General features: G+C 59.1%; 113 protein-coding genes, 1 tRNA gene and 1 pseudogene (2 of these 115 running past the window's edge). 80 read left to right on the forward strand and 35 right to left on the reverse strand.

The window, feature by feature from the left end:
- The 3 genes from AC1DX3_RS00500 to AC1DX3_RS00510 all read left to right on the forward strand — a co-directional run.
- Positions 1–2,165 carry the 3' portion of a hypothetical protein gene (locus AC1DX3_RS00500; RefSeq protein WP_476987269.1) on the forward strand. It extends 859 nt beyond the left edge of the window, so the window shows 2,165 of its 3,024 coding nt (coding positions 860–3,024); the start codon falls outside the window, past its left edge; the stop codon is at positions 2,163–2,165.
- A gap of 125 nt (positions 2,166–2,290) precedes the next feature.
- A complete protein-coding gene (locus AC1DX3_RS00505) occupies positions 2,291–5,857 on the forward strand; it encodes a M10 family metallopeptidase C-terminal domain-containing protein (protein WP_476987270.1) in 3,567 nt (1,188 codons plus the stop codon).
- Positions 5,851–7,065: an MFS transporter gene (locus AC1DX3_RS00510; RefSeq protein WP_476987271.1), complete on the forward strand. Its 1,215-nt coding sequence runs from the start codon at positions 5,851–5,853 to the stop codon at positions 7,063–7,065. The genes AC1DX3_RS00505 and AC1DX3_RS00510 overlap by 7 nt, the downstream gene beginning before the upstream one ends.
- 58 nt (positions 7,066–7,123) lie before the next feature.
- On the opposite strand, the gene AC1DX3_RS00515 is transcribed toward AC1DX3_RS00510, so the two are convergent.
- Positions 7,124–7,852 (reverse strand): arginyltransferase, encoded by a 729-nt coding sequence (locus AC1DX3_RS00515; RefSeq protein WP_476987272.1) that lies wholly within the window; start codon positions 7,850–7,852, stop codon positions 7,124–7,126.
- A 126-nt stretch (positions 7,853–7,978) separates the two neighbouring features.
- Complete coding sequence (locus AC1DX3_RS00520; protein ID WP_476987273.1) at positions 7,979–8,878, reverse strand: flagellar motor protein MotB; 900 nt, start codon at positions 8,876–8,878, stop codon at positions 7,979–7,981.
- Positions 8,879–9,044: 166 nt separating this feature from the next.
- Here AC1DX3_RS00520 and AC1DX3_RS00525 point away from each other — a divergent pair, with 166 nt between their 5' ends.
- From AC1DX3_RS00525 to AC1DX3_RS00540, 4 genes are all read left to right on the forward strand, one after another.
- Positions 9,045–9,518 carry a flavin reductase family protein gene (locus tag AC1DX3_RS00525; protein ID WP_476987274.1) on the forward strand — a complete coding sequence of 158 codons (474 nt, stop codon included), beginning with the start codon at positions 9,045–9,047 and terminating at the stop codon, positions 9,516–9,518.
- A complete protein-coding gene (locus AC1DX3_RS00530) occupies positions 9,515–10,390 on the forward strand; it encodes an NAD(P)-dependent oxidoreductase (protein ID WP_476987275.1) in 876 nt (291 codons plus the stop codon). Before AC1DX3_RS00525 ends, AC1DX3_RS00530 begins: the two co-directional genes overlap by 4 nt.
- A gap of 74 nt (positions 10,391–10,464) precedes the next feature.
- On the forward strand, positions 10,465–11,169 hold the full coding sequence (locus tag AC1DX3_RS00535; RefSeq protein ID WP_476987276.1) for a hypothetical protein: 705 nt from the start codon (positions 10,465–10,467) through the stop codon (positions 11,167–11,169).
- An 822-nt stretch (positions 11,170–11,991) separates the two neighbouring features.
- Positions 11,992–13,062, forward strand: a complete 1,071-nt coding sequence (locus AC1DX3_RS00540; protein ID WP_476987277.1) for a helix-turn-helix domain-containing protein — start codon at positions 11,992–11,994, stop codon at positions 13,060–13,062.
- A 29-nt stretch (positions 13,063–13,091) separates the two neighbouring features.
- On the opposite strand, the gene AC1DX3_RS00545 is transcribed toward AC1DX3_RS00540, so the two are convergent.
- A complete protein-coding gene (locus AC1DX3_RS00545; RefSeq protein WP_476987278.1) occupies positions 13,092–13,994 on the reverse strand; it encodes a tetratricopeptide repeat protein in 903 nt (300 codons plus the stop codon).
- Between the two features lie 110 nt (positions 13,995–14,104).
- Here AC1DX3_RS00545 and AC1DX3_RS00550 point away from each other — a divergent pair, with 110 nt between their 5' ends.
- Positions 14,105–16,054, forward strand: a complete 1,950-nt coding sequence (locus AC1DX3_RS00550; RefSeq protein ID WP_476987279.1) for an ArnT family glycosyltransferase — start codon at positions 14,105–14,107, stop codon at positions 16,052–16,054.
- A 310-nt stretch (positions 16,055–16,364) separates the two neighbouring features.
- Here the strand turns inward: AC1DX3_RS00550 and AC1DX3_RS00555 are convergent, their stop codons facing one another.
- From AC1DX3_RS00555 to AC1DX3_RS00565, 3 genes are all read right to left on the reverse strand, one after another.
- Positions 16,365–16,895: a hypothetical protein gene (locus tag AC1DX3_RS00555; RefSeq protein ID WP_476987280.1), complete on the reverse strand. Its 531-nt coding sequence runs from the start codon at positions 16,893–16,895 to the stop codon at positions 16,365–16,367.
- Positions 16,896–16,898: 3 nt separating this feature from the next.
- Positions 16,899–17,900 (reverse strand): porphobilinogen synthase, encoded by a 1,002-nt coding sequence (gene hemB / locus AC1DX3_RS00560; protein WP_476987281.1) that lies wholly within the window; start codon positions 17,898–17,900, stop codon positions 16,899–16,901.
- Positions 17,901–17,978: 78 nt separating this feature from the next.
- On the reverse strand, positions 17,979–18,527 hold the full coding sequence (locus AC1DX3_RS00565; RefSeq protein WP_476987282.1) for a DUF1697 domain-containing protein: 549 nt from the start codon (positions 18,525–18,527) through the stop codon (positions 17,979–17,981).
- Positions 18,528–18,723: 196 nt separating this feature from the next.
- Between AC1DX3_RS00565 and hemA the strand changes: the two genes are divergently transcribed.
- From hemA to AC1DX3_RS00640, 15 genes are all read left to right on the forward strand, one after another.
- Positions 18,724–19,947, forward strand: coding sequence for a 5-aminolevulinate synthase (hemA, locus tag AC1DX3_RS00570; protein WP_476987283.1), 1,224 nt, complete (start codon positions 18,724–18,726; stop codon positions 19,945–19,947).
- A gap of 4 nt (positions 19,948–19,951) precedes the next feature.
- Positions 19,952–20,296 (forward strand): VOC family protein, encoded by a 345-nt coding sequence (locus tag AC1DX3_RS00575; protein ID WP_476987284.1) that lies wholly within the window; start codon positions 19,952–19,954, stop codon positions 20,294–20,296.
- Between the two features lie 26 nt (positions 20,297–20,322).
- The gene (locus AC1DX3_RS00580; RefSeq protein ID WP_476987285.1) at positions 20,323–20,523 is read left to right on the forward strand and encodes a DUF6898 family protein; all 201 of its coding nucleotides are present in this window, start codon (positions 20,323–20,325) and stop codon (positions 20,521–20,523) included.
- Positions 20,524–20,634: 111 nt separating this feature from the next.
- Complete coding sequence (gene glyA, locus AC1DX3_RS00585; RefSeq protein ID WP_476987286.1) at positions 20,635–21,939, forward strand: serine hydroxymethyltransferase; 1,305 nt, start codon at positions 20,635–20,637, stop codon at positions 21,937–21,939.
- 30 nt (positions 21,940–21,969) lie between these two features.
- Complete coding sequence (gene nrdR, locus AC1DX3_RS00590) at positions 21,970–22,497, forward strand: transcriptional regulator NrdR (protein WP_476987287.1); 528 nt, start codon at positions 21,970–21,972, stop codon at positions 22,495–22,497.
- A 107-nt stretch (positions 22,498–22,604) separates the two neighbouring features.
- On the forward strand, positions 22,605–23,261 hold the full coding sequence (locus AC1DX3_RS00595) for a RibD family protein (protein ID WP_476987288.1): 657 nt from the start codon (positions 22,605–22,607) through the stop codon (positions 23,259–23,261).
- A 1-nt stretch (position 23,262) separates the two neighbouring features.
- Entirely contained in the window at positions 23,263–23,877 is a 615-nt protein-coding gene (locus AC1DX3_RS00600; protein ID WP_476987289.1) for a riboflavin synthase, read from the forward strand.
- Positions 23,874–25,004 (forward strand): 3,4-dihydroxy-2-butanone-4-phosphate synthase, encoded by a 1,131-nt coding sequence (ribB, locus tag AC1DX3_RS00605; RefSeq protein ID WP_476987290.1) that lies wholly within the window; start codon positions 23,874–23,876, stop codon positions 25,002–25,004. The genes AC1DX3_RS00600 and ribB overlap by 4 nt, the downstream gene beginning before the upstream one ends.
- A 12-nt stretch (positions 25,005–25,016) precedes the next feature.
- A complete protein-coding gene (gene ribH, locus AC1DX3_RS00610; RefSeq protein ID WP_476987291.1) occupies positions 25,017–25,484 on the forward strand; it encodes a 6,7-dimethyl-8-ribityllumazine synthase in 468 nt (155 codons plus the stop codon).
- Positions 25,481–26,008 (forward strand): transcription antitermination factor NusB, encoded by a 528-nt coding sequence (gene nusB / locus AC1DX3_RS00615; RefSeq protein WP_476987292.1) that lies wholly within the window; start codon positions 25,481–25,483, stop codon positions 26,006–26,008. The genes ribH and nusB overlap by 4 nt, the downstream gene beginning before the upstream one ends.
- A gap of 78 nt (positions 26,009–26,086) precedes the next feature.
- Positions 26,087–27,061 (forward strand): thiamine-phosphate kinase, encoded by a 975-nt coding sequence (gene thiL, locus AC1DX3_RS00620; RefSeq protein WP_476987293.1) that lies wholly within the window; start codon positions 26,087–26,089, stop codon positions 27,059–27,061.
- Positions 27,062–27,223: 162 nt separating this feature from the next.
- Positions 27,224–27,832: a glycine zipper 2TM domain-containing protein gene (locus AC1DX3_RS00625; protein WP_476987294.1), complete on the forward strand. Its 609-nt coding sequence runs from the start codon at positions 27,224–27,226 to the stop codon at positions 27,830–27,832.
- Positions 27,833–28,003: 171 nt separating this feature from the next.
- Positions 28,004–28,648: a hypothetical protein gene (locus AC1DX3_RS00630; RefSeq protein ID WP_476987295.1), complete on the forward strand. Its 645-nt coding sequence runs from the start codon at positions 28,004–28,006 to the stop codon at positions 28,646–28,648.
- 24 nt (positions 28,649–28,672) lie between these two features.
- Positions 28,673–29,086 carry a hypothetical protein gene (locus tag AC1DX3_RS00635; RefSeq protein WP_476987296.1) on the forward strand — a complete coding sequence of 138 codons (414 nt, stop codon included), beginning with the start codon at positions 28,673–28,675 and terminating at the stop codon, positions 29,084–29,086.
- A 298-nt stretch (positions 29,087–29,384) separates the two neighbouring features.
- Positions 29,385–31,556: a sodium-translocating pyrophosphatase gene (locus AC1DX3_RS00640; protein ID WP_476987297.1), complete on the forward strand. Its 2,172-nt coding sequence runs from the start codon at positions 29,385–29,387 to the stop codon at positions 31,554–31,556.
- A 57-nt stretch (positions 31,557–31,613) separates the two neighbouring features.
- Here the strand turns inward: AC1DX3_RS00640 and AC1DX3_RS00645 are convergent, their stop codons facing one another.
- Both AC1DX3_RS00645 and AC1DX3_RS00650 read right to left on the reverse strand, forming a co-directional pair.
- Positions 31,614–31,814 carry a hypothetical protein gene (locus tag AC1DX3_RS00645; protein ID WP_476987298.1) on the reverse strand — a complete coding sequence of 67 codons (201 nt, stop codon included), beginning with the start codon at positions 31,812–31,814 and terminating at the stop codon, positions 31,614–31,616.
- 294 nt (positions 31,815–32,108) lie between these two features.
- Positions 32,109–32,576, reverse strand: a complete 468-nt coding sequence (locus tag AC1DX3_RS00650) for an outer membrane protein assembly factor BamE (RefSeq protein WP_476987299.1) — start codon at positions 32,574–32,576, stop codon at positions 32,109–32,111.
- A gap of 193 nt (positions 32,577–32,769) precedes the next feature.
- On the opposite strand from AC1DX3_RS00650, the gene AC1DX3_RS00655 reads away from it, so the two are divergent.
- The 11 genes from AC1DX3_RS00655 (at position 32,770) to AC1DX3_RS00705 (ending at position 40,176) form a co-directional block, all read left to right on the forward strand.
- Positions 32,770–33,426 carry a ubiquinol-cytochrome C chaperone family protein gene (locus tag AC1DX3_RS00655; protein WP_476987300.1) on the forward strand — a complete coding sequence of 219 codons (657 nt, stop codon included), beginning with the start codon at positions 32,770–32,772 and terminating at the stop codon, positions 33,424–33,426.
- A gap of 14 nt (positions 33,427–33,440) precedes the next feature.
- Positions 33,441–33,998 carry a YceD family protein gene (locus tag AC1DX3_RS00660; RefSeq protein WP_476987301.1) on the forward strand — a complete coding sequence of 186 codons (558 nt, stop codon included), beginning with the start codon at positions 33,441–33,443 and terminating at the stop codon, positions 33,996–33,998.
- 127 nt (positions 33,999–34,125) lie between these two features.
- Entirely contained in the window at positions 34,126–35,301 is a 1,176-nt protein-coding gene (gene plsX, locus AC1DX3_RS00665) for a phosphate acyltransferase PlsX (RefSeq protein ID WP_476987302.1), read from the forward strand.
- A 4-nt stretch (positions 35,302–35,305) separates the two neighbouring features.
- Entirely contained in the window at positions 35,306–36,286 is a 981-nt protein-coding gene (locus AC1DX3_RS00670) for a beta-ketoacyl-ACP synthase III (protein ID WP_476987303.1), read from the forward strand.
- A 180-nt stretch (positions 36,287–36,466) separates the two neighbouring features.
- Entirely contained in the window at positions 36,467–36,769 is a 303-nt protein-coding gene (locus AC1DX3_RS00675) for an integration host factor subunit alpha (protein WP_476987304.1), read from the forward strand.
- A gap of 3 nt (positions 36,770–36,772) precedes the next feature.
- A complete protein-coding gene (locus AC1DX3_RS00680) occupies positions 36,773–37,294 on the forward strand; it encodes a MerR family transcriptional regulator (RefSeq protein ID WP_476987305.1) in 522 nt (173 codons plus the stop codon).
- A gap of 490 nt (positions 37,295–37,784) precedes the next feature.
- Positions 37,785–37,861 (forward strand) — tRNA-Pro (locus AC1DX3_RS00685).
- Between the two features lie 235 nt (positions 37,862–38,096).
- Entirely contained in the window at positions 38,097–38,591 is a 495-nt protein-coding gene (locus tag AC1DX3_RS00690) for a hypothetical protein (protein ID WP_476987306.1), read from the forward strand.
- Complete coding sequence (locus AC1DX3_RS00695) at positions 38,582–39,070, forward strand: N-acetyltransferase family protein (protein ID WP_476987307.1); 489 nt, start codon at positions 38,582–38,584, stop codon at positions 39,068–39,070. The genes AC1DX3_RS00690 and AC1DX3_RS00695 overlap by 10 nt, the downstream gene beginning before the upstream one ends.
- Before the next feature lie 67 nt (positions 39,071–39,137).
- The gene (locus AC1DX3_RS00700; RefSeq protein WP_476987308.1) at positions 39,138–39,914 is read left to right on the forward strand and encodes a glycine-rich domain-containing protein; all 777 of its coding nucleotides are present in this window, start codon (positions 39,138–39,140) and stop codon (positions 39,912–39,914) included.
- A 64-nt stretch (positions 39,915–39,978) separates the two neighbouring features.
- On the forward strand, positions 39,979–40,176 hold the full coding sequence (locus AC1DX3_RS00705) for a hypothetical protein (protein WP_476987309.1): 198 nt from the start codon (positions 39,979–39,981) through the stop codon (positions 40,174–40,176).
- Here the strand turns inward: AC1DX3_RS00705 and AC1DX3_RS00710 are convergent.
- Genes AC1DX3_RS00710 through AC1DX3_RS00720 form a run of 3 tightly spaced genes read right to left on the reverse strand, consistent with a single transcriptional unit; the run spans position 40,173 to position 41,274 of the window.
- Positions 40,173–40,787, reverse strand: a complete 615-nt coding sequence (locus AC1DX3_RS00710; RefSeq protein WP_476987310.1) for a TMEM175 family protein — start codon at positions 40,785–40,787, stop codon at positions 40,173–40,175. The genes AC1DX3_RS00705 and AC1DX3_RS00710 overlap by 4 nt on opposite strands.
- Positions 40,784–41,014, reverse strand: coding sequence for a DUF2842 domain-containing protein (locus AC1DX3_RS00715; RefSeq protein ID WP_476987311.1), 231 nt, complete (start codon positions 41,012–41,014; stop codon positions 40,784–40,786). Before AC1DX3_RS00715 ends, AC1DX3_RS00710 begins: the two co-directional genes overlap by 4 nt.
- Before the next feature lie 2 nt (positions 41,015–41,016).
- Positions 41,017–41,274 carry a transglycosylase gene (locus tag AC1DX3_RS00720; protein ID WP_476987312.1) on the reverse strand — a complete coding sequence of 86 codons (258 nt, stop codon included), beginning with the start codon at positions 41,272–41,274 and terminating at the stop codon, positions 41,017–41,019.
- Positions 41,275–41,427: 153 nt separating this feature from the next.
- Between AC1DX3_RS00720 and AC1DX3_RS00725 the strand changes: the two genes are divergently transcribed.
- The 25 genes from AC1DX3_RS00725 to lpxB all read left to right on the forward strand — a co-directional run bounded on the left by AC1DX3_RS00725 (position 41,428) and on the right by lpxB (position 68,127).
- Positions 41,428–42,492, forward strand: a complete 1,065-nt coding sequence (locus AC1DX3_RS00725; protein ID WP_476987313.1) for a COX15/CtaA family protein — start codon at positions 41,428–41,430, stop codon at positions 42,490–42,492.
- A 272-nt stretch (positions 42,493–42,764) separates the two neighbouring features.
- Positions 42,765–43,238 (forward strand): 50S ribosomal protein L13, encoded by a 474-nt coding sequence (gene rplM, locus AC1DX3_RS00730; RefSeq protein ID WP_476987314.1) that lies wholly within the window; start codon positions 42,765–42,767, stop codon positions 43,236–43,238.
- 2 nt (positions 43,239–43,240) lie between these two features.
- Complete coding sequence (gene rpsI / locus AC1DX3_RS00735; RefSeq protein ID WP_476987315.1) at positions 43,241–43,729, forward strand: 30S ribosomal protein S9; 489 nt, start codon at positions 43,241–43,243, stop codon at positions 43,727–43,729.
- A gap of 97 nt (positions 43,730–43,826) precedes the next feature.
- Positions 43,827–44,762: an N-acetyl-gamma-glutamyl-phosphate reductase gene (gene argC / locus AC1DX3_RS00740; RefSeq protein WP_476987316.1), complete on the forward strand. Its 936-nt coding sequence runs from the start codon at positions 43,827–43,829 to the stop codon at positions 44,760–44,762.
- A 29-nt stretch (positions 44,763–44,791) separates the two neighbouring features.
- Positions 44,792–45,043, forward strand: coding sequence for a DUF1467 family protein (locus AC1DX3_RS00745; protein ID WP_476987317.1), 252 nt, complete (start codon positions 44,792–44,794; stop codon positions 45,041–45,043).
- A gap of 1 nt (position 45,044) precedes the next feature.
- Positions 45,045–45,533, forward strand: coding sequence for a GyrI-like domain-containing protein (locus AC1DX3_RS00750; protein ID WP_476987318.1), 489 nt, complete (start codon positions 45,045–45,047; stop codon positions 45,531–45,533).
- Between the two features lie 94 nt (positions 45,534–45,627).
- Positions 45,628–46,941 carry a proline--tRNA ligase gene (gene proS, locus AC1DX3_RS00755; protein ID WP_476987319.1) on the forward strand — a complete coding sequence of 438 codons (1,314 nt, stop codon included), beginning with the start codon at positions 45,628–45,630 and terminating at the stop codon, positions 46,939–46,941.
- Between the two features lie 4 nt (positions 46,942–46,945).
- Positions 46,946–48,232, forward strand: a complete 1,287-nt coding sequence (locus tag AC1DX3_RS00760; protein WP_476987320.1) for a lipoprotein-releasing ABC transporter permease subunit — start codon at positions 46,946–46,948, stop codon at positions 48,230–48,232.
- Positions 48,225–48,923 carry an ABC transporter ATP-binding protein gene (locus AC1DX3_RS00765; RefSeq protein ID WP_476987321.1) on the forward strand — a complete coding sequence of 233 codons (699 nt, stop codon included), beginning with the start codon at positions 48,225–48,227 and terminating at the stop codon, positions 48,921–48,923. Before AC1DX3_RS00760 ends, AC1DX3_RS00765 begins: the two co-directional genes overlap by 8 nt.
- Before the next feature lie 273 nt (positions 48,924–49,196).
- Positions 49,197–52,631 (forward strand): DNA polymerase III subunit alpha, encoded by a 3,435-nt coding sequence (dnaE, locus tag AC1DX3_RS00770; RefSeq protein WP_476987322.1) that lies wholly within the window; start codon positions 49,197–49,199, stop codon positions 52,629–52,631.
- A gap of 189 nt (positions 52,632–52,820) precedes the next feature.
- Positions 52,821–53,597 carry a 30S ribosomal protein S2 gene (gene rpsB, locus AC1DX3_RS00775; protein ID WP_476987323.1) on the forward strand — a complete coding sequence of 259 codons (777 nt, stop codon included), beginning with the start codon at positions 52,821–52,823 and terminating at the stop codon, positions 53,595–53,597.
- A gap of 254 nt (positions 53,598–53,851) precedes the next feature.
- Positions 53,852–54,772, forward strand: a complete 921-nt coding sequence (gene tsf / locus AC1DX3_RS00780; RefSeq protein ID WP_476987324.1) for a translation elongation factor Ts — start codon at positions 53,852–53,854, stop codon at positions 54,770–54,772.
- A gap of 154 nt (positions 54,773–54,926) precedes the next feature.
- Positions 54,927–55,658, forward strand: a complete 732-nt coding sequence (gene pyrH, locus AC1DX3_RS00785) for a UMP kinase (RefSeq protein ID WP_476988018.1) — start codon at positions 54,927–54,929, stop codon at positions 55,656–55,658.
- A 17-nt stretch (positions 55,659–55,675) separates the two neighbouring features.
- Positions 55,676–56,233, forward strand: a complete 558-nt coding sequence (frr, locus tag AC1DX3_RS00790) for a ribosome recycling factor (RefSeq protein ID WP_476987325.1) — start codon at positions 55,676–55,678, stop codon at positions 56,231–56,233.
- An 83-nt stretch (positions 56,234–56,316) separates the two neighbouring features.
- Positions 56,317–57,111: a polyprenyl diphosphate synthase gene (gene uppS / locus AC1DX3_RS00795; RefSeq protein ID WP_476987326.1), complete on the forward strand. Its 795-nt coding sequence runs from the start codon at positions 56,317–56,319 to the stop codon at positions 57,109–57,111.
- Positions 57,112–57,154: 43 nt separating this feature from the next.
- Entirely contained in the window at positions 57,155–57,967 is an 813-nt protein-coding gene (locus AC1DX3_RS00800; RefSeq protein WP_476987327.1) for a phosphatidate cytidylyltransferase, read from the forward strand.
- The gene (gene dxr / locus AC1DX3_RS00805) at positions 57,964–59,160 is read left to right on the forward strand and encodes a 1-deoxy-D-xylulose-5-phosphate reductoisomerase (protein ID WP_476987328.1); all 1,197 of its coding nucleotides are present in this window, start codon (positions 57,964–57,966) and stop codon (positions 59,158–59,160) included. Before AC1DX3_RS00800 ends, dxr begins: the two co-directional genes overlap by 4 nt.
- Positions 59,161–59,196: 36 nt before the next feature.
- On the forward strand, positions 59,197–60,402 hold the full coding sequence (locus tag AC1DX3_RS00810; RefSeq protein WP_476987329.1) for a M50 family metallopeptidase: 1,206 nt from the start codon (positions 59,197–59,199) through the stop codon (positions 60,400–60,402).
- A gap of 103 nt (positions 60,403–60,505) precedes the next feature.
- Entirely contained in the window at positions 60,506–62,914 is a 2,409-nt protein-coding gene (bamA, locus tag AC1DX3_RS00815) for an outer membrane protein assembly factor BamA (RefSeq protein WP_476987330.1), read from the forward strand.
- A gap of 25 nt (positions 62,915–62,939) precedes the next feature.
- A complete protein-coding gene (locus AC1DX3_RS00820) occupies positions 62,940–63,617 on the forward strand; it encodes an OmpH/Skp family outer membrane protein (RefSeq protein ID WP_476987331.1) in 678 nt (225 codons plus the stop codon).
- A 20-nt stretch (positions 63,618–63,637) separates the two neighbouring features.
- On the forward strand, positions 63,638–64,669 hold the full coding sequence (gene lpxD / locus AC1DX3_RS00825) for a UDP-3-O-(3-hydroxymyristoyl)glucosamine N-acyltransferase (protein ID WP_476987332.1): 1,032 nt from the start codon (positions 63,638–63,640) through the stop codon (positions 64,667–64,669).
- Positions 64,670–64,677: 8 nt separating this feature from the next.
- Positions 64,678–65,205, forward strand: coding sequence for a 3-hydroxyacyl-ACP dehydratase FabZ (gene fabZ / locus AC1DX3_RS00830; protein WP_476987333.1), 528 nt, complete (start codon positions 64,678–64,680; stop codon positions 65,203–65,205).
- A complete protein-coding gene (gene lpxA / locus AC1DX3_RS00835) occupies positions 65,205–65,996 on the forward strand; it encodes an acyl-ACP--UDP-N-acetylglucosamine O-acyltransferase (RefSeq protein WP_476987334.1) in 792 nt (263 codons plus the stop codon). Before fabZ ends, lpxA begins: the two co-directional genes overlap by 1 nt.
- A 138-nt stretch (positions 65,997–66,134) precedes the next feature.
- On the forward strand, positions 66,135–66,980 hold the full coding sequence (locus AC1DX3_RS00840) for an LpxI family protein (protein WP_476987335.1): 846 nt from the start codon (positions 66,135–66,137) through the stop codon (positions 66,978–66,980).
- Positions 66,967–68,127 carry a lipid-A-disaccharide synthase gene (lpxB, locus tag AC1DX3_RS00845; RefSeq protein ID WP_476987336.1) on the forward strand — a complete coding sequence of 387 codons (1,161 nt, stop codon included), beginning with the start codon at positions 66,967–66,969 and terminating at the stop codon, positions 68,125–68,127. Before AC1DX3_RS00840 ends, lpxB begins: the two co-directional genes overlap by 14 nt.
- A gap of 132 nt (positions 68,128–68,259) precedes the next feature.
- Here lpxB and gltA read toward each other — a convergent pair whose 3' ends face one another.
- Positions 68,260–69,549, reverse strand: coding sequence for a citrate synthase (gene gltA / locus AC1DX3_RS00850; protein WP_476987337.1), 1,290 nt, complete (start codon positions 69,547–69,549; stop codon positions 68,260–68,262).
- 75 nt (positions 69,550–69,624) lie between these two features.
- Positions 69,625–71,052, reverse strand: coding sequence for a glutamate--tRNA ligase (gene gltX / locus AC1DX3_RS00855; RefSeq protein ID WP_476987338.1), 1,428 nt, complete (start codon positions 71,050–71,052; stop codon positions 69,625–69,627).
- Positions 71,053–71,137: 85 nt separating this feature from the next.
- Here gltX and AC1DX3_RS00860 point away from each other — a divergent pair, with 85 nt between their 5' ends.
- Positions 71,138–73,303, forward strand: a complete 2,166-nt coding sequence (locus AC1DX3_RS00860) for a ComEC/Rec2 family competence protein (protein ID WP_476987339.1) — start codon at positions 71,138–71,140, stop codon at positions 73,301–73,303.
- On the opposite strand, the gene lexA is transcribed toward AC1DX3_RS00860, so the two are convergent.
- The 4 genes from lexA to AC1DX3_RS00880 form a co-directional block, all read right to left on the reverse strand.
- On the reverse strand, positions 73,300–73,998 hold the full coding sequence (gene lexA / locus AC1DX3_RS00865) for a transcriptional repressor LexA (protein WP_476987340.1): 699 nt from the start codon (positions 73,996–73,998) through the stop codon (positions 73,300–73,302). The genes AC1DX3_RS00860 and lexA overlap by 4 nt on opposite strands.
- Before the next feature lie 90 nt (positions 73,999–74,088).
- Positions 74,089–74,883 carry an indole-3-glycerol phosphate synthase TrpC gene (gene trpC, locus AC1DX3_RS00870; RefSeq protein ID WP_476987341.1) on the reverse strand — a complete coding sequence of 265 codons (795 nt, stop codon included), beginning with the start codon at positions 74,881–74,883 and terminating at the stop codon, positions 74,089–74,091.
- Positions 74,884–75,903, reverse strand: a complete 1,020-nt coding sequence (gene trpD / locus AC1DX3_RS00875; RefSeq protein ID WP_476987342.1) for an anthranilate phosphoribosyltransferase — start codon at positions 75,901–75,903, stop codon at positions 74,884–74,886.
- Entirely contained in the window at positions 75,896–76,489 is a 594-nt protein-coding gene (locus AC1DX3_RS00880) for an anthranilate synthase component II (protein WP_476987343.1), read from the reverse strand. Before AC1DX3_RS00880 ends, trpD begins: the two co-directional genes overlap by 8 nt.
- A 121-nt stretch (positions 76,490–76,610) precedes the next feature.
- Between AC1DX3_RS00880 and AC1DX3_RS00885 the strand changes: the two genes are divergently transcribed.
- On the forward strand, positions 76,611–76,925 hold the full coding sequence (locus tag AC1DX3_RS00885; protein WP_476987344.1) for a hypothetical protein: 315 nt from the start codon (positions 76,611–76,613) through the stop codon (positions 76,923–76,925).
- Here the strand turns inward: AC1DX3_RS00885 and trpE are convergent.
- Together trpE and AC1DX3_RS00895 are read right to left on the reverse strand one after the other, a co-directional pair.
- The gene (gene trpE / locus AC1DX3_RS00890) at positions 76,922–78,415 is read right to left on the reverse strand and encodes an anthranilate synthase component I (RefSeq protein WP_476987345.1); all 1,494 of its coding nucleotides are present in this window, start codon (positions 78,413–78,415) and stop codon (positions 76,922–76,924) included. The genes AC1DX3_RS00885 and trpE overlap by 4 nt on opposite strands.
- Entirely contained in the window at positions 78,412–80,334 is a 1,923-nt protein-coding gene (locus tag AC1DX3_RS00895) for a peptidylprolyl isomerase (RefSeq protein WP_476987346.1), read from the reverse strand. Before AC1DX3_RS00895 ends, trpE begins: the two co-directional genes overlap by 4 nt.
- Positions 80,335–80,586: 252 nt before the next feature.
- Here AC1DX3_RS00895 and tpiA point away from each other — a divergent pair, with 252 nt between their 5' ends.
- The 5 genes from tpiA to AC1DX3_RS00920 all read left to right on the forward strand — a co-directional run bounded on the left by tpiA (position 80,587) and on the right by AC1DX3_RS00920 (position 85,493).
- A complete protein-coding gene (gene tpiA, locus AC1DX3_RS00900) occupies positions 80,587–81,342 on the forward strand; it encodes a triose-phosphate isomerase (RefSeq protein ID WP_476987347.1) in 756 nt (251 codons plus the stop codon).
- Positions 81,343–81,521: 179 nt separating this feature from the next.
- Entirely contained in the window at positions 81,522–82,196 is a 675-nt protein-coding gene (gene secG / locus AC1DX3_RS00905) for a preprotein translocase subunit SecG (RefSeq protein WP_476987348.1), read from the forward strand.
- A 129-nt stretch (positions 82,197–82,325) separates the two neighbouring features.
- Positions 82,326–83,960 (forward strand): CTP synthase, encoded by a 1,635-nt coding sequence (locus tag AC1DX3_RS00910; RefSeq protein WP_476987349.1) that lies wholly within the window; start codon positions 82,326–82,328, stop codon positions 83,958–83,960.
- Positions 83,961–84,045: 85 nt separating this feature from the next.
- Positions 84,046–85,059 carry a hypothetical protein gene (locus tag AC1DX3_RS00915; protein WP_476987350.1) on the forward strand — a complete coding sequence of 338 codons (1,014 nt, stop codon included), beginning with the start codon at positions 84,046–84,048 and terminating at the stop codon, positions 85,057–85,059.
- Between the two features lie 50 nt (positions 85,060–85,109).
- Positions 85,110–85,493 (forward strand): RidA family protein, encoded by a 384-nt coding sequence (locus AC1DX3_RS00920; RefSeq protein ID WP_476987351.1) that lies wholly within the window; start codon positions 85,110–85,112, stop codon positions 85,491–85,493.
- Here the strand turns inward: AC1DX3_RS00920 and AC1DX3_RS00925 are convergent.
- Positions 85,490–85,864, reverse strand: coding sequence for a cupin domain-containing protein (locus tag AC1DX3_RS00925; protein WP_476987352.1), 375 nt, complete (start codon positions 85,862–85,864; stop codon positions 85,490–85,492). The two genes, AC1DX3_RS00920 and AC1DX3_RS00925, sit on opposite strands and share 4 nt — an antisense overlap.
- 106 nt (positions 85,865–85,970) lie before the next feature.
- Between AC1DX3_RS00925 and AC1DX3_RS00930 the strand changes: the two genes are divergently transcribed.
- Both AC1DX3_RS00930 and rpmF read left to right on the forward strand, forming a co-directional pair.
- The gene (locus AC1DX3_RS00930; protein WP_476987353.1) at positions 85,971–86,444 is read left to right on the forward strand and encodes a hypothetical protein; all 474 of its coding nucleotides are present in this window, start codon (positions 85,971–85,973) and stop codon (positions 86,442–86,444) included.
- Positions 86,445–86,583: 139 nt separating this feature from the next.
- Positions 86,584–86,766 carry a 50S ribosomal protein L32 gene (gene rpmF, locus AC1DX3_RS00935; RefSeq protein WP_476987354.1) on the forward strand — a complete coding sequence of 61 codons (183 nt, stop codon included), beginning with the start codon at positions 86,584–86,586 and terminating at the stop codon, positions 86,764–86,766.
- Positions 86,767–86,821: 55 nt separating this feature from the next.
- Here the strand turns inward: rpmF and xth are convergent, their stop codons facing one another.
- The 4 genes from xth to AC1DX3_RS00955 form a co-directional block, all read right to left on the reverse strand.
- Positions 86,822–87,598 (reverse strand): exodeoxyribonuclease III, encoded by a 777-nt coding sequence (gene xth / locus AC1DX3_RS00940; protein ID WP_476987355.1) that lies wholly within the window; start codon positions 87,596–87,598, stop codon positions 86,822–86,824.
- 3 nt (positions 87,599–87,601) lie between these two features.
- Entirely contained in the window at positions 87,602–87,826 is a 225-nt protein-coding gene (locus tag AC1DX3_RS00945) for a hypothetical protein (RefSeq protein ID WP_476987356.1), read from the reverse strand.
- Positions 87,827–87,901: 75 nt separating this feature from the next.
- Entirely contained in the window at positions 87,902–89,164 is a 1,263-nt protein-coding gene (locus AC1DX3_RS00950) for a M23 family metallopeptidase (protein ID WP_476987357.1), read from the reverse strand.
- 2 nt (positions 89,165–89,166) lie between these two features.
- Positions 89,167–90,021 carry a hypothetical protein gene (locus AC1DX3_RS00955; protein WP_476987358.1) on the reverse strand — a complete coding sequence of 285 codons (855 nt, stop codon included), beginning with the start codon at positions 90,019–90,021 and terminating at the stop codon, positions 89,167–89,169.
- 549 nt (positions 90,022–90,570) lie between these two features.
- Here AC1DX3_RS00955 and AC1DX3_RS00960 point away from each other — a divergent pair.
- A pseudogene (locus tag AC1DX3_RS00960) lies at positions 90,571–91,615 on the forward strand (aspartate-semialdehyde dehydrogenase).
- A 189-nt stretch (positions 91,616–91,804) separates the two neighbouring features.
- The gene (locus AC1DX3_RS00965; RefSeq protein WP_476987359.1) at positions 91,805–92,590 is read left to right on the forward strand and encodes a glucose 1-dehydrogenase; all 786 of its coding nucleotides are present in this window, start codon (positions 91,805–91,807) and stop codon (positions 92,588–92,590) included.
- Here AC1DX3_RS00965 and AC1DX3_RS00970 read toward each other — a convergent pair.
- Positions 92,521–93,750, reverse strand: a complete 1,230-nt coding sequence (locus AC1DX3_RS00970) for a sensor histidine kinase (RefSeq protein WP_476987360.1) — start codon at positions 93,748–93,750, stop codon at positions 92,521–92,523. The genes AC1DX3_RS00965 and AC1DX3_RS00970 overlap by 70 nt on opposite strands.
- Positions 93,751–94,033: 283 nt before the next feature.
- On the opposite strand from AC1DX3_RS00970, the gene AC1DX3_RS00975 reads away from it, so the two are divergent.
- Positions 94,034–94,921, forward strand: a complete 888-nt coding sequence (locus tag AC1DX3_RS00975; protein WP_476987361.1) for a DMT family transporter — start codon at positions 94,034–94,036, stop codon at positions 94,919–94,921.
- Positions 94,922–95,512: 591 nt separating this feature from the next.
- Here the strand turns inward: AC1DX3_RS00975 and AC1DX3_RS00980 are convergent.
- On the reverse strand, positions 95,513–96,316 hold the full coding sequence (locus AC1DX3_RS00980) for a lipid II flippase Amj family protein (RefSeq protein ID WP_476987362.1): 804 nt from the start codon (positions 96,314–96,316) through the stop codon (positions 95,513–95,515).
- Positions 96,317–96,490: 174 nt separating this feature from the next.
- On the opposite strand from AC1DX3_RS00980, the gene AC1DX3_RS00985 reads away from it, so the two are divergent.
- Entirely contained in the window at positions 96,491–97,210 is a 720-nt protein-coding gene (locus AC1DX3_RS00985; RefSeq protein WP_476987363.1) for a sce7726 family protein, read from the forward strand.
- Here the strand turns inward: AC1DX3_RS00985 and AC1DX3_RS00990 are convergent.
- The 3 genes from AC1DX3_RS00990 to AC1DX3_RS01000 are packed head-to-tail and all read right to left on the reverse strand — an operon-like array spanning position 97,207 to position 99,248.
- Positions 97,207–98,265: a beta family protein gene (locus tag AC1DX3_RS00990; protein ID WP_476987364.1), complete on the reverse strand. Its 1,059-nt coding sequence runs from the start codon at positions 98,263–98,265 to the stop codon at positions 97,207–97,209. The two genes, AC1DX3_RS00985 and AC1DX3_RS00990, sit on opposite strands and share 4 nt — an antisense overlap.
- Before the next feature lie 9 nt (positions 98,266–98,274).
- On the reverse strand, positions 98,275–98,775 hold the full coding sequence (locus AC1DX3_RS00995; RefSeq protein WP_476987365.1) for an ImmA/IrrE family metallo-endopeptidase: 501 nt from the start codon (positions 98,773–98,775) through the stop codon (positions 98,275–98,277).
- A gap of 11 nt (positions 98,776–98,786) precedes the next feature.
- Positions 98,787–99,248: a hypothetical protein gene (locus AC1DX3_RS01000; RefSeq protein ID WP_476987366.1), complete on the reverse strand. Its 462-nt coding sequence runs from the start codon at positions 99,246–99,248 to the stop codon at positions 98,787–98,789.
- A 217-nt stretch (positions 99,249–99,465) separates the two neighbouring features.
- On the opposite strand from AC1DX3_RS01000, the gene eno reads away from it, so the two are divergent.
- Complete coding sequence (gene eno, locus AC1DX3_RS01005; RefSeq protein ID WP_476987367.1) at positions 99,466–100,743, forward strand: phosphopyruvate hydratase; 1,278 nt, start codon at positions 99,466–99,468, stop codon at positions 100,741–100,743.
- 358 nt (positions 100,744–101,101) lie between these two features.
- On the opposite strand, the gene AC1DX3_RS01010 is transcribed toward eno, so the two are convergent.
- The 3 genes from AC1DX3_RS01010 to AC1DX3_RS01020 form a co-directional block, all read right to left on the reverse strand.
- A complete protein-coding gene (locus tag AC1DX3_RS01010; RefSeq protein WP_476987368.1) occupies positions 101,102–101,617 on the reverse strand; it encodes a hypothetical protein in 516 nt (171 codons plus the stop codon).
- Between the two features lie 199 nt (positions 101,618–101,816).
- Complete coding sequence (locus tag AC1DX3_RS01015; RefSeq protein ID WP_476987369.1) at positions 101,817–102,974, reverse strand: acyltransferase family protein; 1,158 nt, start codon at positions 102,972–102,974, stop codon at positions 101,817–101,819.
- 184 nt (positions 102,975–103,158) lie between these two features.
- Positions 103,159–103,800, reverse strand: a complete 642-nt coding sequence (locus tag AC1DX3_RS01020) for a VOC family protein (protein WP_476987370.1) — start codon at positions 103,798–103,800, stop codon at positions 103,159–103,161.
- 357 nt (positions 103,801–104,157) lie between these two features.
- Between AC1DX3_RS01020 and AC1DX3_RS01025 the strand changes: the two genes are divergently transcribed.
- From AC1DX3_RS01025 to AC1DX3_RS01055, 7 genes are all read left to right on the forward strand, one after another.
- Positions 104,158–104,448, forward strand: coding sequence for an FtsB family cell division protein (locus AC1DX3_RS01025; protein WP_476987371.1), 291 nt, complete (start codon positions 104,158–104,160; stop codon positions 104,446–104,448).
- Positions 104,449–104,603: 155 nt separating this feature from the next.
- Positions 104,604–105,620 carry a pyruvate dehydrogenase (acetyl-transferring) E1 component subunit alpha gene (pdhA, locus tag AC1DX3_RS01030; protein ID WP_476987372.1) on the forward strand — a complete coding sequence of 339 codons (1,017 nt, stop codon included), beginning with the start codon at positions 104,604–104,606 and terminating at the stop codon, positions 105,618–105,620.
- A gap of 2 nt (positions 105,621–105,622) precedes the next feature.
- On the forward strand, positions 105,623–106,993 hold the full coding sequence (locus AC1DX3_RS01035; RefSeq protein ID WP_476987373.1) for a pyruvate dehydrogenase complex E1 component subunit beta: 1,371 nt from the start codon (positions 105,623–105,625) through the stop codon (positions 106,991–106,993).
- A 12-nt stretch (positions 106,994–107,005) separates the two neighbouring features.
- Positions 107,006–108,283: a pyruvate dehydrogenase complex dihydrolipoamide acetyltransferase gene (locus tag AC1DX3_RS01040; protein WP_476987374.1), complete on the forward strand. Its 1,278-nt coding sequence runs from the start codon at positions 107,006–107,008 to the stop codon at positions 108,281–108,283.
- A gap of 14 nt (positions 108,284–108,297) precedes the next feature.
- Positions 108,298–109,698: a dihydrolipoyl dehydrogenase gene (lpdA, locus tag AC1DX3_RS01045; RefSeq protein ID WP_476987375.1), complete on the forward strand. Its 1,401-nt coding sequence runs from the start codon at positions 108,298–108,300 to the stop codon at positions 109,696–109,698.
- 18 nt (positions 109,699–109,716) lie between these two features.
- Positions 109,717–110,076 (forward strand): DUF6496 domain-containing protein, encoded by a 360-nt coding sequence (locus AC1DX3_RS01050; protein ID WP_476987376.1) that lies wholly within the window; start codon positions 109,717–109,719, stop codon positions 110,074–110,076.
- A gap of 57 nt (positions 110,077–110,133) precedes the next feature.
- A complete protein-coding gene (locus AC1DX3_RS01055) occupies positions 110,134–110,643 on the forward strand; it encodes a TlpA disulfide reductase family protein (RefSeq protein WP_476987377.1) in 510 nt (169 codons plus the stop codon).
- Between the two features lie 132 nt (positions 110,644–110,775).
- Here the strand turns inward: AC1DX3_RS01055 and AC1DX3_RS01060 are convergent, their stop codons facing one another.
- The 3 genes from AC1DX3_RS01060 to AC1DX3_RS01070 all read right to left on the reverse strand — a co-directional run.
- Positions 110,776–111,318 (reverse strand): YcnI family protein, encoded by a 543-nt coding sequence (locus tag AC1DX3_RS01060; RefSeq protein ID WP_476987378.1) that lies wholly within the window; start codon positions 111,316–111,318, stop codon positions 110,776–110,778.
- An 8-nt stretch (positions 111,319–111,326) separates the two neighbouring features.
- Positions 111,327–113,498, reverse strand: a complete 2,172-nt coding sequence (locus tag AC1DX3_RS01065; RefSeq protein ID WP_476987379.1) for a TonB-dependent receptor — start codon at positions 113,496–113,498, stop codon at positions 111,327–111,329.
- 104 nt (positions 113,499–113,602) lie between these two features.
- On the reverse strand, positions 113,603–113,804 hold the 3' portion of the coding sequence (locus AC1DX3_RS01070) for a hypothetical protein (protein WP_476987380.1). 212 nt of this gene lie beyond the right edge of the window; only the last 202 of its 414 coding nucleotides appear in the window; its start codon lies beyond the right edge, outside the window; it ends in the stop codon at positions 113,603–113,605.

The following is a 113,804-nucleotide window of genomic DNA, read 5'->3' on the forward strand; positions in this document are numbered from 1 at the left end:
TCAATCAATTTACGCTCGGTGATCAACTCCGGCCGGTAATAGCAGCACTGGACGATGGCGGCTGGGTCATCGCCTTTCAGGACGATAACCAGGATGGCGAAGGCTTCACCGGCATTTCCGCCCAGCGCTTCGACGCGGGGGGCAATGCCATCGGCGAAGAGATCTATGTCAATAATCAATCCCTCGGTGGTTACCAGACGACGCCGGCGCTTGCCGCCCTGGCCGATGGCGGCTTTGTCGTCACCTATACGGACGACAGCAATGACGGCGACAATCAGGGTGTCTACCAACGCGTGTATAGCGCCGCCACCGGTCTGAACGGCATGCAAACCCTGTATGGCACGGCCGATTCCGACGTTCTCGACGGCGGCAGCGGCGGCGATACGATGTACGGCGGCAAAGGTGACGACACCTATTACGTCAATTCGGTCTCGGACTATGTTATCGAACTCGACGGCGAAGGTGACGACACCATTGTCTCGTCGATTTCCCTGCCGGTGCTGGCCTTCAATATTGAAAACCTGACCCTGACCGGTTCGGCCGCGCTGAACGGCGAAGGCAATGAACTCGACAATGTCATCATCGGCAATGCCGGCAGCAATCAGATCAACGGCAATGACGGCAATGACACCATCAGCGGCGGCGGTGGCAATGACGTGCTCGATGGCGGCAGCGGCGACAACTATATCGACGGCGGCGCCGGCAACGACGCCTTGAGCGCCGGCGATGGCAACAATGTCATGTACGGCGGCGACGGCGGCGACTCGATCACCGGCGGCCTGGGTGATGACAACATCGATGGCGGCAGCGGCAATGACGCCATCAGCGGCGGCGACGGCAATGACACGATCGATGCCGGCAGCGGCAACGACTCGGCCAATGGCGATGGCGGTGACGATATGGTTATGGGCGGCGCCGGCAGCGACACTTTAAGTGGCGGCGACGGTGACGACTACGTCTATGGCGGTGATCAAAACGACCGTATCTACGCCTCAATCGGCACCGACCATGTCTACGGTGACGGCGGCTCGGATACCTACGACGCCTCATCCATGGGCGGCTCGGCCACCATTGACCTCAACCGCGGCAAGGCGGTGCAGGATGGCAATACCGCCTGGCTCGACGGTATCGAAAACGCCACGGGTTCGGCCGCCAACGACACCATTACCGGCAATAGCCTCGACAATATCATCGACGGCGGCGCGGGCGCAGACAAGATGAGTGGCAGTCTGGGCAACGACACCTACTATGTCGACGACACCGGCGACACCGTCACGGAATCGTCGAACGCCAGCCTGGGCGGCGACGATACCGTCATCTCCTTCGTCTCCTTCACCCTGGGCAGCTATATCGAAAACCTCACGCTCGCCGACCTGTTCGATATCAACGGCAACGGCAATGCGTCCGACAATGTCATCATCGGCAACAGCGGTATCAACCTGATCGATGGCAAGGCTGGCAATGACACCATGGTCGGCGGCGATGGCAACGATACCTATTGGGTCGATGTCGCCGGCGATGTCGTCACCGAACTGGCAGGGCAGGGCACCGATACGGTCCGCGCCGGCCTCACCTATACGCTCGGCGCCAACCTGGAAAACCTGATCCTGACCGGCACCGGTGACTTCAACGCCACCGGCAATGCCGCCGTCAACCAGCTCACCGGCAATGCCGGCAATAATATCCTCGACGGCCAGGCGGGCGCCGATACCATGTCCGGCGGCGCGGGCAATGACACCTATATTGTCGATAACGCCGGCGACAATGTCGTCGAAGCCGACGGCGCCGGCACCGACCTGATCAATTCTTCCGTCAGCTACAGCTTAAGCGGCCGTTTCATCGAAACCCTGGCCCTGACAGGGAGCGGCAATATCAACGCCACGGGCAACAGCAAGGCCAACATCCTGGTTAGCAATACCGGCAATAATTCCTTGACTGGCGGCGGTGGCGCGGACCTTTTCGTCTTCCAGACCGGCAGCCATGCCGACACCATCACCGACTTTACCTCCAGCCAGGGCGACAGTATCGACGCCTCCGCCTATCACGCCGTGTCACACACCGTGACCCTGTCCGGCACCAGCGTCATCATCGATTTCGGCGGTGGCAATACCGTGACCGTCCTCAATGCGACGGTCGGTGACGTTACARCCCATACGGTGTTCTGAGCGGCTGTCGATCACAAGGAAATGACGAACCAAAAGACACAGATGGCCCTTTTGAAGACGGAAAAACCTGTTTATATGTCGTATAAATAGACCGTCACGCGGTAGCGAGTTCAGGGGGGAAGAATATGTCCGTTATCAGTATAGGCGCCGACGATATCGGCGACACCATCGCGACCGCCAGCACATTGGCGGCCGGTGCCACCGTGACCTCGGTCATCGATACCGACAACGACCATGACTGGTTCGCCGTTACCCTGACGGCCGGCCAGATCTACGATTTCACCATGAACGGCACCGGCGCCACCCCGCTCGAAGATCCATATTTGAATCTGTATAGTTCTTCTGGGCAGGTACTGGCTTTCAACGATGATGGCGGCGCAGGCCGTAACGCTCACCTGGCTTATTACTGCGGAGATACCGGTACCTATTACATTTCAGCGGAATCGTGGACCGATGCCGACTCCGGCCTGACCTATACCGGAGGGTATTCCCTGAGCATGAGCCATGGTTCCACGCCGACTCAGGATACCGGCGCCAATGCCGCCGACCCGACTGCGCCAGCCTTGACTCTTGGGCAGATCTACAGTGACCGTATCGACACGCCCCAGGACGAAGACTGGTTCGTTTTCGATCTGGTCGCCGGCACAGCCTATGATTTCGACGTGACCAGCCCCGGCCAGGCTACGGACATGCAACTGACTGTCTACAACCAGTATGCCTCTTCTGATTATATTGCTACCAATGATGATTTCGGTACGGGCACAGACGCTCATCTCGATTTCGAAGCCGCTACTACCGGGCGATACTATATTAAAGTGACCAGCTCGAACGGTTCCGGTTACGGCAACTATACCATCAAAGCCGCCGTCGGCGACCGGCCGCTGCTGACCGACTCGATCGATTGGGGCAGCAAGCTCAATGTGACTGACGGTGTAGTTCATGTCTATTTCGCCCCGGAAGGCACGGTCCTGGCCGGTGAGACCTCGCTCGGCTGGAACGATTACGAGATCCAGCAAGCCATGCTGGCACTCAGCACCTACTCGCAATATATCAACCTGACCTTCGTCCAGACGACCGACATCACCAAGGCCGATTTCAAATTGGTGACGGCCGACGATCTTGATGAAAACACCCTGGCCTATATGAACCCGCCGGGCACCGACGATGCCGGCATAGGCGTATTTGCCCGTAATGGCGTCGGCTGGGACGAGGCGGGTGGCGGTGCGCTCGAAAAGGGCGGCCTCGGCTTCGACACGTTGTTGCATGAGCTGGGCCATGGCTTGGGTCTGGCTCATCCTTTCGACAATGGTGGCACCTCGACCATCATGACCGGCGTCAACGACACCTACGACTACCGCGGCTATGGCTGGCAGAACCAGGGCGTGTATACGGTTATGTCCTATAACGACGGCTGGCCCTCCGGCCCCGTGCCGCCCCTGTCGAATTTCGTGTTTACGCACGGCTATGATACCTCGCCCATGGCGATAGACGTGGCGGTACTGCAAGCCAAGTACGGCGCCAATGTGAGCTATCATAACGGGGACGATACCTACATCATGGCCGATCCGGTGACGGCCGGCGATAGTTGGTACAGCATCTGGGATGCCAACGGAACCGACACGGTTACTGCCGCCACGCTCGGCTACAATGTCGTCATCGACCTGCGCCCGGCCAGCATGTATTACACCGATCCGGCCAGTGGCGGGGCGGTCTCATACGTCACCAATTTCGATTACGGCTTCACCATTGACCAAGGCGTGACGATAGAAAACGCCATCGGAGGTTCAGGCGCCGACACCATCACCGGCAATACCGCCGCGAATACCCTGACTGGCAACGCTGGCGACGACGTCCTCGATGGCGATGGTGGTATCGATCGGATGGTCGGTGGCGCAGGCAATGACCTCTACTATGTCGATAACAGCCAGGACGTTGTTATCGAGGCGGCCGGCGACGACAATGATCAGGTCGACGCAACAGCCAGCTACATCCTGCCCGACAATATCGAGCGCCTGGGCCTAATGGGGTCTGCAAATATCAATGCTACCGGCAATACCGGCGATAATTTTATTTATGGCAATCGCGGGAACAATGTCCTCAACGGTGGCGGTGGTAACGACCAACTTACAGGCAGTCTTGGCAACGACACCTACATTGTCTCCAGCGCGACAACCCAGCTCTACGAAATTGCCAATGAGGGCACGGATACCATTATTGCCTCCGTCGATTATACCATGATTTTCCCCAACATCGAAAATCTGACCCTGTCAGGCACAGCCGACCTCAATGGCACGGGCGACGCCGGCGCCAACCTCATTACCGGCAATACTGGCGCCAACATCCTGACCGGCGCCGCCGGCAATGATACGCTGGACGGCGGTGCCGGCTTAGACACCCTGATCGGCGGGCTGGGCAACGATACCTATGTTATCAACGATCTGAGCGATGTTGTTGACGAAGAAACCGGTGAGGGCACCGACACCGAATTGGTCGCAATCAGCTATACGCTTGACGCCAATATCGAGAAACTGACCCTGGCGGGGACAGCCAATCTCAACGGCACCGGCAATAGCGCGAAGAATACCCTGACCGGCAATAGCGGCGCCAATATCCTCGACGGCGCAGCCGGCGCCGACATCATGTTAGGCGGGGCCGGTAACGACACCTATCTTGTCGACAACTCGAGCGATGTCGTGACCGAGCTGAACGGCGGCGGCAGCGATACGGTTATCAGTTCGCGGACCTATATCCTGAGCGCCTATGTCGAGAAGCTGACACTGACCGGCACCGGTAACACCGCCGGCACCGGCAACACCCTGAACAACACCATCATCGGCAATGACGGCAACAACAAGCTGATCGGCGGCGAGGGCAATGACAATCTGGGCGGCGGCCTGGGTAATGATACGCTCGACGGCGGCAAGGGCGGCGATACCATGAAGGGTGGCCAGGGCGACGACCGCTACTATGTCGACAACAAGCTCGATGTCGTCACCGAATACGGCAATTCCGGCAATGATACGATCGCGATCAACGGCACCTATACCTTGGGCGCCAATATCGAGAACCTGATCCTCACGGGCTCCGGTGTTCGCTTCGGCACCGGCAATACCCTCGACAATCACCTGACCGGCAATGTTGGCAACAACACTCTGGGCGGCGCCGACGGCAATGACGTCATCGATGGCGGCAAAGGGGCCGACACCATGCGTGGCGGGATGGGCGACGACAGCTTCTATGTCGACAATATCGGTGACACCGTCACGGAATATAGCGGCCAGGGAACGGACAGCGTGTTCAGCTCGGTGAGCTTCATCCTTGGCAACAATGTCGAGAACCTGACCCTGACCGGAGCCGCCAATCTCAACGGAACCGGCAATACCCGCGACAATTTCCTGACCGGCAATGATGGCGACAACAGCCTCGACGGCGGGCGCGGTCACGATGTCCTGACCGGCGGCGTGGGCGCCGATACTTTCGTCTTTGGTTTGAGCAGCGGCGCCGATACCATTGCCGATTTCTCCGCGACCGATGGCGACACGATCGACCTCCAGGCCTACCACGCGCAGGATACGGCGATCTTCACCCAGTTAGGCGCCGATACGGTCATAGATTTGGGCAGTGGAAACGTCGTGACGATTCTCAATACCACCTCCACCGACACGGCCTTCCTGAGCCATATCGTGTGGTAGCCGCCACTGCCACCCACGAGGTCTCCGGGCCACGCCGCTGGCTTGCCATTTCAGCGCTCGGCCTGGCTCAGTTGATCGCTTTCGGCACATCGCTCTACCTGCTGACCGTCCTGGCCGCGGCCATCGTCAAGGACACACACTGGCCGCTCACCTGGGTGGTCGGCGGCTATTCGGCCGGCATCCTGGTTTCGGCTGTGGTTGCCCCATTCGCCGGGCATTATATCGGCGCGGGCCGCGGCCGCCTGGTCCTGGCTATCRGCTCCATCCTGTTCGCCACCGGTCTCGCCCTGATGGCGCTCAGTCCCTACCTGCCTGTCTTCCTGTTGGCCTGGGCGATCATGGGTCTGGCCATGGGCAGTGGCCTCTATGACGCCGCCTTTGGCACGGCTGGACGTTTGTTTGGTGCAACAGCACGGTCCGCCATCATTCAGATCGCCCTGTGGGGCGGTTTCGCCAGCACTGTCTTCTGGCCGCTCAGCAGCCTGCTGGTCGGCCATATCGGCTGGCGCGGCGCCTGCCTGGCCTTCGCTGCCCTGCACCTCTCAGTCTGTCTGCCGCTTTATCTGCTCGCCGTGCCCCGCCCGGCCGACACCCACGTCCATGACGTCAAGGCCATGGCCGCCGTCCGCCCCGAAGGCGGCGAAATCCCCATCTATCTGGCGCTCGGCTTCGTCGTTACCTGCGAAATGGCCATTGTCGCCATGATGTCGGTCCATATGCAGACCATCCTGATCGGCCGGGGTATGACCGCCGCTGCCGCCGTCGCCCTCAGCACTGTCGTCGGTCCATCCCAGGTCATAGCCCGGCTGCTGGAACTGACCATCGGTCGGCGCTGGCCGCCCTATGTCTCCATGGCGCTCGGCGTCGTCGGCGTCTCCATCGGCATCGGCCTTATCGTATCCAACTTTGGCCTCAACCTGCCGGCCCTGATGATCTATGGCGCAGGCCTGGGCGTGGTTTCGATCACCACTGGCACCGTGCCCCTGGCCATCTTCGGGCCCGTCCGCTACCCACCTTTAATGGGCCGCATCCGCCGCGTCAGTCTGGTCATTCAAGCCCTGGCCCCCGCCATCGGCGCACTGCTGCTCAGCCATATCGGCGTGAATGCTCTGCTGGCCTTTATCGCCGTACTGACTCTGGCCTGCCTGGTGGTTTGCCTGTGGTTGGCCCAACAAGCTCATCGTTACTTGATGGCCAAGCCTTCATAACAAAAAGCCCCCACTTCCTTGTGAGTGTTCTCTACATCGAAGGCCCCTTCCTTCATCGTCAGGTCTTCAGCGGATGGATATCCTGCCAGCCGAGATCCGTCAGGCCTTCCAACGGCTGATAGCGCGCTTTGTAATCCATCTTGGGCGAACCCTTCACCCAATAGCCGAGATAGACATAGTCATAGCCGGCCCGGCGCGCCTGATCGACGTGATCGAGGATAATAAACCGCCCCAGGCTCCGCGCCATCATGTCCGGGTCGTAGAAGCTGTACACCAAAGACAGCCCGTCGTTCAGAGCATCGACCAGCACACAGGCCACAAGTTGCTCACCCAAACGGTATTCGATCAGGTGCGTCCGCACCAACGTGTCCTCGATCATGGCGACCAGGTCCGGCCAGCTCATATCCATCATACCGCCGTCGGGATGGCGCGCCTTCAGGTACTTCTGCAACAGGTCGAACTGTTCGCGGCTGGCCTCGGCCTCGACGAAAGCCTTGGTCAGGTCGGTATTGGCCTTCATGACGCGGCGGTCGGACTTGGTCAGCTCATAGCGCTTGACCGGTATGCGCACACTTTGGCACGCCCGACAGGTCTGGCACGCCGGGCGGTAGGCGATGTTTTGCGAACGGCGGAACCCGATGGCCGACAATTGGTCGTTGACGCTGAGCGCTTCCAGCGGCGGCAGATGAACGAACACCTTGCGCTCTTCCTGGCCGGACAGGTAGGGGCAGGGGCCTGGGATCGTCAGATAATATCTGAGTTTTCGACCTGGAAAATGTTCACTCATGAAAGTTCACTCATGGCCGCCGGGTACGCTTTCCTGAACCTGCCTGATACTGATCGCAGTTGATCCTAATTTGTCTAATCGGGCAAGGTCCAATTGAACAGTAGAATCCCTTAAAACAGGACTGAATCAGTTTTGTGGCAAGACTGGCGCTTCCCGTAGTAAAACAATAGCAATACGACGATTGCCGGCCAGCGACGGATCGTCCGGATAGAGCGGTTCCTTGGCGGCCTTGCCCGACACCTGGGCAATGCGATCCTCGTCGACGCCTGACTGTTGCAGGATAGCGCGAGCGGCATCGGCGCGGCCGGACGACAGCGACCAATCCTTAGGGTTCTGGCCCGATTGGCCGGCGACGCCCGACGTATGACCGGTGATGGTGATGCGGTTCGGCAGGTTGTTGACGACCTTGGCGACAGCGCGCAGCAACAGCTTGGCGCGGTCATTGGGGGCGGCCGAGTTCTCATTGAACATCGACCGGCCTTCCTGATCGATTAATTGAATGCGCAGACCTTCCGGCGTCTGGTCGACCAGGATGTTTTTCGACAATTCGGCCAGTTCCGGCATGTCCTGCAAGGCCTGGCGCAGGCTTTCGGCGGCGCTCTGGAACGAGGCCTGTTCCTGTTTCTGGGCATCGGTTTCCGAATCGGTCGGCGCGCCGGTCGTGACGTTTTTGCCGGAGTCGGTCGAAGTACCGTCCTTGTCCTGGGTGTCGGGCGGCTTGGGGGCCATCTGTTCGATGAAGGACATGGTACCTTCGTTTTTGTCGCCGTCGGCGCCCAGGGCCTGGCCGCCCAGTATGCCGCCGGAGCCCGAGGTCGATTGCGACACATTGGCCGGGGCGAAGTAATCGGCGACGCCGCGCTTCTGTTCCGGCGAGGTCGTGTTGATCAGCCACATCAACAGGAAGAAGGCCATCATGGCGGTGACGAAGTCGGCATAGGCGACCTTCCAGGCGCCGCCGTGGTGACCGCCGCCGCCGCCCTTCTTGACCTTCTTGATAATAATAGGGACGTCGCGGCTGGCCATGCGGAGATCTCGGGCTATAAGTGCGCACACCTTAGATGAGTTAACGTTAATACGGCGTTGCAAAGCCCCGGAAAAACTGTGGAATTCCTTGAAAAATTGTCGTTGCAATTGGCCCGTTACATGCATTAGGCCATTACTCACCTAACTAGGGAATTCAGGACGGGACATGGATACCAAGACCTATCGGCACGTATTGGGCAGTTTCGCCACCGGGGTCTGCGTCATTACGGCGCCCGACCCCGACCATATCGAAGGCCATATTGTCGGCATGACCGCCAATTCGTTCAGCTCGATCTCGCTGGAGCCGCGCCTGATTCAATGGTGTATCGATCTGAAGGCCCATCGTTACGCCATCTATGCTGGCGCCCGTCGTTTCGGCGTCAACATACTAAGCGGCGGCCATGAAGCCCTGTCGCGTCGTTTCGCCCGTCAAAATGCCCACATCGTACCTGAGGAAGGCCTGATCAGCCCTTTGCATCCCTTGCGCCTCAACGAGGTCGCCGGCTTTCTCGACTGCGAACAATACGACACCCGCGTCGTAGGCGACCACCTGGTCATCGTCGGTGAGGTTCACAGCTTCGAAGCCGACGACGCCCAACCGGGCTTGACGTTTTTCAAGGGAAAGTACGGCCAGATATGAAATTGTGTTTTGCCGGTCTCGGCATTATGGGCGGGCCGATGGCCGGCCATCTCGTCAAGGCTGGCCATCAGGTTATCGGCTTCAACCGTACCCACGCCAAGGCCGATGCCTGGGCAGCCGAACATGGCGCCGCGGCGGCCGCGACCATTGAGGCCGCTGTCGCCGGCGCCGATGCCCTGATCCTGTGCGTCGGCCGCGACAACGACGTCCGCGACCTCCTCAGCTGGGCCCTGCCGCATATGAACAGCGGCGCCCTGATTATCGACCACACCACGACCTCGGCGAAACTGGCGCGTGAGATGTCGGTCGAAAGTGCTGGAAAAGGCGTGGTTTTTTACGACGCGCCCGTATCAGGTGGTCAGGCCGGCGCCGTCAACGGCCAGTTGTCGATCATGGCCGGCGGTCCCGAAGGCCGCTTCCACGACGTTGTCGAACTGCTCAAACCCTATACCAAGTCGATCACCCACCTGGGCGAAGCCGGCACCGGCCAGACCGCTAAAATGTGCAATCAGATAGCCATTGCCGGCACGGTCCAAGGCATCGCCGAAGCCTTGCATTTCGCCAAATGCGCCGATCTCGACCCCGGCTTGGTGTTCAGCGCCATTTCGGCCGGCGCCGCCGGATCCTGGCAGATGAGCAACCGCTGGGCGACCATGAGCGAAGACAAGTACGACTTCGGTTTCGCCGTCGACTGGATGCGCAAGGATCTGGGTATCGCGCTCGACGAGGCCCGCGACAACGGCGCTCACCTGGCCGTGGCCGCTCTGGTCGACCAGTTCTATTCCGAAGTTCAATCCATGGGTGGCAAGCGTTGGGACACCTCGAGCCTGCACGCCCGCCTCGAAGCCCGGCGCCTCAAAAAAGCACGGTGATGTGATCGCCAAGCCAATGGACAGGCTCCCCATCTGCGTGTTGAGTGCCGGCCTGATCATCGGAGGACGACGCCATGCTTCTCGCCATAGTCGACGGCACCGGACCCTTTCGCGATAAAACCTATGCCGGTGAAATGAACCACTCGTTCTGCCGGCAGATGTATACCAATGCCGAAGGTACCATCGGCCATTATGAACGCGGTCCGTCGAACGACGGCATGACCACCCGGGCCAAGGGCATCCGCGCCGCCGATTTTATCAAGCAAAACATGCGCCTCAACCCCGATGGCAAGGTCTTCCTGGCGGGCTACAGCCGCGGCGGTTCGGCCGTCCTCTATACCGCCAAGGCGTTGAAGGCCGACAAGATCGATGTCGACGGCATGTTCCTGTTCGATCCGGTGGCGCGCCACGTCATCCCGGGCGGCGAGGTCATTCCGGCCAATGTCAAGGCTGTGTGGGTGGCCCGACGGTCGACGTCGCCGGCCTTGGTCGTTAAATATGAAGGCACGATCGGGCTGAACCTGCCGGGTGGCATAGGCATCATGAACAACCCGATGCGGGTCTGGTTCGGCGGTACGGCCCACCAATACGAAGGCCCCGGCACCTACAAAGAGCAAACCTTTGCCGGTTCCCACGGCGCCCTGGGTGGTGTCGGCTGGACCCACGTCATCGAAGACGCCCCATGCCAGGTCGCGGTGGCCGCGTGGATGAATTCGGCCTTCAAAACCTGCGGTCTGCAAATCACCTTGTCGTCCTACCCGCCGTCGTCGAAGCCCTAGCCGGCAACTGCGCCGACAATGGGCCGCGACCGCGAGATATCCTGACTGCCGAAAGCGCCTCGCAGGCTCTGATGGCGACACCGATCCAAAGTTCGTCGGCCTCCAATTGAGCCTTTTCCTCCGCATTCGCGTGATCAAGCCATCGGCAAACATGCCCGGTGCCGGATGTAAGACGATGCCGAATAGCGTCTTCGATCATCCGTCTCTTTTCGTCCTGTCGCCTCGACGCGTCGATCAGCACATGGACTTCGGGCGCGTGATGGAGAATATAATATCGGCTATGGAGGCTGTCGCAAAATGCCGGGTCGCAGCTGGGAATGAACACCGTATGCCTGGCGCGATCCGACGGGTATTTGGACGTCAGGTCCACAAGCTCACCGCTGGGCGCGCGCCAGACATAATGGGCCAAGGCTTCAAAAAACAGATTTGGCCAGACATGGATTTGCCAGCCCGGAACCGGATTGCCGCCGTGAACCGTGACGGCATTGGCTACCGTGGCCCGGCAGGCACCGATAGGGCCTTCCGCGGACCAGGTAATTCGCTGAAATCTACCCAAGCCAAAATCCCGCTCGGCTTGCCGCCGGCGGGGATGAGCCAAGGATGGCGTTTCGAAGGGTGGGAATAGGGTGTATGCCATCGGAAACCTTGCGGAATAAGGTTTCTGATCAGAGAATATTGCGTGGCGGACGTCGCGGCGATCGCTTTAATGCCGTGATCTTTTTACGAATCGCCCAGTTATTTATGTGGAGTTGTCATTTTGCGTGAACCAGGTTGCGAGAGAGGCTATTCCTCAAATCACCCACCGCCCGTGAGACTTAACCCGTGACAGCAAGTTTATCCGCAATCTGCGAAGTGATGCTGGGCGCGGTAACGGCGGGCATTATCCTGGTTTTGGAAATTGCTCTGTGGCGGTCGAAGGCGCCCGCGCATCTGCGTTGGGCCGCCGGATTGTTCGGCCTCGCGGTCGCGGTCTACGCCTTATGCACCACCTCACTCATCGGCTCCCTGGTGGCGCAAAATGTCTGGTTACGCCTTCCACTGTCGGCCTTGGTCAGCGGCGATATCGGTTTTTACGCCCTGCTGGTGACCGTGATCTTCGAAGATCGCAAACTTACCTGGCGAGCCTTTATACCCTCGGTTCTTTTGTCTATTCTTGGGCCCGTGGTCGTCAACAGCCGGGGGATAACCCAATCCCTGCTGTTGGCCGTATTTATTATGGGTTGCCTATTCCTGCTCGTCAGATCGATCGTCACCCTGTTGGGCGGTTGGTCCGGCGACCTGGACGATGCTAGACGGAGATTGCGGCGCCCGATCGTCGCCGCAACCGGTCTGATCGCGCTGTCGGCCCTGACGGATATCGCCCTCGCAACGGCTTCGCGTTTGGGCCTTCTGCATTCCTGGCTGACCCTCCAGCGGGAAGCGGCGATTACCTGCGTGACTATTTTTGTGGCCTGTCAGCTACTCTCTTCGCATTTGCGCTCTGAGCCCCAACGCGCGGCAGGCACAACCGGCGAGGATGGCGCCGACGATGCGGTTTTGCTGGTGCTGAACATAGCTATGAGCGAGCAAGAAATCTGGCGGCAGGAAGGCCTGACAATCAAAACCCTTTCGGTCGTTCTCGATGTTCCGGAATATCGTCTGCGCCGCCTCATTCTGAACCGGTTGGGCTATCGCAATTTTCCCGGCTTTATAAACTTCCAGAGACTCGAAGCCGCCAAACTCAGAATGACCAGATCCGAGTCAGTGACCATTGCCGAGATCGCTTTTGATGTCGGCTTCAGCTCGCTTAGCGCTTTCAACCGGGCCTTCCGCGATTTGGAGGGAGAAAGCCCGAAAGCCTGGCGGCACAAGCATCTTTCAACAGAGGGGCGCGAAACCACAAGCCATCGATAGGTCAAACCCATTTAGGCCAACCCATTCGGTTATGGCTTGGTGTTGGGGCTTCTGGCAATGGCCCCGCGTACTGCGTCGGCCGCCTTGCCGTCATCCTTGTCATCGACGAAACCGAATTCACGCATAAAGCCGGCATACATCTCCCAGGCTTTCAGGTTGTCGTCCTGGCTGAGTTTCGGGGTCACCAGATAATAATATTGCGCAGTGGCACCGGCTGGAACACCGGCCTGCATCTGGTCGTAGTTCTGCAGGTATTGTGACATGATGCGCCAGGCATGCGACGTCACAGCGTCCTTTTCGACGCCTGTTCCTTCGCGATACATGACCTCGAGCGTTTCGGCCGCCGGCTGGAACCGGCGCTTGACGGACTCCCTAAACCACCGGACGGCTTCCGCGGGATCCTGCGTAACACCTTTGCCGTCGCGGTACATCGTCCCCAGCAGGTATTCGGCGCGCGGTTCGCCCGCCTCGGCGGCAAGCTTTAGGTAAGGCGCGGCCGCGGCCGGATCCGCCGGCCCTGTCTCCCCCATCAGCAGGCTGACGCCAATATCGAAATCCGCCAGGATCACACCTACGGCCGCGGCCTTCTGGTACCATTGCAAGGCGGTTACAGGATCTGGCGTCGTCCCTTCGCCGTTTTCGATCATGACAGCCGTCTCGTATTCCGCCCACGGCAGGTTTTGCGCGGCGGCCTTTTGAAACCAGGCCAGCGCCTGCTTGTCGTCCTTCAGGTGCTTGTCGTAATAGTAGCGATGCCCCAGTTCGAGTTGTGCGGTCGCATCGCCGGCTTCGGCCCGTGTCTTTACCTCTTTTAATTTGAGGCCTTCGAGGCCGGTCTTATAGGAGGTCGCCAGGTCATCCGCGATCGCATGACCGGCCGTCATCAGCATTGCCAGAGCGGCTACAGCCGCGATCTTGGTTTTTATGGACATGTGTTCCCCCTAAGATGGCAAGACTATCGCGATCACACGACCATGGCAAGGCTTGCACCGGGTTACGCGTTCGAGGCATAGTCCGCCATCGATCATCCCCGGGGGCGCGCGTGTCGCAACAGCTTTTTGACCTGAATGCCGAGCCGCCGGCGGCCGAAGCCCGGCCCCTGTTCGGCGGCGACCGCGGCTTGATCCGCGCCGCCTTTATCCTGGGCGCGGTCATGACGTTGTGGCGCCTGTTCATGATCTTCAACACCAACCTGATGTGGGACGAAGCCCACTTCTGGGTATCGGGTCAACATCTGGCGCTTGGCCATCCGGACATTCCGCCGGGCTTTCCGTGGCTGGCGCGGCTACTGACCTCGGTCGCCTGGTCGGTTGTGCCGCTTCGCCTGTTCGCGCTCGTCATCGCCACCGCCATGCCGTTTGCCGTCTGGTTTATGGCCCTGCCGGTAACGTCACGCCGCAATGCCGTCTGGGCCGCCATTATCGCCATGCTGGCGCCGGCCATCGCCCTCAACGGCACGCTCTTCTATCCCGAAGGCTTGATCCAACTGCTGCTGGCCCTGATGTGCGGCTGCTGGCTGAGAGCCATAGCCAGCAATGGTGTGAAATGGTGGGCCTTGACCGGACTGTGCGCGGCACTCGGTCTATTGATCCATTTCCGCTTTGCGGTCCCGGGTTTCGGCCTGCTGTTCTACCTTCTCGCCACATCGCAAGGCCGCGTGCTGTGGCGGCGGCGCGGGCTCTATATCGTCGCCGGCATTGCCTTGCTGGGGCTGCTGCCGTCCCTGGTCTACAATGCCATGAATGGCTGGCCGGCCCTGGCTTTCCATGCTGGGCGGCAAAAGTTCGAAATCCATCCCGACTTCATCGTCAGCTTCCTGATCATCCAGTTAGCCGTCATGACGCCGGTCTTTCTTCCGGCCGCCGTCGCGGGCTGCTGGAAAGCCCTGCGCCAAAAGGAAACCACGCCGGGTGCCGCCCTGGCCTGGATCGCGACGACGATTTTCCTCCTCTATGTCGTCCTCGCCCTGGTCGACAAACGGGTCATGCCGCATTGGGTTTGGATGGCCCTTGTGCCGGCCCTGGCTTTTATCCCCGAGCGTTTGCAAGCCTTTGCCGGCACAAGTCGTCTCCGTTCGGCGCTTGTCGCCTTGGGCCCGATTTTCGGCATACTGGCCGGTGTCGGCGTCAGTGCCGTCGGCTATGTCACCGCCCACGCCGACGGCGTCCCGTATCCGGCCCTGCAAGCTGCCGCCGACACCAATGAGGATTGGTCGCGGCTATTGCCGGCCATCGCCGCAGCCGACGCGCGCGCCAAGGCCCGCTTCAAAGACGAACCCGTCTGGGCGGCGGGCGGCCACCGCGCCGCGTCGCGTCTCGAGGTCCTGGCGGGCCATGGTCGGCAGGTCTACAGTCTGAATGAGCCCTATGACGATTTATCGAAATTCACCATCGAACGCGCGGCCTGGAAGCTTGATCCGGCAGCCCTGCAAGCCAGGCCGGACAAGCCGGTCGTGCTGATTTTTGATACGCCGAAAGCCTTGTACAACGACCCGGATGCTATGGCCTATTATCAGCGCCTGTGCGCTACTTTCGACAGTATCGAAGACAGTTCCGAGACCGACTTGCCGCCCGGCCGCGTCCAGGTCCACATCTACACGGCCAAGGTCCATGCTGGCCCCGTCACGCCCGCAACCCCGGCCAATTGCCCGCTCTTGCCGGCGCTCTATTTCGGCAAGCCGACGCCCGGTGTTTTCGTCAGCGCCAATGACCGCAAAGCCTATTTCGGTATGGCGACCGACGCCAAGGGTCTGACCAAGGTCGATGTCATGATCGATCACAAGATCGCCGTGCCGACGCAATACGGCCTCGATCCGGCAGGGGCGCGGGCGCCGCAAGCCCTGGCCTATGATCCCAACTATCCCAAGGTCCAGTTCAGCTTCCAGTTCCCGGACGGGACCCTGAAACCCGGCGTCCACACCTTAAGTCTTCGGGCCATTCGGAGCGACGGCACGATCGTCGAAGGCACCGCTCAAACCCTTTATGTCAAATAGCTGAAAGGCCCGCTGGCCCCGTTCGGAGTGGTCTTGGCCCTTTTGCCAGAAAACCGGCGCTCCGAATGGACGCCGGGCGATTCCATAGAGGTTGTATCATACCATGTATCGGGAGATGCGGTCGCCGAAGTATGGGTATTATATAACCGTTACGATTAAGGGCCAAATCCATTCGGAGCGCCGGTTTTCATGGAACTTAGGCAAAACTACTCCGTATCTCGCCCGTCATCCGCCGCAAAGCCCTGTCCGGCAAGGCGACATCGCTCCTGCATCGCGTCTATTCGGCGCGCTCCGAATGGCCGATCACCGGCTAATTCAAGGTCGCGGCCCGTTCGACATAGCGCTGCAAGACCCGGCTATAGCTGTCATCGAACTGAATCAGAGTGATGTCCTCGAAGGCGCAGTCCAGCTCCTCGTCGATCCAGTTGCCGCCGGGATCGACCGCCTTCAAGCCGACGTTGTCCGCGCGCACGCTGGCGATCTGACCGACATCGGCTTCGTCCTCGACCGAAATGACGACGAACTTGTTCTTGACCTTCAGCGACTGGAACAAATCGGCGAAACTGCCCAGGCGCACCCAACTGAATCGCTTGGTGCGCTTGACGCTATTGAAGTCGAGAATCTTCAATTGGTCGTCGTGATAGTCCGAGACATCGAAGTCGTCGATCTGCTCCAGCGGCACGATCAAGGCGCCGACATCCTGATATTCGTGAATGGCCTGGAGCAGGACGAAGCTGGCGCTCAAGCCGACGACGAAACCCTCATGGCTGCCCTCGGCCATGTTGAGGCGAATAAAGGTGCCGTCGTTCAGTGGTTGCTGCAGGCTCTTGCGGATGTCCATGGTTCAGGCTTTCAACAGTTCGGCGACGTGCCGCGCGAAATAGGTCAATATGCCCGAAGCGCCGGCGCGCTTGAAGGCGAGCAGGGTTTCCATCACCCCGCGGTCGTGGTCCATATAGCCTTTTTCGACGGCTGCCTTGATCATCGCATATTCGCCGCTGACCTGATAGACGAAGGTCGGCACCTTGAAGGTATCGCTGACCCGCTGGACGATATCGAGATAGGGCAGGCCGGGCTTGACCATGACCATGTCGGCGCCCTCGGCGATATCGATGGCGACTTCACGCAAGGCCTCGTCGCTATTGGCCGAGTCCATCTGATAGGTCTTCTTGTCGCCCTTCAAGGCCTTGACGCCGATGGCGTCGCGATAGGGCCCGTAAAACGCCGAGGCATATTTGGCGGCATAGGACATGATCAAGGTGTCGCAGTGACCGGCCTTTTCCAAAGCTTGGCGAATGGCGCCGATACGGCCRTCCATCATGTCGGACGGCGCCAGGATATCGGCGCCGCCGGCTGTCAAAGCCAGGCTCTGCTGGATCAGCATCTCGATCGTGGCGTCGTTGTGGATCTTGCCGTCGATCAGCAGCCCGTCGTGACCATGGTCGGTATAGGGATCAAGCGCGATATCGACCAGCAAACCGATATCCGGCACAGCCGCCTTGATAGCGCGGCAGGTCTGGACGATCAGGCCGTTCGGATCGATGGCGGCCTTGGCGTCGGCGGTGCGGATCTTCTCATTGAGGTGCGGGAAGAGCGCCAACACCTTGATGCCGAGATCGCGGGCGATGCGCGCCTCGTTGACGGCCTCGGCGACGCTCAAGCGGTCGACGCCTTGCAGCGAACCGATCGCATCGCGCGCCTTGTCCTGATCGTGGACGAAGATCGGCCAGATCAGGTCCGACACATGCAGGCGGTTCTCCGCCACCAGGTCGCGGATCCAGCCATGCTGGCGCAACCGGCGCGGCCGGCCGAGCGGGTAGGGGGCGATGATGGGGTTGAAGGTCATGAATGTGCTCTTGGGGCAGGCTCTCGAAGGTTTCCCGGAGCTTTATGCCGATTGCCGCCAATCTTCAACCCAATGCCTTCAACCGGCTTCCAACGCGCCAGCCATCTCTCGCAAGGTCTCAACCGTATTGAGATTGCGCGCCGTCATGTCGGCCTTGATGCAGCGCCCCAGCTTTTCCATCAGCTTCGACCTGCCGATGCCATCCGGCGCATAAAAATAAAAGCATTCATCGGTCAAACTGTACGCTTCATTGTCGGCCTTCAGGCTATCCATCAGCTCATAATCGACCTTGCTGGCCGGGCCTTTCAGGAAAAACAGGTGCTGCGCCTTGCCCTTCAGTTCGTGGTCCTTGAAGGGGTTGGCGGCCATCAGTTTCTCGAGATGCTCCAGGGTGATCAGGAAAAACTGAGCGCGAAAGCCAAAATGCGTTTCGACCAGGGACTCGATCTGCTCAATCAATGCCGGCTCCGGTTTGTCCGAGCGAAAGACGACATTGCCGCTGGCGATATAGGTCTTGACCTCGGTCATGCCCGCCTCGGTCATGACCTTGACCAGTGCCTTCATCGGCAACTTGTTATTGCCGCCGACATTAATGCCGCGGAACAGGCCGATCCATACTTTTGACATTTGTCATCTCCCTGCGACAATAAGCGCAAGTTCCGACATGGAAATTGCACTGGAATTCTTTGCCGATATGCCACAAACTGTTCAAAGACGACAGGATGACGAAATTTTAAGCCGGACATGGCTTGTTTGTAACGCCGTCCGGGGTTATTTCGCGAGTGCAAGATGTGCCGCCCGAAGCGGTGCTGGAGTTTGATCTATGGATTATAATGCCGCGTTTGAGGCTGCTGTCGACCAGGTGCGAGCCGAGGGCCGCTACCGCGTGTTCGCCAATCTGAAGCGCCACGCCGGCCAGTTTCCACGCGCCACCTGGATTCGCGAAGACGGCAGCGAGCAGGACGTCACCGTCTGGTGCTCGAACGACTATCTCGGTCAGGGGCAAAATCCGGTCGTGCTGGATGCCATGCACAAGGCGATCGACGAGGTTGGCTCCGGCTCCGGCGGCACGCGCAACATTTCCGGCACGACCTATTATCACAATGCCCTGGAAGCCGAACTGGCCGACCTGCACCACAAGCAGGCGGCGCTTGTCTTCACCTCGGGCTATGTCGCCAATGAAGCGACCCTGACGACCCTGTATAAGATACTGCCCGGCCTGATCATCTTTTCCGATGCCTTCAACCACGCCTCGATGATCGCCGGTATCCGCAATGGCGGTGGCGCCCGCCACATCTTCCGTCACAACGATCTCGAACACCTCGAATCCTTGCTGAAGGCGGCGCCGGCCAATGCCCCCAAGCTGATCGCCTTCGAATCCGTCTATTCGATGGACGGCGACGTTGCCGATATCGCCGGCACCATCGCCCTGGCTAAGAAGTACGGGTGCCTGACCTATATCGACGAAGTCCATGCTGTCGGCCTCTATGGCCCGCGCGGCGCCGGCGTCGCCGAACGCGACGGCGTCATGGACCAGATCGACATTATCGAAGGCACATTGGGCAAGGCTTACGGCATGATGGGCGGCTATATTGCCGGCACATCGGCCATGGTCGACGCCATTCGCCTGTGGGCCTCGGGCTTCATCTTCACCACCTCCTTGCCGCCTGCCGTCATGGCGGGCGCCGCCGCCAGCGTGCGCTGGTTGAAGGAACACAACGAAAAGCGCATTGCCCATCAGGAACGTGCCGCGACCCTGATGAAGCGCCTGCGCGCCGTCGGCATCGCCACATTCCCATCGGTATCGCACATCGTTCCGGTCCTGGTCGGCAATGCCGTCCACTGCAAAATGGTCTCGGACATGCTGCTCAACGACTTCGGCATCTATGTCCAGCCGATCAACTATCCGACCGTGCCGAAAGGCACCGAACGCCTGCGCTTCACCCCGTCGCCGGACCACACCGACGAGATGATGGATCATCTGGTCGATTCGATGGACAGGCTGTGGACCATGTGCAATGTGGCGCGCCTGCCGGCGGTGGCCTGACGCTGTGGCGCTGGTCGTAGCGCGCATTATCTATTTCACCCGCCGCTTAGACATCATGACCGCGTTTTATCGCGATGTACTGGCACTTGAGTTGATCGCCCAGGAAAAGGGTTGGCGGGAATTCCGCGCTGGCGGCTGTATCATCGCCCTGCACGAAGGTGCCGCCGCCAAGCCCGGCCGCAGTCCCAAACTGGCTTTTTACGCCACCGATGTCACGGCGATGAAGGCGACGTTGGAATCCCGCGGCGCCGTCATGGGCAAGATATGGACCTCGCCTCAGGTGACCTTTTGCGATGGCGCCGACCCCGACGGCAATGCGTTTTCGATTTCGGATCGTGAATTGGCATAGGCCACGAGTCACGGCATAATAGAGCCATGGCTGACGTCTATCTCGAACTCCAGCGCAACGGCGCCTATCTCAAATGCACGGCGACCGATTCGGTCTCCGGCGAGGAGGCCGTGGCCATCGGACCGCTCAACGACCCCGAAGGCGTCAAACGCCTCGCGGTTCTCAAGCTGCGCAATAAGCTGACCGGGACGAAGCCGGCGCCGGGCAAGGGCGGCCTGATCGTTTAGGCCAATTGCCGATGTGAACCGTGCGTTTGTTGTCAAAACCCTTGCCTCGCACCTGCCTTAGGCGTAAACGCTCCTCCATTCCCATCCCTTTCCAAAAACAGGATTTGCCACGTGAACGCACCCGCGAACGCCGGATCATTCATCCCCCAGGGCTATTTTCACAACGATCTGGCAGCGTCGGACACCGAAGTCCTGAAGGCCATCCAGGGCGAACTCCATCGTCAGCAGGACCAGATCGAACTGATCGCCTCGGAAAACATCGTCTCCAAGGCCGTGCTGGAAGCGCAAGGTTCGGTCCTGACCAATAAATATGCCGAAGGCTATCCTGGCCGGCGTTATTACGGCGGCTGCGAATATGTCGATGACGTAGAGCGTCTCGCCATCGAGCGCGCCAAGAGCCTGTTCAACTGCGCCTTCGCCAATGTCCAACCGCACTCCGGCGCCCAGGCCAACCAGGCGGTCTTCTTCAGCCTTCTGCAGCCCGGCGACACCTATATGGGTATGGACCTGGCCTGCGGCGGTCACCTGACTCATGGTTCGCCCGCCAACCAGTCGGGCAAGTGGTTTAAGGTCGTGCCCTACGGCGTGACCCTCGACACCAATGTCATCGACATGGACCAGGTCGCGGCCCTGGCTGCCGAGCACAAGCCGAAGCTGATCATTGCCGGCGCCTCCAACTATTCGCGCCGCATCGACTTTGCCCGCTTCCGTGAGATCGCCGATTCGGTCGGCGCCTATCTCTTCGTCGACATGGCCCACTATGCCGGCCTGGTCGCCGGCGGCGTCTATCCCGACCCGCTGCCGCACGCCCACGTCGTCACCACCACGACCCACAAGACCCTGCGCGGTCCGCGCGGCGGCATGATCCTCAGTAATGACGAGACTTTGGGCAAGAAGATCAATTCGGCCGTCTTCCCGGGCCTGCAAGGCGGCCCCTTGATGCACGTCATCGCCGCCAAGGCCGTCGCCTTCGGCGAAGCCCTGCAGCCTGAGTTCAAGGCTTACGCGCGTCAGGTTGTCGCCAATGCCCAGGTTCTGTCCAACACCCTGATCGAGCGAGGCTTGGCCATCGTCACTGGTGGCACGGACAGCCACGTCATGTCGGTCGATCTGCGCCCCAAGGGCCAGACCGGCAAGGGCACCGAAGCCGCGCTGGAAGCCGCCTTCATCACCTGCAACAAGAACGGCATTCCTTACGATACCCAGCCGTTCACCATCACCTCGGGCGTTCGTCTCGGCACCCCGGCCGGCACGACGCGCGGCTTTACCGAAGCTGAGTTCGCCAAGATCGGCAACCTGATCGCCGACGTCGTCGACGGTATGGCGTCGAATAGCGGTGAGCCCGATCTGGCCGTCCAGGAAAAAGTACGCGCTTCCGTCAAGCAACTGACCGAACAATTCCCTATCTATAGCTGATAGCCCAAAAGTCCTGCCAGAAAGCCATATATGCGCTGTCCCTTCTGCGGAAATCTCGAGACCCAGGTCAAGGATTCCCGTCCTTCCGAGGACGGGGCCGCTATCCGGCGGCGCCGGTCGTGCTCTGAATGCGGCGGCCGCTTCACCACCTTCGAACGCGTGCAATTACGCGACCTGATGGTGGTGAAGCGGTCCGGCCGGCGCACGCCGTTCGACCGCAGCAAGCTGGAGCGTTCGGTATCGATTGCCTTGCGCAAACGGCCGATCGATCAGGACCGTATCGACCGCATGGTGTCGGGCATCGTCCGTCAGTTAGAGAGCATGGGCGAGACCGACATCCCGTCCGAAGCCATCGGCGAACTGGTCATGAAGGCCTTGCGTTCACTCGATATCGTCGCCTATGTTCGTTATGCCTCGGTCTATCGCGACTTCCGTGAAACCTCGGATTTCGCCAGCTTCCTGTCGGATGAGGGGCTGAGCAATGACACGATCGACGATCCGTCCGAGATCAAGCGCGGCCTGGGTGAACAAGACATTTCCCCCAGCGATGACGCTTAGCTTCAAATGAAAGTACATTTGAAGCTAAGCTTTTTTCGTAAGGGATACCTCGCAGAGGCTCGGACGCGCGGTCGCGCTTGCCGAACCCCAAGCCGGGGTCCGGAATAGTGGCGCGTCCTCTTATTACCCTAAAGCTCGCGACGACGCTCGATGGCAAGATCGCCACGGCCTCGGGTGAGAGCCGTTGGATCACCGGAGAGGAATCGCGCCGCTGCGTCCATGAACTGCGCGGCGCCCACGACGCTGTCCTGGTCGGCATCGAGACGGCCCTGAAGGACGATCCCGAGCTGACCGTTCGCCTGCACGGCTATGAAGGCTATCAGCCGACCCGGGTCGTGCTCGATTCCAAGGCACGCCTGCCGCTGAATTCCAAGATGGCCCAGACGGCGCGGGTCATTCCGACCTATGTCGTGACGACGGCGGACATCAGTGGCGAAATGCAGGCTGCCGGCGTCAAAGCGATCAAGGTGCCGTCGAAACATCAACGGGTCGATCTCGATGCGGCGCTGGAAGCGCTCCGCAAGGTCGGCATAGAACGTTTGTTTGTTGAGGGCGGCGGTGTCGTCGCGACGGCCTTCCTGCGCGCCGGCTATGTCGACCGCCTTGAATGGTTCCGCGCCCCCACTATCTTGGGCGGAGACGCACGGCCAGTCATCGGCCATCTCAATATCGACCATCTGGCGCAAATGTTTCGTTTTACGCGGCTGGGCGTTCAGACTGTCGGCGACGATCTGTGGGAATCCTACGAACTATCTGAGGTCTAACGTGTTTACGGGCATTATTTCACACCTTGGCACCGTCAAGGCCATCGACACTTCGCCGGCGGGCCAGCATTTGACCATGCAAGTCGCTTTCGACCTGTCCGACCTCGAGCTTGGCGCCTCGATCAGCCACGCCGGCTGCTGCCTGACCGTGGTGGCCAAGGACGGAGATACCTATCGCCTCGACGTTTCCAACGAAACGCTTAGCCTGACCAATCTCGGCACCTGGCAAGTCGGCACCCAGGTCAATCTCGAACGCGCCCTGAAGGTCGGCGACGAGCTGGGTGGTCACATCGTGTCCGGCCATGTCGATGGTGTCGCCGAACTGCTCAGCATTCACAGTGACGGCGAGTCGCGCCGCCTGCGTTTTCGCGTCCCCGATCCGCTGCACCGTTTTATCGCGCCAAAGGGTTCCGTTGCGCTCGATGGTATTTCATTGACCATCAACGAGGTCGATGACCGCGTCTTCGGTGTCAACATCATCCCCCATACCTGGGAACACACCACCTTGTCACAAACCCGCGTCGGTTCGTTCGTCAACCTTGAGGTTGACCGGCTGGCGCGCTATGCCGCCAGATGGTTTGAAACCGAGTCTCAAAAGCTTAAAGTGGCGTCATGACCCTGCACAGTATCAATAACGACCTGGAATCGCCGATTTCCTCCATCGAGGACATCCTCGAAGACGCCCGCAACGGCCGTCCCTATATTCTCGTCGATGCCGAGGACCGTGAAAACGAAGGCGATGTCGTCATTCCGGCCCAGATGGCGACGCCCGACATCATCAACTTCATGGCGCGCTTCGCCCGCGGCCTGGTTTGTTTGTCGATCACGCCGGAGCGCGCCAAAACCTTGCGCCTACCGCCGATGGTGCATGACAACGGCGCCCGCAACGGCACTGCCTTCACCGTCTCGATCGAGGCCAAGGACGGCATTTCGACTGGTATTTCGCCGAAGGACCGCGCCCATACCATCGCCGTCGCCATCGATCCGACCAAGGATAGCCACGATATCGTCTCGCCGGGCCACGTCTTTCCGTTGGTAGCGCGCGACGGTGGGGTGCTGGTTCGCGCTGGCCACACCGAGGCCGCCGTCGATATCTCGCGCATGGCCGGTCTTTATCCCGCCGGCGTGATCTGTGAAATCATCAATGACGACGGCACCATGGCGCGTTTGCCGGACCTGATCGTCTTTGCCCAGACCCACGGCATGAAAATCGGCACCATCGCCGACCTGATCGCCTATCGCCGCCGTACCGAGCGCTTCGTCGAACGCGTACTGGAACGGCCGTTCGACAGCGAATGGGGCGGGCAGTTCCGCCTATTCGTCTATCGCAACAAGCTGGACGGCGCTGAACACCTGGCGCTCGCCAAGCAACAGCCATCACCCAACAAACCGACCCTGGTCCGCATGCATCAATTGGACATCGCTTCGGATGTTTTGGGCGGAACCGGGGCGGGGACCCGCAGCCATTATATCGAAAAGGCTATGCAGGTCCTGGCCGACCACGATGGCCCTGCCGTCATGGTCCTGCTGCGTGATCCCGATCCGAAAGTCCTGTCGACGCGCTTCAGCGACGACGATCCCGGCGCTGCGGCGCCGCGCGGCCTCCGCGATTATGGCGTTGGAGCGCAAATCCTGTTGGACCTCGGGGTACGTGACATGATAGCGCTCAGCGGAACGCGTCCGAAACCGGCGGCGCTGGAAGGCTACGGCCTGTCCATCATCGACTGGAAGAACCTGTCTTAAGGAACGAAGGCTTTGACCCTAGAATCACCCCTGCGCATCCTGATCGTCGAAAGCCGCTTTTACGACGATATCGCCGACGAATTGCTGGCTGGGGCCAAGGACGCCCTGTCGGCGCTCGGCGCCGAATACGATATCGTCACCGTCCCGGGCGCCTTTGAGATCCCGGCCGCCATCGCCTTTGCCGAAGACGCCGGCCACCGGCCGATGGGCCGCGCCTATGACGGCTATGTCGCGCTCGGCTGCGTTATTCGCGGCGATACCACCCACTACGACTATGTCTGCCAGGAATCCGCGCGCGGCCTGATGGAACTGTCCTATACCCAGCGCCTCGCCATCGGCTACGGCATCCTGACTGTCGAGGACGAGGATCAGGCCTGGACGCGCGCCAAGCGCTCCGAAGGTGACAAGGGCGGCACAGTAGCCAAGGTCTGCCTGAGCCAAATTGCGCTGCGCAAGACCTTGATGGACGGCAGCCAATGACCGAGTCTCCCAAGCCGACCAGCCTGAAGGCGGTCATGGACCATCTCAACGCCCAGGCGCCAGCCGCCAAAGGTCTTTCGACTAAGGAAAAGCGTGCCCGTACCGTGGCGCGTCTTGTCCTGGTCCAGGCACTGTACCAGATGGAATTGACTGGCACCGGTGTCGAAACGGTTATCCGCGAGTTCAGCGACTATCGTTTCGACGGTGACCTGGAAGGCGAACCGCTCGCCGAGGCAGATGAAGCCTTTTTTGCCGAGGGCGCGCGCGCCATTGTTGCCGAACAAGGCGTTATCGATCCGCTCATCATCAATCGCCTGGCGTCGGGCTGGCGGATCGAACGTCTCGACACCACCCTGCGCGCCATCCTGCGAGCCGGCGCCTGGGAACTGAAATTCCGGCCCGACATCGGCCTGGAGGTCATCATCAACGAATATGTCGAGATCGCCCGCGCCTTTTTCGGCGAGACGGAGGCGCGTTTCGTCAATGGGGCTTTGGATGGCGTGGCGAAAGACGTGCGCAAGTAGCGTCCGCTCACGACTTCTTTTATCGTCTTTTCTCCAAACGCGTGTAAAACACCAGTTCCATTGGCGTGGTGAGGCCCGATGAGCGAGCACGACGAGTTTTCCATTATCGATCAATTGTTCAAGCCCCTGGCTGGTCTTAGTCGCGAGGCGAGGGGGCTGAACGACGATGTCGCCGTTATTCCCGGTGACGATGCCCATGATCTGGTCATCAGCACGGATGCGGTCGTGGCCGGCATACACTTCTTCGAACACGATCCGCTCGACCTGGTGGCGCGCAAGCTGATGCGTGTCAACCTGTCCGACATCATCGCCAAGGGCGCTGTACCCTATGGCTATCAACTCGTGACGGTGTGGCCGCACGGCACGGCCTATTCCGAAAAGGCCGATTTCGTCCGTGGCCTGCGCACCGAGCAGGACCGTTTCAATTTGTCGCTGTTTGGTGGCGACACGGTGTCGACCTATGGTCCGATGGTCTTTTCCATGACCATTTTCGGTCGCTCGCCGGCGGGTAAGGTCCTGTCGCGGTTGGGCGCCAGGCCGGGCCATCGCGTCCTGATCAGCGGCTATATCGGCCAGGCGTATCTCGGCCTGCGCGCCCTGCAGGGCAACCTGCCTGGCTTGTCGCACGAAGATATCAATGACGTCATCAGCTCCTATCACTTGCCGGAGATCCGCGCCGACCTGGCGCCGGCCGTACGGCAATATGCCTGTGCTGCTATGGATGTATCGGATGGGCTTTTGGGCGATGCCGACCACCTGGCGCGCGCCAATAATTTGATGATCCGCCTGGACCTCAACAAGGTCCCGACGTCTTTGGCGGCGCGCGCGGCCATAGCGGCGGGCCTGTCACCGGTCGAACTGGTCACGGGCGGCGACGATTACCAAATCCTCTGTACGGCCGATGATGCCGGCGCCCGGGCTTTGGTCATGGCGGGCTTCTACGATATCGGCATGTGCCTGGGCACGTCGGAGGATACACATGCCGGCGCGGAACTGTGGGCGGACAATCGCCGTATAGATGTCGCGACCAAGGGGTACAGTCATCCTCTGTAAGACAACTACGACTGAAACCTGCTTGTCGGATTCTTACAAATAACGGCATCTTTCCGCCGCTTCGGCAAATTGTACTTTCCATAGTTATGCTTCACACCAACTCAGGTAGGCAGAAGCCCGGTTCCCGGTTGCTTCTGCAAGAAGCTACTGAGGAGCATTCTGATGAAAAGATTCACATCCCTGAAGCTGGGCCTGGTTGCCGGCGTGGCGATTGCCCTGACTGCGCCGAGCCTGGCGGCCGCGCAGGACCGCGATCTGCGCCAATATGACGGCTACTGCTATGCCAAAAAGAGAGACGCCCAGCGCAACGGCACCGTCATTGGCGCCGTTATCGGCGGCCTTTTGGGCAGCCAGGTTTCAAAGAATGAACGCGGTCTAGGGACTGTTGGCGGCGCTGTCATTGGCGGCGTCATCGGCAATCAGGCCGGTAAGAGCAGCGTCAAATGCTATAATGGCGAATACTATTCCTACCAGGGTTCGTATTACGACCCGGCGCCGGCGCCCTCCGGCTATACGGTCGTCTATTATAAGAGCCGCCCGTCGCAGGATTATTATAGCCAGGTCTATTACGATCGTTATCACCATACCTCGCCGCCGCCATATGGTTATGGCGATGCCTGGCGCAATGACGACAATAACCCTAATGGCTGGCGCGACGACCGCGGCTATTGGCACGACGCCCGCGAAGGCTGGCGCGATCGCGACGGTCACTGGCATGAAGGTCGCGGCCGTGGACACAATGGTCGCGGTAACGCCTACGGTCACCGCTAAGACCTGTTGTCTGGGTGAATTCTATGAGGCCTTCTGGTTCGCCAGGAGGCCTTTTTCCTTTGCCGAAAACTTATAGTTAATTGGTTAATTCCACCGCCGGGAGAAATTGCCGATACCGGTGGTCGCTCCTAAGCTTTGGGCTTCAAAGTCCTTGCTGAGGAGGCAACCGTCATGAAAACTGCTTATTGGATAAGCCTTGCGGCCGTGTCAGGCTGCGCATTGGCCTTGGCCATGCCGGCCGCGGCCAACGACGGTTGCGGGCGTTATGACCGCTATGATGACGGCGATGCCGCTGGTGGCGCTATAACGGGTGCCGTGGTCGGTGGCGCCGTCGCCGGTCCGCCAGGCGCGGTTGTCGGTGCCGTCGTCGGCAGTTCGGCCGGCGACGACGATAATGACGGTGATGCCGCCGGCGGGGCCATTACTGGTGCGGTCGTCGGTGGCGCAGTCGCCGGACCTCCGGGTGCTGTTGTCGGCGCTGTCATTGGCGGCGCGGCCGGTGATGACGATGACTGCGGTCGCCGTTACGGCTATTCCAGTTACGATAACGGCTATCAGAACGGCTATTACAATAACGCCTATCAGGATGATGATGACGACAGCGGTTATCGCCAGGGTTACGCCGAAGGTTATGAAGCCGGCCAGATGCGCCAGCTGAACGGCATGGACCGCGGCTATCGCGTGGAAGGCTACTATGCCCGCCGCGACGACTATCGTGACGCCACCTATGACGAAGAGCGCAATCGCTACCGCCATCGCGGCTATTACCGCCACTACCGGGCATCGCCGTGTTGGAACCCGTGCAGGGCTTATTAAGTTTTATTAGGCACAGTGACGCGCATGTTGAACAAGCGCGTCCTTCTCTTTTCGCTCGCGGCGATCGCCGCTGGTTCCACCGTGCCGGTGTCCGCCGAGGAAAAGGCCAACGCCGCCGATCCGTCGGTGAAATTGGCCACCGTCGGTATTCCGGTCATGTCGGGAAACCAGGTCGTCAACTACCTATTCCTTAGCATTCGCATTAATCTCACGGCCAAGGCCAATGAGAACAAAATTCGCGACATGGAACCTTATTTCCGCGACGTCCTGGTGCGTGTCTCGCATTCGGTGTCGTTTGGCCAGCCCGATCATAGTGATTTGCTCGACGAACAGCGATTCAAGGCTGTGATGACGGTCGAGTGGAGCAAGATCACCGGGGCCGGAGCCATTAAATCGATAGACATTCTGTCACAGAGCCCAAAGCGTCATCTTAGCTAGGCCTGCTTTTACCGCACCGCATTTGCAGTAAATGCCTGTATTTATAGACGAAGATTATTGTGGCGCGTGCGCCGCACAATAATCGGCGCGCTGTCGCCTTGATTATAATGGCCTTGGGCGTTTTCAGACCTTGAACTTAAGGGCGACTTTTGGCACTCTCCGGCCCAATCAAAATAAGCGGCTGAAAAGTTTTTACTTTCTTCGCGATTTACTCAAGTCGCCGTGGCTGTCTTTTTTGATCCCTCAAACCGGAGCGGCGACATGACGCTCCCAAAGATCAACAATACAGGGGTTACAAATGAATATTGCTTTGGTGCTGGCCATTGGGGCCGGCATTGTCGGGCTTTTGTATGGCATCGTCCAGACCATGAGCCTGATGAAGGCGAACGCCGGCAATGAGCGCATGCGCGAAATTGCCGCCGCTATTCAGGAAGGGGCCGCGGCCTATCTGAAACGTCAATACACCACCATCGCCATGGTCGGCGTGGTCATCGTCGTCCTGGCCTATGTCTTCCTTGGCATCTGGGCGGCTATCGGCTTCCTGATCGGCTCGGTGCTTTCGGGTGCCGCCGGTTATGCCGGCATGCTGATTTCAGTGCGCGCCAATGTGCGTACCGCGCAAGCCGCGTCGGAAAGCCTGGCCAAGGGCCTGAAGCTGGCCTTCAATGCCGGCGCCATTACCGGCCTGTTCGTGGCCGGTGGCGCACTTCTGGGCGTGGCGGGCTATTATGCCTTTCTGACCGAAGCCATGAAGTTCGGCCCGGACAGCCGTGAGCTGATCAACGGCTTGGTGTCGTTGGGCTTCGGTGCCAGCTTGATCTCGATCTTCGCCCGTCTCGGCGGCGGCATCTTCACCAAGGGTGCGGACGTCGGCGGCGACATGGTCGGCAAGGTTGAAGCCGGTATCCCCGAAGATGACCCCCGTAACCCCGCCACCATCGCTGACAATGTCGGCGATAATGTCGGTGATTGCGCCGGTATGGCGGCCGACCTGTTCGAAACCTATGCGGTGACCACGGTCGCTACCATGGTTCTGGCGTCGATCTTCTTCGGCAGTGACCCGGCCGTGGCCAAGACCATGATGCTGTTGCCGCTGGCCATCTGCGGCGCCTGTATCTTCACCTCGATCATCGGCACCTTCTTTGTCACCCTCGGCAAGGACAATAACATCATGAATGCCCTTTATAAGGGCTTGATCGTGACGGGCGTCCTGTCGATTGCCGCCGTGGCGGCCGTTATCTATCAGTTCGTTGGCTTCGACACCTCGATCAACTATGCCGGTGCGCCGCATGCCTTTAACGGCATGACGCTGTTCTATTGCGGCCTGGTTGGCCTGGCCGTCACGGCTGGTTTCATCGTCGTCACCGAATACTACACCGCCACCGGCAAGCGCCCCGTTGTCTCGATCGCCCAAGCCTCAGTTACCGGTCATGGCACCAATGTCATCCAGGGCCTCGCGGTCTCGATGGAATCGACAGCCATTCCGGCGCTGATCATTTGCGTTGGCATCATTGCCTGTTACCTGCTGGCTGGCCTGTTCGGTATCGCCATCGCCACCACCACGATGCTGGCTCTGGCTGGGATGATCGTTGCGCTCGACGCTTTCGGTCCCGTCACCGACAACGCCGGTGGCATCGCCGAAATGGCCGGTCTGCCGCCGGAAGTGCGCCACACCACGGATGCGCTCGATGCGGTCGGCAACACCACCAAGGCCGTCACCAAGGGCTATGCCATCGGTTCGGCCGGTCTCGGCGCCCTGGTTCTGTTCGCCGCCTATACGTCCGACCTGAAGTACTTCTCGGGTCTTCCGGATGCGAAGGGCATTTTCGCCGGCCTCGGCAATCTGACCTTCTCGCTGTCGAGCCCGTGGGTTGTCGTCGGCCTGCTGATCGGCGGCCTGCTGCCGTATCTGTTCGGTGGCATGGGCATGACGGCCGTCGGCCGCGCAGCACAAGCCGTTGTCGAGGAAGTGCGTAAGCAGTTCCGCGAAGATCCGGGCATCATGGCCGGCACCTCCAAGCCGAACTATGGCCGTGCCGTCGACATGCTGACCAAGGCGGCCATTCGCGAAATGATCGTGCCGTCGCTTCTGCCAGTCCTGTCGCCGGTCGTCCTGTTTGCCGTCGTCTACTTCGTCAACAAGGCGAATGGTGGCACCGACGCGGTTCCCGCCTTCGAAGCCGTTGGCGCCATGCTGTTGGGCGTTATCGTTACGGGCATTTTCGTCGCTATCTCGATGACCTCGGGCGGCGGCGCGTGGGACAATGCCAAGAAATCCTTTGAAGACGGTTTTGTCGACAAGGATGGCGTCAAGCACATGAAGGGCTCCGAAGCGCACAAGGCTTCGGTGACGGGCGATACGGTCGGCGATCCTTACAAGGACACGGCTGGTCCGGCCGTTAATCCGATGATCAAGATCACCAATATCGTGGCCTTGCTCATGTTGGCGGTTCTGGCCCATCAAGGCTAAGCTCAGCTTAAGTGCTAAAAGAGAAAGCCCCGCGTCACAGACGCGGGGCTTTCATCGTTATGCCTTCACCACGCTGTACAACCGGTAGGTCTCGTCGTGGATGGCGGCGAAAGGCGTCAGCCTGACCTCGCGGTCGCTGGCCTTGATGGTCCATGCGTCGCCGACGGGGAACAGGACCACCGGGCCGGTGATCAGCGCCACGACCTCAGGATGCGCTGAATTGAGCGGCTCCAGGCGCGATCCCCTGTCAAAGATCATATCGACGGTATCGCCATCTTGGTCTCGGTCGCTTCGGCGCTCAGGCCAAATCCGCCGGCCGCAGCGCAAAGACAGTCAGTCCGGCTGCCAGGCGAAAGGAAGGCGCGGCGCGAAAACTTCATGACGGAATATCCCTGTTTGTTATTTGTCGGATGATTTAGCCTATAATGTAGGACAATTGCAGGGCGGTTTCCAGACTAATGGTCCGACAAATGTGTTTTCGCTTGCGGGTATGAAAAAGCCCGTGAAACCAAAGGCTTCACGGGCTTTGCAAACTGGAAAACGAGCTGGCTTTTATTCGCGGCGGCGATTGTTGCCGGGATTGCTGTCCTGATCGTTGTTGATGCGCTGACGGCCGACCGTGCCAAGAACCTGTTCCAAAGCTGTCAGCGAACGGCCCCGGGTCGGCGTCTTGTTCGGGTTGGGTGTCAAGGCGCGGCCGTCGGCCAGGCTGAGCGTCTGGATCTTGGAGACCGTGTTGTCGGCCTTGTTAAAATCGACGATCGTGACGCTGCGCGCCGTGACGTGCGGCTGCTTGTAGGTCATCTTCATCGACACCTGGTCGATATAGTACCATTCCTGAGCATCGTAGACGGAGGTCTGCGAAGGTGCGCCCAGTTTATCGATGACGGTTTCCTGGGTATCGCCGACCTTAATGTCGGTCGCCGGCTTGGCGTCGGTGGCCAGGTAGCCATGGTGCGTCATGGTCGGTGCGCAAGCCGAACCCAGCAGCATCGCGCTGGTGGCGGCAACCAGGGCCACGGAAGTCTTCAGGGGTAGCGGACGCAAGAGCATGAATATCCTGTCAGGGTACGAAACGTATTTGACCTATAAGAAAATAAGGCTTAGGGCAAGCTTAAGGCCGAATAATGGCTTTGGATAGTGAAATTTTTACCCTACCGTCATACGCCTCCGTGTCTCATTTCGCGGTCTCGTGCACGGCAAGGAAGCAGGCATGCCGACGCTACTCGCCTCTCTCAAATCCCTGTTCAAGCCGAGGCCCGTCAAGCTGACGGGGGCGAAACTGTATGCGTCGTGCGTGGGCCAGGCGAGGTTGCCGGCCTTCTATCTTGACTATGGTGTCGAGGATGCCATCGGCGCTCGCTTCGAACTGCTGACCCTGCACGTCATCATGGTTGTGACGCGCTTGAAATCCCTCCCGGTCGACGATTCTCGCCACGAACAGGGGCTCGATACCTCACAAAATTTGTTCGACGCCTTTTTACTGGCGCTCGACAGCGCTCTGCGCGAACAGGGCACCGGCGACCTGACCGTGCCGAAGAAGATGAAGCGCCTGGGTATTATCGTCTATACGCGCATGAAACGCTGGGACGACATGTGGCGTGACGGGGCCCTTTTAGCGGAGCAGGCCGACTATGCGGCGCGGACGATTTTTGCCGGTTCGGCCTATGGCGATGGCGAGGACGATGTTGACGGCAAGATTTTGCAGGATGATGTCGCGCGCCGGGCGGATGCCTTCGCCGTCTACGTCCAGCAAGCGCACGACGCCCTCGATACAGATAGCCTGTTGCGCGGCGATGTTGCGTGGCCGCAGCCGGCCGCCCTTGAAACGGCGCCGGACTCAGCCGACCTTATAAGCGTACAAGCGTAAGCGGGAAGACAATCATGGACGAACAGCAAAAAGATGCCCGCCAAAAGGACGAAGGCCTGTGGGAACACAAGGTCCGCTTCGATCAAGCGCTGAAGGGCCTCGATATCACCTTGACCGCGGACGAAGCCCGCCGCGCGATCATCGCCAAGGGATTTGGCATGGCCTCGCTCGATGCCCTGACGGCTCGTATCACCACGCGCTCCGCGACCTATGATAAGCCGATGGTGCATGTCCGCCTGACGCTGGAAGGCGAGGTGACGCAGGAGTGCGGCGTATCGCTGGAACTTTTCAGTCACCCGATTTCGGGCGAACTGGACATAGATTGCATCGAAAAGGCTCGGGTCACCACCGAGGTTGCCGAAGTTGGTGCGCATGAATTCACCCTGGACGATCTCGACGAGCCCGATATCGTCGAAAATGGCCAGATCGACCTGGGCCAATATGTTATCGAGGCTCTGGGTGACGCTTACGATCCATTTGCGCGCAAGCCGGGCGCTGTCTTTGAAGAACCCGAAACAGAGCCGGAACCGTCGCCTTTCGCGATTTTGGCAAAGTTGAAACGCGATGAGTAGCACGGACGTGGACAGGGTGCGGCGCAATAAAGCTTGCATAGTTATAAAGTCTCGCTATCGTCCCCGGCTTGTTTTCGCGCCTGCACGGGGGGCAGCGAGCGCCTCCAGTGCGAGTCCCGAAGCTTAAATGAGGTCATCCGAGTCCGTGCCGACATCATCCGAACCTCGACCCAAAACCAATGCCCCCGAAGGCGCTGTGGTGATCGCCATCGACGCCATGGGCGGCGATCACGGCCCGTCCGTGACCGTGTGTGGCGCGGCCCTGTTGTTGGCCGAAAGTCCTCATCTTTTCTTTCAGTTGCATGGTGACGGCGAGCGCATTAACGCCGAACTGGCGCGACTTCCGGCCTTGAAAGCTCGCTCGGTCGTCATCCACACCGACCAATGCGTCGCCATGGACGAAAAGCCGGCTCAGGCCATTCGCCGCCGCAATACCAGCCTGGCCAACGCCATCCACGCCGTCAAGTCGGGCGAGGCTCGCGCCGTTATTTCGGCCGGCAATACCGGCGCGCTGATGGCGCTGTCGAAGATGATTCTCAAAATGATGACCGACGATCTGGAACGGCCGGCCATCGGTTGTTCGTGGCCCAACAAGAAGGGCTTTGGTACCGTCCTCGATGTCGGCGCCAATGTGACATCGGACGCCCATCAACTGATCGAATTTGCCCTGATGGGCGCCGCCTTCCACCGCGCTGTGCGCGGGGTGGCTTCGCCGACCATCGGCCTGCTCAATATCGGCTCCGAGGACGTCAAGGGGCACGACGACGTACGCGAGGCTCATGCCTTGCTGAAGACTAATACGTTGGGTCTCAACTACCACGGCTTTGTTGAAGGCACCGACCTGTGCGAAGGCACGGTCGATGTCGTGGTGACCGATGGTTTTACCGGTAATGTGGCGTTGAAAACCGCTGAAGGTACGGCGCGGTTTATCAAGGACCTGATGAAGGCGGCCCTGAAGTCGTCGCCCCTGGCCATGTTGGGCGCCATGCTGGCCGCACCAGCCCTGAAGGCCATGGCGCGGCGTATCGACCCCGGCACGGGCAATGGCGGTCCCTTATTGGGACTGAAGGGCATTGTTATCAAAAGCCACGGCAGTGCCGATGCGCGCTCCTTCTCCAACGCCATCCGTGTTGGGGTGTCCCTGGCCACAAGCGACTATGAGCGCGACATCGCCCAATCCCTGGCACAGATTTCGCAGAGCTTCGCCAAGGCCGAGGCTCTTGCCGCGGCTTCAACGACAACAGACATGAAAGTCTCACCGGCCAAAGCGGATTTGGCCATGGCGGGCAACAAGGTAAACTAGGCGCATGCGTGTGTTGAGATCGGCGGTCACGGGGGTAGGCGGTTTCCTGCCCGAACAGATCGTCAGCAATGAAGACTTCACCCGGATGGTGGATACCTCCGACGCATGGATCGTCGAACGTACCGGCATACGTCAAAGGCATCGTATCGATCCCGGTATGAAGACGTCGGACATGGCGGTCGCGGCGGCGAAAATCGCGCTGGAAGCCGCCGGCAAATCGGCCTCCGACGTCGACATGGTCATTGTCGCGACCACCACGCCCGACATGCCCTTCCCGTCAACCGCTTCGATCGTCCAGCACAAGCTGGGGGCGCCGACCTGTCCGGCCTTCGACGTCCAGGCGGTGTGTTCGGGCTTTGTCTATGCCCTCAGCGTCGCCGACGGATTTGTCGCGCGCGGCCTGGCGAAATGTGTCCTGGTCATTGGCGCTGAAGCTATGACGCAACTGCTCGACTATAGCGACCGCGGCACCTGCATCCTGTTCGGCGACGGCGCCGGCGCGGTCGTACTGGAGCCGGCCGAGGGCGAAGGCACCAAGGCGGACCGTGGCATCCTCGGGTTCGATCTGCGCTGCGACGGCTCCAAGGTCGACCTGCTCTATGTCAGCGGTGGCACCTTCGAGGACGACAACCGCATCGGCAAGATCAAGATGGTCGGCAATCAGGTCTTCAAGCATGCCGTGCAGAAGATCTCGGAAGCCGTTGAAGCCGCTGTAAAAAAATCGAACCTGACGATTGCCGATATCGACTGGTTCATTCCGCATCAGGCCAATCAGCGGATCCTCAACGGCGTGGCCGAGCGCTTGGGACTGGACGAGGCCAAGGTCATCTCGACCGTCGCTCAGCACGCCAATACCTCGGCGGCCAGTATTCCGCTGGCCTGGTATACCGGCGTCAAGGATGGCCGGGTCAAGCCGGGCGACCTGGTGCTGATCGAGGCGCTGGGCGGCGGCCTGACCTGGGGCGCGGCTGCGATTCGTCTGTAGCTCCAAAAGCCTGCAGGCCTTTCGGCAAGGGCAGAGCGCTTGCGATTCTCCCATCACAAGTTTTTTGTTCAAAGTTGCTCATAAGCCTTTGACGCAAACGACAATTTGCGGCAATGTGACTCCTTGCGGGCCTGCACGTTTCCGGCAGGCTGTCCACATCTCAAAAACCGGGGCAGACGGATGAAATCGCAAACCTTGACACGTGCTGAACTTTTTGAAGACGTTCATAATGAACTGGGCCTGCCGCGGCAGGAATGCGCGGCCCTGGTTGAACGCACGCTTGATATGGTAGTCGACGCGCTGGAACGCGGCGAAATGGTCAAGCTTTCCGGCTTCGGCGTCTTCCAGGTCCGGGAAAAGAATGCGCGCGTCGGCCGTAACCCTAAGACGGGCAAGCCGGCTGCCATCGACCCGCGCAAGGTCATCAGTTTTCGTGCGTCCCAAATCATGAAGGCCCGCGTCGACGCCGGAGCCGGTGAGTAAGACGTGAACAAAGGCCCTCTCGCCTTACGTACTATTTCCGAGACCGCCGAAGCGATTGGCGTTCAGCAACATGTGCTGCGCTTTTGGGAGACCAAGTTTCCCTTTATCCGTCCAACCAAACGCGCCGGTGGACGGCGGTTTTATCGCCCGCAGGACATCGAGCTGCTGGCGGCCGTCAAGGCCTTGCTCTACGACCGTGGTTACACGATCCGCGGCGTACAAAAACTGTTCAAGGACCACGGCCAGAAGGCCTTGCTCGACCTGCCGGAAGGCGAGGGCGCCCTGTTGACTGAATCCGGCCTAGTACCGGCGGAACAGATGCCGGGCGATGCCAAGCCCCAGGCACGCCAACCGGCCTTCGATTTCAGCGACGTCGGCGATCCGGATCGCGGCATGCATCTGTCGCAGGAAACGCGCGATAGCTTCCTCAATATCGCCAAGGCGCTGGAAGAAGCGCAAGAGACCCTGGGGCGCCATATCGGCCGTCAGGGCAGCCGCGGCAGCAATCGCGGAAAATTCTCCTAAGAGCTTATACAAGGTATAGATGGGTCGTCCGAGCGACCTTGTCGTATTTGGGTTGGCAAGGTCTGACCTGGATTCGGAGTGGACTCGACCGTTTTGCAGCGATGTCGGCGCTCCGAATGGATTTATCTTTGCTTCGCGGGTGTGATTGTTTGGTATTATTGCACCTTTAATTGATAGTGGCGGATCCGCTGGTTAAAGGTGTCAGGGGAGGCTTTTGACTTGGCGATAAGGCGTTTTCGGGCGTGCTGGGGGCCGGATTGAAAGCAATCCAAAGGGAGGTTGAGCACCTCCTTACTTGACAGTCGAAGGGGCAATCCTTGTCACTCCGAATCTAAATCGCTCCGAATCTAAAATCCTTTCGGAGCGACACGCCATCGATCATTAGATCGCCGCCGAAAATTCTTTGAAATACCAGCCTTGGGGGATTGCGGAGGCTTATTTTCGTCTCTATAAGCCGCGTCTCTCTGTGGCGACACAGAGCTTTTTTTGACGGAGCGTGGCGCAGCCTGGTAGCGCACTTGACTGGGGGTCAAGGGGTCGCAGGTTCGAATCCTGTCGCTCCGACCATTAAAGAAAAAAGGCGTCCCTCTTGGGGCGCCTTTTTTCTTTAATATCCGAGTGTCAAGCTTCGAACCGTAGAGGTTCGAAACGAGGGATTTGCGGAGCTAATACCGAGTTCGACGGAGCGAAGTGAAGTCAATCCTGTCGCTCCGACCGCTGCTATGCAATCCCGCCATTGATACCCGGATTTGCCTCGGCTACAACTGAGTCCCAATGTGCTTACGAACCGGCGGGGGAAGTGATGGCATCTGAATTCGACTTCGACGAGGCGCCGCGGTGCCTGCGGCCATTCGCCGTTCACCAAATGGCGACGGCCTATGCCGACGATATTTTCTCCAGCTACACCCTGGCCTGTACCTGCGGAGCCCGTGAATTCCAGGTGTTTGACCAGCGTCACGACGACCAGTTTTCCGGCGTCAAACTGAACTGCGTCACCTGCGGCAAGGAAGCCATGCTGTTTGACGGTACGGTCGACGGCTATGACGGCGAGTTCGGCCATCTCGACGCCATGAAGGCTGGCGCCGTCACCTATACGCCCGTCGACGACGGGGCGATTTTCAGCATGCTGATCGCCGTTTTCACCTTTAATACCGACCAGGGCGAACTGACCGATCTGGCGCGCGACTCCGGCAAGCGACCGATCGACCTGTTCGACTGGTTCCAGCTGGTCGAGGACGATCGCGACCTGCCATTTCCGAAGGGCGGTGACACGGTGTGGGAATTCGAATGCGCTTAGATATCCGTGAGGTTACGGACGATGCCTTTGATGAGATATGGCCAATACTGCACGATGTCATCGCCGATGAGGACACCTATCCGTGGTCGGCCGACACGACGAAAGAGGCGGCCAAGGCTCTATGGTTCGCGCCGGGCGCTCATGTTTACAATGCCTATGTCGGGGATGAGTTGGTGGCGTCGCGCTTTATCGTTGCCAACAAACCTGGTTTGGGTAGCCATATCGGCAATATCGGCGTCATTATCGCCAATGCTTGGCGCGGCAAGGGACTGGGCCGGCAACTGAACGACTTTGCGATAGAGAAGGCGCGGGAGCTCGGTTTCAAGGCTATCCAACTCAATTTCGTCGTGGCCACCAACGAGGCTTCGATCCGGATCTGCCAGAAGAACGGCTTCGAAATCGTCGGCACCTTGCCCGGCGCCTTCCATTATAAACGCGAACGTTATGTCGATGCCTATGTGATGTTCCGCCGGCTGTGAGCTGTCATCGAACTGTCATGGAAATGTCGTATCCTCCAAGCAACGAAAACAGCAAAGAGGAGACTATGTGAAATCTGAATTGGCCCTTTGGCAGGCCATAAACGCCTACGATCTGGACGCCGCTGATGCGGTGCTCCCCTTCAGCCGCAGGTTGGCGCGCGAGACCGGTTGGTCACTCACTTTTTCCAAAGCCGCGATCGCGGACTATAAGAGGTTTATCTACCTCATTTGCGTGGCGGACCGCATGTTGACGCCGTCCGACGTCATTGACGAGGTCTGGCATCTCCATCTCATCTACACGCAGGATTATTGGGATCGCTTTTGCGGCGAAACCCTAAAGCGCAAGATCCACCATGGCCCGACCCAGGGCGGGCAGGCCGAAGCCGACAAATATCTCGGCGCCTATCGGCACACGCTCGATCTTTACCGACAGGAGTTCGGCGCACCGCCACCAGAGGCCTTATGGCCGGCCGACCGCACACGGTTCTCCCGGCCTGTACGTTTTCAACGCATCAATCCATCAGACCACATCATCCTGCCCAAGCGGCAGGTTTTTTTATGCCTGGCCCTGGCCTGGCCGTTGTTGCTGGCTTCATGCACGACGCAGCAAGCCTTCCACTTTGTCGACCAACATATGGTGTTGTGTTTCATCGGACTGATCGTTGGCTGGATGTTCCTTAGCGCCGTGTTTCGTGCCCTGGGCTGGATCAAACCGAGCGGACGCAAGGGCGGAGACGGCGGTAGTTCCTGCGGTTCCGGCTGCGGCAGTTCCGGCAACAGTGGCTGCGGATCCGGATGCAGCTCAGGTTGCGGGGGTGGATGTGGAGGCGGGTGTGGAAGCTAATCCACATTGAGAACATATGGTCGCATACCTATTCTCGAAGCTATAACCGTAAAGGAGTCACCCCATGACCGACCTTATCGCCACCTTGTGGTTTCCCGTCCTGTTGGTTGCTGGTTTCGTTATCTGGATCGTTTTCCGCGTCCGTCACGCCTTTTCACGCGGCCATAGCGACACGGTGATCGTGCGCACGCACGATGACCGGCCGATCGTGATCGTTCCCGATAAGGACAAGCCGTACGACGACGGCAGCAATATTGGCTAACTACGCTCGATGCGCCGGTCCGGCACAAGCCACATGAGGGCGACGGCCAGGTAGCAGGCCACGCCGGCCCACGCCGACCAGAAGGTGAGGCCGATGCCAATGGCATAGACAACGACCGAAATAATACCCTTGCTATCATTGCCGATCGCCTTCTTGATCAGGCTGTCGCGGCCATTGGCGGCGATAAGAAGCTGGACCAGGATGGAATAGGCGATGCCGGGCATCAGGAGAGAGAGACCGTAGATGGCGACGGGCACCTGGGCCAATGTGCCGTCATGATAGCTTTCCCCCATCCATCTTGTCGTGAACGGTACCAGGGACAGCCAGAACAGCAGGTGCATATTGGCCCACAGCACGCCGCCATTGATCGATTTGACGACATGCAGCAGATGGTGGTGATTGTTCCAGTAGATGCCAACATAGATGAAGCTGAAGGCGTAGAGCAGAAATACGTGAATGCTTTCACGGAGATCATGCCATTCCACGCCTTCGGGCACTTTCAATTCCAGCACCATGATGGTGATGATAATGGCGACGACGCCATCACTGAAGGCTTCCAGCCGCGTCTTGGTCAGGGGCTTGATGTCCGTGGGGGCTGGGTCTTCGCTCATTTCTTCTTTTTCTTGTAGTTTTCCGACCAGGAAATCAGCGGGATGATCGGCACGCCCCATAGGGTCCCGGCCAAGGCGTAAAAGATAAAAGCGGTGATCTTGCCGCCGTGCAGGAAGCCGGCGATACTGGCCACGATCACGACGTAGACGGCCAAAAAAACCAGGATGCCGATACAGGTTATGGCGCGGCGTTGCGGCAGGCTGAGGCCTTTGACGGGTTCGGCCATGTCTAGCGACGCTCGGTAATGCGGCTGAGGTGGAACAGGCCCAACAGGACGATGCTGCCGACCAATGATATGGTCAGGGTTGAAAAGAAGTGATCGTCGAGCATTTCGGCGGAGCGGACAAAGAAGTTAAGCAAGATGGCGCCGAAGATCGCCACGAACAGATTGACCGGAAAGCTGAACTTGCTCTTGGTCATCAGGTTGGCGATCCAGCCGACGAGAAACCCGGCCAGGGTAGCGAGAATGTAGTTTTCAGCCGTCATGTGAGCACAGTTTTCTTTTATTCCACGCCTTGAAATCGCCGCTTCGCTGTGGGCAAATCACCGCGGCCGAAGCGCCTTTCATCCCCATCTGTTACAGTCAATTGAAGGCGACAGCAAGGATTTGCGCGTGGAATCAGGCCAAAGTCATTGAGTATGCGAGGCGTTGACGTGCGACTTCCCCTGAAATCCCCGATGGTTGCGGCCTGGCTGTTTGTGGCGGCCTTGCTGGTCGTCGCCATGGTCTGCGTCGGTGGCGCGACGCGGCTGACCGAGTCGGGCCTGTCGATCACCGAATGGAAGCCTGTGACGGGAGTCCTGCCGCCGGCCGGCGACGCGGCCTGGCAGGAGTCGTTCGACAAGTACAAGCAGATTCCGCAATATAAGCTCATGAACGCGCATATGACGCTCAGCCAGTATAAGGGAATTTTCTGGTGGGAGTGGGCGCACCGCCTGTTGGCCCGTTTGCTGGGCGCGATCTACGTCCTGGGCTTTGTCGGCTTCCTGCTGGCGTCGCAGATTCCGGCGCGACTGATCTGGCGCTGCGGCGTCCTGGTCGGTTTGATCGCCTGTGAAGCCGTTATCGGATGGTGGATGGTGTCGAGCGGCTTGGCAACGCGAGTCGAGGTGGCGCCTGAGCGTCTGATGATCCATTTGTCGATGGCGTTGCTATTGTTGATGGGCTCGGTGTGGACCGGGCTGGAAGCCAATAACGGCGAGGGCAGGGGGCGGGGTGCGCCCTTTGCGTGGAGGACGTCGACCGGTGTACTCTTGGGTATCGTGGTGCTGCAATGCCTGCTGGGCGCCCTGGTCGCCGGCAACCGTGCCGGCCTGGTCTATAACGACTTCCCCATGATGAACGGTCAGTTCTTTCCGCCGGTCGATTGGTCTAAAGGCGTTGGTTACAGCTTCCTCCATGACCAGGGTCTGGTGCAGTTCATGCACCGCCTCAACGCCTATGTCCTGTTGATCTATGCCATTACCTATGCGGTCGTCCTGGTGCGCAAATGTCAGGATGATGGTATAAAGACTCTTGCGGCGGTTACGGCCGTTCTGGTCTGCATCCAGGCGGCTTTAGGTGTTGCGACCTTGATCAGTGTCGTCAATATTCACTTCGCCTTTACGCACCAACTGGTCGCGGTTTGCCTGGTTATCCTGGCTACCAGCCTGACCTGGAAGGTGGCGCGGGCGGATCGCGTTTTTAGAAGTTCGGGATTTTAGGGGGAAGTCATGGGTAGTTTTTCGGTTTGGCATCTTATTGTTCTGGCCTTCCCGATCGCGGCGGCCGTTACGGTGCTTGTCGTGGTCATCAATGGGACCCGACGTAAAAAGAAGTGAAAATAATTGCGGTAATTTAATACCTAAGTCAAATTTTTCAACAAAAACAAAGCCGTGTGCGAATATTTTTGTACGCACGAGCGTTGACATAACGGTATGCCTCCCGTATATCCGCGCCTCTTCTCCGTTTAGGCGGACAATCAAGGAATTCTGACATGTTAACTTCGACCACCGCGGCCTTGAAGCCCGCCGATGTCGCGAAGAAGTGGATCGTGATCGACGCCGAGGACGCCGTGCTTGGCCGTCTCGCCTCCTTCATCGCCATGCGTCTTCGCGGCAAGCACCTGCCGACCTACACCCCGCACGTCGATTCCGGTGACTATGTCATCGTGATCAACGCCGACAAGGTGCACCTGACTGGCAAGAAAGAAAACGAAATCTTCTATTGGCACACGGGTCACCCCGGTGGCGTCAAGCAACGCACGCTTGGCCAATTGCTGAACGGCAAGTATCCGGAACGCGTCCTGACCAAGGCCGTCGAACGCATGATGCCGAAGGAAAGCCCGCTGGCTCGCGGCCAAATGACCAATCTGCGCCTCTATAGCGGTGCGTCCCATCCCCACGAGGCTCAGCAGCCGGAAGTCGTCGACTTCAAGGCGCTGAACCGCAAGAACGCCCGGAGCGTCTAAACATGTCCGACATCCAAGCTCCCGCACAAGGTCTCGAAGCCCTCGCGTCCCTGTCGTCGAACCCCGCCGAAGCCAAGATCGAGCGCGTTCAGATCCTCGACAAGTACGGCCGCGCCTATGCCACCGGCAAGCGCAAGAACGCCATCGCCCGCGTCTGGATCAAGCCGGGTTCCGGCAAGTGGGTCATCAATGACCGCACCCAGGAAGTCTATTTCGCCCGCCCGGTCCTGCGCATGATGATCGCTCAGCCGCTCAACCTGACGGACCGCGCGTCGCAGTTCGACGTCTTCGTCACGGTTGTCGGTTCCGGCCTGTCCGGTCAAGCCGGCGCCATCCGTCACGCCCTGTCGAAGGCCCTGACCTATTATGAGCCCGGCCTGCGCCCGGCCCTGAAGGCTGCCGGCTTCCTGACGCGTGACTCGCGTGTCGTCGAACGCAAGAAGTATGGCCGTGCGAAAGCCCGTCGTTCCTTCCAGTTCTCGAAGCGTTAATCCGCACGGATTTTGCTATCCTGCGAAAAGCGCTTCGGGCAACCGGAGCGCTTTTTTCTTTGCCTTTTTTGGCCCTTTTGGGTTGTGAGAAATGTCCATGTCCAAGGTTTTCATCGACGGCGACGTCGGCACGACGGGTTTGCAGATACGTCAGCGGTTGGAAGGCCGCAGCGATATCGAACTGATCCGTCTGCCCGACGACAAGCGCAAGGATACGGAAGCTCGTCGCGAAGCCCTCAACAGCGTCGACGCGGTCATCCTGTGCCTGCCGGACGATGCGGCGCGGGAAGCCGTCGCCCTGATCGAAAATAAGGATGTCCGGGTTATCGATGCGTCGACGGCGCACCGCACCGACGAAGACTGGGTCTATGGTTTCGCCGAGATGACCGCTGGTCAGCGCGACGCGATCCGGCAATCGAAGCGCATCACCAACCCAGGTTGCTATGCCACGGGCTTTATTGCCTTGATGCGGCCGCTGGCCGAAGCCGGCCTCGTCCCGCCCTATTGGCCGACGACGTGCAATGCCGTGTCCGGCTATTCCGGCGGCGGCAAGTCGATGATCGCGGAATTCGAAGGCGGCGGTACGGCTGACAATTATCGCATCTACAAGACCGACCTGAACCACAAGCACCTGCCGGAAATGACCTTCTACGGCGGGCTGGAATCGCCGCCGTTGTTTATGCCGGCGGTCGGGCGTTATGCTCAGGGTATGATCGTCGAATTGCCCCTGCAATTATGGGCGTTACCCGACGAGCCGGACCTGGCGAAACTGCATGAAGTCCTGGAAGCGGCCTATGCCGGGGAACGCTTCGTGACCGTCGCCAGTCTCGAGGAGTCGAAGGCGACCAAATCGTTGCAGCCGGAAATGCTCAATAACACTAATCAATTGTTGATCCATGTATTCGGCGACGAACTGGGGCAGCAGGCACGCCTGGTCGCCGTGCTCGACAACCTCGGCAAGGGGGCGTCCGGCGCCGCTGTACAAAACCTCAATCTGGTATTAGGTGTCGATGAGGCGCTGGGCTTAACGTAAACCGCGCTTAAGTTGAAGGACACAACATAATGAACCCGATCACATGGCTGGCCATCTATCTGATGATCTGGTGGGTGACCTTCTTCGCCATCCTGCCTTTGTGGAACGTCACGCCGCACGAAGCCGGCACCGAGACGATCAAGGGCAACGATCCGGGTGCGCCGATCACCCATAATCTGTGGAAAAAGGTCTGGATCAACAGCCTGGTCGCCCTGGTCGTGTGGGGTATCGTCATGCTGTTCATGTTCGTCATCCATATCCCGTTGCCCGAGATCAATTGACATGCTGTCCGATCCCGAGATCATCACGACGCCGGACCGGCCATATATTTGTATTCGCGCCCTGTCCAAGTATGACGACCTGCCGTCCACGATAACTGTCGGGCTGGGTCACGTATCGATGTGGTTGAGCGCGCATCCGGAGGCCAAGCCGGACATTGCCATAGCACGCTACCGCCGCATGACCCGTGAAGGTGCCGCGGTCGATATCGGCTTTACCTTGGCCGAACCTGTGGCCGGTGACGACCAGTTCCATGTTGGACTTTTGCCTGGTGGACGGTATGCGATGATCAAACATATCGGGCCTTATACCGAGCTGCATCAGGCACACGCGGTGCTAAACGATTGGCGGCCGGATATGGCGCGCGACGTCGCACAAGGCCCTGAAGGACTGGATTGGAGCGGACTGGTCGATATCTACGCCACCAATCCCAAGGGTCAGCCGGACCCGGCTCGCTTTGAGGCCTACGTCCTGCAGAAGCTCAAGGATTAGGCCCAAATCCGCCGCATTTCTTACGCAAAGCCTCTTCACGGCGGCAACCCGACCCTCTAGGGTGCGCCAACCCATAGCCATACGGATTCTCACCATGCGCCTGTCGCGCTTTTTCCTGCCCTTGCTCAAAGAAAACCCCGCTGAGGCACAGATCGTCTCGCACCGTCTGATGCTGCGCACCGGTATGATTCGCCAGGAAGCTGCGGGCATCTATGCCTGGCTGCCACTGGGTTTCAAGGTGCTGAAGAAGATCGAAAAGATCGTCCAGGAAGAAATGCAGCGCGCCGGCGCCATCGAATTATTGATGCCGACCCTGCAACTGGCTGACCTGTGGCGCGAATCCGGCCGTTACGAAGACTATGGCCAGGAAATGCTGCGCATCAAGGACCGCCACGAGCGCGAGATGTTGTACGGGCCGACCAATGAGGAAATGATCACGGAAATCTTCCGCGGTACGGTCAAGTCGTACAAGGATCTGCCGCTCAATCTGTTCCATGTGCAATGGAAGTTCCGCGACGAGCAGCGCCCGCGCTTCGGCGTCATGCGCGGCCGCGAATTCCTGATGAAGGATGCCTATAGCTTCGATATCGACGAAGCGGCAGCGCGTAAATCCTATAATCGTATGTTTGTGGCTTACCTTAATACCTTTGCTCGCCTGGGGTTGAAGGCTGTGCCGATGCGCGCCGATACCGGTCCGATCGGCGGCGATCTTAGCCACGAATTCATCATCCTGGCCGATACCGGCGAAAGCGCCGTTTTCTGTCACAAGGATCTGGTCGACATGCCGGCACCGGGCCATGACGTCGACTGGGACAATTTGCAGCACATTTTCGAGGAACGCACGTCGTTGTATGCTGCGACCGAAGAGATGCACGATGTCGAGGCCTTCGCCAAGGTGCCGGCAGACAAGCAATTGTCGGCGCGCGGTATCGAGGTCGGGCACATCTTCTATTTCGGTGAAAAATATTCCAAGCCGATGCGCGCCGTGGTCAATGGTCCCGATGGCGATATCACAGTCCACATGGGTTCGTACGGCATTGGTGTGTCGCGTCTCCTGGGCGCCATCATCGAAGCCAGCCACGACGACAACGGCATCATCTGGCCGGAAAGCGTGGCCCCGTTCGACTGCGCCGTTATCAATCTGCGCGTGGGTGATGCTGCCTGCGATATCGCGTGCGAGGAGGCCTATAAGGCTCTCCAAAAAGCCGGCAAGGACGTGTTGTATCACGACAGCGACGATCGTCCTGGCGCCAAATTTGCCTCCATGGACCTGATCGGTGTTCCGCATCAGTTGATCATCGGGCCGAAGGGATTGGCCGACGGCAATGTCGAATTGAAGAACCGCGCCACCGGCGAGCGGCAGATACTGCCACTGGTGGCCGCTTTAGCACAATTGACCGGGGTCTGATCATATGGGCTTTTTCCGGTCGTTGTTCGGCTTCAAGGCGTGGGAATTCGACCTCGCCATGCGTTACCTGCGCACGCGGCGCAAGGACGGCGGCATAGCGGTGATCGCCATTATCAGCTTTATCGGCATCATGCTGGCCGTCACGGCGCTGATTAGCGTGCTGTCGATCATGAACGGTTTTCGCGACGAGATGATGTCGCGCACCCTGGCTTTCGGTGGGCATGCCGATGTTGCCGGCGCGCCGATCCGCGATTTCGCCCATCGCGACGAGATGGTAAAGCGCTTGCTGGCAGTGCCTGGCGTCACGGCGGCGACGCCATTTATTGATTCCCCTGGCCTGATCCAGTCCAGCAACGGTGCGACAGCGCTCGCCTATATGCGCGGCGTGCGACCGGAAGCCTTGACGGAAACGCCGATCATCGCGAAGACCGTCGAAAAAGGTGGTTCGATCGACAAGTTCGGTGTTGGCGACTATGGCGGCAATACCATCATGATCGGCGATGGGGTCGCCAACCAGATCGATGCCATTCCTGGCGATGAGGTGACCTTAACGTCACCGGGTGGATCGACGGCGTTTGGTGCCGTGCCACGGCGAAACACCTATGTTATCGGCGGAATTTTCAAAAGCGGCGTCAGCGAGATCGACAAGGCCTTTGTCTTTATGCCGTTGGAACAGGCGCAGATGTTCTTTGGCCGCGATGACGAATGGGACGCTGTCGAACTCAAGGTCGACAAGCCGTATGACATCGCGAAGTTCCGCAAGCCGATCATGGCGGCGGCCGGGGAGGGGGCGCTCTACGCCGACTGGACCGAACAGAACGCTTCGCTATGGGGCGCCCTGAAGGTGGAGCGCACGGCCATGCGGTTCATCCTGTTCTTTATCGTCATTATCGCCATGATGAATATCGTTTCGGGTATTGTCATGTTGGTGAAAAACAAGACACGCGACGTCGCCATCCTGCGCACCATGGGGGCGGATCGTTCGTCGATCGCGCGGGTCTTCTTTATTGCCGGCACCAGTATCGGGGCCGTCGGCACCCTGTCGGGCTTGGTTTTAGGGGCGTTGTTTTGCATCTTCATTCATCAGATTCAAGATGCGATCGAATGGATTTTCCGTATGAAAATCTTCCCGGCCGACATCTACTATCTCGACCATATTCCGGCACGGATGGAGTTGTCGGAAGTTGCTTTCGTGGTGATTTCCTCGCTGCTGGCCGCCAGCATTTCGACTCTGTTCCCGGCCCTGTGGGCGTCCAAGCTCGAACCGGTGGAGGCCTTGCGCTATGAGTAGTGTGTTAAGCCTCAAGGGGCTGCATCGCGATTACGATACGGGCGAAGGCCGCAAGTTGGCCGTGCTCAAGGGCGTCGACCTCGAGGTCAATGCCGGCGAATTGGTCGGTTTGGTCGGGCCGTCGGGCTCCGGTAAGTCGTCGTTATTGCATGCCGTTGGCTTGCTGGAAGCTGCGCCCAATACGCGGTTGATCATCGACGGTCAGGATTTCGCCAAGGCCAATGACGATCAGCGAACCCAGGCGCGTCTGCACAAAATCGGTTTCGTCTATCAGTTCCACCATCTGTTGCCGGAGTATACGGCGCTCGGTAACGTCGCCTTGCCCCAGCGCATTCTCGGCCGACCGACGAAGGAATGCGAGGCGCGGGCGCGGGAATTGTTGACGGCGCTCGGTTTGGGGGAACGACTCGATCACCTGCCGGCGCAACTGTCGGGCGGTGAACAGCAACGTGTTGCCGTGGCGCGTGCCCTGGCCAACAAGCCGCGTTTGCTGCTGGCTGACGAACCGACGGGCAATCTCGATCCCAACACCTCGAAACAGGTGTTCGAAGCCTTGAAGAACGTCATCAAGGAGCAGGGTGTCGGCGCCCTGATCGCCACCCATAATCTGGAACTGGCCCAGCATATGGATCGCGTGGTGCGCCTTGAGAACGGCGTGCTGGTGGAAGCCGACGTCAGCGTCGCTTTATAGTTCGCAAAATCTTCTGTCGTTTCAGCGTGTTGTCATTTTGTTCACGGTGGATGAAAGTTTTCCCTTGGCTGTGGAACAAAAGGAGAATATAGAACAAAGCATGAATTGATGTTCGGAAGAGCAAATCAAAGGATGTGGAAAAATGGTCAGCGCTGTTCATAACCTGTTGTCATTCGCCGCCGTTGCGGGCTTTGTTGTCCTCATGTGTCACCTGCTGACTCTGGCCTCTTGAGTCGGAGACAGTCGTGAGGCCCGCCTGCAGGAGTGCGTGTCGTGAGCGATCAATTTGTCCATCTTCGGGTCAGGTCGGCCTATTCCCTTCTTGAGGGGGCGATCAAGGCCTACGACATGGGCAAGTTGGCGCTGAAAAACGAAATGCCGGCTGTCGGCATGACCGACCGCTGCAATCTGTTCGGAGGTCTTGAATTTTCCCAGGCGTGCAAGGATTCCGGTATTCAGCCTATTATCGGCTGCGCTCTGCCAGTGAAGGGCATAGGCGGCACGCCGACCGAACGGTGGGGCAAAATACCGACCATCGTCCTCTATGCCCAGAACGAGCAGGGCTGGCTCAATCTCACGAAATTGTCGTCCGTCGCCTATGTCGAGGCTGATGCGATGGAGGAGCCTCACGTCACCTGGGACGAGGTTGTCGCTCACAATGACGGTCTGTTGCTGCTGTCGGGTGGTCCTGATGGTCCGGTCGACGTCCTGTTCAAGCAGAACCGGCCAGAAGAGGCGAAGGCCGCTTTGCGATCCATGCTTGAGGTGTTCGGCGATCGCTTTTACATCGAATTACAGCGTCACGACGGCAGTATCCACGGTGGCGTCAAGGGCAGCATAACCGAGGCCGGACTGGTCGACTTTGCTTATAGCAACGATGTCGCCCTGGTGGCCACCAATGACGTCCACTTTGCCTCCGCCGACCTCTACTCCGCCCACGAGGCCCTGCTGTGTATTTCGGACGGCGCTTTTATGGGCCAGGAAGATCGTCGCAAAGTGACGCGCGACCACTGGTTCAAGCCGGCCAAACTGATGCGCGAATTGTTCGCCGACTTGCCGGAAGCCTGCGACAATACCGTGGAAATTGCTCGGCGCTGCGCCTTCATGGTCAGCAAGCGCGATCCCATCCTGCCGCGTTTCGACACTGGCGCCGGCCGCAATGAAGCCGAGGAATTGGCCTGGCAGGCGCGCGAAGGATTGAAGATGCGCCTGTCGCAGGTTCAGTTGGCCTTTCCCGCCGAAGACTACTGGGCGCGTTTGGAGCGCGAAATCGGCGTCATTCAGAAGATGGGCTTTCCGGGCTACTTCCTGATCGTTTCCGACTTTATCAAATGGGCGAAATCGCACGGCATCCCGGTAGGACCAGGGCGGGGATCGGGCGCCGGCTCCGTCGTCGCCTGGGCATTGACCATTACGGACCTTGATCCGTTGCGCTTCGGTCTGCTGTTCGAACGCTTCCTCAATCCAGAGCGGGTCTCCATGCCCGACTTCGATATCGACTTCTGTCAGGAGCGGCGCGAAGAGGTCATTTCCTACGTCCAGCAGAAATACGGACGCGATCGGGTGGCTCAGATCATCACCTTCGGTACATTGCAGGCGCGCGCCGTTCTGCGCGACGTGGGACGGGTGATGCAATTGCCGCTGGGGCAGGTGGACCGTCTGTCCAAGATGGTGCCGAATAATCCGGCCAATCCGACGACCCTGGCCCAAGCCATCGAGATCGAACCGCGCTTGCGCCAGGCGCGCGACGAAGAAGAGACCGTCAAGCGATTGCTCGATACGGCATTGAAACTGGAGGGGCTTTACCGCAACGCTTCGACCCACGCCGCCGGTATCGTCATTGGTGATCGTCCACTGACGGAACTGGTGCCCCTCTATCGCGATCCGCGTTCCGACATTCCCGCCACCCAGTTTAACATGAAGTGGGTTGAAAGCGCAGGCCTGGTCAAGTTCGACTTCCTCGGACTGAAGACCTTGACCGTGCTTGATCGCGCCATGAAATATCTGCTCAAGCGCGGCGTTGAGATCAATTTCACAACCCTGCCGCTCGATGATGCGCCGACCTATGAGCTCCTGGCGTCGGGCCAGGCGATCGGGGTGTTCCAGCTTGAAAGCCAGGGCATGCGCGACACCCTGCGCAAGTTGCGGTGCGGATCGCTGGAAGAGATAACCGCCTTGATCTCGCTTTATCGTCCGGGCCCGATGGACAATATCGATACCTATGTCGACCGGAAATTCGGCCGCATGGAGATCGATATGCTCCATCCCAGCCTGGAGCCGATCCTCAAGGAGACTTACGGCGTTATCATTTATCAGGAACAGGTGATGCAGATCGCCCAGATCCTGTCGGGCTATAGCCTCGGTGAAGCCGATCTGCTGCGCCGCGCCATGGGTAAGAAGAAGAAGGAGGAAATGGACCTGCAAAAGGCGCGCTTCATTTCCGGCGCCGCTGAGAATAACGTCCCCGAAAGCCAGGCCGATTTCATTTTCGAACTGGTCAACAAGTTCGCCGGCTACGGTTTCAACAAGTCGCACGCCGCCGCCTACGCCTTTATTTCGTACCAGACGGGCTATCTCAAGGCTAACTATCCGGTCGAGTTCTTTGCGGCGACCCTCAGCCTGGATATCACCAACACCGATAAACTGGCGGTGTTCTATCAGGACGCGCGACGCTTCAATGTCGTCATCCGTCCGCCCGATATCAATCGCTCCATGGCCGATTTTGACGTTGAAAACGGCGAGGTGCTGTACGCGCTGGGCGCTATCCGCAATGTTGGCTTCGAAGCCATGTTGAGCGTTGTTCAGGCGCGGGAGGAGGGTGGCAAGTTTACAGACCTGTTCGACTTCCTGGAACGTATCGATCCGAAATCGGTCAACAAGCGGGCGCTGGAAAATCTTGCCAAGGCGGGCGCCTTCGACTCCATACATCCCAATCGGGCGCAAATCGTCGGCGCCGCTGACGTCCTGATTGCCTATGCCCAAAGCATGGCTGCCGACCGCGCTTCGTCGCAGGTCAGCCTGTTCGGCTCCAATGAATCGTCTCGGCCGCGCCTGCCCAATATTCCGGCGACTTCGGGGCCGGCGCGTCTTGATGAGGAATTGGCGGCGATCGGCTTCTATCTGTCGGGACACCCGTTGCAGGACATGGTCGAGGTATTCAAGCGCCGGCGCATTACTCTTTATGCCGAAGCACTCAGCCTGGCCGCCGAAGGTCAGGAAGCCTTCCGCATGGCCGGTGTCGTGCGGCGCCGCCAGGAACGGGCAGCCGCGGGGTCGGGCGAAAAGTTCGCCTTTGTCACCCTGTCCGACCCGACGGGCGAATATGAAGTGCTGTTCCCACCGGAATCGCTGCGCAAGAACCGCGACCAACTCGAGCCCGGCGCTTCGATCGTTCTCAAGGTCCGTTGTAAGGGCAAGGACGGTGAAGTGCGCTTCTTTGGGGACGACGCAGGGCCGATGGCCGCTACCTTGAAAACCGACGACCTCGGCCTGAAAGTCTATGTATCGGCGCAGATCATCGATCTCGCCAGTCTGCGCGCACAGCTCGAAGCGGCCAAGGCCGAGCGAGGGAGTGAGATCAGTCTGATGACCGACCTGGGCAGCGAAGGTCAGATCGAATTCAAATTACCGCAGCGCTATAATCTCGACGCGCATCTGCGCGGCAGCCTCAAGATGACGCCCGGCGTTTTGTATTTCGAAGACGTTTAGTTACAAAAGCATGGTTTTTCTTTTGTCTGAGGGTTGCTTTTTTTTGAAATTGTGAATAGGTGCACGCCATCTCACACGCAGATGTGCGCCATTATCCTCATGATAATAGCGTTCCGAGGTCGAGAGGGGCATGGGTCCTTCAAGGCTTTTCTATCTGCGGAGGATTATCGGAAGAAGGATACGACTCTCATGGCTATGCCAGAAATCTCTATGCGCCTTTTGCTCGAAGCTGGCGCGCACTTCGGTCACCAAACCCACCGTTGGAACCCGAAGATGGAACGCTACCTGTTTGGTTCGCGCTCCAACATCCATATTATCGACCTGTCGCAATCGCTGCCGCTGTTTCACCAGGCCCTCTTAAAGGTCCGTGAAGTTGCTGCTGCCGGTGGCCGCGTCCTGTTCGTCGGTACCAAGCGCCAAGCCCAAGGCCCCGTCGCCGTCGCCGCCAAGCGTTCGGCGCAATATTACGTCAACCACCGCTGGCTGGGCGGCACGCTCACCAACTGGCGCACCATTTCGGGCTCGATCGCTCGTCTGCGCGAGCTGGAACAGGTTCTCGACAACAATCCGGCCGGCCGTTCCAAGAAGGAACTGCTGACCCTGACGCGTGAACGCGAAAAGCTGGAACTGAGCCTCGGCGGTATCAAGGACATGGGCGGCATCCCCGATCTGATGTTCGTGATCGACACCAATAAGGAAGGCATTGCCATCCAGGAAGCCCGCAAGCTCAACATCCCGGTTATCGCCATCCTCGATTCGAATTCGGATCCCGACGGTATCACCTATCCGGTCCCCGGCAATGACGACGCCGCCCGCGCCCTGCAACTGTACTGCGACCTGGTCGCCGACTCGGTTCTGGACGGCCTGGCCGCCGGCCAAGTCGCTTCGGGCCGCGATCTCGGCGCCGCCATCGACCCGATCGAGCCTGCCCTCGCCGAGCCGGCCGAGGCTTCCACTGAAGCCTAGTTTTTCTATGTGGGGCTTCCCATATAGCGGCTTCCCCAAAGTAGTGTGCGCAGCTTAAAGCCGGGTCGAAAACCCAGATTAGAGCGAAGTGACTTTTGGTAGAATGTCATTTCGCTCTAATCATTTGTTTTTGACGCGCAATTTATCCAAAAAGTGGGAGGCACTTTTTGGATTGCGCTTTAAGCCGTTGCTCAATTGACATGAATGGCCGGTAAGACGGCTGCATCTGAAACTTTTGATTCTGGAGACACTCCATGGCTGAAATCACAGCAAGCCTCGTCAAGGAACTGCGCGAAAAGTCCGGCGTCGGTATGATGGACTGCAAGAAAGCCCTGACCGAAAACAATGGTGACATCGAAGCATCGATGGACTGGCTGCGTACCAAGGGCCTCAGCAAGGCCGCGAAGAAGGCTGACCGCGTTGCCGCCGAAGGCCTGGTCGTGGTCGCCACCAAGGTCGATGGCAAGGGCATGACCGCCGCTGCTGTTGAAGTCAACGCCGAGACCGACTTCGTCGCCCGCAACGAACTGTTCCAGACCGTGGTACGTCACGCCGGCCAGGCCGGCCTGACCGCCAGCAGCGTCGAAGACGTCGCCGGCGCCGTTCAGGACGAGATCACCAACCTGATCGCCACGATCGGCGAAAACATGGTTGTGCGTCGTTTCGACAAGTTCACCGTCGCCGAAGGCGTCGTTGCATCCTACATCCACAACGTCATCGCTTCGCCGGACCTCGGCAAGATCGCCGTTCTGGTCGCTATCGAATCCGCTGGCGACCCGGACGTGTTGAAAGACATGGGCCGCAAGATCGCTATGCACGTCGCGGCTACCCAGCCGCTGTCGCTGTCGGTCGAGGACCTGAACCAGGAACATGTCGAACGCGAAAAGGCCATCCTGACCGAACAGGCCAAGGAATCCGGCAAGCCGCTGCAAGTCATCGAAAAGATGATCGAAGGCCGCATCCGTAAGTTCTACGAAGAAGTTGTGCTGCACAAGCAAGCCTTCGTCATGAACCCGGATCAGACGATCGAGCAGTTGGTGGCCGAAACCGCCAAGACCCTCGGTACCCCGGTCAAGATCACCGGCTTCACACGTCTCGCCCTCGGCGAAGGCGTTGAAAAGCCGGTCGCCCTCGATTTCGCGTCGGAAGTTGCTTCGATGACGGGCGGCCAATAAGCTTATCCATAAAGCTTCCCCATAAATCTACCCATTCAGGGGCGCGGCATTTGACATGTCCGCGCCCCTTTGTCTATTCAAAGACAACGCAAAGCGCTAAAGCGACGCTGCCACGCGTCGCCTGACTGATTCACCGGAGCTCCCCATGACCGATATGCCGACCGCGACGCCTTCAGAGCTGAAATACAAGCGCATCCTGCTGAAGATTTCCGGCGAGGTCCTGATGGGCGATCAGGGTTTTGGGATCGACATGAAGACGGTCCAGGCCGTGGCAGAGGAAGTCGCGGATGTCGCTCGTCTCGGTGTCGAATTGTGCCTGGTGATCGGTGGGGGTAATATCTTCCGCGGCCTGTCCAAGGCCGCGGTCGGGATGGAACGCTCCAGCGCCGACTATATGGGCATGTTGGCGACCGTCATGAATGCCCTGGCCATGCAGAACGCCCTTGAAAAACAAGGCATCGACACCCGCGTTCAATCGGCAATCCAGATGAACGCCGTATGCGAGCCCTTCGTGCGCCGCCGTGCCATCCGCCATCTCGAAAAGGGCCGGGTGGTCATCTTCGCCGCCGGGACCGGCGCGCCCTATTTCACCACCGATACCGCCGCGGCTCTGCGAGCGGCGGAAATGAACTGCGACGCTCTGTTCAAGGGCACTTCGGTCGATGGCGTCTACACCGCCGATCCGAAGCGCGATCCTGACGCCAAGCGCTACGACGTCCTCGACTATCTCGAAGTTCTGTCGCGTGACCTGCGCGTCATGGATGCGTCGGCTGTGTCGCTGATGCGCGAAAACGATATTCCGATCGTTGTCTTTTCGATCCGTACACCGGGCGCCCTGCATGAGGTCATTCACGGCCAGGGTACCTACACCGTCATTTCGCAATAACACAAAGGGAAAACGCCATGGCAAAGCCCGAACTCAATCGCTACAAAGATCGCATGGACAAGGCCGTTTCGGCGCTGAAGGACGACTTCAGCGGCCTGCGCACCGGCCGCGCTTCCGCCTCTCTGCTCGACCAGGTCATGGTCGACATCTACGGCTCCAGCATGTCATTGCAATCCTGTGCTGCGATCAGCGTGCCTGAACCTCGTATGATCAGTGTCAATGTCTGGGACAAGAGCTCCGTCGGCGCCGTTGAAAAGGCCATCCGCAACGCGGGCTTAGGCCTCAACCCGATCACCGATGGCACGACCCTGCGTATTCCGATCCCGCCACTGACCGAAGAGCGCCGCAAGGAATTGGTCAAGATTGCCGGCAAGTATGCGGAAACCCAACGTGTCGCCGTGCGCAATGTGCGTCGCGAAGCCATGGACGACCTTAAAAAGGCCGAAAAAGCGTCGGAGATCAGCGAGGACGAAGAGAAGAAGGGCGGCACGGAAGTGCAGGGCTTTACGGATCAGGCGATCAAGCGTATCGACGAAGTGCTCAAGGCCAAGGAAGCCGAAATCATGCAGGTGTAAATCTGCTGATGACGGGGCCTTAATCTATGTAGTTCAGGCTGGCGGTCACGACAGGACCCGCCCGCTTCAGGAAAGTTACCTGCATGCCTTTAGGCCCCATGGATGCATCGAATGACACGCCGCCGGCCGGCGTGACCGGTTCTGCGCCCAAGAGGGAAAATTCGCCCTTCCATGTCGCCATTATCATGGACGGCAATGGCCGGTGGGCGAAGGCCAAGAATCAGATCCGCACTATGGGCCATCGTGCCGGCGTCAATGCGCTGAAACGGACAATTACGGCGGCTGTCGAGCTCGGCATCACCCATTTGACCGTCTTCGCCTTTTCGACGGAAAACTGGCGCCGGCCGGAAGCCGAGGTCAATGATTTGATGGGCCTGTTGCGTGCCTTCATCAAGTCCGACCTGGAACGCCTCCGCAAGGAAGGTGTCTGCGTTCGTATCGTTGGCCAGGAAGACGGCCTGCCGCGCGACATCGTTGGCTTGGTGGACGATGCCCACGCCCGGACGAAGGACAATTCACGCTTTTTTCTTCAGGTAGCGCTCAACTATGGCGCCCAGGCCGATATCGTCGAGGCCACCAGGATCTTGGCGGCAAAGGTCAGGGACGGACAGATGAACGCCGACGATATCACACCGGAAACCTTTGGCGGATATTTGTCGACAGCCGGCCTGCCGCCGCTCGACCTGTTGATCCGCACCAGCGGTGAACATCGCTTGTCGAACTTCCTGTTGTGGGAGGCCGCCTATGCCGAGTTTGTTTTCCAGGACATTCTATGGCCCGACTACGGCCATGACGCGCTGAAAGCGGCGCTGGATATATTTGCCCGGCGTGACCGCCGCTTTGGCGCGATCGAGACCCATGTCAACCAGTCCGCCTAGCCCGGCCGCGGCGCCGGCAAAAAAAGGCGCGAAAACCCGGGAATTGATCATCAGAGTGGTTTCGGCCCTGTCGCTGATCGCCGTGGTATTGGGCATCACCATCTTGCCGATCCGTGGCATGCCGTTCTCGGAACCCTGGCCGTTCCTGGTTATGATCAGCATCGGCGTCGCCTTGCTCAGTATCGAATGGGGTTTCATGGCGGCGCCGGGCGTGTCGGGGCGCATCGCCGCGGCTGTGGCATTGGCAGCGATCAGCGGCTTGTTTGTCGGTTATCTCGGCCACCCGATCCTGTCGATTTTGATTTTGATTTTCGGCGCCCTGTGTGCCGGACTTTATGCCTATCGGTTGCAGGCCGGTTGGATGGATGCCAGCTATGGCGTTCTCTATATTGGTTTGCCCGCCGTCGTGATCATGTGGCTGCGGCAAGGCAGTGAGGGCGTTACCTGGGTGCTGTTCGCCTTCTTGATCGCATGGGCAGCCGACAGCGCCGCCTATCTAGTCGGCCGCTTGGTCGGTGGGCCGAAACTGTGGCGGCGTTATTCGCCGAATAAGACCTGGGCTGGGTTTGCCGGTGGCATGATCGCAGGCATGTTAACGGCCGGCTCGTTGTCCGACCTGACGCATCTGTTCAAGCACGATACGTCGGCCTCTCTGGTCGGACTGATCGTGGCTCTGTCGACCATGGCTGGCGATTTGTGGGAATCGGCTCTGAAGCGGCGGTTCGGGGTGAAGGACGCAGGCACCCTGATCCCTGGCCATGGCGGATTGATGGATCGTGTCGATGGGCTTATGTTCGCCATTGTAGCGGTCGGAATTATCCGAATGCTGGTCATGTTGGGTACTGTGATTTTATGACGCGTCGAATATCTATTCTCGGGTCCACCGGCTCGATCGGCGTCTCGACCCTGCGTTTGCTCGACGAGACCGGCGTCAATGGTGAGGACTACGTCATCGACACCCTGATCGGCGGGCGCAATGTCGAATTGCTGGCCGAGCAGGCGTTAAAATACAGGCCGGCGATCACGGTCCTGGCCGATCAATCCCAATGGCAAGTCTTCAAGGACCTGATGGCGGGCAGTGGTCTAGGCATTGCGTGCGGCGAAGATGCACTGCTTGCGGCAGCCGGTCGTAAGGTCGATTGGATCATGGCGGCGATAGTCGGCATCGCCGGCCTGCGTCCGACCTGGGCCGCCGCCGGAACGGGCGCCGTCCTGGCCCTGGCTAACAAGGAAAGCCTGGTATGTTGCGGCCGTGCCCTGATTGAACGCGTCGAAGCCAATGGCGGAAAGGTATTGCCGGTCGATTCCGAACATAATGCCATTTTCCAGGTGCTTGACGGGGCGCAAAAAGATACGGTCAGCAAACTCATCCTAACGGCATCCGGCGGGCCGTTCCTCGGCCGCACGCGCGAGGATTTGAAGGCCGTTACTGTCGAGCAGGCGCTCAAGCATCCCAATTGGAGTATGGGCGCCAAGATCACTATCGATTCCGCGACCCTGGCCAATAAGGGCCTTGAGTTCATTGAGGCCGCCTATCTTTTCGACATGCCCCCGTCAAAGATCGACGTTCTGGTCCATCCGCAATCGGTCATCCATAGCCTGGTCGAATATGCCGACGGGTCGTCTCTGGCGCAGCTAGGTTCTCCCGACATGCGCGTGCCGATTTCGTACGCGCTCGGTTGGCCGAAACGTTTGGCCTGGCAGGCACCCAAGCTCGACCTGGCGTCACGCGGGGCGCTGACTTTTTGCGTGCCTGACGCCGAAGCTTTCCCGATGTTGCCGCTGGCGCGTCAGGCCCTGGAAGCCGGGGAGGGCATGACCATCGTCTATAATGCGGCCAATGAGATGTGCGTAAAGGCCTTTCTCGACCGTAAAATCGCCTTCGTCCATATCGCCGAAATCGTTGAAACTGCCATGATGCGGGCTCAATTGCCCTCTATCTCTTTTGAGGATCACGGCAGTCGTGATATGGAACACGCCCTCGCTGTCGATTCCGAGGTGCGCGGCCTGGTGCAAAATCTCTTTGCCACGGCCCGTTTGCATGCGTAAAACTGCCGCGAAAATACGAGTAGGGGAGTCCGATTTTTGTTAGGTTTTCTGGCCTATATTATTCCGTTCCTGGTTATTATCTCCCTTATCGTGACCTTTCACGAACTGGGGCATTTTTGCGTGGCCCGCCTCTTCAAGACCAGGGTCGAACGGTTTTCTGTCGGTTTCGGCAAGGTACTTCTGCGTCATAAGGACAAAAGCGGCGTCGAATGGTGCGTGAGCGCCCTGCCTCTGGGCGGCTATGTCAAGTTCGCCGGTGACGAGAACATCAGTTCGATGATGCCGTCGATCGAAGATCTCGAGGCATCCCGCGCCCTGATTGTCGAACGTGAAGGCGCCGCTGCGGTTAATGACTATTTTCATTTCAAGCCGTTGTGGCAGCGCTTCCTGATCATCCTGGCGGGACCGGCAGCTAATTTTGTCCTGGCGATCATAGTTTTCACCCTGATCGTCATGGCGATCGGTCAGACTGTTATGCCGACAAAAGTTCTGAACGTTGGGTCGGGCACACCCGCCGCAGAAGCCGGTTTCCAGCCAGGTGACGTTGTTACTCAAATCGACGGTAGGGACGTCCGTGACCAGGCGGGTGAGGCCAAGATCTTGATCGTCTTGCGCGCCAATACGCGCACGCCGTTTGTCGTGGAGCGTGGCAGCCAGACTTTGACTCTATACGCGACTCCGCAACGCACGATCATCGATCCGACCGGCAGAGACAAAACCATGACCGGTGGGCGCCTTGGTATCGAATTCGCCAACCAGCCGACCCAGCGTCGCGTCAATCCCTGGGAGGCCCTGGTCATCGGCAATGCTCAGACATGGCGGGCCCTCGATACAAACCTGACCTATATCGGCCGCATTTTTATCAGAAGAGAAAATGGCAGTCAGATTGGCGGCGTCCTTGGCATGGCCAAAGCAACCGGCGACATGACTATGGCGATTGCTCAAGCCAAGGTGCCGGTCTATGTGAAGGTCATTAATTTCGTGCTGAACAGTCTCAACATGATGGCCTTGATTTCGATTGGAGTCGGTTTCTTGAATCTGTTGCCTGTGCCGGCATTGGACGGTGGTCATCTGGCCTTTTATGCCTATCAAAGTGTGACCAAAAAGACTATTCCGCAGGGAATTCAGAATGCTGCCTTCCGGATTGCCATAGTGCTGGTATTAGGGCTAATGCTATTCGCCGCGTGGAATGATATTAACCACATCGGCCTTCCGCACTTTTTCGGGGGACTGTTCTCGTGATCCGGCCAGTCGCACACTGTCTTAAAGGTATTTCTTCATGTCCGGCCTGACTTCGCTTAATCCTTCGTCAGACCTGACTGCATCATCTGCTAACCGAGGCCACATGACCCGTACCCGTATCCTAACCCTCAGCGTCAGTGTTCTGGCGCTTGCCCATCTCGGGCTGGCCGCTACGGGGGCTGAGGCACGCGTCTTCATGCAGGACGCCCAGCAAGGCGCGCCGGCCGGGCCCGATGCCACGCAACCGCCGGCGGATGCGGAGCCTGCCCCTCAGGCTCCTCAGACCGCGCACATCGATCGCATCACGATCGAGGGCAATGAGCGTATCGATTCGCAGACCATCATCTCCTATCTGCCGTTTCAGACCGGAGCCACGGTCGACTCCGAACTGATCGACAGCGGCGTGAAGGCGCTGTATCGCACCGATCTGTTCTCGGATGTGCAGATTGCGATGAACGGCAATGAGATGGTCGTCACGGTCGTCGAGTCGCCGATTATCAACCAGGTCGTCTTCGAAGGTAACCATGCCCTGACAAAGGACAAACTTCGCGATGAAGTCCAGATTCGCCCGCGCGGCGTCTTTACCAAGGCCAAGGTTCAGGAAGACGTCCAACGCATTATCGAGCTGTACCGCAAGGGCGGCCGCATCTCGGCAACCGTGACGCCGAAGATCGTCGAACTGCCGCAAAAGCGTGTCGACTTGATCTTCGAAATCAATGAAGGCGCCAAGACAGGCGTGTCGTCGGTCAATTTTATCGGCAACAAGGCTTTTTCCGACAACGATCTGAAAACGACTGTCGTGACGCAGAAGTCGCTGTGGTGGAAATTCTTCTCGTCGAACGACAATTACGATCCCGACCGGATGGATTATGACCGCGAGCAGTTGCGCAAGTTTTACACCAACCGTGGCTATTACGATTTCCGTGTCATCTCGGCCGTGGCCGAACTGACGCCGGACCGTAAAGATTTCGCCATCTCCTACACGTTGGATGAAGGCCAAAAGTACAATTTCGGCCGCATCACCATCAAAACCGATAACGACAAGCTGAAGGCCGAAAACCTCCAGCACGCCATTTCGATCAAGCCGGGCCAGCTCTATGAAAGCGATCGCGTGCAGAAGGCGGTCGATGACCTGACCTTCGCGGCCGGCGCGGCTGGGTACGCGTTCGTCAAGATCGATCCTCAGGAAGACGCCGATCCCAACGATCACAATGTCGACCTAACCTTCGACGTGCACGAAGGTGCGCGCATCTATATCGACAAGATCAATATCGTCGGCAACACGCAGACGCTTGATCGTGTTATCCGCCGTCAGATGCTGGTCTCCGAAGGCGACGCCTATAACAAGGCGCTCTTGGAACGTTCCAAGATGTACATTAACGGCCTCGGCTTCTTCAAGCAGGCTGAAGACGGCGTCAAGATCACCGAAAAGCCGTCGGCGAATCCAGGCAAGACCAATATCGAGGTCGCCGTTCAGGAACAGCCGACGGGTGAATTGTCGTTCGGCGCCGGTTTCTCGTCCTACCAAAAATTCATTCTCGATATCGGGATCAGCCAAGCCAACTTCCGCGGCACCGGCCAGGACGTGCGCGTCCGTGTCCAAACGGGTTCGATACAAAAGGACATCGAAGCGTCGTTCACCGAGCCGCACTTCATGGGCCGCGATGTCTCGGCGGGTATCGATCTGTTCTCCAGTTCGTATAATTATACCGGCGTCGATTTCTCGACATCGTCCAGCGGTGCTGGTGTTCGTTTGGGCTATAACCTGAACGGTTATTCGATCCTGCGTTTGCGTTATAACCTGCGGCGCGACTTTATCACGACGAGCGGCGCCTGCGACGGCCTGATCTATAATTGTGGCGCCGGCGTCACCTCCAGTGTCGGCTATTCGCTGGGCTTCGACCTGCGCAACGATTACATCCAACCGACCCGTGGATGGATGTTCACCTTGCGGCAGGATTTTGCGGGCTTGGGCGGCGATGTCAAATATGTCGACTCCGAGATCGAAGGCCACTGGTACCATGGATTCAAGAAGGACATGATCCTTCATGTGTCCGGTACCGCGGGTTCCAAAATTGCATGGGGTGGCGATGCTATCCGCATCAATGATCGCTTCTTCAAGGGCGGCGATACGATGCGCGGTTTCGAGTACGCCGGTATGGGCCCGCGCGATCTGTCGACGGGCTACGCCCTGGGCGGCCAGACCTATGCCATCGGCTCGGTCGAACTGGGCATTCCGAACAAGCTGCCGGACCAATACGGCCTTAAAACGGCTCTATTTGTCGATATAGGTACGCTTGGAAGTGTTTCCAATCGTCTTAAGGTCAATTCAACGACGGGTGCACCGCTGACCAATATTGTCGATGACTTGTCTCTGCGGGCGTCGGCGGGTATTACTATTCGCTGGAAATCCCCGATGGGGCCGGTTCAGTTCGATCTGAGCCAGGTCCTGTCCAAAGAAAGCTACGATAAGGTCGAAACCTTCCGTTTCTCGCAATCCACACAGTTCTAAACCACAAACCGAAGTGCTTAAAATCATGAAAAAATCATCGCTTCTCATCACACTGAGCGTTTTGGCCCTGGCGGGCGTATCCGGTCAGGTCTTCGCTCAGGCGGCTGCTCCCGCAGCGCCTACTCCGCCGACCTTTGGCGCACCTATTGCCGGTCAATGCGTGCTCGATACCAACGAAGCCATGTCCAATTCCAAAATGGGCAAGGCTGCCGTCGATCGTTTGAACCAGCTTAACGGCGTGGTCCAAAGCGAAATCAGCGGTCTGAGCACGCAGCTCGATACGGATCGTAAGGCCTTGCAAGCTGCCCAGCCGGCCAAGACCGCAACGCCTGCCGTCGTGCAAGCCTTCCAAACCAAGGCACAGGCCTGGGAGCAACGCGCTCAGCAATTGCAGGCCTTGGCGCAGCAGCGCGATCAAGAAATGCAATATACCCGGCAAGCGGCTATGTCGTCGATCTTCATGAAGATGGTCCCGCAGATCAGTTCTGTTGTTACCGCCAAGGGGTGCTCGACCGTTGTGTCCGCAGACAGCCTCGTGCGCTATCCCGTCGGTTCCGGTGAAACACAGACGACCTTCGTCTATGTCAATCCTGCTATGGACATCACGAGCGCGGTCGTGCAAAAGCTCGATGCTACGGGTGAGCTTCTGCCCACCTTCAATCGCGTCGATCTGAGCCAACAAGGCGCAGCTCCGGCCCAATAAAACCGGATTCATCACCGTTCATGCCTGATCTGCGCTTTTTTGATACCAGTTCAAAAATAGACTTGGATCAGGTGGCGGCCTTGACGGCGACCCGCCTGGGTCGTCCGAATGTAAAGGGGAGCGGCTACGTTGTAGCCTGCGCCCCTTTATCTTTGGGCGGGGCCGGATTCAGTGGTGAGGGAAAGGCGGCTTATTTCAGCGACCGCCGCTACCTGACCGATCTGCATCGTACAGAGGCCGAGTTCATTTTCGTCACTGCCGATTATGTCGAGCACGTCCCAGGGCACAGTGTACCGATCGTCAGTGCCAGCCCGCAGGCCTCATGGTCGCGGTTGGCAGCGAGGCTGTATAAACCGCGGAAGCACGAAGGCATGGCGGCCATCCATCCGTCGGTTAAGCGCGAAGAGGGCGTGACCCTGGGCGTTGGTGTTGTGCTGGGGCAGGACGTCGAGATCGGCGCAGGGACCCGCATCGAAGCCTACACCGTCGTGGGACCGGGTGTGCGGATCGGCCGTGATTGCACGATTGGAGCCCATACAACCATCTACTGTGCCCTGTTGGGCGACCGTGTCCAATTGTCATCCGGTGTTCGTATTGGGGAGGCCGGTTTCGGTGTGTCCGGCGACGCGCGCGGTTTGGTCGATGTGCCGCAGTTGGGCCGCGTGATTCTTCAAGACGACGTCAGCATTGGCGCAGGCACCTGCGTTGACCGAGGCGCCTATGAAGACACGATCATCGGCGAAGCGACCAAGATCGACAATATGGTCCAGATCGCCCACAATGTACGTATTGGTCGCAACTGTATCGTGGCAGCGCACTCCGGCCTGTCGGGCTCGGTGACGGTCGGTGACGGGGCGATGTTCGGCGGGCGTGCCGGTATTATCGATCACATCGAGATCGGCACCGGTGCAAAAGTTGCCGCCGGGGCAATTGTTTTCAAGGACGTACCGGCCGGTTCCATGGTATCGGGGTTCCCCGCCAAGCCCTCACGCCAGTTTTTGCGCGAAGTGGTATGGTTGGAAAAAAATGCGGCTGTTAAGGACAAGGGGTAAGACGTTTCATGACCAACCTGATTGATGATACGGGGGATGCCGCGGCTCAGGCCGGCGACGAGGCGGAGGCTGCCACGTCGGAGATCTCGAATGTTTCCGTCGATTACGCTGAGATCCTCAAGCGCATTCCGCATCGCTATCCGTTTTTGCTCATCGATCGCGGTGAACATTGGGTGAAAAACAAGTCGATGGTCGGCATTAAGAATGTCAGTTTCAACGAACCCTTCTTCAATGGGCATTTCCCGGAAAACCCAGTCATGCCGGGTGTCCTGCTGATCGAAGCCCTGGGCCAGACCGGCGCCGTCTTGATGTCGAAATCTTTAGACGCAGATGTTGAAGGCAAGACCATCTTTTTTATGTCGGTCGATGGTGTAAGGTTCCGCAGCCCCGTGCGTCCGGGCGACGTTGTCCGCATGCCGGTCGAGGTCGTTCGCCATCGCGGCGACGTGTTCAAGTTCCGCGGCGAGGCCTATGTCGGCGACAAGATCGTCTGTGAGGCCGAGTTTGCTGCCATGGTTGTCGAAAGCCCGAAATAATGCCTGTAACGATTCACCCGACCGCGATTGTGCATGATGGCGCCATGCTGGGCGAGGATGTCCAGATCGGCCCTTACAGCATTGTCGGGGCTCAGGTGACGCTGCAGGACCGGGTGCGACTTATCTCGCATGCGGTGATCGATGGCGTGACGGATATCGGCGCGGATACGGTCGTGCATCCGTTTGCGTGTTTGGGTGGGCCGCCGCAGCATTTGGCGCACAAGGGCGAGCCGACAAAGCTGATCGTCGGTGAGCGTAATCTGGTCCGCGAGCATGTCATCATGCATACGGGGACGGAAAAGGGCGGCGGCGTGACGGTCGTGGGTAACGACTGCATGTTTATGTCGGGTTCGGGCATCGCTCACGACTGTATTTTGGGCAATAACGTCATCTTGGCGAATTTGGCCAGTGTCGGCGGGCACGTGAAGATCGGCGATTTTGTCTTTCTCGGTGGATCATGTGCCGTTCACCAATTTGCCCGCTTGGGGCGGTATTGTTTCATCGGTGGCGGCGCAGTCGTGACGAAGGATGTCATTCCGTACGGCTCGGTGTGGGGTAATCATGCGCGGCTGGAAGGGCTGAACTTGGTCGGATTGAAGCGCCGTGGCTTCTCGCGTGAATTGATCCTGGCGTTGCGGACGGCATATCGTATGATGTTCGCCGAGGAAGGCACCTTCCAGGAGCGGTTGGACGACGTGCTGGAGAACTTCTCGGATATCGACCAGGTGGTGGAGATCGTGCGGTTTATCCGTGAGGATTCGACACGGCCGATTTGTTTGCCGTCGGAATAGCGCTGTCGAGTAACGGGGTGTGGGGCCTGTGGCCCCGCATCTTCTGCTTTCTTTTCTGTCTCCGCCCATTTGGGCGAAAACAGAAAAGAAAATAAGGCATGGGGCCACAGGCCCCAAACCCCATAATTAGATAGCGAAATGTCGAACAACAACAAACTCGCCCTGATCTCCGGCGCCGGCGCCCTTCCCATCGAAGTCGCCGACTATCTCGCGCGCACCGAACGCCCCTATGTCGTCATTCGTATCGCCGGGCTATCTGAGCCCGAACTCGACATACATTATGGCCATACCCTGGGCCTGGGCGACTTTGCCAAGCTGTTTGAAATCCTCGCCTCAGAACAATGTCAATCCGTCTGCATGTGTGGCTATGTCAAACGCCCGGATTTTGATACCATGGATAAGGACCACGGCGGTGCAAAGGTCCTCCCGGGCATTCAGTCGGCCGGACGGGGCGGTGACGACTCACTGCTGCGTCAGGTCGCCAAGGTTATCGCCAGCCAGGGCTACCACATCGAAGGCGCCCACGAAGCCAATCCCGAACTCCTGATCGGTTCAGGTCTGCAAGCCGGGCCCGATCCATCACCGGAGGCTATGGAAGACGCTCACGATGCCCTCCGCGTCGCCGCCGCCATCGGCGCACTCGATATAGGCCAGGCAGTCGTGGTTGCCGGCCGCACCACCTTGGCTGTCGAAGCCCAGGAAGGCACCCAGGCTATCCTGCATCGCGTAGCGACTCTGTCGCCGACCCTGCGAGGCTCGCATTCTAATCGCAAGGGTGTCCTCGCCAAGCTGGCCAAGCCTATCCAGGACTTGCGCCTTGACATGCCGACCATCGGCGTCAGCACGGTCGAGGATGCCGCGGCGGCGGGCCTGTGTGGCATTGTCGCGCGCGCCCACGCCCTGTTGATTATCGACAAGGCGGCCGTCTATCAACGCGCTAACGAGCTCGGTCTCTTCATCTACGGTCACGATGTCCAAAACTAAAATCATGTTGGTGGCCGCCGAAGCGTCCGGCGATATGCTGGGCGCGGGCCTGATCCATGCCCTGCACGCGCAACGTCCCGATCTGGACCTGACCTTCGTCGGCATTGGCGGTGCGCGCATGCACGAGGCCGGCGTCGCCAGTCCGTTCGATATTTCCGAGCTATCGATCCTGGGCATGCTGGAAGGGTTGAAGGCTCTGCCGCGCGTTCGCCGGCGGGTCAAGCAAGCCGCCGCCCTGGCACAGACTGAGAAGCCCGATGCGGTCGTATTGATAGATTCATGGGGCTTTACACTGCGTGTTGCCCACGCCATTCGCAAAATCATGCCGGATGTGCCGCTAATCAAATATGTTGGTCCGCAGGTGTGGGCGACGCGTCCCGGCCGCGCCAGGACCTTGGCAAGGTCGGTTGACCTGTTGCTGGCCTTGCATCCCATGGACGCGCCCTAYTTCGAGCGAGAGGGGTTGAAAACTGTCGTGGTTGGCAATCCGGCGCTGAATGTCGATTTTGGGCGTGCCGACCTCGCAGGTTATCGTAAGAGCCTGGGACTGGGGCCGGCGGATCCGTTATTGATGGTGTTGCCGGGATCCCGGCCATCGGAAATCCGCCGCCTGATGCCGGTATTTCGCGAAGTCATGGAGCGTCTGGGCCAAGCGCGGCCGCAGCTGACAATGGTTGTGCCTGTGGCCGAGACTGTGCGGGAGCTCGTCGTTGAAGCCACACGGGACTTGGCGTTGCGCTATGTCTTGATCGAAAGCGAGGATGATAAGTATAGCGCCATGAAGACGGCCGATTTGGCGCTGGCCTGTTCAGGGACGGTGTCGACGGAACTGGCCCTGGCCGGTTGTCCGATGGTCATCGCCTATAAGGTCGAGCCGTTGACCTATTGGATTTTCAAGACCATCGCGACCATCAAGCATGTGACCTTGTTCAACATCGCGGCCGGCAAGATGATCGCGCCGGAGTTCATTCAGGACGATTGTACGGCGGATAAATTGGTTAAGGCTTTGGATGAGCGGTTGGACGATAAAGCTTTACGCGACAGGCAGATAGCCGATCAGTTTTCCGCGCTGGATATCATGGGGCGAGGGCAGAGGCCGCCCGCGGAATTGGCAGCTAAGGCGGTCGTGAGTTTCCTCAAATTGTAATGGGGCGTAGGGTCCGCGACCCCACAAAACCCTACCTTTTCCAATAAATAAGCCCCGGCCAAAGGCCAGGGCATATTTATTGGAGGAAGTAAAGTCTTGGGGCCACAGGCCCCAAACCCCATTACTGTTTGATCAACCGCGTGCCGACACCGGCACATAGTCCCGTTGCACCGAACCGGTGTACAGCTGACGCGGACGGCCGATCTTCTGGCCCGGATCCTCGATCATTTCCTTCCATTGCGCGATCCAACCGACCGTGCGCGCCAAGGCGAACAGCACGGTGAACATGGTCGTCGGGAAGCCCATGGCCGACAAAGTAATACCAGAATAGAAGTCGACATTGGGGAACAGCTTGCGCGAGATGAAATACTCGTCGTTCAGTGCGATGCGCTCCAGTTCCTTGGCAACCTGGAACAATGGATCGTTCTTATCGCCGACAGCTTCCAGAACCTCATCCGCCGACTGCTTCATAACCGTGGCACGTGGGTCGTAGTTCTTATACACGCGGTGACCGAAGCCCATCAGCTTGTACTTACGGTCCTTCACGCCGGCGATGAATTCCGGAATGCGCTCCGGCGTGCCGATTTCCTTCAGCATGTTGAGCGCTTCCTCGTTGGCGCCGCCGTGGCTGGGGCCCCAGAGACAAGCGATGCCGGCCGCGATACAGGCAAACGGATTGGCGCCCGACGACCCAGCCAGACGCACGGTCGAGGTCGACGCATTCTGCTCGTGATCGGCGTGCAGGATGAAGATGCGATCCATCGCCTTCGACAGAATCGGATTGACCACATACTCTTCGGCCGGCACGGCGAAGCACATGCGCAGGAAGTTTTCCGAATAGCTGAGCTTGTTGAGCGGATGAACGAACGGCTGGCCCATGCTGTACTTGAAAGCGCGGGCGGCAATCGTCGGCATCTTGGCGATCAGACGGTGCGCCGAAATCTCGCGTTGCTTCAGATCGTGGATGTCCAGACTGTCGTGATAGAAGGCGGAGAGGGCGCCGACAGCGCCCGTCAGGATGGCCATCGGGTGCGCATCACGGCGGAAGCCGGAGAAGAAGCGGTCGAACTGCTCATGCAACATGGTGTGGCGTGTGATCGAAGTCTCAAACGGTTCGAATTCGGCGGCTGTCGGGAGTTCGCCGTGCAGCAGCAGATAGCAGGTTTCGAGGAAGGTCGACTTTTCAGCCAACTGACCGATCGGATAACCGCGGTGCAGCAGCACGCCGGCGTCGCCGTCGATAAAGGTGATCTTGCTTTCGCACGATGCCGTCGAGGTGAAGCCCGGATCATAGGTGAAGTTGTCCGTCTCGGCATAAAGCTTGCGGATGTCCAGAACGTCGGGGCCGAGCGTGCCCTTGAGCACGGGTAAATCAACGGCCTTGTCGGCAACGGTGAGCTTGGCGGAAGAGGCTTGGGTCATAGTACGCGTTACCCTCAGATAGATTGTGTGCGGCGCAACCAAAATAGCGTCGCGCCTGCTATATAAACTGTAACACTAAATGAAAAGACCCCCCTTGAGACGATTATCGGCCTCGGTCTTGCCGAGTGCTGCAAAAACCTTCGAAATGTCGGGTGCAGGATGACCGGCGGACAGAATGCCGCGTAGCACAGGTCCGATCTTGCCGAAACCAATCCCTTCATTTTCAATGAATTGCTTCAATTGTCCGTCAATTGACTCATGATCCCATGCCGTCCACGTCAACACATTTTCGTGAAGACGGGCTAGGCGTGACATCGTCTCCTCAGTCAGCATATTTTTCGTTTTATCGTCTATGTGAAATGGTGGTTTCGCCAAAGCGAACTGCGACAGCTCGGCCAGTTGTGGAATCGTTTGCGCCCGTTCCTTGATCAGCGGCAAGGTGCGGCGCAAAATTTCACGGGTTTTTGCCTTGTGATCGTCGGAAAAACCTTCGGCGGTCAGTTCTTTCATGACCAGGTCGACCAGGCGTTCCGGATCGGACAGCCGGATCCAGTGCGCATTGACCGATCCCAGTTTGGCGAAATCCAACCGCGCCGGCGCCCGGTTGATATCGGCTATATCGAACCAGGCGATGGCCTGGGCGTCGTCGAAGATTTCGTCATCACCATGCGACCAGCCCAGACGTGCCAGATAGTTGCGCATGGCCTCGGGCAAATAGCCCAGGCTTTGATAGTCTCCGACCGCCTGGGCGCCGTGGCGCTTGCTGAGCTTGGCACCATCCGGACCATGAATGAGCGGGATGTGGGCGAACACCGGCACGGCCCAGTCGAGCGCCATATAGATCAGGCTCTGGCGCGCGGCATTGTTGAGGTGGTCGTCACCGCGGATGATGTGCGTGATGCCCATGTCGTGGTCGTCGACGACCACGGCCAGATTATAGGTCGGGGTGCCGTCGGAGCGCAGCAGAACCAGATCGTCCATATCCTTGGTATTGAAGCGGACGTCACCCTGGACCGCATCATGGACCACCAGGGGCTCGTCCAGAGGTCCCTTGAAGCGGATGACATGGGGTTGGCTCATTTCATCCGCCGTTGGCGTACGGTCGCGCCAATGCGAGCGCAAAGCATGGCCGGCCGCGCGGGCCTCTTCGCGCGCCATTTCGGTCTCTTCCGGCGTCATGAAACAGGCATAGGCGTGGCCCTTGGCGACCAGTTCGGCAACGGCGGCCTTGTGGCGGTCTTCGCGCGTATGTTGGAAGACGATTGTGTCGTCGGCCTTCAAGCCTAGCCAGTCGAGTCCCTCGAAAATGGCGTCGACGGCCGGCTGGGTCGAACGCTCGCGATCCGTATCCTCGATGCGGATCAGAAACTTGCCGCCGTTATGGCGCGCGTATAGCCAGTTGAAGAGCGCCGTCCGCGCGCCGCCGATATGCAGATAGCCGGTGGGTGAGGGGGCGAAACGGGTAACGACGGCGCCCGGGGCTTGCGGATTCGATTGGGTCATGGTCAGTGGTCTTTGAAAGCCAAAAATGTGAGCGTTCTTATAGCCATCTTTGCCGCGAACCCAACCTGTTTTGAGACCCGCCGCCTTGAAATTCGCGATTTCCGTCACGCCTGACAGGTTCAAGCTATGGACGCATAAAGCTATCGATATGCAGGCGGGCCGTCTGTTCCTGTGGCTGCCGGTCGCCTTCGGGGCCGGCGCGGCGCTTTATCTTGCCTTACTGTTCGAGCCGTCCTGGTGGTGGGTTGTTCTGCCGACCATCTTGATGTTTGTCGTTGTGTGGTTGATCCGACGTATGAACTGGAATAGCTATCTTTATGGTTTTGCTCTTCTTTTGTTATTCTTCAGTCTTGGTATGACCGTTTGCAAGCTGCGCGCCGAACATGTTCGGGCACCGGTTCTCGATCCAAGCCAGACCAATTATAGCCTCCAGGCCTTCGTCATCGACAATGTCTCAGCCAGTGAAGACGCGCCGCGCCTGTTGCTGGCGCCGATTGCCATGCGCGGCGTTGATCTGAAGGATGTGCCGTTGCGGATACGCGTCAGTCTGCGACCTGGCATTATCGAAGCCGCCGGTATCAAGCCTGGGGACGCTATATCGATGTTTGCCATTCTCAACCCACCGCCGCCGCCCAATATGCCGGGCGGTTACGATTTCGCTCGTGGAGCCTATTTCCAAGGCATTGGTGGCGTCGGCTTGGTGCCCGGAACGCCGCAGGTCATCCCGGCGCCCAAACGTGGCTGGCAACTCGACTTCCTGTTGAAGCTCAACCGTTTGCGTTGGTCGATAACACATAAGATCGTTGCCGATATTACGCCGGAATTCAGCAATGGTCGCGCCATGGGCGGTTTCGCCGCGGCTCTGGTGACGGGACAGCAGGCCTTTATTCCGCAAAGCCTGACGCAGAATATGCGCGACTCCGGGTTAGCGCACATCCTGTCGATTTCCGGAGTTCATATGGCGGTCGTCGGCGGTTTCATATTTTTCGGTCTGCGCTTCCTCATGGCCTTGATCCCGCCCTTGGCCCTGCGCCTGCCGGTCAAGAAGCTCGCAGCGGCCCTGAGTATTGTTTGCATCCTGCTCTATCTCGCTATTTCGGGCAGTCCGGCACCCGCGGTACGTTCGGCCGTCGTGGCCTGCGTCGCCTTCGGCGCCATCCTGGTCGATCGGCGAGCCTTGAGTCTGCGCGCTTTGGCGATCGCCGCTATCGTCGTCCTTATCCTGACGCCCGAGGCCGTTGTCCAACCGGGGTTCCAGATGTCATTCAGCGCCACCGCAGCACTTTTGGCTCTGGCTGAGACCATGACGCCGGCCATCAGCGAACTCAGTGTTCCAGCTTGGGTGCGCTTCATCCAAAAAGGCCTGCATGGCCTGTGGTTGTCGCTGGTGGCATCCGTTGTTGCCACCCTGGCCACCACGCCGTTCGCTATCGCCTATTTCAATCGCTTCTCGGTCTACGGTCTGGCGTCCAATCTATTCGAGGCGCCAATCACCAGTTTTATCGTCATGCCGTTCCTCGCCCTGGGTACCGTGTTGTCGGCGACGCCCCTGGGCTGGCTGTGTCTGCGTATTGCCGGTGGCGGCTTGTGGCTTATCGATCGTATTGCAGATCTGACTGCCCACCTACCTCATGCCGTTATCAATTGGCCGTCGGCGCCAGCCTATGTCCTGCCGCTGTCCTTTCTGGGGCTCATATGGATTTGCCTCGTTCGCGGCAAGGGGCGTTGGCTTGGGCTATTTCTCGCGAGCAGCATTATGTGGTGGCCGCGCGTCGCGCCACCGGATATCTGGATCGATTCCGAAGGCGGCAATGCGGCCGTCCGTACCGGTGCAACCGCCTATGTTCTGCGCCCGAAGGTGCGACAGTATGGTTTCGAGCAATGGACGCATCATTACGGCCTGTCGCCCGTCGATGCTGAGGGCTATGTTTGCCAAGGCTATGGCTGTGCGCCTTTGGCGACGGCCAAATACCGGGTCGGCTTCTGGTTCAGCAATAAACCGCCGAACGACAAACGTCTTTTGCAACTCTGTCAATCCAGCGACCTGGTGGTCATGCGTAATCCGGTCGGCGACTGGCCAGCCGTCTGTCAGGGCGTCAATCATATCAGTTCAGGTGACTTCGACCGCATGGGCGCGCTGGAATTGACGCGGAGAGACAAGACCTGGCTTATCCGCGCGTCCCAGCCGTTACGCGGTAAACGCTATTGGTCAACACGGTCGGAAGAAGAAGGCAGCGATGCTGGCTATTAGTGGTAACGGCGGACGAGCCCCACCAACCGGCCTTGAACACTGACCTCGTCGGTATTGTAGATGCGCGTCTTGTAGGCCGGATTGGCGGCTTCTAGGGCAATCGATGCTCCCTTCTTGCGCAGACGCTTCAGGGTCGCTGTATCTCCGTCGACCAGGGCGACCACGATTTCGCCCGACTGGGCCGTATCCGTCTTCTTGATGACGACATAGTCGCCATTGAGAATGCCAGCATTGATCATCGAATCGCCTTCGATTTCGAGGATATAGTGCTCGCCGGCACCCAGCATCGACTCCGGGATGCGCATACGGTCACGTTCCTGCCCCATGGCCTCGATCGGCACGCCAGCCGCGATTTTGCCCAACAACGGCAATTCACGGGTATCTTCGTTAGCAGCTTTGGGCGTCTCGACAGGGCGGGCGCCTTCGACGACCTGGGGCACGAAGGCCTGACGGCCCTTCGGCGGCGCCGAGGTGGTGGCTTGGTCGGGCAATTTAATGACCTCAAGAGCGCGGGCGCGGTGAGCGAGGCGGCGGATAAAGCCGCGCTCTTCAAGGGCCGTAATCAGCCGGTGAATGCCGGATTTGGACGCCAAGTCTAACGCTTCCTTCATTTCATCGAAAGAGGGCGAGACGCCGCCTTCTTTGATGCGTTCATGAATGAACATCAAAAGTTCGCGTTGTTTGGTCGTCAACATGGGAGCACCTATATCGCACCGCTTGCACCGCCCACTTGCGGAACAAGTCATGAACCTAGGCTCGATGTTCTATATGTGTTCCCGTTAATGTCAAGCTAACGTCAGAAGTTTTTTTGTCGCATCCGTGACGTCGCCTTGGCGCATAAGGCTTTCCCCGACCAGCATGGCTGTAGCGCCGGTTTTGGCCAGCCGCGCCACGTCAAGCGGGGTGAAGATGCCACTTTCGGCCACCAATACGTGGTCCGATGACACCATGCCGGACAGGTCTTCGGTAACTTTCAAATCGACGTGAAAATCCCTGAGATTTCGGTTATTTATGCCGATCAGTTTGGATGTCAGGCGAAGGGCGCGTTCCATCTCTTCGGCATTGTGCACCTCAACGAGGGCATCCATCCCGTAGTGATGGGCAGCATCGATCAACTCGTTGGCCAGGGTATCGTCAATCATCGCCATGATCACCAGAATCGCGTCGGCGCCGATGGCGCGTGATTCGGCTACCTGCCAGACATCGACCAGGAATTCCTTGCGTATACAGGGCAGGGCAACCGATGACCGTGCGGCGGTGAAATGCGATTCGTGGCCCATAAAGCTTGGATTATCGGTCAGAATCGAAAGGCATGACGCACCACCTGCCTGATATTCAAGCGCGAGGTGCGGTGGATCGAAGTCTTCGCGAATCAGGCCTTTGGACGGACTGGCCTTCTTGATTTCAGCGATCAACGATAAGCCGCCCGGTTTCTTGTTGGCTACAAGTGCGTCGGCAAACTCCCTGGGCGCGCCGATGGCACGAATCTGCGCTTCAAGATCGCCTTGGGTGACAGCGGTGCGGCGCTGGGCGACATCTTCCCGCTTATAGGCGGCAATTTTCTCAAGAATATCGGTCATTCAGGCGGTGCTTTTCGTGGTTTCAATCAGGGTATCCAAAGCCGCCTTCGCCTTACCTGAATCGATAACCTCGCCCGCCAGATGGATACCTTCGCGCAGGGTTTCGACCTTTTCAGCGACCAGGAAGGCCGCCGCGGCGTTCAGCATGACGATGTCACGATAAGCGCCCTTTTCGCCGTTCAGCAAGGCCATCAAGGCCTTGGCGTTATAGTCAGGGGCTCCACCGGTAATGTCGGCCAGTGCGGCGCGCGGCAAGCCGACGGCCTCGGGGGTAATTTTGAACAAGCGGACATAACCGTCGCGCCATTCGGCAACCTCGGTTTCCCCCGTCGTAGTCAATTCATCCAGTCCCGAGCCGTGCACGGCCCAGGCGCGTGTGGCGCCCAGTTGGCCCAGGGCCTGGGCAATGGGGTCGACAAAGCGCACCGACGGCACGCCGACGACCTGACGTTTGGCGCCGGCGGGATTGGACAGGGGGCCCAGCAGGTTGAAGATGGTGCGGAAGCCCAGCTGTTGGCGAATCGGCGAGACGTGCCGCATGGCGCCATGATGGGCCTGGGCGAACATAAAGCAGATCCCGGCCTCATCGAGGGCCCGGCGTTGTTGCTCCAGGGTCGCTTCGAGATTAACACCGAGTTCGGCGAGGACGTCAGCCGTACCGGACTTCGACGTAATGGCGCGGTTGCCGTGCTTGGCGACCTTCAGGCCACCGCCGGCCGCTACGAAACCGACGGCCGTCGAGATATTGAGCGTATGCAGGCCGTCGCCACCGGTGCCGCAAACATCGATGACATCGTAAGGATGATCGAGCCGGATGGCGGCCGAGCGCATGGCGCGGGCGCAGGCGGCGATTTCACCGACGGTTTCGCCGCGGATACGGATGGCGGTGACGGCGGCAGCGACCTGGGCCGGTGTCGGTTCGCCACGCAAACAGGCGGCGAAGAACATCTCTGCGTCGGCCTCATCGAGCGTCGTGCCGTCGGCGAGTTTTGCCAACAAGGGCTTGAAAGCGTCAGACATAGATATTCTGGCTTTCGATTCCGGCCAGTTCGAGAAAGTTGGCCAACAATTGGTGGCCGCCTTCGGTAGCGATCGATTCGGGGTGGAACTGCACGCCATGGATGGGCCGCGTCTTGTGCTGAACGCCCATGATCTCGCCGTCTTCCGTCCAGGCGGTGATCACCAAATCGTCGGGCAAGGTCTCCTTTTTGACGGCAAGCGAGTGATAACGCGTCGCCGTAAAAGGATTGGGCAAGTCTTTGAATATGCCGGTATTGTTGTGATGAATCAGGCTTGTCTTGCCATGCATCAAGGTCTTGGCGCGGATGACGTCGCCGCCATAGGCCTGGCCGATCGCCTGGTGGCCCAGGCAAACACCGAGGACCGGCATGTCGTCGGGTGCGGCGCGCAACAGTGGCAAACAGATGCCGGCCTGGTCGGGCGCACAGGGGCCCGGCGACAGCAGGATGGCCTTGGGTGCCAGGGCAAGGGCGTCCTGCACGCTCAGGGCGTCGTTGCGATAGACCTGCGTGTCCGCGCCGAGCTCGGCCAGGTAATGGACGAGGTTATAGGTAAAGCTGTCGTAATTATCGATGACCAGGATCATGGGGGTCGCCTCCGCACCTGCTATGTAGGCAATAGGTCCAGTCTTTCCAAGCGGTTTTACTGTCCCGACTGCGCAAATCTGCCTATGGTGGCGCGGTTACACCTTGATTCGACGGAAAACCATGCCGCAAGTGATCGATGAGGAGCGCGACGAGCGGCTCGACCAGGCCCTGAACCTGCTGAAGCCGCCCGTGCGAAAGTCGACTTCGGCCTTCGTGCCATTCCTGTCGGCGGTTCTTTTGACCGGAGCCGGGGCGCTTCTGATCTATATCATCGGGCACATGCCCACCGCCAAGCCGGCCACGACCAATACCCAGCCCGTAGTCGTACAGGCCTCGCCAGGTTTTGAGCTTTCGGGGTCGTCGATGAGTGCCGCGGAATCCGACTCAGGTCAGATTCGCGACGCCGTGATCATCGGTACCGAAGATTCTCGCTAATTCTCGTAATAGACATAACGCCAGGCGTCCTGGGCGGCTTTGATGAGCGCGCCGGCCTTGTGGCAGGTCTCTTCGTATTCCGTTTGCGGTACGCTGTCGGCGACGATGCCGGCACCGGCCTGGACATAGATCATGCGATCCTTGAAGAGGGCCGTGCGCAGAACGATGCAGACATCGACGCTGCCGCCGCTCGATATATAGCCGACACCGCCACCATAGACGACGCCGCGCTTTACCGATTCCAACTCGTCGATAATCTCCATGGCGCGAACCTTGGGGGCACCGCTGAGCGTGCCGGCGGGCAGGGCGGCCAGCAAAGCGTCGACCGCATCCAGGCTTTCCGGCGCGTCGCCTTCGACATTGGAGACGATATGCATGACGTGGCTGTAGCGTTCGATAATGAACTTTTCGGTGACGCGGACCGAGGCCGGCTTGGCGACTCGACCGACATCATTGCGGCCGAGATCGAGCAGCATCAGGTGTTCCGACAGTTCCTTCGGGTCGGCCAGCAATTCGGCTTCGAGCGCCTTGTCCTCGGCGGGGGTTTTGCCGCGCGGCCGGGTGCCGGCGATCGGCCGAATGGTCAGCTTGCCGTCGCGTACGCGCACCAGGATCTCGGGCGACGAGCCGGCCAATTGGAAGTCGCCGAAGTTGAGATAGTAAAGATAGGGCGACGGATTATGACGGCGAAGGCTGCGATAAAAGGCAAAAGGATCGAGCTCGAACGGTGCCTCGAAACGGTGGCTGGGCACGACCTGGAAGATATCGCCCGCGGCGATATAGTCCTTGGCGCGTGTCACCATGGTACCGTAATCCAGCGCCGATGTTGGTGACATGAGCGGTGCTTGAATGTGGGCGCTTTGTGCCGGTTGGGCGCTGAGCGGCACGCGCAGGTCAGCCTCGACGGCGTCGAGGCGCGCCACGGCCATGTCGTGGGTCGTCCCGCAGTCGGGCCAAACCGGTGAGGCCAGAAGGATTTCGTGGGCAACATTGTCGAAAACGCACACGACCGACGGACGAACGACCACAGCATCGGGCAGATCGAGCGGATCCGGATTGGCGGCGCCGAGCGGCTCCATGAGGCGGATCATATCGTAGCCGAAGACGCCGAACAGGCCGGATGCCATGGGCGGCAGACCTTCGGGTATGTCCATACGGTTGGCCGCGACCAAGGCGCGCAGCGAGTCGAGTGTGGGCAGGGTGTCTTCGACATAGCGGCCGGCCGCTATGTCGGCGCCCTTGGCGATTTCCGCCTTGTCGCCCGAACATTTCCACACCATGTCGGGGCTGAGGGTCAGGATCGAATAACGGCCGGACAGTGAACCGCCTTCGACGGACTCGAACAGGAACGAATAAGGGCGCCCGCGCGACAATTTCAGATATGCCGAAACCGGCGTTTCGAGATCGTCGATCAGCTTGCGCCAGACGATATTGGGTTGAGCTGTCGAGGTTGCACTATCGGGGGTGAGCTGGGCGGCTATGGTGGTCACGATTTACTCTTGGCGTCTTTGGAGTCTTTGGCCTTGGGATCCGGCGGCGTAATGCCCAGGGCGCGCGAGGCAATGGCAGGATAGGTCTGCGTCTTGATCGCCTGCTTGGCGGAGGATTGGCTCAGCTCGGCAATGTCGCTGGCTACCGCCTGGGACATCTGGTTGCGTAAGATCGTCGTGCTGATATTGGCGGCGCTTGGGTCGGCTTGATGGACGGCGTCGATGTGGCCGACAGCAATCTGCACTTGCCCAACAGGCGTTGTGAAGACGTCTCCCGCCTTACCCAGGAAGATGCGGCCGCTCAAGCCCTGAGGCAACTGGCTTTTCTGCGCCGCCTGACGATCCAGGCCATCAATCTTCTGGACCTTGGCATGATAGCTGGCTGCGACAGCGTCGAAACTCTCGCCCTTGGTCAGGCGGGCTTTGGCGTCGTCGGCAGCGGCCTGCAAGGCGCTACTCAGTTTTTCCATCTGCCAGTATTGCGCCAACTCGTTCTTCACCTCGTTGAAGGGGGGCGCGCCGGCCGGTTTGACGTTGACCAACTTGAGCGCGAAATATTGCCCTTCGCCCAATTCCTCGACGTCGGATGTCCCGCCCGGTTGCAGGTCGAAAACGTCCTTGGCAAGGTTGCCGTAATGGGAATAGTCCGCCTGACCGCCGGTCTTGCCATCGACCGTCATCGGCAGGAGTGGCTCGACGGCCAGACCCAGCTTCTTGGCCGTGGCCTCGAAGTCTTCGCCGGCATCGTGGGCCTTCTGGAATTCGTTGACGACTTCGTTGACCTTGTCGGCAGCCTTTTCCTTCTGATATTCGGCGGCCAACTGGTCGCGCACGCTTTCATAGGACGGAGTAGAGCCAATCTTGATCTCGCCCATCTGAATGACGGCGATGCCGAGGCTGCCTTGAATGGGCGCCGATATTTCATCCGTCTTCATGGCGAAGGCGGCGGCCGCGATCTTGGCGTCAGGCACAGAGGATTGCGGTTTCAGGGTGAAGGGAATGACTTCGCCCTTATTAGCCTTGGCCAGGCTCTGCGCGTCCTTGCCGGCTTTCAGACCGTCTGAGATGGCCTTGGCCGCATTCATGTTGGGGGCGGTGATTTCAGTGAAGGTGCGGGTTTCCGGGGTCGTCAGACTCGACAGACGGGCCTGATAGAGCTTGTGCAGGGCGTCTTCATCGATCGGAATCGCCTTGAGATAGGCGGCCGGCGAGAACTGGACGACTAAAGCGGTGCGCAGTTCCGGCAACTGCATCTTGGCTTCGTTCTCCTTATAAAAGGCCAGGAGGTCGGCGTCGGTCGGAACGGGCGGCTTGGCGACGCTATCGGGCGAGATCACGAAAATGCTGGTGTCGCGCTTTTGCATGCCGACCGCGGCATCGGCGGCGGCGAAAATGCGCGGTGTCTTCAAACCGGCCATGGCGGCATCGAGAAACTGGCTGCTCGACAACTGGTCATGAAACTCGCCGTAATAGGCCTCTTCGGTCAACTGATGCTCAGACAGTAGCCGGCGATAAAGGTCGCGGTCGAAATGGCCGGTTACAGGGTCGAAAAACGCAGGATTCTTGGCGATCTGGTCGACCACTAACTTGGCCGATGGCTTCACGCCGATCTTGTCCAGCCAGGCGAGGAAGGCAGTCTGTTTACCCAGTTCTTCCAGCATCTGGATGTGGAGGCCGGCCTTGACGAAATCTTCGTTGGTAACGGTTTGGCCCTGTTGGGCCTGGCGTTCCTTATAGGCGTCGAAGCGTTGCTTGAAATCCGACGCCGTGATTGTGCGTTTGCCTGCCGTCACGACGTTGCTGTCATTGACCGGATTGAAGACATCGCGCAGGCCGAATACGGCAAAGGACGCGATCAGCAATCCCATGAGCGCCGTGAAGATCCACGACTTGGTAAACTCGCGCAACATGCTGATCATAGGCTTCTTTTCATCCTGTAGAGTCGTGAACCGTCGCCGCGCAACGCGCGGTGTTCACAGATATAAGGCGTGTCTTTACGGCACGATCAAGGCTGTTACAAAGGGAATTTATATGTTTCAAGTTTTTCTTGGCTCCTGTACGTCTGTTGCAGACAGGTTTTTGAAAAACTGTCACAGTTAGAGTCCGCATGCGCCTCCAACAAGGAAGGGGCAGCGCAACCAATGCCACATGAAAAAGATCAAGACACCGCCATGCCTCAAAGAGACTTGCCGAAACGGCATCTTATCGCCGCCAATTGGAAGATGAACGGACTGAGTTCAGCGCTTCCAATGGCTGAAACCGTCGCCAGCCTAAGCCGCGCTCACAAGGCCCGGGTCGCTCTGTTCCCGCCCGCTACACTTCTTCCCATATTGGCGCGCGCCCTGGAGGGCAGCGGTATCGTCCTGGGCGGTCAGGATTGTCATCACGCCGATCATGGCCCCTATACGGGCGACATTTCCGCCGCCATGCTGAAAGATGCCGGCGCCGATATGGTCATACTTGGTCACAGCGAACGCCGCCACGGTCACCTGGAACCCTGCGCCCTGGTGGCGCGCAAGGCCGTCGCCGCCCTGAAGGCCGGGTTGGAACCGATCATCTGTATCGGAGAGACCCTGGATCAGCGCCAGGCCGGCTTAACCGTGCAGGTGTTGTCCAAGCAATTGAACGACAGCCTGCCGGAAGATCTGCGGGGCAGGGTGTTCCACGTTTCCTACGAACCGGTCTGGGCCATCGGCACTGGGCTGGTGGCATCCGACGAGCAGATACTCGAGGCCTTTGCCCTGATCCGCAAATATATCGACAGGCGTTTCGGCAAGGAGGCGCATCCTCACCTGCTTTATGGAGGTTCGGTCAAGCCGTCGAACGCTGCGCATTTGTTGAAGCTCGATGGTGTCAGCGGCGCTCTGGTCGGCGGCGCTTCGCTGACGGTTGAGGAATTCATGCCGATCGTTGCCGCGGCCGACTGATAATACTTTCGGGCGGCCGGTTCCGTCCTTGCGCCCCTTGTAATCCTCAGCTCACGCCATATTTCTGTTCCGCACCCTATGGTCAATCGCGCGCGACGATGCTAAGGGCCGCTACAACTGTGTCCGGGCCTATGCCCGACGCAATCATCATTGAAGACTTGGCAAGATAAATACCCGACATGATATTTGGCATTCTCCTGACTATTCAAATCATCATCTGCGTCAGCATGGGCGGGTTAATCCTGATCCAGCGCTCCGAGGGTGGCGCGCTCGGCATGGGGGGCGGACCGTCGGGCTTCATGTCGGCACGGGGCGCCGGCAATCTCCTGACGCGTATGACCGGCATACTGGCCTTTCTGTTTTTCGCCAATTCTATCGGTTTGACCATCGCGGGTAATATGGAAACCCGCGCTACCTCGGCTATCGACAAGGTCGACACCAGCGGTATCACGCTGGACAAGTCGAGCCTGCCGACCGCCCCGGCTGCCGCGGCGTCTTCGACATCGTCGGCGCCTTCGCTGAGCGACCTGCCCCTGGCGACCACGCCGTCGCTGGCGCCTGCCAGCTCAAGCGCTGCGCCGGCCGCCACTCCCAAGGCCAGCGCATCGAATGCGCCCCTGACCGCTATGCCGCCGCCGCTTAAGCTGCCGTCCTCGTCGTCCTCATCTTCATTGACGCAAAAGCAGATCGATACCGCCAAGGCGAACATCTTCAATACGTCCTCGTCGTCGGCCAGCAAGGCTCCGGCATCGGCTTCGGCCAGCAAGGCGCCATCGTCGTCGTCTTCGGCGTCGAAAACCGCCAACGCGCCGGCAGCGCCCGCGTCTTCGTCCACAAGTTCCGCCCCGCACTAAGGGCCGAATCACTTTAGCGTTCTGAAGTTCAGACCCACGGGTATTAACTCGTGGGTCTTCTATATTTTTGATTTTCGCAGTCCGAAAAAGCGGTGACGTTTTTGCCGGATTGCCTGGATGGTTTGAATTATGGCCCGTTTCGTTTTCATCACTGGCGGGGTGGTCTCCTCGCTTGGCAAGGGACTGGCGTCGGCGGCCCTGGGTGCTTTGCTCCAGGCCCGGGGCTTCAAGGTTCGACTCCGCAAGCTTGACCCTTATCTTAATGTCGATCCGGGCACCATGTCGCCCTACCAGCACGGTGAGGTCTTCGTCACCGACGACGGCGCCGAAACCGACCTCGATCTCGGCCACTATGAGCGTTTTACCGGCGTCAATGCGCGGAAGAGCGACAATATCACCACCGGCCGCATCTATTCCAACATCATCGAAAAAGAGCGCCGCGGCGACTATCTGGGCGCCACCGTCCAAGTCGTGCCGCACGTCACCGATCAGATCAAACAGTTCGTGCTGTCCGATCAGGGCGACGCCGACTTCATCCTGGTCGAAATCGGCGGTACGGTCGGCGATATCGAAGGCCTGCCGTTTTTCGAAGCCATCCGCCAGTTGGGGCAGGAACTGCCGCGCCGGCAGTGCTGTTTCATCCATCTGACGCTTTTGCCGTTCGTCAAGACGGCCGGCGAGATGAAGACCAAACCGACCCAACACAGTGTCAAGGAACTGCGCTCCATCGGCATCCAGCCGGATATCCTGTTGTGCCGCTGCGAGCAGGAAATCCCGGCGGAAGAGCGTCGCAAGATCGGGCTCTTCTGTAATGTCCGCGAAACGGCGGTCATCCAGGCCATGGACAGCGACAATATCTATGCCGTGCCGATCGATTACCATCGCCAGGGGCTCGATACGGAAGTCTTGAGCGTCTTTGGCATGGAAGCACCCGCGGCGCCGGACCTGTCCTTGTGGGAGGACATCACCCGCCGCTACCAATTTCCCGATGGCGAAGTTTCCATTGCCATTGTCGGCAAGTACACGGTCTTAAAAGACGCTTACAAGTCCTTGATCGAAGCCGTTTATCACGGTGGCATGGCGAACAATGTCCGCGTCCGCATCGACTGGGTGGAATCGGAAACCTTCGAGGGCGCGCCGGAAAACGTCATCGAACGGCTGGAAAACGTCCATGCCATATTGGTGCCCGGCGGTTTCGGTGAACGCGGCGCCCTGGGCAAGATCGAAGCGGCGCGTTTTGCCCGCGAAAACGACGTGCCCTATTTTGGCATCTGTTTCGGCATGCAGATGGCCGTCCTCGAAGCCGCCCGCCATATGGCCGGCATCAAGGATGCGTCCTCGACTGAGTTCGGCAATACCAAGGAGCCGGTCGTCGGTTTGATGACCGAATGGCTGAACGGCAATGAGCTGACCCAGCGCGCGGCCGGCGGCAATCTGGGCGGCACGATGCGGTTGGGCGCCTACCAGGCAAGCTTAAAAGCAGGGTCGAAAGTCGCTGAAATCTATGGCGATACCGAGATTTCGGAACGCCATCGCCATCGCTACGAAGTCAACCGCGACTATATTCCGCGTCTGGAAGAGTGCGGCCTGAAATTCAGCGGCATGTCGCCCGATGGCCTGCTGCCGGAGATCGTCGAACGCGAGGATCATCCGTGGTTTATCGGCGTCCAATACCATCCGGAACTCAAGTCGCGTCCGTTCGCGCCGCACCCTTTGTTCAGCAGCTTTATCGCCGCTGCTAAGGTCCGCAGCCGACTGGTTTAACGGTATGGGCGCCGTACAGACTTTCTGATACGTACGGCATATGACGCCTTACACTGATATCTCAGGTTATCGAAAGCGGTCGGCTTTGCCGGAAGCCTTGCAGCGCGTCTTGATAAAGCTTGGCGAGCAGATTTCCGGGGGCCAGTTTAAGGCGTCCGATATCGCAGTAGCCGTTGAAGGTATGGCGCGCCTGCCGGTCACCGCCTTAAGTGCCGCATTGTCGGAAATACCCCAGTACGCAAACCTCCACGCCTGGTACGGCGGATGGTATTGGGAAACCAAGGAACTGCCACCGAAAGCCCGCGAGTTAGCCGCCCTTAGGTGGATCGACGGGCTCGAATATCTATTCATCTTTCACCGTAACGGTTTCCTGCGTGAAGCCGCGCTCAAAAAGATTACGCGCCCCATCCCGTCCCCCTTCCTTTTTGCGGCCGTCGCTTATCGGCTAAACGACTGGGCCGGGCCGGTGCGCCAAGCGTCGGTGGCTTGCGCCGAGCGAACGTTTCTCATCACGGATCCGGACGTCATTGCCGCGGCAGGTGAACATCTTTTGCTGAAAATGGATCTATGGCTGAGGGGCGCCAAAGAGGTCCGGGCGCTCGATATCGCTTTTTCGCGAGAGGACGTTCTGGCCAGTTTGGCCAATCGTCTCATGTCGGCAGACACCGGCACCCTTGGTCGCGTGCTAAAATCGGCGCTTAGATATCCCGGTATGGACAAATATCTGGCATCGCTTTGCACAGATGCCGTTCAGCCAAATGTTCGGGCGCTGGCCTTGCAAGCCCTGGTCAAGGGCGAAGCTGTATGGGCGAATGGCTTTGAGGTTCAATGGATTGATAAATCCATGGGTATGTCGCGGCTCGTCGCCCGACTAATAAGGCGCCCGTTGACGGTTAAGGCGCCGATCGCGGAACTGATCCGGCTTGGTGCTGCCGACAACGCGGTGGCCGTCCGTAAGGTCGCAATGCAAGCCTTGGTGGATCATTCGGACCTGTGGCCCGCTATGCCGGATCTTGCCGATCGCTTCGCCGCCGATAAAGGCGCCGGCATACGAGCGGGGGCAGATTATATTATCCGTCATCGCGATGTAGCCGGTTGATTTCCAAGGCGCGAGGCGGCACAAGCGGGCAAACATTTCAGGAGACCGTCATGCCCCGCCAACTCATCTCTTCCGGTTCGCCTTTCGAAGGCGAGATAGGATTCTCCCGCGCCGTTCGTGTCGGCAACCGCATCGAAGTATCGGGCACGGCGCCGATCAAGGACGGCAAAACCGCCGGGACGGATATGTACACACAAACCCAGGCCGCGCTGGAGATCGTCGTCAAAGCCGTCGAAGTGGCTGGTGGCAAGACATCGGACATTATCCGCACGCGTATCTTTCTGACCGACCTTACGCTGTGGAAAGAGGCGGCGCGGGCGCATGGCGAAGTGTTCGGCGATATCCGCCCGGCCTCGGCCTTTATCGGCTCCAGCGGCTTCGTTAATCCGGAATGGCTGGTCGAAGTCGAAGCCTCTGCCCAGATCGAAGACTAGGCCTCCAGGGGCCTTAGCTGGTCCGCCAGGGTACGCGTGCGCTCGGTGACGGTGTCGCCGGTGTGCAAGGTGGTCTTCTTCTCGATCAGCAGGACGTGACATTCCTGCTCGGCCACCGGATTGTGGCGTACACCCTTCGGTACGACATAGATCTCGCCTTCATCTAGCTCAACGGCGCCGTCTTCCATCTCGATACGCAAACGGCCTTTAAGGATCAGAAAGAGTTCGTCCTCGTCGGGATGGGCATGCCAGCCGAAAACGCCTTCGATCTTGGCGACCTTGACATAGTTGTCGTCGAGTTCGGCAACGACGCGCGGCGACCAATATTCGGTCAGGCCGGCAGCGAGGCGGTGCGGGGAAATGGCTGTCATTACGGACCTCTTAGGAGTTCCCTTGAGCCTACTGCGGCTCTCTCAGATTGCCAATCGCCAATCCCGTCATATGTCGCTACAATGACGTCCATAACGGGAGAATATCATGACATTGAAGGACGACCTCGGCCTGGCGCCGCGTATCCTCTATTTCCTGTTCGGCAGCTTGTTGGCCGTCGCCACCATCGCCACGGCCTATCATGACTGGCCGCTGGTCCAGGCGCACAAGAGCTCGGCGATCGGCTTTCTCCTGATCAATATTATCGCCTTGCCGTTGGCCGTGCTGATCATTCTGTGGGCTGTTATCGGCCGGCACCGCGAATGGCGGGTGAATGAGCAAGATATCCGCATCCGTTTGCTCAGCCTGACGTCGTGGCAAAAGACCCAGCATATCGATCCACAGGAGATCGAAACCCTGTCTGTGGATTCCTATGCTTATGAGGATCGCGCCAGTCGCACGGCGCATTGGTTGACAGTCACGCTCAAGGACGGCAAGACCTATACCTCGCCCAAGATGTTCGACAAGGCGGCTATCGACCAGGCCTATAGCGAGGTTGAACGCCTGAAGGGGGCGAGCTGAGGTTTTTCCGCGATTACCCCTTGATACCTTGGGCGAGTTGATGCATAAGGCCCGCCTCTTGACTCACATCCGTGCGTCATAACCCCTATATGCGCCTGAAGGCTTTGGCTTTCGGCCCTGACCAAGAAGAGAGACGGAAATGGCCGTACCCAAGCGGAAAACCTCGCCCTCGCGTCGCAATATGCGCCGCTCGCATGACGCGCTGGGCCCCAATGCCTTCACCGAAGACAAGGACACCGGCGAACTGCGCCGTCCTCACCATGTCGATCTCAAGACCGGCATGTACAAGGGCCGTCAGGTGATCACGCCCAAGAAGGACTAAGGTCCTTTATTGGTGGAAATTCGAAACGCGGGTCAGCCAACTGGCCCGCGTTTTTTTATGCCTTGTCCAGCTCTATCCATACCGGCGTGTGGTCGCTGGCCTTTTCCCAGCCGCGAGGTTCGCGGTCGACCTCGGCGCGCAGCAGGCGTGGCGCCAGGTTGGGGCTGAGCAGCAGGTGGTCGATGCGCAGACCGGCGTCACGGCCGAAGGCGTTACGGAAATAGTCCCAAAAGGTATAGATGCGCTCGCCCGGGTGCATCTGGCGCAAGGAGTCGGTCCAGCCTTGCGCCACAAGGGCGTGGAAGGCGTCCCGGACCTCGATGCGGAACAGGGCGTCGTCGAGCCAGCGCTCGGGCTTGTAGACGTCCATCTCGGTCGGCATGACATTGTAGTCGCCGGCCAGGACGACCGGCGCGCCGGAGGCCAGAAGTTCGGCGGCGCGGACCATAAGGCGTCCGAACCATTTCAGTTTATAGTCGAATTTGGGACCGGGATAGGGATTGCCGTTGGGCAGGTAAAGGCAGCCGACCAGGATGCCGTCGACGGCGGCTTCGATATAGCGCGAATGGCTGTCGTCAGGATCGCCCGGAAGGCCGCGTAGGGTTTCGACAGGGTCGGCGCCGCGGGCCAGGATGGCGACGCCGTTCCAGCTTTTCTGGCCGTGCCAGACGGCGCCGTAACCGGCATCGTTTATGGCCTTTATGGGAAACTTCTCATCCGGCGTCTTAAGTTCCTGGAGACAGACGATATCGGGCTTGGCCTGGTCCAGCCAGCGCAGCAGGACGGGCAGGCGGCCGTTGACGCCGTTGACGTTGAAGGTGGCGATCTTCACCGGCTAAAAGCCCGTGGAAATCGCCGCGGCGGCCTCCGGGACCTTTTCCAGTTCCGAACGCGCGGTCGGAGCGATGGGAAAACGATCGTCGTCCCAAGCGACATAGACCGTATCGGGCGTTGTCTTATGAGCCGCAACCAGGTCTTCGCCGGCGGGGTCGGCTTTTACGGTGCCGAGCCCACGCCTGGCGTGGCTGACGCGGTCGCCGTCCTTGAAGTGTTCGCTCATCGGTGCCTCCACGATACCTGTGGCGGCATTTTCCGACAGTGGGCATAAGGATTCAATTGCCTAAAGGGTTGGGGCCTAAACGGTCGGGCAGCCCGTACCGCCCAGCTTGCGCTTATAGGCATTGACCAGGGTCAGGTAGGGCGGGATCGGCGCTGTCTGACCCAGTTGTACGCCGTTGACCTTTTGCGCCAGCACCAGGCGGATTTCGAAGTGCATGTGGGTGGACGTATTGGCGGTGCCGAAATAGGTCGAGACGAGGCCGAGCTTTTGGCCGGCATGGACGACGTCGCCGGCCTTCCAATTGGGGTAATTGTGCAGCTGCGGGTATTTGGCCGGATTTTGGGTGTAGAGCGTCTTGGCGGTGCCGACCTGCAGCAGGTGGAGATAGCTGTAATAGCGCGACGGCTCGCCGGTGCTCTTGATCTTCAGCCAGTAGCGCGGAATGCCGTGCGAGGCGTTCCATTGCGTGTCTGCGGAGGTTTCGTAGATGACCCCGTCCTCGGCGGCGACCGCCCAATAGGTGTTCTTGCTGAGCGTGGCCGGGCGGATGTCCTGGCCCTGGTGGCCGCCATGGCCGCCATTGCACAGCGAATTGGCCTGGGTGTAGCCGCGATATTCGCAGAAGGTGTCGCGCCACGGATACATGTAGTTGCTGGGCGCGGTTTCCAGGTCGTGGAGTTTGTTGTAGTTGGCAATGGTGATGGTGCCTGCGGCGTCCTGGGCGCGCAGGGCCGCCAATTGCGATGCCGGCAGGGATTTGCCCCAGGCCGAGATATAGCCCTGGCCGCCGGGGTTGAAATATTGCGAATTGGCGTAGGCGGTGTCGGCCAGCGGGAAGCAGACCGCCTTGGTCAGGACCGACGACGAGCCATAGGCCAGGTTGTCGAGCGCCCAGGCATTGACCTGATTGTAGGAGGCGGTGGCGCCCGGCGGCATCGAATTGGCGATGACATTGCCCGGCGGGCAATAGCTGAAACCGTTGGCCGAATTGATGGTGGTGCAGGCGGGATAGGTCAGGCCGGTCGGGACCACGGCGACGCTGGAGGACGAAGACGAACTGTCGGAGGATGACACGCTTGCCGAGGCGGAGTCACTGACCGAAGCCGAGTCCGAGGCGGCTTCGCTGGCCGTGGCGCTGGCGGAGGCCAGGGTCAGTTCGTCGGCGGGGGCCAATGAGGTCGATGACGATTCCGAGCTGGCCAGCGATTGCGCGGTCGGCAAGCCCTTGACGACCGGCAGGCCGTAATTGCCGCCGTAGCATTGATAAAGGCCAAGCAGGATAAGGAGGAGAAGGATGACAATGATCGGGCCGGAGCCGCCGCCTTTTGACTGTGCCATGATTATTTCTCGATCAGTCTGCCGTTGGCATCGTAGTTTTTAGGATCGAGGCTCGATGAAGACGACGAAGACGAGGCCTTGGACGTTCCGGGTAAGACACCGCGCAGGTTCTTTTGAATGAGGGCGTCCTGACGCGCCTTGGCGGCGAGCTGCTCCCTGGTGGGCGGTGGCGGTTCCGTAGTTTTGACATTGGCGCGGAGGGTGCGTTCGGCCTGCGCCCCCAGGGTGACGTCGGTCATGGTGCCGACCACTTGTTGGATATAGCCGTTGCTGTCGCAATATTTGGCGGCGGTGTCAGGCGTGTCGCAATCGACCTCGACCGTATAGACGATGCCGTAACGGGTGAAGGTCGCCAATTGGCCGGACTCCGTCGGTTCGACGACGATCTTTTGCGCCTGGCCATTGATGGCGACATTGGCGACGGCATTGGTGACGATGGTGCCGGGCGCTACCTGGACATAGACGCTGTCGCCACTGACGGCGATATGGACACCCGGCGCCGACGGCTGGGGCAGGCTGACCGTATAGGTATGGATGCCGGGAATGAAGACCATGTCGTTGGTCTTCATATTGGGGCCAGCGTGGGGCACAAGGATGGGGATCTGGACGGCGTCCAGTTGGTCGGCATGGCGGCGGAAGCTTGGCACGGCCTTGACGCTGCTGGAGATCGAGTTGCGGTAATCGCGGGCGACGGCGTTCCAGTCGATGGCGGCGGGCGCCAGGGCCTGCAAGCCGGGAGCGGGGCCGCCGGCGACCTGGGACTGGGAATTGAGGGCGATGACCGCGACGGCCGATATGGCGCCAATGGCCGCGCCGATAAGAAGGATTCCGGGCCTGTTGCCGCGTTGCTCMGTCATAAGCTTCCCCCAAAAGCCTTGCGCTTCTCGCAAGGTTGCCATCGATCTTACGCAACACTGTTATTTAGTTAACACGGCGGTGGGGAGGCGTCATCCGTTAAGTTATCCGCTTGAGGGAGCGACTGAGTGCAGGGTGAAGACGTTTCGGAGTAGATGTGGCCGGTTTTCGGCACTCCGATCACTCCGTATCATTCCGCGCCTTTGGCTAAGCTATTGAATAGATATAATAAATGGTAAGGCCGCAACGGCGTTTTGACGATGCTTCGGAGTGATGCCAGAGTGGCGCGCGTATGCTGGACGAGGGTTTGGCTGGTACTCCAGGGCGTCCGGACATGGATTGACAATCGCTGCGCCCGGCCATAGAGACGTTTTCATGTCCGCCATCATGACCCCAACAGCCCGTAAAACAACTCGCTTCGGCGGGGCGTGTTCGGGTGTGCGCAAGGTCTGAGGCGCGACAACCCGAACAGAAGCCCCGCCGATGCGCGGGGCCGCCTATCCCAGATCGGCCGATACCCGCGCCTCCGCACTCACCAGGAGACGCATGATATGAACCCCAATTTTTCCTCATCCAACCCGCCCCATGTGGGCATCGTCGGCGCGACCGGATTGGTCGGCGAGATGATGCGCAGCCTTTTGGCTGAGCGCCATTTTCCGCTGAAATCCCTGCGCCTGTTCGCTTCGGTGCGATCGGCCGGGACGCGGTTGGCCTTCGGCGGCCAGGAGATCGTTGTCGAAGACGCCGAGACGGCCGATTTCCGCGGACTGGACATCGTGTTCTTTTCGGCTGGCGGGACGACGTCGCGGCTCTTGGCGCCGAAGGTGGCCGCGGCCGGCGCCATCGTCATCGACAATTCGTCGGCCTGGCGCGACGATCCGGAGGTGCCGCTGGTGGTTGCCGAGGTCAATCCGCACGCCCTGGCCTCCATTCCCAAGGGCATTATCGCCAATCCCAACTACGACCATGGCGGCCATGCCGGCCTTGAAGCCGTTGCATGACGCGGCCGGCCTGAAGCGGCTGGTGGTCAGCACCTATCAGGCGGTTTCGGGCGCAGGTGTCGCGGGCATACGCGAGTTGGAGGGCCAGGTTCACGCGGTGGCGGATGGCGGCGCGGCCTTGGCCCGTGACGGTCAGGCCGTGAGCTTTCCGGCGCCGGCGAAATGGGCCGTGCCCATCGCCTTCAATGTCGTGCCGGTCAACTATGTGATCGGCGAGGACGGCTATACCGAAGAGGAAAACAAGCTGCGCGACGAAAGCCGCAAGATCCTTGAAATTCCTGGCTTGCCGGTGTCGGGAACGTGCGTGCGGGTGCCGGTCTTCACCGGCCATTCGTTGTCGATCAATGCCGAGTTCGAGGGCGAGATATCGGTCGCCAAGGCGTTGGAGCTGCTGGGGCGGGCGCCCGGCGTAGTCATGGCCGAGGTGCCGAATCCGCTGGCAGCGGCCGGGCAGGATCCGGTCTTTGTTGGCCGTGTGCGGGCGGATCCGACGGTTGAGCATGGTTTGGCTTTGTTTGTGACCGGCGACAATCTGCGCAAGGGAGCGGCGCTCAATGCCATCCAGATCGCGGAAGTGCTGTTGCGGCAGGGATGAGGGGAGGTGAAATGCTGTACGATTTAAGGCCCCCACCACCACATCTAGCCGCGAAGGCGCGGCGTCGTGCGGTCCCCCGCCCCACAAGTGGGGCGGTATAAGGGAAATCAATGGCTTGGTGCGCCATAGCGTCGCGTATTGCATCCTTGTACCGACGCGGTCATGGTCGGTGGGCATAGGGAAAAAGCCATGAATCGGTTGAAGGATAAGGTGGCGCTGATTACCGGCTCGGCAAGCGGGATCGGTGCGGCGATCGCCAAGGCGTTTGCGGATGAAGGCGCACGGGTCGTCGTCGCCGATATTCACGAGGCGCGCGGGCAGGCTCTGGCGGCAGCGCTGGGACCCGACGCGTTGTTCGTCATGCTGGATGTGGCGGATGAAAGCCAATGGGTGCTGGCGATGGGGACCATCGTCGCCAGGTATGGCCGGTTGGATGTCCTGGTCAATAATGCCGGGATTACGGGATTGGAGTCCGGGCGGCCGCACGATCCGGAACATGCCTCGCTTGAGGATTGGCACAAGGTGATGGCGATCAATCTCGATGGGGTGTTTCTGGGCTGCAAACATGCCATTGCCGCCATGCGCCGGGCGGGCGGGGGCGGTTCGATCATCAATATGTCGTCGCGGTCGGGACTGGTCGGGATTCCGCACGCCGCCGCCTATGCCGCCAGCAAGGCCGCCATCCGCAATCACAGCAAGACGGTGGCGCTCTATTGCGCTGAACAGAACCTCAATATCCGCTGCAATTCCATCTATCCGGCGTCGATCCGCACGGCGATGTGGGAAGCCATGATCCATAGCGCTGACGAGGAAAAGGCGATGCTGGCCTCGATGCCGCTGCACCGGTTCGGCCGGCCGGAAGAGGTGGCGGCGGTCGCGGTGATGCTGGCGTCGGACGAAGCGACCTATATTACCGGATCGGAGTTCAATATCGACGGCGGGGTCTTGGCCGGCACGGCGACGTCACCCAAATAGGCCTTGCCATTGGTTTCGACGGCGACGACTGCCGACCCTCGCGGGAAGGTGACCATAAAGGTGGTGCCTTCGCGTTCGGTCGAGGTGACGCCGATGGTGCCGCCGTGGGCGACGACGATTTCCTTGCAGATATACAGACCGAGACCGAGATTGACGGTGGGTTCGGCAGATGCCGTGTCGTCGTCGACGATGACGCGGGTCAGGGAGTTGAAAAGGGTTGTCAAAGCCTCCGGTTCAATCGGGACGCCTTCATTATGCACCGTCAAGATGACCGCGTCGGTTTGGCCTTCGACGGTGACCGCAATGGGGGCACTGCGGAAACCGTATTGAATGGCGTTGCCGAGCAGGTTGGAAAAGACCTGACCTATCCGCGCCTTATCCCACAATCCTGAGACATCGCCTGAGACCTTCAGGCGGATCTCACGGGTCGGGTGCATGGCGCGCATTTCGTCGACCAGCTGATTGCTGACAAAGGCCATGTTCACGGCCTCCTTGACGATCGGCAAACCGGAACCGAGGCGGGCGCGGGTGAGATCGAGCAGGTTGGTGACGATCATATCCGCGCGGGCCGTGCTGTCGGTTATCTGGGTCAGCAACATGGTTTGACGATCGCTGAGGGTGCCGATTTTGACGGCCAGTTGCGCCGACATCGAAATGGCGCCCAGGGGATTGCGCAGGTCGTGGCTCAATATGCCGAGGAAGAGATTGCGCGACAGGTCGAGCTTGCGCGAATAGTCGTGGATGGATTCGGTCATGGCCTGGTCGACCGCTTCATGGAAACGAGTCAGGCCCTGGATGGTGTCTTCGGTCATAACAGGCTTGGACGCGCTCCACAGCTTGACGACACTGGCGCGCAGGGCACGATATTCCGACACCATTTGATCCATGTTGAAGCCGCCGTCATGGCGTAGCGCCGCATGGGTTTCGGCGGCGCTGGGGTAGGCGGCCTTCGGCTTGTCACCGTGGGACTTGGTGACCTGCTCCTTGGCCGTTTGGGCCGTGCGCATGTCGTTTTCGATAAAGGCAAGGATTTCAACAATATGATTGCGCAGGGCGAGCGGGCTCATATGCTCGGCGGCAGGCACAAAGGTTTTAGCGAAGTTTTCCCATTCCTTGACAATCGGCGCCGTGTTGTCGCGAATGAAATCGGCAATGGGCATCAAGAATATCTTTCAGCAGCGGGAAAAGCGAGACGCGGAATTCATCTCATAAACGCCTGTAAAAGGCAGGCATACTATTTGTCGGCCGAGCGTGGAGGTGAGCGAATATTTCCACATTGAAAATATACATCTAGCCATTCAAGCGACTCTACACAGATTATTTGAGATAGATAGAGCGTGGATCGCGTAAATTGGCTAAGCGGTCATGTGTCGCGACGCTATTTGTCCATCGGCGCGGATCGGCTATGGCACGGTAGGTAGCGGTGTGACCTGCGAAGGGAAGATGATGACGGTTTTCAAGCTGGGCAATGTCAAACGCGGCGGGGTGATGGCGCTGGCCTCGGCCGTGCTGTTCGGGGTGTCGACGCCGGCGGCCAAGGTATTGGTCGGCAATGTCCATCCGTTGATGCTGGCGGGGTTGCTGTATCTGGGGTCGGGGCTTGGTTTGGGGTTGTTCCAGGTGATCGGGCGGCGGGGCCAGGCGATCAACCTGGTGCGCAAGGACATGAAATGGCTGGCGGCAACAGTGTTGTTCGGCGGGGCCCTGGGGCCGGCCTTGTTGATGTACGGTTTGACCCAGACGTCGGGGGCGGTGGCGTCTCTGTTGCTCACTTTGGAAGGGGTGTTTACAGCACTCTTGGCGTGGATGGTGTTCCGCGAGCCGTTCAATCGCCGGATCGGTTTGGGCATGGCGGCGATCTTTGTCGGGGCGGTCGTATTGGCCGTGCGCGGGCGGGCGGGGCAGGCGGGTGTGACCGGGGCCTTGGCGGTGGCCGGGGCGTGCCTGTGCTGGGCGATCGACAATAATTGCACGTCGCGGATATCGCATGGAGATGCGCCGACATTGGCCAGTATCAAGGGGATTGCCGCCGGGGTGGTTAATGTCGGGTTGGCATTTGTGGTTGGGGCGGGGGTGCCTTCGGGCGTGGCTGTCGGGTCGGCTTTGGTGGTGGGTTTGGCGGGGTATGGGGTCAGTTTGGTGTTGTTCGTGCTGGCTCTGCGCGAGATCGGGGCGGCGCGGTCGGGGGCTTATTTTTCGACGGCGCCATTTATTGGGGCGGTTGTCGGGTTGGTGGCTTTGCATGAACCCTGGAGCGTGGCCCTGGCGGTCGCCGGCGGGTTTATGGCGCTGGGGGTGTGGTTGCATCTGACGGAAGGAAAGTCAGGTTAGGTGGCCCGCAGATTACGCAGATTACGCAGATTTTTCAGAGCGTTATTGGACGGTGTTGATGTGTTGATGCCACGAGAAGAGGGAACCACGGATGAGGCACGGATGCGCCGCTGCGCGGCGGCACGGATGAAGGCACGGATGGTGCGCGCTGATCTGGTTGCGCCTGAAGGGCCATCGAAAGCTTGGTGGGGATTCGAGCGCGCTTCGCGCCGCGCGCTGAAAAAATCTGCGCAATCTGCGTAATCTGCGGATAGCCCTTCTTTCTGACCGGTCGGGGACGGCAGAGACGGCGGCGCTAACGACGATTATTGACGTGATTGCCGGGCATAAAAGAGGGTTTCGAGACGTGAAAGACTGCGTATTCGGCGGTTTTGGCGCGGTTTTGCCCTGTTTTTTGCGGTGGGCTGGGCTGATCGCGAGGCCGCTTGGGCCGGGAATCTGTCTCTTTTCGGATTTTGCCTGCTTTTCTTCATCCATTCCTATCCATTTAATTGCGGATGAAAACGTTGTTAGGGGCTCTGATCCGAATTTGCCGGCTTGTCTTCATCCATTCCTATCCAATTAATTGCGGATGAAAACGTTGTCAGGGGCTCAAATATGGGCCGCTATCACCGCAATCAGGGTCGCCGACGGCACCAGGAGGATTTGGGCCAGGCAGGTGCCGGTGATGCGGGCGCCGGCCAGCCAGACGACGGCACGGCGGAAGGTCTGCTCGCTGGTGCGGCCTTCGACGACGTCGTCGGTCATGATCGACAGGTGGGGATCGATAAAGACAAACAGCAGAATCGTCGCTACGCCGTTGATCACCGATGACAGCATGCTGGCCGTCACGCGGTAGGCGGGATTGAGCGAACCGGCATAGAGGGCGGCGAAGACCGCGACCGTGACAAGCGCCTGGGCGGCGATATTGAGGCCGATAACGGTGGGCGAAAGGCCTTCAGCCAACTTGACGTTTTTGACATGGGCCATGGCCGGCATCGTTGCCGCGTCGCGGATATAGGCCAGGCCGCCTCTGGCAAAGCCATGCATGAGCAGTTTCGGAATGGAACGGTGGACCTGAAAATGCAGGACGGCGCGGCTGAAGAGGCGTTGAAAGGTCGGAACCATCAGGGCGCCGATGATGGTGCCCAAGGTCGCGGCCAGCAGCAGCCAGCGAAAATCCGTCAGCAGGTGGTTGGGGACTTCGCCTTTCAGGGCCGATTCAATGCGCTTGGCGAGGAAAGGTCCCTGGAAGGAATTGGAGGTTCGGGAGACCAGGACCAGCACGTTGAACAAGGCGAAGGAGACCGCGATACGACGGGTGCGGACGCCGGCTATGCGGACGGCGTAGGCCAGGGTGCCGATCAACTGGATGATAAAGGTCAGCGCACATAGTCCCAGCAAACCCCAGTCCATGTTTTAGCGTCCTCTTGGTGGAGTTTGGAATGTGCTGCCGGGGACGGGAAATGTCTATGGGGATTCTTGCGAGGGAAGTTCTGTAACTGTATTTGACGGACGGAAAAGGCGCGGCTTCGGTCTTGAAGAATATGTAAAAGAAGGATATATCCCTTTTGCAGCTGGAAAGTATTCATGAAAAATTTAAAAATAAACGAATTATACATAAAGTATAAGGTCATGGAGCAATTGCGCTCTATTCGAGTTTTGAATAATAAGGCGATAGTGGCAAATGAGTATTGCCTTGGGCATGCGGGCCGTCGCGTTGATCTTGCCGTGTGGGGCAAGGAATTTGTGGGAATTGAGATAAAAAGTAAATATGACAGTCTAAAACGCCTACATGATCAGCTTGACGTATATAAAAATTGCTTTGATAGAGTTTTATTGATTGTGGCGGAAAAGCATGTTGAGAATTCACTGTTAATTGCACCACCGTGTGTTGATGTTTGGTCAATTGACGATTTCGGAAAGATAAGACCAATTAGAGACAGATCTGAAATCCAAAAGCCGAATGTTCAAACGGTTTTGAAACTATTGAAAATTTCAGATCTAAAGCGATTGAACAATTTACCCTCAAGCGCACGTGCATCAAGGTCGCATCTCGAGAACCTTTCCCAGGAAAAGGATTTCGATGCTATACGCGAATGCCTGAGAGTGAGCTTTTACAAAGCATTTGTCAAAACTAGTGATCAATTCTTTGATAAAACAAAGAGAAAGAAAATCTCCCCGTTAAATATTGTGCAATTGAGTCGATTCATAGAGCAGAGAGAAGCTAATCGAAAAGCTCAAGCGGCGGAGCGTGAGTACTGGAATACTTGGAATGCTCAAGCCAGGATGGCTTTAGGTGAAAATTAGTCTTTCCATTCTGTTTCGCTCGGCCCTGATCCCGCATTTAGTTGTACGAACATATGCATGTTAATTCTAGCGGCAGTGGACTTAGCGGGACTATAAATCCCGTCAGCATGCAAAACCGAAGTTTTCTTGATCAATTCCGAGCCCCAGACACCAAGGTCTATCCATTCGTCAGATGTTAGAGCCCGTAACGCAGCATTTTGATAATTTGCGGTTTTTTCTTCGTTGTCATCGCTCTCTCTAAAAAAGTACCATTTTGTGGCGCTAGGATTATCGATCCTAGCTGGGCTCTTGCCGCCACCACCCATATCTTGCGCTCTGGCACTACCACGATCACAATAAATAATATTGTCGTCGCCGAAGTGGGCAACAAGCAAGTCATGGAACCGTCGCTCAAAAATTTCTTGGCTGTCTAAGCCATCGAAACTCGAGGGAAATGTAGAGGCAGAAAATGACAAAATACAATCGGGGACATTCTTCCTGATGCTCGTAGCTATCGCGTGAGCCTCAGCTACCTTGGTTAGAATGTCCCGGTTCTTTTTCCTGTAATCTAGGATGAAGTAAACGAACTGATTGCTATCGTATGTGGAAAGCAGCTTGGAAATAACATCAGCAGACGGAAATTGCTCCTCGATCAACCTGATAACTATGCCTCTTCCCATTTCTTGCATACGATCAATTTGAGGAATGATTTCAGCATAATCGGCTAGTTGGAGGCAGGGGATATAATTGGCGTGTGCTTCAATAAAAGCGCACCAATTATTATACCCATTTGTAGAATCTCGTAGATCTGTAATTTGGCTATGGACCGGCCTGGTGCTGTCCGGCGGAAAGGTCTTGTCGGTAATATCTAAGATTGCCGGATTATTGCCTAATGCTGCATCAATTCTGGCAATCGCACTGTCAAGTTTATGGGCTCCACGCCACGGCTGTAAAATCACGAATGGCAGCATTTTCGCCTTAATATGCGGCGGCAGTTCCTCTAGGGCGTCCATCTCTGCGGGACTGACTTTTAATATTGGAGTGTAACCGAAATCATTAATTCCGACCGGATGCATTTATCATTCCTAACCAATTCCCAAGCGAATTTTCATCGCAGACTCAGAAACATTAAACTTATCCGCTAAAAAATCTACGGCATTATCAACCCCAAGTGCGCCCGCTCGATCAAGCCATTTGTTGACGAGATACTGCGGCATCAATAAATCCGCAGCCAAGCGGTTTGCTTGCGCCTCACGCCAGTCAGACAAACTCGAACGATAAAGCACGTCGTCGACAATTCCGTTTCCGATATCGTCGCGATGCAGTAGAAAATGCGCCACTTCGTGCGCTACCGTGAATCTTTGGCGCCTCGCTGAATCCGTCTTATTTACACGGATAATAAAGGAACCTCGGTGATCCGGGTCCGGGCGAATTTCACCGGATATGCCTGATTTCAATGTTGTGGAGACAACTTTCAAACCTAGCTCTTTTGCGATCGTAGAAACTCTAACAGGCGCCTCAATTTGGTGGGCAGATATTTGTGTCTTGATTCCGCCATCAAGGTTTTCCCATTCACGACTCGCCATTTTGCCCTCCTTTATCCTTCAAACGGTTGTTCATCTTCGCCTGCAACTGGCGGGTTCGGTGGGTTAGCCTCGGCTCCTTCGGCTCGCGTCGATGCGTCTCCATAAATCAACATATCGACGCGTTTCTCAAGTATCTCTCTCAGTACTCCACTTTTTAGCTGGTCCGAAACGTGCTGAACGATAAGACGCTCGATGCTTTCCTTGAGCTCTCCTTCTTTCAGGCGGGCTTCCAAGTGCTTCCGGGAAGCTTCTTGCATAATCTCTTTCAATTTGTTGTAGCCCCATATGGACCCAATACCGATGGCAAGGGCAACAATTGTCAGTATCACTGACACGCAACTCAAACTGATCGCCGCAAAATCTGCAAAACTCAGCCCGTTACTGGCCGCATCAGCCACCGGCGCAGAGGATTGAATAACATAGGAATCTTTCTCGACGGACGATAGCGCTAGCAAAATGATGTGCAAAGTCATGAAGGCCGTTTCGCGTAAAAGAGCAGGTTTATTTGCTGGCAACCTACGCTATGTTTCCAATATGTTCCACTCAAATTTGGGTTTAAGCGGGACAATTGATTCCACTTGCGGTCAATGTCGTCGCTAACAACGCAATTGCCCTGCTTGCCCTCCGCACCATCCCTCGCTATAGCAGCCCTGCAAATTTCCCTTGATCCCAGATAGCAGGACACTCCCCATGGCCGAAATTATCGACATCACCGCGCGCGAAATTCTCGATTCGCGCGGCAATCCCACCGTCGAAGTCGATGTGACTCTGGAAGACGGCAGCTTCGGGCGGGCCGCGGTGCCGTCGGGCGCCTCGACGGGCGCTCACGAAGCCGTGGAAAAGCGCGATGGCGATATGAAGCGTTACGGCGGCAAGGGCGTGCGCCAGGCGGTCGATGCGGTCAATGGCGAGATTTTCGAAGCGATTTCGGGTTTTGAAGCTTTGGACCAGCGCCGTTTGGACCAGACCTTGATCAACCTGGACGGCACGCCGAACAAGGCGCGTTTGGGCGCCAATGCTATTTTGGGCGTGTCTTTGGCGACCGCACGGGCGGCTGCGCAGTCGTCGAACCTGGCGCTTTACAAGTATGTCGGCGGTCTGGGCGCGCGAGTTTTGCCGGTGCCGCTGATGAACATCATCAATGGCGGCGCCCATGCCGACAACCCGATCGATATCCAGGAATTTATGATCGTGCCGGCCGGCGCCGAATCGTTCTCGGAAGCTTTGCGCATGGGGGCGGAGATCTTCCATTCGCTGAAGAAGGGTTTGAAGGCTGCCGGTCACAACACCAATGTCGGCGACGAGGGCGGTTTCGCGCCGAACCTGGCTTCGGCCGAGGAAGCCTTGACCTTTATCATGAAGGCCGGCGAGCAGGCGGGTTATAAGGCCGGTTCGGACTTCTGGCTGGCCATGGATGTGGCGTCGACGGAGTTCTTCAAGGACGGCAAGTACAATATGACCGGCGAGAAGAAGATCCTCGATGGCATGCAGATGGTCGATTATCTGGCCGGGCTGGCGGATGCCTTCCCGATCTGTTCGATCGAGGACGGCATGGCCGAGGATGATTATGAAGGCTGGCAGATGCTGACCGAGCGTCTCGGCGACCGTATCCAGCTGGTTGGGGACGATTTGTTCGTGACCAATCCGGATCGTCTGGAGACCGGGATTGTCGAGGGCATGGCCAATTCGATTCTGGTCAAGGTCAACCAGATCGGTACGTTGTCGGAAACGATGGATGCGGTCGATATGGCGCATCGCGCGGGCTATACGTCGGTGATGTCGCACCGTTCGGGCGAGACCGAGGATTCTACGATCGCCGATTTGGCGGTGGCGATGAACTGCGGGCAGATCAAGACGGGGTCTTTGGCGCGTTCGGACCGGACGGCGAAATATAACCAATTGCTGCGGATCGAGTCGCAGTTGGACGATGAGGCGGTATATGCCGGCGTCGGGGTTATCCGCTGCTAATTTATGGGGTTTGGGGCCCGAGGCCCCAAGTCTTTCCTTGATTTCGATGGAAAAGGTCGTGCTCTTGGGCGCGGCCTTTTTTATTGGAAGCTGGAGGGGGGGCTGGTCGCGTAAGGTAGGAAAGGGGTCCACAGATTACGCAGATTACGCAGATTTTTCAGAGTGTTGTCGGCGGATTTTGGAGCGCGTTGGCGGTAGTAAGTGGGAACCACGGATGAAGGCACGGATGGTCTTGCTGCGCCCGAAGGGCTGTCGAAAGCGCTTCGCGCGGTGAAGGTTTCGACGTTAGAGCGCTGAAAAATCTGCGCAATCTGCGTAATCTGCGGATAGACCTTCTTGTCTTAGGCAGGTGAGCGGCTTATGCGGCTTCTTTCGAGGCGCGTTTGAAGTTGGCGATCAGGGATTTCAGCTGCTCGGCGGTGTATTCGTCGCGTTGTTCCGGCAGGGGCATCCAGCCGTTTTGGCGGGTGAGAAGTTCGGGGCGGCACAACTCGGATTTTTTACCGCCGGGCTTGAGCCTGACGCCCTTGACCTCGGGATATTCCCAGACCTTTTGGCCTTTCCACAGGCAGTTGCGGCGGAAGCGGGTGATGGCGTCGGCATCGACTTGCCAGGATTCAGCGTAGCCGAAGATGGCGTGATAGGGCAGCCAAATGCCGAAGACGGTGAAGAAAAGGCCAGCAATACGGGCAATCGCGCCCACTCCCGTAAAGAACGACAAACCGGCAGAGATTAGGATGAGGCACAGGCTGGCTACGATCACAAGCGGTCCGAGCAGGGCTATGATTATGCGCTTTCGCGTGCCGAATTTTTTCTCATAATTTATCGGTGTTTGCGGCGAGCCTGCGGCTTCCGACGTGTTGAGCTGAGACATGATTCCCCCTAACCGAGATTCGCCATCCATATTGGCATTCGGTCGGAGGGCATTCTTGGCATGAATGTTTGCGTTTACAAGGGGATATCGGAGTTTACGGACACCAAAAGAAAGGAAAGCAAGATTCCCCACCACCACGCCGCAATGGCGGCGCGGTCCCCCTCCCCGGCAAGCGGGGAGGTGCAAGAAAAACAAAGGCTTATAACTTCAGGAACCAGCGTTTGCGGTAGCAGAGCCACAGGACCAGGAACACGACGCAGAGATAGGTGACGCTGACCAGGAAGGACGACAGGTCGGGATCGAAGACGCGGGTGAACATGATCTGGCCGGCCCATTTCAGCGAAACCTTGCCGTATTGGGCCGACGGAATCCACAGGAGGTCGAGGAGCGGGGCGAAGAGGAAGCAGATCAGGTAGGCCAGCAAGGGATTGGCGCCGTACACCTTGAGCGGGAAGAGGACGGGGCCGGCTTTGAAGCGATCGATGAGGACGGTGAGGAGGGAGAGCAGGACAAGGGCGAAGCCGGTGCTGAAGAGGACGAAGGTCGAAGTCCAGATGTTTTTGATGATCGGGCAGATGAAGTTCAGAGCTACGGCGAGGGCCATGAGGGCAAGGCCGGTAAGGCAGGCTGTGAGAATCGGGCGCTTGAGCTTTTGCCAGGCGAGCGCCGTGAGAGCGCCGAACAGGATATTGACGGCGGAGCCTGCGACATTGAGCAGGCCGTCGGGATCGAAGACGACCTTGCCGTCGACCGGCCACCAGATGAACATGTGCGGGACGGTGAAGAGTTTGCGGTCGATATAGGCCGGCCAGCTGCCGATAGGGTCGAAGCGCGGGGCGCCGAAGCCCGGGACCGGTACGAAATAGAGCAGAGCCCAGTGGGCGAGCAGAATCACCGCGCCGGCGCCCATGATCATCTTCCACGAGAAGGTGAGCTTGTCGTCGTCGCGTTTGGCGGTCCACAGGACGATCAGGGCGGCGATGGCGAAGGCGAGACCGATCTTTTGCAGAACGCCCGGAATACGCAGATGAGCAAAGTCGAAGGTGGGATAGGCGTTCAAAAACAGGCCGATAGCGACGAGGGCTAAGGCACGCCACAAGATATGAAAGGTGAGTTGGGCGTTGCTGGCGCCTTTCTCGGCGCGGTTTGCCAGGGAGAGCGGGATGGCGGCGCCGATGCAGAAGAGGAAGACGGGTGCTACCATATCGATCAGGTGGCCGCCTTGCCATTTAGCGTGCTGGATCCATTGATATTGGTGGTCCCAGGCGCCGGGCGTCAGGTTGATGAGCATGCCGATAATGCTCAGGCCCCGCAAAATATCGAGCGATTCCCAGCGCTTTGTGGTAAGTTCGGACATGGTCGCCTCCCCAGGGTCATGTTCATGTAAGCGTTTACATGAACATGGGAGCGCTCACATGTCAACRCTTATACCAACGGCCATAAAGGATGACCGTTGGTATAAGCTCTTCTTGAGCTCAAACGCCGCATGGCTCCTCGCAACGGCTCGGGCGGGCGCTTGCCCGCTGCCAACGGCGGATAAGTCAATCATCCGCCGTTGGTAGTGAGGCTTGGGACATGATGGCAAGGGGGCGGCCGTCATTGTCGGTGAAGAAGGCCATCCATTCTTCGGTGCCGTCTGCGTGACGGTGGATCATGTGCGGGGCATGAGTGAAAACGACGCCGCGGGCGGTCAGGGATTCGCAGGCAGCGTGGATGTCGGGGACGCGGAAATAGAGAATCGATTCGTTGGTGTCGGGTTTTTCGTTCTGGGAGAGGAAGAGGCGGGTGCCGCCGCAATCGAAAAAGGCCAGGTCGCCGAAGGAATAGAGGTGCTTGAGGCCAAGGACGTCTGCGTACCAGGTGCGGGCTGCGGCAATATCGCGTGTGCTGCGGGCAATTTGGCCGATGGCGCCGAGTTTTGTGTCGGGCATGGTGGTGTCCTTTATATATAGCGCGCTGTCCATGGCGATGCCGGCCCATGCCCTGAGTTGCTTACGCGTTGTAAAGCCTAGCTTTTGTAAGGCGTTGCTGATGTGGTACTTGACGGCGTCGAGGGTGACGCCACGGCGTTGCGCGATCGTGCGATTGGTCATGCCGTGGCGGACGGCGTTGACGATCTGCCATTCGGCAGGCGTTAAGAGGTCGGGGCTGGGCGGGCGGCCGCGCGGACGGGAAGGGGGCATAAGGGGGTTTTTAACATGAAGGTGGGGGATTTTCCCTACCCGAAGAGAACTACGGTCGGTGATTTTTACGAGCGACAAGGTCCCCACCACCAACGCGCAAGGGCGCGTCGGTCCCCCTCCCCGGCAAGCGGGGAGGATCARAAGAAGTGGAGTCTGGGCAAAAAGGGCCTAAGTCGTTCAAGTTTTGACAATAATGATAAAAACGGTGTGATCCAGGGCGGGCATTTTGATAACTTCTTGTGTCGCGAACCGGTCGGTTTGTAACGCTTTGTTAACTGCGATGGCGCAAAATTGCTGGATAGTTGTTACCGCAGTCCAGAAAGGGCGCAAGACGTGTTATTCAGATTGAGGCCCTACTTGCCAACTGCCATAATCACCCTTGTTCTCACCTATGTCTGCGTGCAGTATTTAACCGGCGACAAAGGATTCTTCTCTCAAGAAGAGCGCGATCTTGACATGAAAGCCAAGACCGAACAGCTGGCTCAACTTAAAACTGAGCGTGCCGACTTGGAAGCGCGCGCCCGATACTTGCGCACCGACAACCTGTCGAAGGATTTACTCGAAGAGCGGGCCCGTGTCCTGCTGGGTCTGTCCGAGCCGCGTGCCTACGTCATACGCACACCTATCGATCAAAGCGCTAACTCCTGACCGTTCTTTAGCCCTTTACGCGAACGCAGCCATCTCATAAAGGGATGGGGCCTTCGCTTTGCGCTGCGTCATCCGTACGCACGCCACACCCGAAGCACCCATTTTCAAGGCCGAAGATATGAACCGGCCGCCCGCCTATTCTATGGGAGATGTCCATGGCGCGTGCCGCCCAGAAAGACTCCACGACAGACGCAGGTTCCAAATTGAGCAATGTCTCAAAGGATGAGCTGCTGAAATATTATCGCCAGATGGTGTTGATCCGCCGCTTCGAAGAACGCGCCGGGCAGCTGTACGGCATGGGTTTGATCGGCGGCTTTTGCCACCTTTATATCGGCCAGGAAGCCGTTGCGGTCGGGATGGAAGCGGCGTCGAAGGACGGCGACCAAGTCATCACCGGTTATCGCGACCACGGCCACATGCTGGCGGCCGGCATGGATCCCAACGCCGTCATGGCCGAGCTGACCGGGCGTGCCGGCGGGTCGTCCAAGGGCAAGGGCGGGTCGATGCACATGTTCGACATCGAAACCGGCTTCTTCGGCGGTCACGGTATCGTCGGCGCCCAGGTGTCGCTGGGTACGGGTCTGGCCTTCGCCGACTTCTATAAGCAGAACGGCAATGTCTCCTTCACCTATTTCGGCGACGGCGCAGCCAACCAGGGCCAGGTCTATGAGAGCTTCAACATGGCCCAGCTGTGGAAGCTGCCGGTCGTGTATGTGATCGAAAACAACGAATATGCCATGGGCACGTCATTGGCGCGCGCTTCGGCGACGGTTAATCTGTCGCAACGGGGGGCCTCGTTCGGGATTCCTGGCGAAACGGTCGACGGCATGGACGTGTTCGCCGTCAAGGCCGCGGCCGAAAAGGCCGCCGAGCACGCGCGTTCGGGCAACGGGCCCTATATCCTGGAAATGAAGACCTATCGCTATCGCGGCCACTCGATGTCCGATCCGGCGAAGTACCGTTCCAAGGAAGAGGTCGACGACGTCAAGAAGACACGCGACCCGATCGACCATATCAAGACCATGCTGGAACAGGCCGGCGTCGCCGAAGCCGAGATCAAGACCATCGATGACGAGGTCAAGACCATCGTGTTGGCGGCGGTCGAGTTCGCCCAGACCTCGCCCGAGCCCGATCCTTCTGAACTGTACACCGACGTCTATACGGAAGCCTGATAATGACCGATATTCTCATGCCCGCGCTCTCTCCGACGATGGAAGAGGGCACCCTCAGCAAATGGCACATCAAGGTCGGCGATACCGTCTCGGCCGGCGATGTGATTGCTGAAATCGAAACCGACAAGGCGACCATGGAAGTCGAAGCCGTCGACGAAGGCAAGGTCGAAGCCATCCTGATCGACGCCGGGACCGAAGGCGTCAAGGTCAATACGCCGATCGCGCGTTTGGAAGGCGGGGTTTCGAAGCCCGCTCCCGCCGCCGCGCCGGCTCCCGTTGCTGAGGCGCCTGCCGCCGCTGCACCGGCCCCGGCTGCTGCTCCCGTTTCGCCCCCGGCGGCCTCGCCGGCGCCGGCCATGGCCACGCCTGACTGGCCGGAAGGCACGCCAACGGTTAAGATCACGGTGCGCGATGCGCTGCGTGACGCCATGGCCGAGGAAATGCGCCGCGACGACAAGGTCTTCCTGATGGGTGAAGAAGTCGCGCAGTATCAGGGCGCCTATAAGGTGTCGCGCGGTCTGCTGGAAGAGTTCGGCGAGCGCCGGGTCATCGATACACCGATCACCGAAATGGGCTTTGCCGGTATCGGTTCGGGTGCGGCCATGGCCGGCTTGAAGCCGATCATCGAGTTCATGACGTTTAACTTCGCCATGCAAGCCATTGACCACATTATCAATTCGTCCGCCAAGACGCTCTATATGTCCGGTGGCCAGATCAAGTCTTCGATCGTCTTCCGCGGCCCGAACGGCGCTGCGGCGCGCGTCGGCGCTCAGCATAGCCAGGACTACAGCGCCTGGTATGCCCAGGTGCCCGGTTTGAAGGTCATCGCGCCTTATGACGCGGCCGACGCCAAGGGTTTGATGAAGGCGGCGATTCGCGATCCGAACCCGGTCGTGTTTCTGGAACACGAAATGATGTACGGCCTGGAGTTCGATATTCCCGAAGGCGGCGACGATTTCGTATTGCCGATCGGCAAAGCGAAGATCCAGCGCGAAGGCAAGGACGTCACCATTGTCGCGCATTCTCGGATGGTCGGTTTCGCCTTGAAGGCCGCAGAGCAATTAGCGGCCGAGGGCATCGATGCCGAGGTCGTCAACCTGCGGACGCTGCGCCCGCTGGACACCGACACGGTCGTTGCTTCGGTGCGCAAGACCAATCGTCTGGTCACGGTCGAGGAGGGCTGGGGTCCGTGCGGCATCGGCGCCGAAGTCGCGGCGCGCGTTACCCAGGAAGCCTTCGACGATCTCGATGCGCCGCCGGCCCGTGTCCACCAGGAAGACGTGCCCATGCCGTACGCCGCCAATCTCGAAGCCCTGACCGTGCCCAGCGTTGAGAAGATCATCGCCGCCGTCAAGTCCGTCACGTACAAGTAAGGGGCACACACAATGACCGATATTTTGATGCCCGCGCTCTCGCCCACCATGGAAGAGGGCAGTCTCGCCAAATGGCACGTCAAGGTCGGCGACAAGGTCTCCGCCGGGGACGTGATCGCCGAAATCGAAACCGACAAGGCGACGATGGAAGTCGAAGCCGTCGACGAAGGGATGATTTCGGAAATCCTGGTCGCCGCCGGCACCGAAGGCGTGAAGGTCAATTCGCCGATCGCACGTTTGGCCGACGAAGGTGGCGCGGTTGCGGCACCCAAGGCGGCGCCGGTTGCTGCTGAGGCGCCTAAGGCGGAAGCACCGAAAGCTGCCTCCGCGCCGGCTCCAGTGGCTTCGGCCCCGGTTGCGGCGCCTGCCGCGTCCGGAAGCCGGGTTGCGGCATCGCCTTTGGCGCGCCGTTTGGCCGAGATCAACAAGCTGGATCTGAAGGCCATCACCGGCACGGGCCCGCACGGCCGCATCATCAAGCGCGATATCGAGGCCGCCCAGGCTTCAGGTGGCGCCAAGGCGCCTGCCGCGGCAGCCTCCGCCGCGCCCGCCGCCGAGCCGCGCAAGGTTCAGTCGCTGGAGCAGATGGGTATTCCCGCCGGTTCCTACGACCTGGTGCCGCTGGACGGCATGCGCAAGGTCATCGCCCGCCGCATGACCGAATCGTTCCGCGATATTCCGCACTTCCCGCTGACGGTCGATATCGAGCTCGACAACCTGCTGAGCGCCCGCGCCAAGATCAATACGGCGTTGGAATCGCAAGGTGTGAAGGTGTCGGTAAACGACATGATTATCAAGGCGGTAGCGCTGGCGCTTAAGGCAGTGCCTGAAGCCAATGCCTCTTACACGCCTGAAGGCATCGCCATGCACCACAATGCCGATATCGCGGTGGCCGTGGCCATCGAGGGTGGCCTGATCACCCCGATCGTGCGCAAGGCGGAAACCAAGTCGCTGGCCCAGATCTCGAAAGAGATGAAGGACCTGGCGCAACGGGCCCGTGACCGCAAGCTGAAGCCGGAAGAGTTCCAGGGCGGGACGTTCAGCGTCTCCAACCTGGGCATGTTCGGCATCAAGACGTTTACGTCGATCCTGAACGAGCCGCAGGGCTGTATCATGTCGGTCGGCGCCGGCGAACAACGCGCCGTCGTCAAGAATGGTCAACTGGCCGTGGCGACCGTCATGTCGGTGACTTTGACCTGCGATCACCGCGTGGTCGACGGTTCCATCGGCGCCAAGTTCATCAACGTCTTCAAGCCGTTGATCGAAGACCCTATAAAAATGCTAGCGTAAGGGACTGAAAACACATGACTTATGATCTCGTTGTTATCGGTTCCGGCCCTGGCGGCTATGAAGGCGCCATCCGTGCCGCGCAAAACGGCCTGAAGGTCGCTATTGTCGAACGTGAGCTTCTGGGCGGCATCTGCCTGAACTGGGGCTGTATCCCGACCAAGGCGCTGCTGAAGTCGGCGGAAGTCTTCGACAAAATCAACCACCTGGGCGACTACGGCCTGACCGGTGAAAAGCCGGCCTTCGATTTCGACAAGGTGATCGCGCGTTCGCGTGCGGTGGCCAAGCAGTTGAACGGCGGCGTCGGTTACCTGATGAAGAAGAACAAGATCGACGTGATCGAGGGCTTCGCCAGCTTGTCGCCCGGCAAGGACGCGCCGAAGGTCACCGTCAAGCTCAATAAGGGCGGCGAACAGGTTGTCGACGCCAAGAACGTCATGCTGGCGGTTGGTGCACGCGCCCGCGAGATTCCGGCCATTGGCGCGGTTTCTGACGGCGACCGCATCTGGACCTATCGTAATGCTCTGACGCCCAAGGCCATGCCCAAGTCGTTGGTGGTTATCGGTTCCGGCGCCATCGGCATCGAATTCGCCAGCTTTTACAGGTCTTTAGGCGCGGATGTTACCGTGGTTGAAGCGCTGGATCGCATCCTGCCGGTCGAAGACAAGGAAGTGTCCGCGGAAGCCCAGAAGGCTTTTGAGAAGCGCGGCTTCAAGTTCCGCATCGGCGCCAAGGTGACCAAGGTCGAAAAGACCGGTTCCGGCGTCAAGGTGTCGGTGGAAACCGCCGGCAAGGCGGAAGTCCTGGAAGCCGAGGGCTGTATCGTCGCCGTCGGCATCGTCGCCAATACCGAAAACCTCGGTCTGGAGACTTTGGGTGTCGAACTGGACCGCGGTCATATCAAGAATGACAGTCACGGCAAGACCAACGTCAAGGGGCTCTACGCCATCGGCGACTGCGCCGGTCCGCCGTGGTTGGCGCACAAGGCATCGCACGAAGCCATCCACGCCGTCGACTATATCGCCGGCAAGAAGCTGAGCAATCTCAACCCGCCAATTCCGGGCTGCACCTACGCCACGCCGGAAGTTGCTTCCGTTGGGATTACCGAGCAGGGCGCCGCCGAACAGAAGCTCGACGTCAAGATCGGCCGCTTCCCGTTCAAGGCCAATGGCAAGGCGATCGCAGCCGGCGAACCCGGCGGCTTCTGCAAGGTCATTTTCGACAAGAAGACCGGCGCGCTGTTGGGCGCTCACCTGATCGGGGCCAATGTCACCGAAATGGTCCAGGGCTTCTGTTTGGCCATCACCATGGAAGCGACGGAAGAGGATTTGCAGGGGACGGTTTTCCCGCACCCGACCATGTCGGAAGCTATTCTGGAAGCGTCTTTGGATGCCGACGGACGTATGATCAATCTCTAAAGAACTGATCGTAAGACTTTGAAGAAAAAGCCGTTCCGGGAAACCGGGACGGCTTTTTCATTTTCTGATCGAGATTTTATGGCGGATGATTCAGGATGGTTGCGGGCAGGGCGGATCATGGAGGTTATCATGCCCGAGACAACGGCCGGTCAGGATGAGGTCATGGAAAGGGTCATGCACGAGTACAAGCATGGCGAACTGGAAAGCGGAAACGGCGGCAAGGTCAAGAGCCGCAAACAGGCTGTGGCGATTGCTTTGAAAGAGGCAGGCGAGTCGAAATACGACAGCAAGGCGGAGAACAAAAAGCACCTGGCGCACACCAAGGCCAAGGAGCGTCAGGGCAAGACCGCGAAGCAGGAGAAGGAAGGGCATCTGTAGGCTTGCCCGGAGGGCGGAAATTGCCGATAAGGGAGCCTCATCGTTCGGAATGTTCCCATGAAAATCGCCTCGCTTGTCGCTTCGATACTTGTTCTGTCTGTCGCGGCGATGGCGTCGCATGCATCGGCCTTGCCGGCGGCGGGGAAGGCGGCACCGGCGTTTTCAGCCAAGCTGTTGGATGGATCGACGTTCGATTTGAACGCCAAGCGCGGCCATGTGGTGATCGTCAGCTTCTGGGCGACGTGGTGCGGCCCGTGCCGCCAGGAAATGCCGGCGCTGCAGGCCTATTACAAGCAACATCATGGCGAGGGGCTCGACCTGATAGCCATCAGCATGGACGATCCCGCCAAGGACAAGGCTGTACGCAAGATCATGGCGGCCTATAGCTTTCCGGCGGCGATGAAGCAGCAGGCCAAGACGGATGGGTACGGCATGGTTTACCGCTTGCCGATGGCCTTTATCATCGACCGCGATGGCGTGCTGCGCTTCGATGGCACCAATGATGCCCAGGTCTTCGACGCCAAGAAGCTGGATGCCGTGGTGACGCCATTGTTGGCGGGACGGTAAAACGGGATTTCGGACACCCGGACCGTAAGGAAGAACCCCTCACCCGGCAGGCTGAAGCCTGCCACCCTCTCCCCTTGAAAGGGTAGAGGGGAAAGGTGCGGTGACCGAATCTAGAAGCGTCACGCTCATAAATCACATCTTGCTGTGATCCATGCCAGGCATGTTCGGCATGGTGTCGGCCGGTTGCAGGGTCAGGACGGGCGCAGGGTGCGGGACGTCGTGCCAGGGCTGGCCGGCGGCGGGGATGTCGGTCCAGGCATTGCTGCCGGTTTCGCAGGTTTGCGTTGCCGGCAGGTAGAGTGGGCCGGTGTCCTTGGGCAATTTCAGCAAGATGACGAAATCGTCGAAATCCTCATCGGGCAGGCGGCCGGTCCAGGTGATGGCGCTGACGCGGTCGGTGACGGTCTTGCCGTTGTCGCCAGTGAGCGGTTTCGCAAGGGGTGTGCGTTCGACGTTGATGGTCCAGCCGGATTTCAGCTGCGGTTTGGCGCTGAGGACAGAGGCCGGGACTTCGACGCGCAGCTTGACGGTGGCTGAGCCGTCGCAGCCGTGGCTGACGCGCAGGGCGCCGACATAGGTGGTGCCGGCGGTCGCCACTGCCGGCGTCATGGCGACATGGGCGGCGGCGGATTGGGCCAGCAGGGCGAACGCGGCGGCAAGGCAGTATCTGAACATGGGAAGCCTCAATAGCTATATTTCAGGTCGACAATGACCGAGCGTTGCGGGAAGGGGTGGAAGAGAAAATAAGATTGGTTATTCAGATTGTTGATGCCGATATCTGCGGTGATATGTGAAGTCATCTTGTAGCGGACATGGGCGTCGATGACGAAATAGCCGCTGAAGCCTTGATAGGTATTGGCATGGTGATCGCTGTTGTCGATCGTGGCGAAGGCGCGGTCGCTATAGCGGGCGGCCAGGGTCATGTCGAGGCGGGTTGTCGGGCTATAGGTGGCGACCACGGCGCCGCGCCAGGTCGGCACTTGTGGCAGGTGTTTGCCGACGGCATTGGCAAAGGCCGTGTCGCGTTCGATGCGGGCGTCGACATAGGTGACCCAACCGGAGAGCTCGAGGCCCTCGATCAGGACGTCCCGCCGGTCGGCGACGATCTCGATGCCGGTGGCGCGGGTGCGGTCGACATTCTGGACATAGGTGTAGAGGACGGGCGACCCGGCCACCAGGGGCGCGCTTTGCGACAGCAGGGCGTCATGGATGCGTTCGTCGAACAGGGAGATGCGGACGCTGCCGGCGTTCCAATCGCGCTCGGCCGACAGTTCGCTCGACAGGGCGCGTTCCGGCCTGAGGTTCGGATTGGGCGATGTCAAGACGGCGCCGGTCGTCACGGCCTGGTAAAGCTCGCTTACCGTGGGGAAGCGGTAGGCGACACCGAGCGAGCCCTTGAAGGTCCAGGCGTCGTCCGGCGACCAGGCCAGCACGGCCTTGGGCGAAAAGGCGGCCTTGTGCTGGGCGGGCTGCGTCTTGTCGAAAGCCGGCGATGCGGAGACATTGCGGCCGTCATAGGCGCGCCAATCCTCCCAGCGGCCGCCGAAGGTTGCCTTGATCTCGGGGGTGAGCTTCCAGGCGTCCTGGACCCAGGCGGCCGTGGTTTGGGTGCGCCCCTGGCTCAGGGTTTGGAGCGCGCCGGTGCTGCCGCCGGTCCAGTCGGTGACAGCATATTTCGGACTGTCGAGCCGGATACTGTCCTGATGGGCGCCGAAGGTGACGAGATGCGCCGGATTCGGCCGCCAGGTGCCGGTGGCGTCGAGCGTCGTCCAGCCGGTGCCGTCAAGTTGCGCTTCGGAGCCGGGGCCGCCGGTGAAGGCTGCCGGCAGGAGACCGGTCGGGGTGCGCTGACGGCTTTTGACATAGTCGAAATGGCTGGCGACGAGGTCGAAATCGAAGACGCCGTTGCTATGCGAGCCGAGCGACAGGGCCTGGGCCAACTGGGTTTCGTCGAGCGCATAGACTCCGTTGGAGAAGGCCGCGGTATAGCCGGGCTGGCCGGAGGTGTCGCGGAGATAGGTGTTGACCGTGGCGTCGTCGCGGTTGCCGAACAGGCCGAAAGTGTAGGCGGCGGTGATGGTCGGGGTCAGGTCGTAGGTCAGGCGTCCGGAGAGATTGTCCTGGACCTGGTGCTCCAGGCCACCAGAGCCCAGGACCTTGATGGCGGCGCCCAGGCGGTTGGTGTCGTCATAGCCGCCGGTCGTATTGGCGGGGGTACTTGTCGCGGTGATATAGCTGAGCGGCTGGGAATGGCTATCGAGGTGGTTATAGCTCAGGCGGAAGGCGGTCCGGTCGAAGCGGTTGCCGATCGAGCCGGCGATACGGCCGGTGCCGTAGCTGTCGTCGTCGCCGTACTTGTTATAGGTTTGCGACGCGCCTTGGATTTCAGCCGTGGCTTCGAAACCTTGGGGCATCCGGGTGGTGAAGGCGATAACGGCGCCCAGGCTGTTGCCGGCATAGGCCGAGGAAAACGGGCCGTACATGACGTCGACGCGAGCAATGGCTTCGGGCGAGACCAGGCCCCATTTCGGCGACGCGCTGGTATTGTTGTTGCCGATCAGGGACGATAGCAGGATGCCGTCGGCATAGATCAGGCTGCGTGCCGAGGCGCCGACGCCGGAGGTTCGCGTGGTCACCGGCGCCTGGGTATCGCCGATATGGCGTTGCCGGACCAGAAGGTTCGGCAGGTAGCGCAGGCTGTCTTCCGGGGTGGCGACATTGGTGGTTTTGGCGAGAGAGGCGGCGGTCACGCTTTCGGACGTGGCCGGTTGTTTGTCTTCACGGTGGCCGGTGATGACCACTTCGGTGGCGCCCTCTGCGTGAGCCGACAGGGCGAGGGTTGAGCTAAAGCTCATCAAGGTTGCCAGCAGCAACCTGTAATGCATTGGTTTCACGTTAAATTTCCGTATCCAGGACGATGGGCGCGCACGGTTTATGAGCCGGCGCGGGTTTCAGGTCGTCAGATACGGGCAGGCGGACCGCAGGAATGGGGACGCGGGGGCGCGCGGGCCTTGACGGCCGACATGTCGGGCGCCGGTTTGAAGTCGGCATGGGTGACGGTGTAGACGGCGGGCGTGAAGACAGCGTCCGGCGTGGTGACGGCGGTTACCGAGGCCAGCACGCAGTTGGCACATTTCAGCCCTTGTAGACCGGGTTTGTGG

The organism is Asticcacaulis sp. P2_B1 (assembly GCF_056404915.1).

Excerpts from the sequence above, each read along its gene's own strand:
- AC1DX3_RS00920 (WP_476987351.1), top strand. The coding sequence starts at position 85,110 with ATGCCCCGCCAACTCATCTCTTCCGGTTCGCCTTTCGAAGGCGAGATA.
- fabZ (WP_476987333.1), top strand. The coding sequence starts at position 64,678 with ATGACCAACCTGATTGATGATACGGGGGATGCCGCGGCTCAGGCCGGC.
- nusB (WP_476987292.1), top strand. The coding sequence starts at position 25,481 with ATGACCGAGTCTCCCAAGCCGACCAGCCTGAAGGCGGTCATGGACCAT.
- AC1DX3_RS00765 (WP_476987321.1), top strand. The coding sequence starts at position 48,225 with ATGAGTAGTGTGTTAAGCCTCAAGGGGCTGCATCGCGATTACGATACG.
- AC1DX3_RS01020 (WP_476987370.1), bottom strand. The coding sequence starts at position 103,800 with ATGCCCCCTTCCCGTCCGCGCGGCCGCCCGCCCAGCCCCGACCTCTTA.
- pyrH (WP_476988018.1), top strand. The coding sequence starts at position 54,927 with ATGCCGACCGCGACGCCTTCAGAGCTGAAATACAAGCGCATCCTGCTG.
- AC1DX3_RS00660 (WP_476987301.1), top strand. The coding sequence starts at position 33,441 with ATGGACGAACAGCAAAAAGATGCCCGCCAAAAGGACGAAGGCCTGTGG.
- rpsB (WP_476987323.1), top strand. The coding sequence starts at position 52,821 with ATGGCTATGCCAGAAATCTCTATGCGCCTTTTGCTCGAAGCTGGCGCG.
- AC1DX3_RS00895 (WP_476987346.1), bottom strand. The coding sequence starts at position 80,334 with ATGATCAGCATGTTGCGCGAGTTTACCAAGTCGTGGATCTTCACGGCG.
- thiL (WP_476987293.1), top strand. The coding sequence starts at position 26,087 with ATGAGCGAGCACGACGAGTTTTCCATTATCGATCAATTGTTCAAGCCC.
- AC1DX3_RS00985 (WP_476987363.1), top strand. The coding sequence starts at position 96,491 with ATGAAAAATTTAAAAATAAACGAATTATACATAAAGTATAAGGTCATG.
- AC1DX3_RS00710 (WP_476987310.1), bottom strand. The coding sequence starts at position 40,787 with ATGAGCGAAGACCCAGCCCCCACGGACATCAAGCCCCTGACCAAGACG.
- AC1DX3_RS00625 (WP_476987294.1), top strand. The coding sequence starts at position 27,224 with ATGAAAAGATTCACATCCCTGAAGCTGGGCCTGGTTGCCGGCGTGGCG.
- AC1DX3_RS00880 (WP_476987343.1), bottom strand. The coding sequence starts at position 76,489 with ATGATCCTGGTCATCGATAATTACGACAGCTTTACCTATAACCTCGTC.
- AC1DX3_RS00580 (WP_476987285.1), top strand. The coding sequence starts at position 20,323 with ATGGCTGACGTCTATCTCGAACTCCAGCGCAACGGCGCCTATCTCAAA.
- AC1DX3_RS00530 (WP_476987275.1), top strand. The coding sequence starts at position 9,515 with ATGAAATTGTGTTTTGCCGGTCTCGGCATTATGGGCGGGCCGATGGCC.
- AC1DX3_RS00980 (WP_476987362.1), bottom strand. The coding sequence starts at position 96,316 with ATGGACTGGGGTTTGCTGGGACTATGTGCGCTGACCTTTATCATCCAG.
- bamA (WP_476987330.1), top strand. The coding sequence starts at position 60,506 with ATGACCCGTACCCGTATCCTAACCCTCAGCGTCAGTGTTCTGGCGCTT.
- lexA (WP_476987340.1), bottom strand. The coding sequence starts at position 73,998 with ATGTTGACGACCAAACAACGCGAACTTTTGATGTTCATTCATGAACGC.
- AC1DX3_RS00745 (WP_476987317.1), top strand. The coding sequence starts at position 44,792 with ATGAACCCGATCACATGGCTGGCCATCTATCTGATGATCTGGTGGGTG.
- AC1DX3_RS01010 (WP_476987368.1), bottom strand. The coding sequence starts at position 101,617 with ATGTCTCAGCTCAACACGTCGGAAGCCGCAGGCTCGCCGCAAACACCG.
- frr (WP_476987325.1), top strand. The coding sequence starts at position 55,676 with ATGGCAAAGCCCGAACTCAATCGCTACAAAGATCGCATGGACAAGGCC.
- AC1DX3_RS00945 (WP_476987356.1), bottom strand. The coding sequence starts at position 87,826 with ATGAGCGAACACTTCAAGGACGGCGACCGCGTCAGCCACGCCAGGCGT.
- AC1DX3_RS00525 (WP_476987274.1), top strand. The coding sequence starts at position 9,045 with ATGGATACCAAGACCTATCGGCACGTATTGGGCAGTTTCGCCACCGGG.
- AC1DX3_RS01055 (WP_476987377.1), top strand. The coding sequence starts at position 110,134 with ATGAAAATCGCCTCGCTTGTCGCTTCGATACTTGTTCTGTCTGTCGCG.
- gltA (WP_476987337.1), bottom strand. The coding sequence starts at position 69,549 with ATGACCCAAGCCTCTTCCGCCAAGCTCACCGTTGCCGACAAGGCCGTT.
- AC1DX3_RS01060 (WP_476987378.1), bottom strand. The coding sequence starts at position 111,318 with ATGTTCAGATACTGCCTTGCCGCCGCGTTCGCCCTGCTGGCCCAATCC.
- AC1DX3_RS01065 (WP_476987379.1), bottom strand. The coding sequence starts at position 113,498 with ATGAGCTTTAGCTCAACCCTCGCCCTGTCGGCTCACGCAGAGGGCGCC.
- AC1DX3_RS00975 (WP_476987361.1), top strand. The coding sequence starts at position 94,034 with ATGATGACGGTTTTCAAGCTGGGCAATGTCAAACGCGGCGGGGTGATG.
- AC1DX3_RS00990 (WP_476987364.1), bottom strand. The coding sequence starts at position 98,265 with ATGCATCCGGTCGGAATTAATGATTTCGGTTACACTCCAATATTAAAA.
- proS (WP_476987319.1), top strand. The coding sequence starts at position 45,628 with ATGCGCCTGTCGCGCTTTTTCCTGCCCTTGCTCAAAGAAAACCCCGCT.
- AC1DX3_RS00930 (WP_476987353.1), top strand. The coding sequence starts at position 85,971 with ATGACATTGAAGGACGACCTCGGCCTGGCGCCGCGTATCCTCTATTTC.
- AC1DX3_RS00715 (WP_476987311.1), bottom strand. The coding sequence starts at position 41,014 with ATGGCCGAACCCGTCAAAGGCCTCAGCCTGCCGCAACGCCGCGCCATA.
- hemA (WP_476987283.1), top strand. The coding sequence starts at position 18,724 with ATGGATTATAATGCCGCGTTTGAGGCTGCTGTCGACCAGGTGCGAGCC.
- AC1DX3_RS00970 (WP_476987360.1), bottom strand. The coding sequence starts at position 93,750 with ATGCCCATTGCCGATTTCATTCGCGACAACACGGCGCCGATTGTCAAG.
- AC1DX3_RS00720 (WP_476987312.1), bottom strand. The coding sequence starts at position 41,274 with ATGACGGCTGAAAACTACATTCTCGCTACCCTGGCCGGGTTTCTCGTC.
- AC1DX3_RS00535 (WP_476987276.1), top strand. The coding sequence starts at position 10,465 with ATGCTTCTCGCCATAGTCGACGGCACCGGACCCTTTCGCGATAAAACC.
- rpmF (WP_476987354.1), top strand. The coding sequence starts at position 86,584 with ATGGCCGTACCCAAGCGGAAAACCTCGCCCTCGCGTCGCAATATGCGC.
- AC1DX3_RS00690 (WP_476987306.1), top strand. The coding sequence starts at position 38,097 with ATGGCATCTGAATTCGACTTCGACGAGGCGCCGCGGTGCCTGCGGCCA.
- uppS (WP_476987326.1), top strand. The coding sequence starts at position 56,317 with ATGCCTTTAGGCCCCATGGATGCATCGAATGACACGCCGCCGGCCGGC.
- AC1DX3_RS00820 (WP_476987331.1), top strand. The coding sequence starts at position 62,940 with ATGAAAAAATCATCGCTTCTCATCACACTGAGCGTTTTGGCCCTGGCG.
- nrdR (WP_476987287.1), top strand. The coding sequence starts at position 21,970 with ATGCGCTGTCCCTTCTGCGGAAATCTCGAGACCCAGGTCAAGGATTCC.
- tsf (WP_476987324.1), top strand. The coding sequence starts at position 53,852 with ATGGCTGAAATCACAGCAAGCCTCGTCAAGGAACTGCGCGAAAAGTCC.
- AC1DX3_RS01035 (WP_476987373.1), top strand. The coding sequence starts at position 105,623 with ATGACCGATATTCTCATGCCCGCGCTCTCTCCGACGATGGAAGAGGGC.
- AC1DX3_RS00520 (WP_476987273.1), bottom strand. The coding sequence starts at position 8,878 with ATGGCCAGCCGCGACGTCCCTATTATTATCAAGAAGGTCAAGAAGGGC.
- AC1DX3_RS00645 (WP_476987298.1), bottom strand. The coding sequence starts at position 31,814 with ATGATCTTTGACAGGGGATCGCGCCTGGAGCCGCTCAATTCAGCGCAT.
- AC1DX3_RS00675 (WP_476987304.1), top strand. The coding sequence starts at position 36,467 with ATGAAATCGCAAACCTTGACACGTGCTGAACTTTTTGAAGACGTTCAT.
- AC1DX3_RS00565 (WP_476987282.1), bottom strand. The coding sequence starts at position 18,527 with ATGTCAAAAGTATGGATCGGCCTGTTCCGCGGCATTAATGTCGGCGGC.
- trpD (WP_476987342.1), bottom strand. The coding sequence starts at position 75,903 with ATGTCTGACGCTTTCAAGCCCTTGTTGGCAAAACTCGCCGACGGCACG.
- plsX (WP_476987302.1), top strand. The coding sequence starts at position 34,126 with ATGAGGTCATCCGAGTCCGTGCCGACATCATCCGAACCTCGACCCAAA.
- AC1DX3_RS00545 (WP_476987278.1), bottom strand. The coding sequence starts at position 13,994 with ATGTCCATAAAAACCAAGATCGCGGCTGTAGCCGCTCTGGCAATGCTG.
- AC1DX3_RS00640 (WP_476987297.1), top strand. The coding sequence starts at position 29,385 with ATGAATATTGCTTTGGTGCTGGCCATTGGGGCCGGCATTGTCGGGCTT.
- gltX (WP_476987338.1), bottom strand. The coding sequence starts at position 71,052 with ATGACCCAATCGAATCCGCAAGCCCCGGGCGCCGTCGTTACCCGTTTC.
- rplM (WP_476987314.1), top strand. The coding sequence starts at position 42,765 with ATGTTAACTTCGACCACCGCGGCCTTGAAGCCCGCCGATGTCGCGAAG.
- AC1DX3_RS00885 (WP_476987344.1), top strand. The coding sequence starts at position 76,611 with ATGCCGCAAGTGATCGATGAGGAGCGCGACGAGCGGCTCGACCAGGCC.
- rpsI (WP_476987315.1), top strand. The coding sequence starts at position 43,241 with ATGTCCGACATCCAAGCTCCCGCACAAGGTCTCGAAGCCCTCGCGTCC.
- AC1DX3_RS00840 (WP_476987335.1), top strand. The coding sequence starts at position 66,135 with ATGTCGAACAACAACAAACTCGCCCTGATCTCCGGCGCCGGCGCCCTT.
- AC1DX3_RS00725 (WP_476987313.1), top strand. The coding sequence starts at position 41,428 with ATGCGAGGCGTTGACGTGCGACTTCCCCTGAAATCCCCGATGGTTGCG.
- argC (WP_476987316.1), top strand. The coding sequence starts at position 43,827 with ATGTCCAAGGTTTTCATCGACGGCGACGTCGGCACGACGGGTTTGCAG.
- AC1DX3_RS00635 (WP_476987296.1), top strand. The coding sequence starts at position 28,673 with ATGTTGAACAAGCGCGTCCTTCTCTTTTCGCTCGCGGCGATCGCCGCT.
- secG (WP_476987348.1), top strand. The coding sequence starts at position 81,522 with ATGATATTTGGCATTCTCCTGACTATTCAAATCATCATCTGCGTCAGC.
- AC1DX3_RS00555 (WP_476987280.1), bottom strand. The coding sequence starts at position 16,895 with ATGGACATCCGCAAGAGCCTGCAGCAACCACTGAACGACGGCACCTTT.
- AC1DX3_RS00995 (WP_476987365.1), bottom strand. The coding sequence starts at position 98,775 with ATGGCGAGTCGTGAATGGGAAAACCTTGATGGCGGAATCAAGACACAA.
- trpC (WP_476987341.1), bottom strand. The coding sequence starts at position 74,883 with ATGACCGATATTCTTGAGAAAATTGCCGCCTATAAGCGGGAAGATGTC.
- pdhA (WP_476987372.1), top strand. The coding sequence starts at position 104,604 with ATGGCGCGTGCCGCCCAGAAAGACTCCACGACAGACGCAGGTTCCAAA.
- AC1DX3_RS00965 (WP_476987359.1), top strand. The coding sequence starts at position 91,805 with ATGAATCGGTTGAAGGATAAGGTGGCGCTGATTACCGGCTCGGCAAGC.
- ribB (WP_476987290.1), top strand. The coding sequence starts at position 23,874 with ATGACCCTGCACAGTATCAATAACGACCTGGAATCGCCGATTTCCTCC.
- AC1DX3_RS01040 (WP_476987374.1), top strand. The coding sequence starts at position 107,006 with ATGACCGATATTTTGATGCCCGCGCTCTCGCCCACCATGGAAGAGGGC.
- AC1DX3_RS00750 (WP_476987318.1), top strand. The coding sequence starts at position 45,045 with ATGCTGTCCGATCCCGAGATCATCACGACGCCGGACCGGCCATATATT.
- AC1DX3_RS00705 (WP_476987309.1), top strand. The coding sequence starts at position 39,979 with ATGACCGACCTTATCGCCACCTTGTGGTTTCCCGTCCTGTTGGTTGCT.
- AC1DX3_RS01015 (WP_476987369.1), bottom strand. The coding sequence starts at position 102,974 with ATGTCCGAACTTACCACAAAGCGCTGGGAATCGCTCGATATTTTGCGG.
- AC1DX3_RS00505 (WP_476987270.1), top strand. The coding sequence starts at position 2,291 with ATGTCCGTTATCAGTATAGGCGCCGACGATATCGGCGACACCATCGCG.
- lpxA (WP_476987334.1), top strand. The coding sequence starts at position 65,205 with ATGCCTGTAACGATTCACCCGACCGCGATTGTGCATGATGGCGCCATG.
- AC1DX3_RS00515 (WP_476987272.1), bottom strand. The coding sequence starts at position 7,852 with ATGAGTGAACATTTTCCAGGTCGAAAACTCAGATATTATCTGACGATC.
- AC1DX3_RS00695 (WP_476987307.1), top strand. The coding sequence starts at position 38,582 with ATGCGCTTAGATATCCGTGAGGTTACGGACGATGCCTTTGATGAGATA.
- AC1DX3_RS00630 (WP_476987295.1), top strand. The coding sequence starts at position 28,004 with ATGAAAACTGCTTATTGGATAAGCCTTGCGGCCGTGTCAGGCTGCGCA.
- lpdA (WP_476987375.1), top strand. The coding sequence starts at position 108,298 with ATGACTTATGATCTCGTTGTTATCGGTTCCGGCCCTGGCGGCTATGAA.
- AC1DX3_RS00910 (WP_476987349.1), top strand. The coding sequence starts at position 82,326 with ATGGCCCGTTTCGTTTTCATCACTGGCGGGGTGGTCTCCTCGCTTGGC.
- AC1DX3_RS00925 (WP_476987352.1), bottom strand. The coding sequence starts at position 85,864 with ATGACAGCCATTTCCCCGCACCGCCTCGCTGCCGGCCTGACCGAATAT.
- AC1DX3_RS00655 (WP_476987300.1), top strand. The coding sequence starts at position 32,770 with ATGCCGACGCTACTCGCCTCTCTCAAATCCCTGTTCAAGCCGAGGCCC.
- lpxD (WP_476987332.1), top strand. The coding sequence starts at position 63,638 with ATGCCTGATCTGCGCTTTTTTGATACCAGTTCAAAAATAGACTTGGAT.
- AC1DX3_RS00760 (WP_476987320.1), top strand. The coding sequence starts at position 46,946 with ATGGGCTTTTTCCGGTCGTTGTTCGGCTTCAAGGCGTGGGAATTCGAC.
- tpiA (WP_476987347.1), top strand. The coding sequence starts at position 80,587 with ATGCCTCAAAGAGACTTGCCGAAACGGCATCTTATCGCCGCCAATTGG.
- eno (WP_476987367.1), top strand. The coding sequence starts at position 99,466 with ATGGCCGAAATTATCGACATCACCGCGCGCGAAATTCTCGATTCGCGC.
- dxr (WP_476987328.1), top strand. The coding sequence starts at position 57,964 with ATGACGCGTCGAATATCTATTCTCGGGTCCACCGGCTCGATCGGCGTC.
- AC1DX3_RS01000 (WP_476987366.1), bottom strand. The coding sequence starts at position 99,248 with ATGACTTTGCACATCATTTTGCTAGCGCTATCGTCCGTCGAGAAAGAT.
- AC1DX3_RS00950 (WP_476987357.1), bottom strand. The coding sequence starts at position 89,164 with ATGGCACAGTCAAAAGGCGGCGGCTCCGGCCCGATCATTGTCATCCTT.
- AC1DX3_RS00670 (WP_476987303.1), top strand. The coding sequence starts at position 35,306 with ATGCGTGTGTTGAGATCGGCGGTCACGGGGGTAGGCGGTTTCCTGCCC.